The sequence below is a fragment of the Alloalcanivorax dieselolei B5 genome (assembly GCF_000300005.1).
GTDB lineage: Bacteria > Pseudomonadota > Gammaproteobacteria > Pseudomonadales > Alcanivoracaceae > Alloalcanivorax > Alloalcanivorax dieselolei.
Genome location: NC_018691.1, coordinates 1,947,332 through 2,062,674, shown reverse-complemented (window position 1 = coordinate 2,062,674; position 115,343 = coordinate 1,947,332). Strand labels below are relative to the sequence as shown.

The 115,343-nt window shown below is 63.1% G+C and carries 106 protein-coding genes and 2 tRNA genes (2 of these 108 running past the window's edge); 48 read left to right on the top strand and 60 right to left on the bottom strand.

Annotated features, from left to right (window positions below):
- Together B5T_RS09350 and B5T_RS09345 are read right to left on the bottom strand one after the other, a co-directional pair.
- On the bottom strand, nt 1-124 hold the start of the coding sequence (locus B5T_RS09350; RefSeq protein WP_014994249.1) for an ammonium transporter. 1,196 nt of this gene lie to the left of the window's left edge; only the first 124 of its 1,320 coding nucleotides appear in the window; its start codon is at nt 122-124; the stop codon falls past the left edge of the window.
- A 348-nt stretch (nt 125-472) separates the two neighbouring features.
- On the bottom strand, nt 473-1,342 hold the full coding sequence (locus B5T_RS09345) for a tetratricopeptide repeat protein (protein ID WP_014994248.1): 870 nt from the start codon (nt 1,340-1,342) through the stop codon (nt 473-475).
- Nucleotides 1,343-1,600: 258 nt separating this feature from the next.
- Between B5T_RS09345 and B5T_RS09340 the strand changes: the two genes are divergently transcribed.
- From B5T_RS09340 to B5T_RS09330, 3 genes are all read left to right on the top strand, one after another.
- Nucleotides 1,601-4,060: an acyl-CoA dehydrogenase gene (locus B5T_RS09340; RefSeq protein WP_014994247.1), complete on the top strand. Its 2,460-nt coding sequence runs from the start codon at nt 1,601-1,603 to the stop codon at nt 4,058-4,060.
- A 161-nt stretch (nt 4,061-4,221) separates the two neighbouring features.
- Nucleotides 4,222-4,527 (top strand): helix-turn-helix domain-containing protein, encoded by a 306-nt coding sequence (locus tag B5T_RS09335; protein WP_014994246.1) that lies wholly within the window; start codon nt 4,222-4,224, stop codon nt 4,525-4,527.
- A gap of 3 nt (nt 4,528-4,530) precedes the next feature.
- A complete protein-coding gene (locus tag B5T_RS09330) occupies nt 4,531-5,790 on the top strand; it encodes a type II toxin-antitoxin system HipA family toxin (RefSeq protein ID WP_014994245.1) in 1,260 nt (419 codons plus the stop codon).
- A 91-nt stretch (nt 5,791-5,881) separates the two neighbouring features.
- On the opposite strand, the gene B5T_RS09325 is transcribed toward B5T_RS09330, so the two are convergent.
- Nucleotides 5,882-6,226, bottom strand: a complete 345-nt coding sequence (locus tag B5T_RS09325) for a GFA family protein (RefSeq protein ID WP_041717466.1) — start codon at nt 6,224-6,226, stop codon at nt 5,882-5,884.
- 234 nt (nt 6,227-6,460) lie between these two features.
- Here B5T_RS09325 and B5T_RS09320 point away from each other — a divergent pair, with 234 nt between their 5' ends.
- From B5T_RS09320 to minE, 5 genes are all read left to right on the top strand, one after another.
- Nucleotides 6,461-6,709 (top strand): type II toxin-antitoxin system Phd/YefM family antitoxin, encoded by a 249-nt coding sequence (locus B5T_RS09320; RefSeq protein WP_041716967.1) that lies wholly within the window; start codon nt 6,461-6,463, stop codon nt 6,707-6,709.
- Nucleotides 6,699-6,998, top strand: a complete 300-nt coding sequence (locus B5T_RS09315; RefSeq protein WP_014994243.1) for a type II toxin-antitoxin system RelE family toxin — start codon at nt 6,699-6,701, stop codon at nt 6,996-6,998. Before B5T_RS09320 ends, B5T_RS09315 begins: the two co-directional genes overlap by 11 nt.
- 647 nt (nt 6,999-7,645) lie before the next feature.
- Nucleotides 7,646-8,374 (top strand): septum site-determining protein MinC, encoded by a 729-nt coding sequence (gene minC, locus B5T_RS09310; protein ID WP_014994242.1) that lies wholly within the window; start codon nt 7,646-7,648, stop codon nt 8,372-8,374.
- Nucleotides 8,375-8,444: 70 nt separating this feature from the next.
- Nucleotides 8,445-9,257 carry a septum site-determining protein MinD gene (gene minD / locus B5T_RS09305; protein ID WP_014994241.1) on the top strand — a complete coding sequence of 271 codons (813 nt, stop codon included), beginning with the start codon at nt 8,445-8,447 and terminating at the stop codon, nt 9,255-9,257.
- A gap of 3 nt (nt 9,258-9,260) precedes the next feature.
- A complete protein-coding gene (minE, locus tag B5T_RS09300; RefSeq protein WP_014994240.1) occupies nt 9,261-9,521 on the top strand; it encodes a cell division topological specificity factor MinE in 261 nt (86 codons plus the stop codon).
- Nucleotides 9,522-9,887: 366 nt separating this feature from the next.
- Here minE and B5T_RS09295 read toward each other — a convergent pair whose 3' ends face one another.
- From B5T_RS09295 to B5T_RS09270, 6 genes are all read right to left on the bottom strand, one after another.
- Nucleotides 9,888-10,682, bottom strand: coding sequence for a 3-hydroxybutyrate dehydrogenase (locus B5T_RS09295; protein WP_014994239.1), 795 nt, complete (start codon nt 10,680-10,682; stop codon nt 9,888-9,890).
- A 32-nt stretch (nt 10,683-10,714) separates the two neighbouring features.
- A complete protein-coding gene (locus tag B5T_RS09290; protein ID WP_014994238.1) occupies nt 10,715-11,953 on the bottom strand; it encodes a branched-chain amino acid ABC transporter permease in 1,239 nt (412 codons plus the stop codon).
- Between the two features lie 10 nt (nt 11,954-11,963).
- Nucleotides 11,964-13,025, bottom strand: coding sequence for a branched-chain amino acid ABC transporter permease (locus B5T_RS09285; protein ID WP_014994237.1), 1,062 nt, complete (start codon nt 13,023-13,025; stop codon nt 11,964-11,966).
- 12 nt (nt 13,026-13,037) lie between these two features.
- Nucleotides 13,038-13,763 carry an ABC transporter ATP-binding protein gene (locus B5T_RS09280; protein WP_014994236.1) on the bottom strand — a complete coding sequence of 242 codons (726 nt, stop codon included), beginning with the start codon at nt 13,761-13,763 and terminating at the stop codon, nt 13,038-13,040.
- Nucleotides 13,760-14,539 carry an ABC transporter ATP-binding protein gene (locus B5T_RS09275; protein WP_014994235.1) on the bottom strand — a complete coding sequence of 260 codons (780 nt, stop codon included), beginning with the start codon at nt 14,537-14,539 and terminating at the stop codon, nt 13,760-13,762. Before B5T_RS09275 ends, B5T_RS09280 begins: the two co-directional genes overlap by 4 nt.
- Before the next feature lie 90 nt (nt 14,540-14,629).
- Complete coding sequence (locus tag B5T_RS09270) at nt 14,630-15,856, bottom strand: substrate-binding domain-containing protein (RefSeq protein WP_014994234.1); 1,227 nt, start codon at nt 15,854-15,856, stop codon at nt 14,630-14,632.
- A 387-nt stretch (nt 15,857-16,243) separates the two neighbouring features.
- Here B5T_RS09270 and B5T_RS09265 point away from each other — a divergent pair, with 387 nt between their 5' ends.
- The 8 genes from B5T_RS09265 to B5T_RS09230 all read left to right on the top strand — a co-directional run bounded on the left by B5T_RS09265 (nt 16,244) and on the right by B5T_RS09230 (nt 24,957).
- A complete protein-coding gene (locus B5T_RS09265; RefSeq protein ID WP_041716966.1) occupies nt 16,244-16,870 on the top strand; it encodes a TetR/AcrR family transcriptional regulator in 627 nt (208 codons plus the stop codon).
- Nucleotides 16,867-17,625 (top strand): enoyl-CoA hydratase/isomerase family protein, encoded by a 759-nt coding sequence (locus B5T_RS09260; RefSeq protein ID WP_014994232.1) that lies wholly within the window; start codon nt 16,867-16,869, stop codon nt 17,623-17,625. Before B5T_RS09265 ends, B5T_RS09260 begins: the two co-directional genes overlap by 4 nt.
- 112 nt (nt 17,626-17,737) lie before the next feature.
- The gene (locus B5T_RS09255; RefSeq protein ID WP_014994231.1) at nt 17,738-20,209 is read left to right on the top strand and encodes an NHL repeat-containing protein; all 2,472 of its coding nucleotides are present in this window, start codon (nt 17,738-17,740) and stop codon (nt 20,207-20,209) included.
- A gap of 75 nt (nt 20,210-20,284) precedes the next feature.
- Nucleotides 20,285-21,802 carry an acyl-CoA synthetase gene (locus B5T_RS09250; RefSeq protein ID WP_014994230.1) on the top strand — a complete coding sequence of 506 codons (1,518 nt, stop codon included), beginning with the start codon at nt 20,285-20,287 and terminating at the stop codon, nt 21,800-21,802.
- Complete coding sequence (locus B5T_RS09245) at nt 21,789-22,175, top strand: MaoC/PaaZ C-terminal domain-containing protein (protein WP_014994229.1); 387 nt, start codon at nt 21,789-21,791, stop codon at nt 22,173-22,175. The genes B5T_RS09250 and B5T_RS09245 overlap by 14 nt, the downstream gene beginning before the upstream one ends.
- Nucleotides 22,172-22,555, top strand: a complete 384-nt coding sequence (locus B5T_RS09240) for a hotdog family protein (RefSeq protein WP_014994228.1) — start codon at nt 22,172-22,174, stop codon at nt 22,553-22,555. Before B5T_RS09245 ends, B5T_RS09240 begins: the two co-directional genes overlap by 4 nt.
- Nucleotides 22,549-23,514 carry an alpha/beta hydrolase gene (locus tag B5T_RS09235; protein ID WP_148279247.1) on the top strand — a complete coding sequence of 322 codons (966 nt, stop codon included), beginning with the start codon at nt 22,549-22,551 and terminating at the stop codon, nt 23,512-23,514. Before B5T_RS09240 ends, B5T_RS09235 begins: the two co-directional genes overlap by 7 nt.
- Nucleotides 23,515-23,688: 174 nt before the next feature.
- Complete coding sequence (locus B5T_RS09230) at nt 23,689-24,957, top strand: DUF1835 domain-containing protein (protein WP_014994226.1); 1,269 nt, start codon at nt 23,689-23,691, stop codon at nt 24,955-24,957.
- Nucleotides 24,958-25,158: 201 nt separating this feature from the next.
- Here the strand turns inward: B5T_RS09230 and B5T_RS09225 are convergent, their stop codons facing one another.
- From B5T_RS09225 to B5T_RS09215, 3 genes are read right to left on the bottom strand one after another with little or no spacing between them, the layout of a single operon-like run.
- Nucleotides 25,159-26,046 carry an alpha/beta fold hydrolase gene (locus tag B5T_RS09225; RefSeq protein ID WP_014994225.1) on the bottom strand — a complete coding sequence of 296 codons (888 nt, stop codon included), beginning with the start codon at nt 26,044-26,046 and terminating at the stop codon, nt 25,159-25,161.
- Complete coding sequence (locus B5T_RS09220; protein ID WP_014994224.1) at nt 26,043-26,312, bottom strand: acylphosphatase; 270 nt, start codon at nt 26,310-26,312, stop codon at nt 26,043-26,045. The genes B5T_RS09225 and B5T_RS09220 overlap by 4 nt, the downstream gene beginning before the upstream one ends.
- Nucleotides 26,309-27,628 carry a YihY family inner membrane protein gene (locus tag B5T_RS09215; RefSeq protein ID WP_148279246.1) on the bottom strand — a complete coding sequence of 440 codons (1,320 nt, stop codon included), beginning with the start codon at nt 27,626-27,628 and terminating at the stop codon, nt 26,309-26,311. The genes B5T_RS09220 and B5T_RS09215 overlap by 4 nt, the downstream gene beginning before the upstream one ends.
- A 192-nt stretch (nt 27,629-27,820) precedes the next feature.
- Here B5T_RS09215 and arsC point away from each other — a divergent pair, with 192 nt between their 5' ends.
- The 10 genes from arsC to betT all read left to right on the top strand — a co-directional run bounded on the left by arsC (nt 27,821) and on the right by betT (nt 38,194).
- Entirely contained in the window at nt 27,821-28,177 is a 357-nt protein-coding gene (gene arsC / locus B5T_RS09210) for an arsenate reductase (glutaredoxin) (protein WP_014994222.1), read from the top strand.
- Nucleotides 28,174-28,773: an NAD(P)H:quinone oxidoreductase gene (gene wrbA / locus B5T_RS09205; RefSeq protein ID WP_014994221.1), complete on the top strand. Its 600-nt coding sequence runs from the start codon at nt 28,174-28,176 to the stop codon at nt 28,771-28,773. The genes arsC and wrbA overlap by 4 nt, the downstream gene beginning before the upstream one ends.
- Nucleotides 28,770-29,108 carry a DUF2069 domain-containing protein gene (locus B5T_RS09200; RefSeq protein ID WP_014994220.1) on the top strand — a complete coding sequence of 113 codons (339 nt, stop codon included), beginning with the start codon at nt 28,770-28,772 and terminating at the stop codon, nt 29,106-29,108. The genes wrbA and B5T_RS09200 overlap by 4 nt, the downstream gene beginning before the upstream one ends.
- The gene (locus B5T_RS09195) at nt 29,095-29,772 is read left to right on the top strand and encodes an RDD family protein (RefSeq protein WP_014994219.1); all 678 of its coding nucleotides are present in this window, start codon (nt 29,095-29,097) and stop codon (nt 29,770-29,772) included. Before B5T_RS09200 ends, B5T_RS09195 begins: the two co-directional genes overlap by 14 nt.
- On the top strand, nt 29,769-30,734 hold the full coding sequence (locus B5T_RS09190) for a stage II sporulation protein M (RefSeq protein WP_014994218.1): 966 nt from the start codon (nt 29,769-29,771) through the stop codon (nt 30,732-30,734). The genes B5T_RS09195 and B5T_RS09190 overlap by 4 nt, the downstream gene beginning before the upstream one ends.
- A complete protein-coding gene (locus B5T_RS09185) occupies nt 30,721-32,214 on the top strand; it encodes a hypothetical protein (protein WP_014994217.1) in 1,494 nt (497 codons plus the stop codon). The genes B5T_RS09190 and B5T_RS09185 overlap by 14 nt, the downstream gene beginning before the upstream one ends.
- Complete coding sequence (locus tag B5T_RS09180) at nt 32,211-33,536, top strand: DUF4350 domain-containing protein (RefSeq protein ID WP_014994216.1); 1,326 nt, start codon at nt 32,211-32,213, stop codon at nt 33,534-33,536. Before B5T_RS09185 ends, B5T_RS09180 begins: the two co-directional genes overlap by 4 nt.
- Nucleotides 33,533-34,504 carry an AAA family ATPase gene (locus tag B5T_RS09175; protein ID WP_014994215.1) on the top strand — a complete coding sequence of 324 codons (972 nt, stop codon included), beginning with the start codon at nt 33,533-33,535 and terminating at the stop codon, nt 34,502-34,504. Before B5T_RS09180 ends, B5T_RS09175 begins: the two co-directional genes overlap by 4 nt.
- Nucleotides 34,501-35,823 carry a DUF58 domain-containing protein gene (locus B5T_RS09170; protein WP_014994214.1) on the top strand — a complete coding sequence of 441 codons (1,323 nt, stop codon included), beginning with the start codon at nt 34,501-34,503 and terminating at the stop codon, nt 35,821-35,823. The genes B5T_RS09175 and B5T_RS09170 overlap by 4 nt, the downstream gene beginning before the upstream one ends.
- Before the next feature lie 337 nt (nt 35,824-36,160).
- Complete coding sequence (gene betT / locus B5T_RS09165) at nt 36,161-38,194, top strand: choline BCCT transporter BetT (protein ID WP_041716963.1); 2,034 nt, start codon at nt 36,161-36,163, stop codon at nt 38,192-38,194.
- A 243-nt stretch (nt 38,195-38,437) separates the two neighbouring features.
- Here the strand turns inward: betT and B5T_RS09160 are convergent, their stop codons facing one another.
- Nucleotides 38,438-39,121, bottom strand: a complete 684-nt coding sequence (locus tag B5T_RS09160) for an ABC transporter ATP-binding protein (protein WP_014994212.1) — start codon at nt 39,119-39,121, stop codon at nt 38,438-38,440.
- Nucleotides 39,114-40,349, bottom strand: coding sequence for a lipoprotein-releasing ABC transporter permease subunit (locus B5T_RS09155; protein WP_014994211.1), 1,236 nt, complete (start codon nt 40,347-40,349; stop codon nt 39,114-39,116). The genes B5T_RS09160 and B5T_RS09155 overlap by 8 nt, the downstream gene beginning before the upstream one ends.
- Before the next feature lie 198 nt (nt 40,350-40,547).
- Here B5T_RS09155 and B5T_RS22880 point away from each other — a divergent pair, with 198 nt between their 5' ends.
- The 3 genes from B5T_RS22880 (at nt 40,548) to B5T_RS09140 (ending at nt 43,075) form a co-directional block, all read left to right on the top strand.
- Nucleotides 40,548-41,063 (top strand): outer membrane protein assembly factor BamE, encoded by a 516-nt coding sequence (locus B5T_RS22880; RefSeq protein ID WP_148279244.1) that lies wholly within the window; start codon nt 40,548-40,550, stop codon nt 41,061-41,063.
- Nucleotides 41,064-41,151: 88 nt separating this feature from the next.
- Nucleotides 41,152-42,165, top strand: a complete 1,014-nt coding sequence (locus B5T_RS09145) for an agmatine deiminase family protein (protein WP_014994209.1) — start codon at nt 41,152-41,154, stop codon at nt 42,163-42,165.
- A gap of 1 nt (nt 42,166) precedes the next feature.
- The gene (locus B5T_RS09140) at nt 42,167-43,075 is read left to right on the top strand and encodes a carbon-nitrogen hydrolase (RefSeq protein ID WP_014994208.1); all 909 of its coding nucleotides are present in this window, start codon (nt 42,167-42,169) and stop codon (nt 43,073-43,075) included.
- Between the two features lie 141 nt (nt 43,076-43,216).
- Here the strand turns inward: B5T_RS09140 and B5T_RS09135 are convergent, their stop codons facing one another.
- The 3 genes from B5T_RS09135 to gstA form a co-directional block, all read right to left on the bottom strand.
- Entirely contained in the window at nt 43,217-43,960 is a 744-nt protein-coding gene (locus tag B5T_RS09135) for an NUDIX hydrolase (protein WP_148279243.1), read from the bottom strand.
- Nucleotides 43,961-44,097: 137 nt separating this feature from the next.
- A complete protein-coding gene (locus B5T_RS09130; protein WP_014994206.1) occupies nt 44,098-45,174 on the bottom strand; it encodes an NAD(P)H-dependent flavin oxidoreductase in 1,077 nt (358 codons plus the stop codon).
- A gap of 11 nt (nt 45,175-45,185) precedes the next feature.
- Entirely contained in the window at nt 45,186-45,782 is a 597-nt protein-coding gene (gene gstA, locus B5T_RS09125) for a glutathione transferase GstA (protein ID WP_014994205.1), read from the bottom strand.
- A 103-nt stretch (nt 45,783-45,885) separates the two neighbouring features.
- Between gstA and B5T_RS09120 the strand changes: the two genes are divergently transcribed.
- Nucleotides 45,886-46,806 (top strand): LysR family transcriptional regulator, encoded by a 921-nt coding sequence (locus B5T_RS09120; RefSeq protein WP_014994204.1) that lies wholly within the window; start codon nt 45,886-45,888, stop codon nt 46,804-46,806.
- A 79-nt stretch (nt 46,807-46,885) separates the two neighbouring features.
- On the opposite strand, the gene B5T_RS09115 is transcribed toward B5T_RS09120, so the two are convergent.
- Nucleotides 46,886-47,401 (bottom strand): DUF192 domain-containing protein, encoded by a 516-nt coding sequence (locus B5T_RS09115; protein ID WP_202803039.1) that lies wholly within the window; start codon nt 47,399-47,401, stop codon nt 46,886-46,888.
- A gap of 217 nt (nt 47,402-47,618) precedes the next feature.
- On the opposite strand from B5T_RS09115, the gene B5T_RS09110 reads away from it, so the two are divergent.
- On the top strand, nt 47,619-48,536 hold the full coding sequence (locus B5T_RS09110; protein WP_041716962.1) for a LysR family transcriptional regulator: 918 nt from the start codon (nt 47,619-47,621) through the stop codon (nt 48,534-48,536).
- A 397-nt stretch (nt 48,537-48,933) separates the two neighbouring features.
- Nucleotides 48,934-49,077 carry a hypothetical protein gene (locus B5T_RS23370; protein ID WP_167321211.1) on the top strand — a complete coding sequence of 48 codons (144 nt, stop codon included), beginning with the start codon at nt 48,934-48,936 and terminating at the stop codon, nt 49,075-49,077.
- 263 nt (nt 49,078-49,340) lie between these two features.
- Here the strand turns inward: B5T_RS23370 and B5T_RS23445 are convergent, their stop codons facing one another.
- From B5T_RS23445 to B5T_RS23365, 5 genes are all read right to left on the bottom strand, one after another.
- Entirely contained in the window at nt 49,341-52,067 is a 2,727-nt protein-coding gene (locus tag B5T_RS23445) for a CehA/McbA family metallohydrolase (protein WP_014994201.1), read from the bottom strand.
- Between the two features lie 334 nt (nt 52,068-52,401).
- Nucleotides 52,402-53,106: a polysaccharide deacetylase family protein gene (locus tag B5T_RS09095; RefSeq protein WP_014994200.1), complete on the bottom strand. Its 705-nt coding sequence runs from the start codon at nt 53,104-53,106 to the stop codon at nt 52,402-52,404.
- The gene (locus tag B5T_RS09090) at nt 53,106-54,281 is read right to left on the bottom strand and encodes a glycosyltransferase (protein ID WP_014994199.1); all 1,176 of its coding nucleotides are present in this window, start codon (nt 54,279-54,281) and stop codon (nt 53,106-53,108) included. The genes B5T_RS09095 and B5T_RS09090 overlap by 1 nt, the downstream gene beginning before the upstream one ends.
- 118 nt (nt 54,282-54,399) lie before the next feature.
- Nucleotides 54,400-55,566, bottom strand: coding sequence for a sulfotransferase family protein (locus tag B5T_RS09085; RefSeq protein WP_014994198.1), 1,167 nt, complete (start codon nt 55,564-55,566; stop codon nt 54,400-54,402).
- A gap of 36 nt (nt 55,567-55,602) precedes the next feature.
- Nucleotides 55,603-55,743 carry a hypothetical protein gene (locus B5T_RS23365; protein WP_167321210.1) on the bottom strand — a complete coding sequence of 47 codons (141 nt, stop codon included), beginning with the start codon at nt 55,741-55,743 and terminating at the stop codon, nt 55,603-55,605.
- On the opposite strand from B5T_RS23365, the gene B5T_RS09080 reads away from it, so the two are divergent.
- Nucleotides 55,742-56,542, top strand: coding sequence for a glycerophosphodiester phosphodiesterase (locus B5T_RS09080; protein WP_014994197.1), 801 nt, complete (start codon nt 55,742-55,744; stop codon nt 56,540-56,542). The genes B5T_RS23365 and B5T_RS09080 overlap by 2 nt on opposite strands.
- On the opposite strand, the gene B5T_RS09075 is transcribed toward B5T_RS09080, so the two are convergent.
- Nucleotides 56,529-57,671: a patatin-like phospholipase family protein gene (locus tag B5T_RS09075; RefSeq protein WP_014994196.1), complete on the bottom strand. Its 1,143-nt coding sequence runs from the start codon at nt 57,669-57,671 to the stop codon at nt 56,529-56,531. The two genes, B5T_RS09080 and B5T_RS09075, sit on opposite strands and share 14 nt — an antisense overlap.
- Nucleotides 57,672-57,802: 131 nt before the next feature.
- Between B5T_RS09075 and B5T_RS09070 the strand changes: the two genes are divergently transcribed.
- Nucleotides 57,803-58,900 carry a GNAT family N-acetyltransferase/peptidase C39 family protein gene (locus B5T_RS09070; protein WP_014994195.1) on the top strand — a complete coding sequence of 366 codons (1,098 nt, stop codon included), beginning with the start codon at nt 57,803-57,805 and terminating at the stop codon, nt 58,898-58,900.
- Nucleotides 58,901-59,104: 204 nt separating this feature from the next.
- Here B5T_RS09070 and nqrM read toward each other — a convergent pair whose 3' ends face one another.
- The 10 genes from nqrM to tesB all read right to left on the bottom strand — a co-directional run bounded on the left by nqrM (nt 59,105) and on the right by tesB (nt 69,544).
- On the bottom strand, nt 59,105-59,341 hold the full coding sequence (nqrM, locus tag B5T_RS09065; RefSeq protein WP_014994194.1) for a (Na+)-NQR maturation NqrM: 237 nt from the start codon (nt 59,339-59,341) through the stop codon (nt 59,105-59,107).
- Between the two features lies 1 nt (nt 59,342).
- A complete protein-coding gene (locus B5T_RS09060; RefSeq protein WP_014994193.1) occupies nt 59,343-60,371 on the bottom strand; it encodes an FAD:protein FMN transferase in 1,029 nt (342 codons plus the stop codon).
- A gap of 111 nt (nt 60,372-60,482) precedes the next feature.
- Nucleotides 60,483-61,712: an NADH:ubiquinone reductase (Na(+)-transporting) subunit F gene (gene nqrF, locus B5T_RS09055; protein ID WP_014994192.1), complete on the bottom strand. Its 1,230-nt coding sequence runs from the start codon at nt 61,710-61,712 to the stop codon at nt 60,483-60,485.
- Nucleotides 61,713-61,733: 21 nt separating this feature from the next.
- The gene (nqrE, locus tag B5T_RS09050) at nt 61,734-62,354 is read right to left on the bottom strand and encodes an NADH:ubiquinone reductase (Na(+)-transporting) subunit E (RefSeq protein WP_014994191.1); all 621 of its coding nucleotides are present in this window, start codon (nt 62,352-62,354) and stop codon (nt 61,734-61,736) included.
- A 13-nt stretch (nt 62,355-62,367) separates the two neighbouring features.
- Entirely contained in the window at nt 62,368-63,033 is a 666-nt protein-coding gene (locus tag B5T_RS09045) for an NADH:ubiquinone reductase (Na(+)-transporting) subunit D (RefSeq protein WP_014994190.1), read from the bottom strand.
- On the bottom strand, nt 63,033-63,851 hold the full coding sequence (locus B5T_RS09040) for a Na(+)-translocating NADH-quinone reductase subunit C (RefSeq protein ID WP_014994189.1): 819 nt from the start codon (nt 63,849-63,851) through the stop codon (nt 63,033-63,035). Before B5T_RS09040 ends, B5T_RS09045 begins: the two co-directional genes overlap by 1 nt.
- Complete coding sequence (locus tag B5T_RS09035; RefSeq protein ID WP_014994188.1) at nt 63,851-65,104, bottom strand: NADH:ubiquinone reductase (Na(+)-transporting) subunit B; 1,254 nt, start codon at nt 65,102-65,104, stop codon at nt 63,851-63,853. The genes B5T_RS09040 and B5T_RS09035 overlap by 1 nt, the downstream gene beginning before the upstream one ends.
- Nucleotide 65,105: 1 nt before the next feature.
- Nucleotides 65,106-66,452 (bottom strand): Na(+)-translocating NADH-quinone reductase subunit A, encoded by a 1,347-nt coding sequence (locus tag B5T_RS09030; protein WP_014994187.1) that lies wholly within the window; start codon nt 66,450-66,452, stop codon nt 65,106-65,108.
- A gap of 316 nt (nt 66,453-66,768) precedes the next feature.
- A complete protein-coding gene (locus B5T_RS09025; RefSeq protein WP_014994186.1) occupies nt 66,769-68,220 on the bottom strand; it encodes a glyceraldehyde-3-phosphate dehydrogenase in 1,452 nt (483 codons plus the stop codon).
- 448 nt (nt 68,221-68,668) lie between these two features.
- Entirely contained in the window at nt 68,669-69,544 is an 876-nt protein-coding gene (tesB, locus tag B5T_RS09020; RefSeq protein WP_041716960.1) for an acyl-CoA thioesterase II, read from the bottom strand.
- Nucleotides 69,545-69,849: 305 nt separating this feature from the next.
- Here tesB and mfd point away from each other — a divergent pair, with 305 nt between their 5' ends.
- Complete coding sequence (mfd, locus tag B5T_RS09015) at nt 69,850-73,305, top strand: transcription-repair coupling factor (protein ID WP_014994184.1); 3,456 nt, start codon at nt 69,850-69,852, stop codon at nt 73,303-73,305.
- Between the two features lie 142 nt (nt 73,306-73,447).
- On the opposite strand, the gene B5T_RS09010 is transcribed toward mfd, so the two are convergent.
- On the bottom strand, nt 73,448-74,665 hold the full coding sequence (locus tag B5T_RS09010) for a BaiN/RdsA family NAD(P)/FAD-dependent oxidoreductase (RefSeq protein WP_041717459.1): 1,218 nt from the start codon (nt 74,663-74,665) through the stop codon (nt 73,448-73,450).
- 247 nt (nt 74,666-74,912) lie between these two features.
- Here B5T_RS09010 and B5T_RS09005 point away from each other — a divergent pair, with 247 nt between their 5' ends.
- The 5 genes from B5T_RS09005 to B5T_RS08985 all read left to right on the top strand — a co-directional run bounded on the left by B5T_RS09005 (nt 74,913) and on the right by B5T_RS08985 (nt 82,026).
- A complete protein-coding gene (locus tag B5T_RS09005) occupies nt 74,913-75,950 on the top strand; it encodes a Leu/Phe/Val dehydrogenase (RefSeq protein ID WP_014994182.1) in 1,038 nt (345 codons plus the stop codon).
- A 9-nt stretch (nt 75,951-75,959) separates the two neighbouring features.
- Nucleotides 75,960-76,973: a pyruvate dehydrogenase (acetyl-transferring) E1 component subunit alpha gene (gene pdhA / locus B5T_RS09000; protein ID WP_014994181.1), complete on the top strand. Its 1,014-nt coding sequence runs from the start codon at nt 75,960-75,962 to the stop codon at nt 76,971-76,973.
- Complete coding sequence (locus B5T_RS08995) at nt 76,966-77,973, top strand: alpha-ketoacid dehydrogenase subunit beta (protein WP_014994180.1); 1,008 nt, start codon at nt 76,966-76,968, stop codon at nt 77,971-77,973. The genes pdhA and B5T_RS08995 overlap by 8 nt, the downstream gene beginning before the upstream one ends.
- Nucleotides 77,974-78,148: 175 nt before the next feature.
- Nucleotides 78,149-79,246, top strand: a complete 1,098-nt coding sequence (locus tag B5T_RS08990) for a dihydrolipoamide acetyltransferase family protein (RefSeq protein ID WP_014994179.1) — start codon at nt 78,149-78,151, stop codon at nt 79,244-79,246.
- Between the two features lie 305 nt (nt 79,247-79,551).
- Nucleotides 79,552-82,026 carry a DUF1963 domain-containing protein gene (locus B5T_RS08985; RefSeq protein ID WP_014994178.1) on the top strand — a complete coding sequence of 825 codons (2,475 nt, stop codon included), beginning with the start codon at nt 79,552-79,554 and terminating at the stop codon, nt 82,024-82,026.
- Between the two features lie 78 nt (nt 82,027-82,104).
- Here B5T_RS08985 and B5T_RS08980 read toward each other — a convergent pair whose 3' ends face one another.
- The 11 genes from B5T_RS08980 to topA form a co-directional block, all read right to left on the bottom strand.
- Nucleotides 82,105-83,103: a hypothetical protein gene (locus tag B5T_RS08980; RefSeq protein ID WP_014994177.1), complete on the bottom strand. Its 999-nt coding sequence runs from the start codon at nt 83,101-83,103 to the stop codon at nt 82,105-82,107.
- Between the two features lie 287 nt (nt 83,104-83,390).
- Nucleotides 83,391-84,395: a DUF72 domain-containing protein gene (locus B5T_RS08975; RefSeq protein ID WP_014994176.1), complete on the bottom strand. Its 1,005-nt coding sequence runs from the start codon at nt 84,393-84,395 to the stop codon at nt 83,391-83,393.
- 84 nt (nt 84,396-84,479) lie between these two features.
- On the bottom strand, nt 84,480-85,214 hold the full coding sequence (locus B5T_RS08970; protein WP_014994175.1) for an S-methyl-5'-thioinosine phosphorylase: 735 nt from the start codon (nt 85,212-85,214) through the stop codon (nt 84,480-84,482).
- Nucleotides 85,215-85,223: 9 nt separating this feature from the next.
- On the bottom strand, nt 85,224-85,787 hold the full coding sequence (locus B5T_RS08965; RefSeq protein ID WP_014994174.1) for a hypoxanthine-guanine phosphoribosyltransferase: 564 nt from the start codon (nt 85,785-85,787) through the stop codon (nt 85,224-85,226).
- Nucleotides 85,771-86,931, bottom strand: coding sequence for a mechanosensitive ion channel family protein (locus B5T_RS08960; protein ID WP_014994173.1), 1,161 nt, complete (start codon nt 86,929-86,931; stop codon nt 85,771-85,773). The genes B5T_RS08965 and B5T_RS08960 overlap by 17 nt, the downstream gene beginning before the upstream one ends.
- Nucleotides 86,928-87,950 (bottom strand): beta-N-acetylhexosaminidase, encoded by a 1,023-nt coding sequence (nagZ, locus tag B5T_RS08955; RefSeq protein ID WP_014994172.1) that lies wholly within the window; start codon nt 87,948-87,950, stop codon nt 86,928-86,930. Before nagZ ends, B5T_RS08960 begins: the two co-directional genes overlap by 4 nt.
- Nucleotides 87,951-87,954: 4 nt before the next feature.
- Entirely contained in the window at nt 87,955-88,425 is a 471-nt protein-coding gene (locus B5T_RS08950) for a L,D-transpeptidase (RefSeq protein ID WP_014994171.1), read from the bottom strand.
- A 140-nt stretch (nt 88,426-88,565) separates the two neighbouring features.
- Nucleotides 88,566-89,192 (bottom strand): TetR/AcrR family transcriptional regulator, encoded by a 627-nt coding sequence (locus B5T_RS08945; RefSeq protein WP_014994170.1) that lies wholly within the window; start codon nt 89,190-89,192, stop codon nt 88,566-88,568.
- Between the two features lie 71 nt (nt 89,193-89,263).
- Nucleotides 89,264-90,289 carry a CNNM domain-containing protein gene (locus B5T_RS08940; RefSeq protein ID WP_014994169.1) on the bottom strand — a complete coding sequence of 342 codons (1,026 nt, stop codon included), beginning with the start codon at nt 90,287-90,289 and terminating at the stop codon, nt 89,264-89,266.
- Nucleotides 90,290-90,301: 12 nt separating this feature from the next.
- On the bottom strand, nt 90,302-90,829 hold the full coding sequence (locus B5T_RS08935) for a hypothetical protein (RefSeq protein WP_014994168.1): 528 nt from the start codon (nt 90,827-90,829) through the stop codon (nt 90,302-90,304).
- 23 nt (nt 90,830-90,852) lie between these two features.
- Nucleotides 90,853-93,579, bottom strand: coding sequence for a type I DNA topoisomerase (gene topA / locus B5T_RS08930; protein ID WP_014994167.1), 2,727 nt, complete (start codon nt 93,577-93,579; stop codon nt 90,853-90,855).
- A 295-nt stretch (nt 93,580-93,874) separates the two neighbouring features.
- On the opposite strand from topA, the gene B5T_RS08925 reads away from it, so the two are divergent.
- Nucleotides 93,875-94,333 carry a universal stress protein gene (locus B5T_RS08925; RefSeq protein ID WP_014994166.1) on the top strand — a complete coding sequence of 153 codons (459 nt, stop codon included), beginning with the start codon at nt 93,875-93,877 and terminating at the stop codon, nt 94,331-94,333.
- Nucleotides 94,334-94,404: 71 nt separating this feature from the next.
- On the opposite strand, the gene B5T_RS08920 is transcribed toward B5T_RS08925, so the two are convergent.
- Nucleotides 94,405-95,067, bottom strand: a complete 663-nt coding sequence (locus B5T_RS08920; RefSeq protein ID WP_014994165.1) for a cyclic nucleotide-binding domain-containing protein — start codon at nt 95,065-95,067, stop codon at nt 94,405-94,407.
- A gap of 418 nt (nt 95,068-95,485) precedes the next feature.
- Between B5T_RS08920 and lexA the strand changes: the two genes are divergently transcribed.
- The 3 genes from lexA to B5T_RS08905 all read left to right on the top strand — a co-directional run bounded on the left by lexA (nt 95,486) and on the right by B5T_RS08905 (nt 97,682).
- Nucleotides 95,486-96,100, top strand: a complete 615-nt coding sequence (gene lexA, locus B5T_RS08915) for a transcriptional repressor LexA (RefSeq protein WP_014994164.1) — start codon at nt 95,486-95,488, stop codon at nt 96,098-96,100.
- A gap of 356 nt (nt 96,101-96,456) precedes the next feature.
- On the top strand, nt 96,457-96,855 hold the full coding sequence (locus B5T_RS08910; RefSeq protein ID WP_014994163.1) for a DUF1499 domain-containing protein: 399 nt from the start codon (nt 96,457-96,459) through the stop codon (nt 96,853-96,855).
- A gap of 2 nt (nt 96,856-96,857) precedes the next feature.
- Entirely contained in the window at nt 96,858-97,682 is an 825-nt protein-coding gene (locus B5T_RS08905; protein WP_041716959.1) for a TatD family hydrolase, read from the top strand.
- A gap of 99 nt (nt 97,683-97,781) precedes the next feature.
- Here the strand turns inward: B5T_RS08905 and B5T_RS08900 are convergent, their stop codons facing one another.
- Together B5T_RS08900 and rlmKL are read right to left on the bottom strand one after the other, a co-directional pair.
- The gene (locus tag B5T_RS08900) at nt 97,782-98,018 is read right to left on the bottom strand and encodes a glutaredoxin family protein (RefSeq protein WP_014994161.1); all 237 of its coding nucleotides are present in this window, start codon (nt 98,016-98,018) and stop codon (nt 97,782-97,784) included.
- Entirely contained in the window at nt 98,015-100,126 is a 2,112-nt protein-coding gene (rlmKL, locus tag B5T_RS08895; protein WP_014994160.1) for a bifunctional 23S rRNA (guanine(2069)-N(7))-methyltransferase RlmK/23S rRNA (guanine(2445)-N(2))-methyltransferase RlmL, read from the bottom strand. Before rlmKL ends, B5T_RS08900 begins: the two co-directional genes overlap by 4 nt.
- 374 nt (nt 100,127-100,500) lie before the next feature.
- On the opposite strand from rlmKL, the gene rmf reads away from it, so the two are divergent.
- Complete coding sequence (gene rmf, locus B5T_RS08890) at nt 100,501-100,707, top strand: ribosome modulation factor (RefSeq protein ID WP_041716958.1); 207 nt, start codon at nt 100,501-100,503, stop codon at nt 100,705-100,707.
- 136 nt (nt 100,708-100,843) lie between these two features.
- Here the strand turns inward: rmf and B5T_RS08885 are convergent, their stop codons facing one another.
- From B5T_RS08885 to B5T_RS08835, 11 genes are all read right to left on the bottom strand, one after another.
- Nucleotides 100,844-101,851: a quinone-dependent dihydroorotate dehydrogenase gene (locus B5T_RS08885; RefSeq protein WP_014994158.1), complete on the bottom strand. Its 1,008-nt coding sequence runs from the start codon at nt 101,849-101,851 to the stop codon at nt 100,844-100,846.
- A gap of 90 nt (nt 101,852-101,941) precedes the next feature.
- A complete protein-coding gene (locus B5T_RS08880) occupies nt 101,942-103,291 on the bottom strand; it encodes a DUF1329 domain-containing protein (protein WP_014994157.1) in 1,350 nt (449 codons plus the stop codon).
- On the bottom strand, nt 103,291-105,918 hold the full coding sequence (gene pepN, locus B5T_RS08875) for an aminopeptidase N (RefSeq protein ID WP_014994156.1): 2,628 nt from the start codon (nt 105,916-105,918) through the stop codon (nt 103,291-103,293). The genes B5T_RS08880 and pepN overlap by 1 nt, the downstream gene beginning before the upstream one ends.
- Nucleotides 105,918-106,196: a YeaC family protein gene (locus B5T_RS08870; RefSeq protein WP_041716957.1), complete on the bottom strand. Its 279-nt coding sequence runs from the start codon at nt 106,194-106,196 to the stop codon at nt 105,918-105,920. The genes pepN and B5T_RS08870 overlap by 1 nt, the downstream gene beginning before the upstream one ends.
- A gap of 43 nt (nt 106,197-106,239) precedes the next feature.
- Nucleotides 106,240-107,127, bottom strand: coding sequence for an NAD(+) kinase (locus tag B5T_RS08865; RefSeq protein WP_014994154.1), 888 nt, complete (start codon nt 107,125-107,127; stop codon nt 106,240-106,242).
- A gap of 43 nt (nt 107,128-107,170) precedes the next feature.
- On the bottom strand, nt 107,171-108,241 hold the full coding sequence (locus tag B5T_RS08860) for a cyclic nucleotide-binding domain-containing protein (RefSeq protein WP_014994153.1): 1,071 nt from the start codon (nt 108,239-108,241) through the stop codon (nt 107,171-107,173).
- Nucleotides 108,242-108,361: 120 nt separating this feature from the next.
- Entirely contained in the window at nt 108,362-109,711 is a 1,350-nt protein-coding gene (locus B5T_RS08855; protein WP_041716956.1) for a coiled-coil domain-containing protein, read from the bottom strand.
- 596 nt (nt 109,712-110,307) lie between these two features.
- Nucleotides 110,308-110,384 (bottom strand) — tRNA-Asp (locus B5T_RS08850).
- Between the two features lie 20 nt (nt 110,385-110,404).
- Nucleotides 110,405-110,480: transfer RNA gene (locus B5T_RS08845), tRNA-Val, on the bottom strand.
- A gap of 129 nt (nt 110,481-110,609) precedes the next feature.
- Nucleotides 110,610-110,810, bottom strand: a complete 201-nt coding sequence (locus B5T_RS08840; RefSeq protein WP_014994151.1) for a hypothetical protein — start codon at nt 110,808-110,810, stop codon at nt 110,610-110,612.
- Complete coding sequence (locus B5T_RS08835; protein WP_014994150.1) at nt 110,807-111,418, bottom strand: TetR/AcrR family transcriptional regulator; 612 nt, start codon at nt 111,416-111,418, stop codon at nt 110,807-110,809. Before B5T_RS08835 ends, B5T_RS08840 begins: the two co-directional genes overlap by 4 nt.
- Before the next feature lie 212 nt (nt 111,419-111,630).
- Between B5T_RS08835 and B5T_RS08830 the strand changes: the two genes are divergently transcribed.
- The 3 genes from B5T_RS08830 to B5T_RS08820 form a co-directional block, all read left to right on the top strand.
- Nucleotides 111,631-113,406 carry an acyclic terpene utilization AtuA family protein gene (locus B5T_RS08830; RefSeq protein ID WP_014994149.1) on the top strand — a complete coding sequence of 592 codons (1,776 nt, stop codon included), beginning with the start codon at nt 111,631-111,633 and terminating at the stop codon, nt 113,404-113,406.
- Nucleotides 113,407-113,515: 109 nt separating this feature from the next.
- Nucleotides 113,516-114,388 carry an SDR family oxidoreductase gene (locus B5T_RS08825; protein ID WP_014994148.1) on the top strand — a complete coding sequence of 291 codons (873 nt, stop codon included), beginning with the start codon at nt 113,516-113,518 and terminating at the stop codon, nt 114,386-114,388.
- Between the two features lie 27 nt (nt 114,389-114,415).
- Nucleotides 114,416-115,343, top strand: partial view of an acyl-CoA carboxylase subunit beta gene (locus B5T_RS08820; protein ID WP_014994147.1) — the 5' portion only. It continues 683 nt past the right edge of the window; the window shows 928 of its 1,611 coding nt (coding positions 1-928); it begins with the start codon at nt 114,416-114,418; its stop codon lies off the right edge, out of view.

Sequence of the window (115,343 nt, the reverse complement as noted above, 5' to 3'; positions counted from 1 at the left end):
CGGTCAGGATCCAGGCGGTGTCCGCCTGATTAAGCGTGTCCGCCGCAGCGACACCGGGCAACAGCAGTGCCACCAGCCCCGGCAAATACCGTGACGAAACGAAGGGGAAGAAAGACATACGCATATTATTGGGTTCCTGGTTCCAAGAGCCTGTTTAAGGTCTCTACGCCGCGCCGGGCGGCCGGTTGCACCAGCGGGAAGCAGCCCGCTCCAATTGCACCGGGCAAGGGCATTCAAGAATCGGGCCAGGCACCCGTCGCCCAAAATTCGGGCATCACAGGGCAAAGGCACCGTTTTTGCGCACAATATCGGTGCCAGACCAGAGAGGAAGGCACTATCTTTGTGCACTAACGGCGTTATCAATCAGTGCGGGAAGGATGGAAAGGTGGGGATCTTCTCCCTTGTCTGCCCGGTACCGGTGCAACCGGCGGGGCAGACGCCTACAGGGAGACCATGAGGTCTCCAAGGCCCGTCAGTACAGGTAGGTGAACATCTTGCGACGGTATTCGCTGGCCAGCGGATCGCCCTTGGGCAGGCAGTCGAACACCTGCAGCAGAGCCGCCCTGGCGACGCCATCCTCATAGTCACGATGATCCCGCAACAAGGTCAGCAACGCTTCCAACCCTTCGCGGAACTGACCGGCGGCGGCGGCCCGCAGCCCATAGGCATGCAGATCCTCCGGCTTGCCACTGGCATTGATGCGTTCCGCCAGCGTCTTCAGGCTCTCGTTGCCGGCCGGCAGCTTGTCCAACAAGGCAAACCGGGCGCGGAACGGGCGCAGTTCCTCCACGTCCTCGGCGATTTCCGCCAACACCGACTGCGCCTCGTCCTGGCGGCCTTCGCCGAGCAGGAATTCCACCAGCAGCGCGCGGAAAGCGTGTTTGTCGGGCTGTTGCTGCAGCGTCTGCCGCAGCGCCTGTTCGGCCTGATCGCCGTGGCCGGCATCGATGGCCATGCGCACCTGCTCGAGAAACCCTTCTTCCTGTTCTTTCTCGGCGGCTTCCGGATCCAGCACCGGCGCCAGCCATTGGCGCAGAGCCCCTTCGCTCTGAGCCCCCTCCAATTCCGCCACCAACTGGCCCTGATAGACCAGTTTCAGGGACGGCAGGCTGCGTACACCGAACTGCGCGGCGATATTCTGCTGCTCATCGGCATTGACCTTGGCCAGGATCAGTTTGCCCTGATATTCGCCGGCCAGTTTTTCCAGGGTCGGTGCCATCTGCAGACAGGGCTGGCACCAGGGCGCCCAGAAATCCACCAGTACCGGCGTCTGCCGGCTGGCTTCCAGCACCTGCTGAATATTTTGTTCGTTAACGTCAATGATCGAGGCGTTGTCTTGCACCGCAATGCTCCTGTCGGGGTGTCGGAACCAGGGAGAGCGGCAATTGTACGTAATTCCACGCGCCAACGACATCCAGGCCTACCGCGCGGGGTGCATCCGATAGTCACGCGACGACGTCAAATACGGTTAAAAGACCCCGCGAACACAGGTATAAAGGTAGACTCAAGTCGTCCCCGAGTGTTGCCGCAGGGGAGCGCACACGGACGGGGACAACACCGGATGCCACCGGTGCCATTCACGCTGGCAAAGGAGATGACCATGTTGAGTCTGCTGGCCTTGCTGATTCTGGCCGCCACTCTGATCACCGTTTTCTATTTACAACTGTCGCTGACCGTCGGCTCCATCACTTTCGTGGTGGCGTATCTGTTGTGCGGCGTGCTGTTCGCCGGCTGGTTGTTGAATCCTCTGCTGCTGATTCTGGTGGCGGCGGCCCTGGTGGTGCTCAACCACCCGGGACTGCGCCGTAAGCTGATCGTGCAACCGGTGTTCAACAGCCTCGGCAAGGTGATGCCGCCGATCGGCGACACCGAGCGCGAAGCCATCGAAGCCGGCGCCACCTGGTTCGAAGCCGAGCTGTTCAGCGGCAAGCCGGATTGGGATGATTTCTCCAAGACCCGCTTCACCACCCTCAGCGAGGAGGAGCAGTCCTTCATCGACAACGAGGTGGAACAGCTCTGCGGCATGCTCAATGAATGGCAGATTTACCATGAGCTGCGCGACCTGCCCGAGGAGGTCTGGCAATTCCTCAAGGACAAGGGCTTCTTCAGCCTGATCATCCCCAAGGAGTACGGTGGCAAGGATTTCAGCCCCTACGCCCAGAGCCGGATGATGAGCAAGATCGCCACCCGCTCACTGACCGCCGCCGTTACCGCCATGGTGCCCAACTCCCTCGGCCCGGGCGAACTGCTGGCCAAATACGGCACCGACGAGCAAAAACAGCGCTGGTTGCCGGACCTGGCCGCCGGCAAGGAAATCCCCTGCTTCGGCCTGACCGGACCCGAGGTGGGCTCCGACGCCAGCAACCTGCCGGACCGCGGCGTGATCTGCACCCAGGAGGTGGATGGCGAGGAAGTGCTGGGCATGCGCCTGAGCTTCGCCAAGCGCTGGATCACCCTGGCCCCCATCGCCACCGTGGTGGGGCTCGCCTTCAAACTGTATGACCCGGATCATCTGCTCGGCGACGAGGAAGAGCTGGGCATCACCTGTGCCCTGCTCCCCGCGAACACCCCGGGCGTGGAAATTGGCCGGCGCCATAACCCTGGCGGCTCGCCGTTCATGAACGGGCCGATCAACGGCACCGACGTGTTCGTGCCCCTGGACGCCATCATCGGCGGCCCGGACATGGCCGGCAAAGGCTGGCGCATGCTGATCGAATGCCTGGGCGCCGGACGCGGCGTCTCCCTGCCGGCCCTGGCCACCGCCAGCGCCGAGATGGGCTACCAGACCGCCGGCGCCTTCGGCCGTATCCGCCGCCAGTTCAACACCGCCGTGGGCCAGTTCGAGGGGGTGCAGGAAGCCTCCGCCGAAGTGGCCGGCCTCGCCTATACCCTGGAGGCCTATCGCCATCTGGTCACCCGGGGGCTGGAAGAAGGCACTATTTCGGTGGTCACCGCCATGGCCAAGTACCATTCCACCGAAATGATGCGGCGCCTGATCAACCGCGGCATGGACATCGCCAGCGGCCGCGCGGTGCAAGCGGGGCCACGCAACTTCATGGCGCTGCCCTACCAGGCCATCCCCATCGCCATCACGGTGGAAGGCGCCAATATTCTGACCCGATCGCTGATGATCTTCGGCCAGGGCGCATTGCGCTGCCATCCGTTCCTCTACGACGAGCTCAACGCCCTGCAGGACGAGGACCAGGAGCGCGGCCTGGAAACCTTCGAGGCACTGTTCCTCAAGCACGCCGGCCACACCATCGGCAATATGTGCCGGGGTCTGGTCCATGCGCTGACCGGCGGCCGTTTGGCGGACATCCCCGCCAACGCGGACAGCTTCAGCACCCCCTGGTACCGTCTGATCAGCCGTTACAGCGCGGTGCTGGCCAGCACTTCCGACGCCGCTTTCGCACTGCTGGGGGGCGACCTCAAGCGTCGCGAACTGCTCAGCGCCCGGCTCGGCGATGTCCACAGCCAGTTGCTGATCGCCTGCGCCGTACTCAAGTTCCATGGCACCCTGCCCCGGGACGAAGCCAACGACGCCCACGCCACCTATGCCCTGCATCACGCCCTGAGCCAGGCCCACGAAGCACTGGAGGCGTTCTACCGCAACCTGGGCACGTTCGGCATCGGCTGCCTGTTGAAAGGCTGGTTCTTCCCGCTCGGCCGCCCGACCGGCGCCCAACGCCCCGGCGACGACCTGATCCGCACCGTCGGCGATCAGATCATGGAGCCCACCAGCGTGCGGGAAGCCCTGGCCAGCTACACCTACCGCTGCGATGACCCGGAGGACGCCATCGGCCGGGTGGAAAACACCTACCGCAAACTGCTGGAGGTGGAACCCGCTTACCTGGCCTTCCTCAAGGCCGACGGCAAAGGCGAACTGGATGGGGAAACCCTGGAAGAACGCCTGCACGTGGCGGTGGCCAAGGGCGTGATTGCCGGCGACAAGGTGAACGAGTTGCTCGAATACGACGCCCTGCGCTACGACTGCCTGCTCACCGACGCCTTCGACTTCGAACTCAAAGAGGTGAAAATGCACACCGAACGACCGGTGTGAATCGCGGGCCGGGCGCCGGGGGACCGGCGTCCGGCAATGTCTTGCCAATCAGCGACTCCAAAAACAGCAAATAAGATGTTATTAATCTGATTTACTATTTATTTAATGTTTTTCCATGATATAACAGCCAGTATGTTGTTTTCCGACAATCGGAGTACGTCATGCTGGAGATCACCCGGATACTGGAACAACGCCGCAAGTCCCTGGGGCTGACCCAAAAGGACATGTTGATGCGTATCGGCATGTCGCAACAGCAATATCAACGCATCGAATCCGGCGGGGATACTCGCGTCTCCACCCTGCTGCGTATCCTGGAAGGCATGGGACTGCAATTGCGTCTGGTGCCCGAGGAGCAAGTGGCCGAGGTCGACGCTCTGCTGAACGGCACCGGACGACTGGAGCGGAACATCTTGTCCGAGCCGGATGAAGGCCATTGGGACAGGATGCTCAAGGATCTGGAGGACTAGCCGGTGTCTTCGGCCCCCAAACAACGGGAATCCGTGGAAGCCCTGTCACTGACCCTGCATGGCCAGCGTGTCGGCATCGTGTCGCACTATGCCGGCGGCAAGAATATTCTGGTGTTCGACCCCGCCTTTGCGGCCATGCCCGCGGCACCTGTCTTCACGCTGTCCCAGACTATCTCGAAGCTGGCTTTCCAACCCCGCATGGCCTCACAACGGCTGCCTCCGGTGCTGTCCAATCTGCTGCCCGAAGGCGCTCTGCGGGCCTGGATGAGCCAGGCCCTCAAGGTTCACACCGATAACGAATTCCCATTGCTGGCGGCGGCAGGCGCCAACCTGCCAGGAGCGCTCGTGGCACAACCGATCCAGGCGGGCGAAATCCCGGGTTGGGCTCTTAGCCAGAGGGATCGTACCGAACCGGTTCAAATCAATGTCCAGGCGCTTCAACAGAAGTTTTCCCTCGCTGGCGTACAGATGAAGTTCTCCGCCAGCCGCCAGGATGGACGGATGAACATCGCCTCCACGCAAGGACAAGATGAGTGGATCATCAAAACACCCTCCACCGTGCACCAACAGGTACCCGCCAATGAATACAGCGCCATGAAACTGGCTGAACACCTGGGTGTGACCATTCCACAAATAGCCTTGTTGCCATTGGATCAAATAAGCGGACTACCTGATATTCCGCTGCCTGATGAATCCCTGGCCTACGCCATACAACGGTTTGACCGTTCCCTGCGGGGACGGATCCACAGTGAGGATTTCGCTCAGGTTTTCGAACTGTATGCCCACGAAAAATACGGTCGGAGAAACTATGAGCAGATCGCCGCCACAATCTACCACTATGGCGGAGAAGGCCTGCCGGACACCCAACAGATGGCGCGCCGCCTGCTGGCCAATATCCTCCTCGCCAACGGCGATGCGCATCTTAAAAACTGGACGCTCCACTACCCCGACCAGCGGACGGCACGACTGGCGCCAGCCTACGACATTCTGACAACGCTACCCTATATAAGAGGCGAGACGGATCTCGCCCTGAATATGGGCCGGGAGAGAAACTGGTATGCCTTGACCCTGGCGCATTTCCAGCTGTGGGCGGAACGAGTGGGCGTGCCCTGGCCGGCGGTTCGCGTGCATCTACTGGACGCCCGGGACCGCGCACGGGAACACTGGCCGGCCCTGCTGGACGAATTGCCGATGGCACCGGAACACAAGCAACTCCTGCGTACGCATTGGCGGAATCTCAACGATGATTTCCGTATTGTCTGAGGGATTCCATGGCTGTTTTTGTTTTTCGCCAGCAGCCCTCCCCAGATACACAAATGGTATAGCTAAAACAGACGAACACTGTCGGCAATGGCTATCTGGAACCGCCATTCACCTTCGTGATCTCCAGATTGAATGGATCAATACCCTGTAAACACCCGGCGTTTATACCGTACTTGCCGGGTAAAGAGCGGGGCTTGTGGTGTGTATAGATACCACACGTCCTGCAGAAATAATGCTCGGCCACTTTAGTGTTGAACTGATAGCAACCCAGACTGTGCTCTCCCTTTAACAGCTTAAAATCGGCTTGCTCTGCGTAGACCATTCTCGCCCCTTTCCTTGCGCAGATGGAGCAGTCACACATATAGGCCATATCGAGGCTACACCTGACCTCGAATACCACTGATTGGCAATGACAGCTTCCCTGATACGTATTCATGATCCGGAGATAACCTTGGCAGTGGCTGCGCTGTTGAATTCCAATCTTGAGCTTATCGTCCTCTCCAAACACGGACAATCGAAGCGGCTGTGGGAAGCGGCTGCGTAGCCTGGGGTTGATTCAAAGCGGGAGTCGTCAAGGGGGTTCAGGTGCCTGTAATTGTTACGGCCTTTACAAGACCTGTTTAAAGACCCATTATTAGGTCTTGAGCAACCACCAAATGCAGGTAACTTCATGACACATCAAATACTTACAGAGATTGCCGCCAGTATCTCGGAGCTAAAAGCAAATCCCATGAAAGTCGTCGCCAGCGGCGAGGGTATGCCGATTGCCGTTCTCAACAGGAACGAGCCCGCCTTCTATTGCATTCCTGCTAAAGCCTATGAGGCCATGATGGACCTCATCGAGGACAAGGAGCTTCTTGAGCTCGCCAAACGTCGCATCAAGGAAGATAGCGTTCGGGTAAGCCTGGATGACCTATAAGCTGGCTTTCAAGAAAAGTGCGTTGAAAGAATGGAGGAAACTCGGCCCCTCAGTCCGCGACCTGTTCAAGAAAAAGCTGGCGGAAAGATTGGAGACTCCCCATCTCCCTTCCGCTGCGGTCAGCGGTGGCTCCAACTTATATAAAATAAAGCTACGGCAGCTTGGTTACCGACTGGTTTATTCCGTATCCGACTCCACCGTCACGGTCATTGTCCTCGCCGTGGGTAAGCGAAATCGAAACGAAGTTTACGACGTCGCACTTTCGCGCCAAGAGGCTGACAAGCGGTAGCGCTGCCAACAGCGGCTCGTGAGCCGCTCCTACAATGGGAACACGAAGCCACTGTGGGAAGCGGCCTTGGCCGCGAACGGTATGCAAAACGGATTCTCCCCCAATTTGCACGCAGACCTAGGCGTCGATTCGCTGCCAAGGCCGCTTCCCACAGCGGCTTCGTAGCCGGGGTAGATTCGGAGCGAGAGTCCGCGGAGTTCGTGGAGAGCCGGCGATCAGCGTTCCAGGACCGTGCTTTTCCCGTGTCCTGGAACGCAGACCGCCGGCTCTCCTCCCCTGGCAAGAGGCACCTCGCCCTGCCACCAGCCTGAATTCGGCCCTGCCTGGGCCACCGCGCAGGTGCGCGACGTCAAAAATCGCTCCCGGCGATTTTTTGCGGCTTGCCGTCCATGGCCGCCGCCCTCCGGGCCGTCGCGAGTGCGACGTCAAAAATCTCTCCCGGCGATTTTTTGATCGACGGGTCCCAACATTGGCAAATTTAACAATGACCGTGGGTCGCGCGTCTTTCGCCGCTTGTCGGTTTCGTCTACGCTTTGCCGGATATGTCGAGTGCCCCCAATGGTCGGCTCACCCGCCGGCCGCCTGGGGCCTGTGCCGCTTCCCGGCGGCCGCCTTCGACCCAATAAGCAGGTAAAAAGACCCAGTCAATGACAGTTTCCATCGAGGAAAAGGCAAGTTTCGAGTTCAAGGGCCGCATGCTGATGGCGACGGTCCTCTATCTCAAGGACCTGGACTCCCGTAGTCTGCATCAGCAAATCTCCCAACGGCTGGAAGACGCCGCCCAGTGGCTGCTGGACGCGCCGGTGGTGGTGGATGTGGCCCATCCGGAAGAGGCCTCCCAGGTGGAGCTGCTGACCGCCGTGGACACCCTGCGCGGGCTGGGCGTCAATCTGGTCGCCCTGGCCCGCCACCCGGAACTGGACGACCAGGTAGCCGCCATGCTCGGCCTGGGCAGCATCAATCTGGCCAACGGCCGCGATGTGGCCCGCAGTGAGCCGCCGGCGCGCGCCGGCAATACCAAGGCCTCCCCGGCTCCCGCCGAGGACACCCTGGTAGTGGAGCAGCCCGTGCGTTCCGGACAGCAGGTCTATGCCCGCGGCGATCTGATCGTGCTGGCGCCAGTGAGCACCGGCGCCGAGTTGGTGGCCGAAGGCAATATCCATATTTACAACACGCTGCGCGGACGGGCTCTGGCCGGCGTACGAGGCAATGAGGCGGCGCGGATCTTCTGTCAGGATCTGGATGCGGAACTGGTGTCCATCGCCGGCCATTATCGGGTCGCCGAGGATCTGCCGGACGCCTATCGACGCAAACCCGTGCAAATGAGCCTGGACGGCGACGCCATGAGCTTCGCCGATCTGATGGGCAAAAGTTGAGAACCCGTCGTTGCCGGTGTCCGGCAGCGGCTCGCACCTACGTCTGCAAGGACTTCGAGGAGAAGAGATCGTGACAAAAATCGTGGTCGTGACATCCGGCAAGGGAGGAGTGGGCAAGACCACCACCAGCGCCGCCCTGGCAACCGGTCTCGCCATGCGTGGCCATAAAACCACGGTAATCGATTTTGATGTGGGGCTGCGGAATCTGGACCTGATCATGGGTTGCGAGCGCCGCGTGGTTTACGACCTGGTCAACGTGATCAACGGTGACGCCAACCTCAAGCAGGGTCTGATCAAGGACAAACGGGTGGAGAATCTGTTCATCCTGCCCGCCTCCCAGACCCGCGACAAGGACGCCCTGAGCCAGGAAGGCGTGGAGAAAGTGCTCAACGGCCTACGTGACATGGAAATGGAATACGTGATCTGCGACAGCCCGGCGGGGATCGAGAAGGGCGCGCTGATGGCCGCTTATTTCGCCGACGAAGCGATCGTGGTGACCAACCCCGAAGTGTCCAGTGTGCGCGACTCCGACCGCATCCTGGGGATTCTCTCCAGCAAGACCCGCAAGGCCGAACTGGGCGAAGGCGACATTCCCGCCCGGCTGCTGCTGACCCGCTACTCTCCGGAACGCGTGGAGCGCGGAGAAATGCTGTCCGTGGAGGACGTGCAGGAAATTCTCGCCGTGGACCTGCTCGGTGTGATTCCCGAATCCCAGGCCGTGCTCAACGCCAGTAACTCCGGCGCGCCGGTAATCCTGGATCTGGAATCCGATGCTGGTCTGGCTTACGCCGACGCCGTGGCGCGGTTCATTGGCGAGGAACGCCCCCACCGCTTCCTCACCGCCGCCAAAAAAGGATTGTTTGGACGACTGTTCGGAGGCTAAATCATGGGCATCTTCAGTTACTTGCTGCCTAAGAAGCAGAACACCGCCTCCACCGCCAAGGAGCGGCTGCAAATCATCGTTGCCCGCGAACGCAGCGGACGCGGCGGTCCCGATTACCTGCCCCAACTGCAGGAAGAGCTGCTGGCCGTGGTGCGCAAATACGTGCCGGTGAGCCCGGAGGCGGTGAATGTGCAAGTGGACCGGGAGTCCGGCTGTGAGGTTCTGGAACTGAACATCACCCTGCCGGAAGGCGAGGACGATTGATCGCCATCGCCGAACCTTGACACACTGTCCTTTCGTACAGTATCTTTGCGGTTCGGCGAGCCCCCTTCAGATTCCCTTCTGTGACCCCTTGAAGGCCTGATCGATCTCCAGGTTCCACGGATGGAACCGGGCTCCCGTCAAAGCAGTTGACAGTTGATAGTGGACAGTTGACAGCTCGCGGAACACGATAGATTAATCTGAAAAACAAGGAGGCCGCGTCCAAGGCTTGGGCGCGGCCTCCTTGTGTATAAACGATTAGGTCCAACTATGAGCAACGGGATGCGTATACGCAAATACATCTTGCGAAAACGCAATGTCTTTTTCTTTTCGCTGTCAACTGTCCACTATCAACTGTCAACTCCCTTCCTATCCCATATGCCACCCATGGCTGACCACCACGGACTGGCCGGTGAGCGCCGCCGAGGGGAAGGCCGCCAGGTGCAGGGCCAGTTCCGCCACATCCTCCACGGTGGTGAATTCGCCGTCCACGGTGTTCTTGAGCATGACGTTGCGGATCACTTCATCCTCGGAGATGCCGAGCTCTTTTGCCTGCTCCGGGATCTGTTTATCCACCAGTGGGGTGCGCACGAAGCCGGGACAGATGATGTTGCTGCGCACACCGTGGGCGGCACCCTCCTTCGCCACCGAACGGCACAGGCCAAGCAGGGCGTGCTTGGCGGCCACATAGGGCGCTTTCAGCGGTGAGGCTTCCAGTGAATGCACCGACCCCATGTACAGCATGGTGCCGCCACCGCTGGCATACATGGCCCGCAGCGCCTCCCGGGTAAGCAGAAAAGCGCCATCCAGATGCACCGCCATGACCTTGCGCCAATTGGCGAAGGACAACTGATCCAGCGGGTCGATGTGTTGAATGCCGGCATTGGCGAACGCCACGTCCAGACCGCCCCAGGCGGTCACCACGGCGCTGACGCCGTCGCTGACCGCCGCTTCGTCGGTAACATCCATGGTCACCGCCATGGCCTCGCCGCCGGTGGCCCGAATCGCCGCCGCCGTTTCCCCGGCACTGTCACTGTCCAGGTCGGCCACCGCCACCCGCGCCCCTTCCCGGGCATAGCACTCGGCGATGCCCCGGCCAATGCCGCGAGCGGCGCCGGTGATCAACGCCACCTTGCCGTGCAGACGTCCCGCTTGCTCTCCCATTCCACTACTCTCCCGTCCTACTGCTTCCCGGTTCATGACACCACCGGGCCGTCCTTGCCCTTGTTGCCGCTTTCCTGCTCGCCGGTCGCCGTGGCGTCATCACCGTTGCCCTGTTTCCGCGATGACGACCGCCGGGCCCACAACCGTAACTGACCGACGATGCCGGCGGGGAAAAAGTACACGCTGAGCACGAACAGCAAACCGAACCACAGCAACCAGCGTTCCGGCCCCACCAGCTCCGCCAGCAGCGTGCCCGGCTCCAGGCCGCCGCCCAGCCACTTGAGCACATCCTGCAGATAATTCTGCGCCAACAGGAACAATACCGCACCCACCACCGCGCCATACAGTGTGCCCATGCCACCGATCACACACATCAACAGAATGAACACCATCAGCTCGAAATTCAGCGTGTTCTCCGGATTCACATAGCGGTTGATCAGCGCGAACAGCACCCCGGCCAGCGTCGCCAGCAAAGCGGAGATGATCACCACCGCGGTGCGGTAGAACACGGTCCGGTAACCGAGCGCCTGGGCACGGAATTCGTTCTCCCGAATCGCCTGCAGCACACGCCCGAACGGTGAGTTGACCAGACGCAACAGGAACAGGAACACACCAACGGTGATGAAGAAAGTAATGTAGTACATCAGATCCCGGCCGGTGAGACGCGCCTTGAACAGCGACTCACGCCATACCTCACCGAGATTTCCCGGATCGGTGAACAGGCCGCCCAGGAAGGTGGTGATACTGAAGCCGCGCAGTTCGCCATCAAAAGGTTTGAAGGCTGGCCCCAGTTCACGCGGCACCCGCACTCGCAGACCATCCTCTCCGCCGGTGATGTGATAAAGCTGCGTCACCAGGCTGAGGAACGCGAACGCCACCGCCAGCGTCACCAGCGCGAAGAAGATCGCCTTCACCCGCAATGACAACAATCCCAGTAACAACGCCAACAGCAAGCTGACCAGCAGAGAGGCGCCCAGGCCGATGAAGATCGGCGCGAAGCCTTTGCCCATGGCGTCCATGGTCATCGCCACGCCGTAGGCGCCAATACCGAAAAACATGGTATGGGCAAAGGACACGATGTGGGTGTACCCCAGCATCAGATCGTAGGACGCCACCACGATCACGAACACGCAGATCATGCCCAGGGTGGAAAACGCCCGGGTGCCGGGGAACAGGAACGGCCCCAGCGCCAGACACAGGAACATCAACAGCAGCAGCACGGTGAGCGGACGGCTGCGCGGATAATCTCCGGAAAGCAAGGTCTTCAGCATGTCTCTCTCCTCACACCTTGATGACCGGAATCAGGCCCTGGGGCCGCCACATCAGCACCGCCACCATCAGCCCGACGGTGGCCACCGCCGCCAGACGCGGTTCCAGAAAGCCCACATAGAGATTGATCAGGCCCACCAGCATGGCGCCGTAAAAACAGCCGCGCACTGAACCGAGACCACCAAGGATGATCACCACGATCACCGAGATCATCAGTTCCTCGCCCATGTGCGCGGTGATGATCTCCCGGTACATGGCCCACATGGCGCCACCGATGCCGGCCAGTGCCGAGCCGGCCACGAACACCGCCAGGAACAGCAGGCGGATACGGTAGCCGTGCACTTCCACCATCTCCCGGTTTTCCACCCCGGCGCGGATCAGAATGCCCAGGCGAGTACGGTCGATTACCCACAGCATCAAGGCGTACACCGCCAGCCCCAGCACCACCGCCAGCAGGCGGTATTTTTCCAGGGCGATGCCGCCGATGATGGGAATCGCATCGCTGATCAACAACGCGCCGCGCAGCGCTTCCGGTCGCGGCACCGGAATCTCGTTGGAACCCCAGATCACCTGCAGCAACTCCATGACGATGATGGAGCCGCCCACGGTCACCAGAATCTGCTTGAGGTGATCGCCATAAACCGGACGGATCACCAGCCGCTCGAACAACACGCCGAGCAGCCCCGCCACCACCAGCGCGAACAGCAGCGCCGGGATCACCGCCAGCAGATTGACCCACAGCGAACCGCTGGTGTAGTCGTTCAACCACATGGTGAGCACGGTGGCGCCGGCGAAAGCGCCGAGGGAAATAAAGGAACCGTGGGCCAGGTTCAGCACGTTCATCAGCCCGAAGGTCAGGGTCATGCCGGAAGCCATCAGAAACAGCATGGCGCCCATGGCCAGGCCGCTCAGGGTGAGCACCGCCCAGGTGGACGGGTTCATCAGGAACAGCGGGATCACCACCATGATCAGCAGCAGAAACAGATGCGGCTTGTCCTGCTGGAACCCGCGCAGCCTCTCCCACCACGACCTGTTGCCGGTGTCGGCGTCAAAAATATCTTGAGGAGCGGACATGCTCTGTTCTCCTTATTGGTGCGCGCCCAGGCCAAGGCCCAGCAGTTCATGCTGCAGGTCTTCGTCCTCGGCGAGTTCCGCCATGGTGCCCCGGTGCACGATATGTCCGTCGCTCATCACCGCCACGGACTGGCCAAGGCGCCGGGAAAAATTGAAGTTCTGTTCCACCAGCAGGATCGATACCTGCTGCTGTTTGAGCTGTTCGAAAGCATCGGCCAGATCATTGATGATGGCCGGCGCCAGCCCTTTGGTGGGCTCGTCCACCAGCAACAACTCACGCGGTTCGATTACCGCCCGGGCAATCGCCAGCATCTGCTTCTGCCCGCCGGAAAGATTGCCGGCGGCGCGGTTCCAGAATTTTTTCAGTGGCGGAAACACTTCGAAAATCCAGTCCAGGCGCGGCTCGTCCATGGCACCGCTGACCGCCGCCAGGACCATGTTTTCCCGCACCGTGAGCTGGCCGAAGATACCCATGTTCTCCGGCACGAAGGCAATGCCGCCACGGGCGATGGCCGGCGTCGCCGTGCCGCCAATGTCACGCCCCTGGAAACGCACCTGCCCTCTGGTCAGGGTGGTCAGGCCCATGATGGTACGCAGCGTGGTGCTTTTGCCGGCACCGTTACGTCCCAGCAGTACCGTTAGTTCCCCGGCCGGCACGTCCAGATCGACGCCGTGTAGAATGTGGTATTGGTCGATGTCCGCGTAGACCTCCCGCAGAGACAGAATCGGCTCGCTCATGCGCCCTCCTCCGCTTCCGCCGCCACGCCCAGATAGGCTTCCTGCACGATCGGCGAGGCGATCACCTCGGTGGGCTCGCCGTCCGCCACCAGCTCGCCGTTGTGCAACACCACGATGCGATCCGCCAGGGAGCGCACCACATCCATTTTGTGTTCCACCAGCAGCACCACTTTGTCCTCGCGCTGTTTGATCTGGGCGATCAGATCCAGGATCACCGGCACTTCATCCACACTCATGCCGGCGGTGGGTTCGTCGAACATGAACACGGTGGGCTCCAGCGCCAGCATCAGGGCTACTTCCAGCTTGCGCTGATCACCGTGGGATAAGTTGGCCACCACGTCATCGGCGCGGTGATGCATGTTGACCTGCCGCAGATACTCGGCGGCGCGGTCGGTGATATCACGGCGCTTCGACGCCATCTGCCAGAACACATGGCCGATACGGTGACGCGAGGCCACCGCCAGGCGCACGTTTTCCAGGGCGCTGAGATCGGGAAACAGATTGGTGAGCTGAAACGCGCGCCCCAGCCCCTTGTCCGCCCGGGCGGCCACGCCCAGACCGGTGATGTCTTCGCCAAACAGATGGACACTGCCGGCGCTGGCCCGCAGTTGCCCTGAGATCAGATTGAACCAGGTGGTTTTACCCGCCCCGTTGGGACCAACGATGGCGGTCAGGGTGCCCGCCTGAAAGGCGCAGGACACCCGATTCACCGCCACGTGACCACCGAACTGGATGGTCAGGTCGCGGGTTTCGAGAACGGCGGTTGGTGACGCCATGACAACTTCCCCGTAGACAAACTCAAACCGTGGAGACGAGGCTCCGTGAACGACCCGGACGGCGTGCCATGGCACGCCGTCCCGCGGTGATCAGCGCTGATTGCGCAGCGGAATCTTCATTTCGTCCATGGGAATTTCCCGTACCAGCACCGGCACACCGGCGGTGACGGTGCGATCCGCGAACCAGTCATCACGCTCTTGCGATTCGATACGGAAGTGGTACATGGCCTGCATCGCCTGATGGTCTTCCGCGCGGAAGGTCATCTTGCCCTTGGGCGTGTCGAAGCTGAGCCCTTCCATCGCCTCGATCAGGTCCTCGCTGTCGCTGGACCCTTCGGTCTTGCGCAGCGCGGCGGTGATCGCCATGGCCTGGGCGAAGCCCTGGGCGGTGAAGAAATCCGGTGCCGCGTCGAAACGCTTGAAGTGTTCCTTCACGAACCAGTCGTTGATCTCGTTCTTCGGCGATTCAAAGTAATAGAAGCCGGCCCCTTCCATGCCGGGGAAGGCGGAGTAGCTGGCCAGCGCGGGCAGGATATTGCCGCCGGTGGCGAGCTTGATGCCATGACGTTCCGGGTGCAGATCCTGGATCCGGCTGAGCGGATTGGCGCTGCCGGCCCAGATGGCGAAGATGTATTTGCCCTTGTCACAACCGTCGCGGTCCTTCAGAGCGCCGAACAGACGCTGGGCGGCGGCGGTGAAGTCGGTGGCGTCGGTGGGCAGGTATTCCTCGTGAACCACCTTGCCGCCGCTGGAGGTCATCGCCTCTTTATAGGCGGCCACGCCATCGCGGCCAAAAGCGTAGTCCTGGGCGATGGTGGCCACGCAGACACCGGGCTGGCCCAGCGCCACCGCGTTGGAGACCGCATCCTGGGAAGAGTTACGGCCGACCCGGAATACGTAGCGGTTCCATTGTTCACCGGTGATGGCGTCGGCCACGCCCTCCGGCATGATGATGCGCTCGTATTCCTCGGCGATCGGCAAGGTGGCCAGAGCCACGCCGGAGGCCACCGGCCCCACCACGATGCTGGCATCGTCCTCGGCATAGGCTTCCTCCACCAGGGAGCGGGCCCGGGCGGGGTCGTTCTGGGTGTCTTTATCGATGATCTCGATCTTGCGGCCGGCCACTTCCATGGTGCCGTCGGTGGCGTATTCGAAGCCCATGCTCATGCCATCGCTCAACTGCTTGGCGTAGGCGGAAAGCGGACCGGAGAATCCGGTGACATGGGCGATGCGGACACTGTCACCGGCTTGCGCGACAGCGGAAAACGACAGGGTACCCAGGGTGAACGCCGTTACGGCGAGCAGACGCTGCTTCATGTTATCTCTCCCTTTCTATCTTCATCGTCTGCACGGCAGCGCGATGAGTGGGCTTGTTGTTCGGTTGTTGTCATTGGGTCGAGAACCGTCCCGGCACGGCCGGACGGCGCGGCACCTCGCCTTATCAAACAGGGCGAACTGCATTGGCTCATAATATGACAACTGAATCAGGTTTCTTCAAGCACCGTAATGGAGACAAATTTTATTATTTCGTCTACCGAGCTATTCCCAGCCTCCCAAAATGGCCTATAAAACCCTATAAAACAGCCACTAACAGCGATCACCAGGCAATCCTTTCAAGCACGGTTCAACTTGACACTGCACGGCTTCGGTCGTAATTTTTCTGACTACCGATTCAGTTTTCAAATAACAAAACAGGATTTGCCCATGAGTTCCGCCGCCAAGGACATCGCCCCCAGCGCCCCGAAAACCGCCCGTGGTGCCCGCACCCGCGCCCGGATTCTGAAAGCCGCCGAGGACACCTTTGGCTCTCTTGGCTATCACCGCGCCGGCATCAGCGACATCACCCGCGCCGCCGGCGTCGCCCAGGGCACGCTGTACTGCTATTTCTCCGGCAAGGAGGAAATCCTGCGTGAACTGGTACGCGACATGGGACATAAAGTGCGGGCCCATCTGGCCGCCAGTGTGATCAGCGCCCGCGACCGGCTGCAGGCAGAGGAGCTGGGTCTGCGCGCCTTCCTCGAATACGTCAGCGCCAACCCCTCGCTGTATCGGGTGCTGCAGGAAGCGCAATTCGTCGATGAAGCGATCTTCCGCGAATATTACGAAGCGTTCGGCCGGGGCTACATGCGCATGCTGGCCGACGCTACCCGCAAGGGCGAAGTGCGGCCCGGCAACGATGAGATCCGGGTCTGGGCCTTGATGGGCCTGTCCAACTTTCTCGGCCTGCGTTTCGCCCTTTGGGACCGGGACCGCTCCTTCGACGAGATCGTCGCCACCATATCGGATCTGTTCCGCAACGGGCTGGCCCTGGACGGCAAGGAGAAAGCATGAGCGAGCTGGTGCTTTATCAGAACCAGGACGGCCTGGCACGGCTCACCCTCAACCGCCCGGAGCGGCATAACGCCCTGGTGCCGGAATTGCTGGATGCCCTCGCCGATGCTCTGGCCCGCGCCCATGGCGAAGCCCCCAGAGCACTGCTGCTCGACGCCAATGGCCGTTCCTTTTCCACCGGCGGTGACGTGGCCGGCTTCTATCACACGCCGCGAGAGCTGCGCCGCGACTACGCCCACCACGTGGTGGGCCGTCTCAACGACGTCATCCTGGCCTTGCTGACGCTGCCCTGCCCCACGGTGGTGGCGGTGCACGGCACCGTGACCGGCGGCTCCCTCGGCCTGGTACTGGGCTGCGATATCGCCGTGGCCGGGCCACGCGCCAACTTCGCGCCCTGGTACACCGTGGTGGGCTACAGCCCCGACGGCGGCTGGACCGCGCTGATGCCGGAACGGATCGGCCGCGCCCGCGCCCTCGACATCCAGTTGCTCAACCGACAGGTAAGCGCCGAAGAGGCGCATCGTATCGGGCTGGTGCAGCACCTGGTGAACGAGGGCGAGGAACACAATCAGGCACTCGCGCTGGCACAGCAGTTGTGCCGGGCGCAGCCGTCCAGTGTCCGTCACACCCTGGCACTGACGCGGCCGGATCCACACCGGGTGCGCGCCGCCCTCGATGACGAGCGCCAGCATTTTCTGGAACAGATCGACAGCGACGAAGCGGACAGCGGCATGGCCGCCTTCCTCGCCCGCTGATACGGAAACAGCAAAAAGCAGAACCGCCCTAGCAGTAAGAGCGAGCGAGTGAGTGAGCGAGCCTGTTCACAGGCTCTATCAGGGCATAACAACAACAATCGGGAGAACCACAATGACCAGAAACACCCTGCTATACCGACTCGGCCAGGCCGCGCTGATCAGCGCCCTGCCGCTGTCGGCCAGCGCCTTCCAGACCTTCGCCGATGAAGACCGTTCGGCGGAACTGAGCAGCGAGCCGGCGCACCAACGCTATCAGTTCAATACCCCCACCACCGTTACTTACGACCGCGACACCGTTGCGCTAGGTGCCACCCAGACCCGCGTTTACGTGGCGGACATGGGCGACTACACAATCCGCGTGCTCAATCTCAACGGCGCCGCCATCGGCACCCTGGACGACGCCGACCAGACCCTGGCGGCGGACAGCCCGGCCAGCGCCGTTCCGGATATCCGCGCACCGCTGGGCATCGCTTTTCTGTCGAAAAGCGAAGCGGATGACGATCGCCTAGCCGGCCTTTACGTCAATGATGTAGGCCGTCAGCAGGTGCATTTTTTCCGCACCGTCGCCGGCAGCGCCGACAATTTCGAATACGTCACCTCTATCGGCCAGCCCGGTCACGGTGGCGGCGCCGATCTGTATTTGCCGCGTAACATGACGATCACCCCGCAGGGGTTCATCTACATCTCCGATGAATTCAACCATCGCATCAAGGCGTTCAGCATCGATCCGGACAACAACTATCAGGTCAACCTGATCCAGACAGTGGGCTGGCAGGACGGCAGCGGCCAGTACGTCGGTGCCGGGCCGATCCTGCGCGGTGTCGATAAAAACTACGGCACCGATTCCACCTACTACGACGACTACGCCGGTGAACCGGAAAAACGCGACGGCTTCCGCATTCCCCAGGGCATGACCTACTACCAGTCGCCGGATAATGGCGCCACCTATCTCTACGTGGCCGACAACGGCAACAACCGCATCAAGATTTTCCGCGTCGATACCGCCACCGGCCAGTTGACCCTGGACGACATGCTCGGGCGCATCCGCGATGACGACGGCAACGCCGATCATCTGAAGCGGCCTCGCGGTGTGCGCACCGATCTGCAGGGCAACCTGTACGTGGCGGACACCTACAACGGCCGCATCCTGCGCTTCCCCAACCTGGCCGCCACCACCGACACCAATCCAGTGAAATATCGTAGCAGCGGCAGCGCCGACGCTCAGGCCACCTGGGTCTACGGCCATCTGGGCATTCATCAGGTGGAAATGCGCGCCCCCACCACCGCCGCCAATGAAGATGCCGCTTTCCAATTGCCCAACGATCTGGTGCCAGTGATCGATGCCAACGGTAATTTCTACCGCGAGGATATCTGGTCCTGGGGTTACTTCTTCAGTAACGCCCGCGTACATCTGGTCAGCGACAGCGGCAACAACCGCATCAAGAAATGCTGGACCAACTCCGGCGGTACCACCCTGCTGCGCTGCTCCGTTTCCGCCGGCGTCGGCGGTGAGAGCAACCACGAATTCTGGGGGCACCCGCGTACGCTCGCCGGACAACTGCACTCCGCCAGCGGCATGGCCTGGCTTGGCAGCAAGAACCGCTTGCTGGTGAGCGATACCCCCAACACCCGCATCAACATGTACGACGGCAGCGGCAACTTCCTGGGCCGTTTCCCCGGCACCAACATCAGCTACGGGGTCACCGGCATCGCCACCTTCAACGACAGCAACCACGGCGAAATGGTGGCGGTTCTGGTGGGCGCCGACGCCACCCTGCCCTGGCCCTACACCGGTGACGCCAGCGTTCGCATTTACGACGCCGACGGCAACCTGGAAGAGCTGTTCAATCTGAGCTACCGCACCGGCGGCCTGTCGGCACCGCGCATCGCCCTGACCTCCAGCAACATCAATTACCCGGTATCGATCTCGGTCCGCGGCAGCGGCGATCAGCACGAGCTGTACATCACCAGCTTCGCCAACTACGCCTGGCGGTTCGATTACGACAGCGGCAGCAGCACGCTGAACCGGATCTGGTACGCCGGCGGCGTCGACAGCAGCAAAGGCAGTGACCTGGGCGACAACTGGAGTCTCGGCCCGGCGTTCTTCGACCAGGGCGCGCCCGGCACCTTCGATCAGATCGGCGGCGTGCTGGCCTTGTCCGACCGCATCTACGTCACCGACCGGCGCAACCAGCGCATCCAGGCTCTGTCCCCGGCCAACGGCGGCCTGCTCGGGCAAGTGGGCGTCGGCGGCGGCACCTATGACCATCCGGAAGACCTGGAAGCGGACCGGCTGTTCCTGCCCGCCGGCCTGGCCTACGACGCGCAACAGGACAGCCTGCTGGTGGCCGATGGCTTCAACATGGTGGCGCGGGCCTGGGCCAACCCGGACGACAGCACCCCGGACAGCAACGGCGTGATCCGCCCGAACTATCTGGGCCATTGGCTGGACCGGTCTCTGGGCAGCCGCCCGGGCGGCCTGTTCGACGCCGAACAGGTGGCCGTGGGTGACGGCTCGGTATTCGTGTTCTCACTGATCAGCAACCGCATCACCCGCTTCAGCTGGTCGGAACTGAACCCGTAACAAAGGCGTGGGAACGGGACCCTGATCGCGAACGTCCGGGTCCCGTGCCCATGGAACAAGAAACCGGAGGCATCGATGGAAATGTTCGACCTGCTGGCCCAACGCGCCCGGGTAACCCCGGACCGGCTGGCACTGGAAGATCTGCACGACGGCGAACGCTACAACTACGCGCAGCTCAACGAACGGGCGGCGCGGCTGGCGGCGGCGGCCCGTCAGCAATGGGGGTTGCGGGAAGGCGACCGGCTCGCCTGGCTCGGTCACAGCCGCTCGGAATTCTTCGCCATGCTGTACGGCTGCGCCAAGGCCGGCCTGATTCTGGTGCCGCTGAATTGGCGTCTGGCGGTGCCGGAGCTGGAAGTCCTGATGGCCGATTGCCAGCCCGGGGCCTTGATCTTCGGTGACGAACTGGCCGATGCGGCCCGCGCCCTGGGGAGCGCCTTCACCGACCTGACGCTGGTGGCGCTGGATCAGCCGGTCGGCTCGGAGCGTCACTATCACCAGGATCTTCAACAGGTGACCCCGGATCTCAGCGCGCACCCGGAAAAGAGTCCGGACACGCCCTGGTACCTGCTCTACACCTCCGGCACCACCGGCCGGCCCAAGGGCGTGGTGCAGACGTTTCGCATGATGCTGGCCAACTACCTGAACATCGGTCTGGCGGTGAACCTCACCGGCGAGGACGTGCTGCTCAACGTGCTGCCGCTGTTCCACACCGCCGGCATCAATCTCTATTCCAGCGCGGTGTTTTTTGTTGGCGGCGCCGTGCTGGTGGCGCGTAACTTCGAGCCGCAGCAGGCACTCGAAATATTGGAACAGCGGGCGACCATTTTCTTCGGCGTGCCGGCGGTGTACCAGGCGCTGCTGGAGCAACCGGGCTTCAGCGGCGAACGGCTGCGCCGAGTACGTTCCTGGGGTTGCGGCGGCGCCCCGCTGTCCCTGCCCGTGGCACAGAGCTATGTGGAGCACGGCATTCATGTGCGCACCGGCATGGGCATGACCGAAACCGGCCCCACGGTGTTTTTGCTCGATGAAGACAAAGTGATTGAAAAAATCGGCTCCGTGGGCCGTCCGCAATTGCTTACCGAAGTCCGCATCGTCGACCGGGATGGCCGTGACGTGCCCGACGGCGAAGCCGGCGAGCTGCTGATCCGTGGCCCCAACATTACGCCGGGTTACTGGAACCGTCCCGACGCCACCGCCGAGGCCATCGAAGCCGACGGCTGGCTGCACAGCGGCGACGTCGCCCGGCGCGACAACGACGGCTTTTATTACATCGTCGATCGCTGGAAGGACATGTACATCTCCGGCGGCGAAAACGTCTATCCCGCCGAAGTGGAAAAAGCACTTGAACAACATCCGGCCATCGCCGAAGTGGCGGTGGTGGGCATCGCTGACGAGCGCTGGGGCGAAGTGGGCAAGGCCTGCTACGTACTGCGCCCGGACAGCCACGTCGACGAGGACGCCTTGCGCGCCCACTGCCGTGAACGGCTGGCCGGCTACAAGGTTCCCAAGGTTTTCCAGTGCCTGCCGGCACTGCCCCGTAACGCCCTGGGCAAAGTCACCAAACAGGAGCTGCGCAATGGCGCTGAATAAAGCACGGCTGGAGCAGGCCGTGACCTTGTCCCAACAGGACTTTGATGATTTCGCCGAGATCAGCGGCGATCACAACCCCATCCATGTGGATCCCCAGTACGCCTCGGTGACTCGCTTCGGCGCCACCGTTTCCCACGGCATGCTGTTGTTTTCCCATCTGCGCGCGCTGATCGCCCGGTCCTGGCCCGGTGCCACCCTGTCCATGCAGGAACTGATGTTCCCCGCCCCCGCCTACGCCGGCGAGGCATTGACGGTGATCGTCGAAGCGCGGCAACAGGACGATCTATTCACTACCCGCGTGGTCAAGGCCGACGGCGGCGTCTGCCTGGAAGGCCGCGCCCGTATTCACATCGCCGAGGAGAACACCCCGTGAGCGAGACCCTGCCCCGTTTTCACGCCCTGAAGGTCGGCGACCAGGCCACCGTCTCCCGTCATTTCAGCGCTGGGGACCTGAGCCAGTGGTGCGCGCTGGTCAACTTCCCCGAGGCCCAATGCGCCACCGTGCCGGAACCGCTTATCGCCGGCCTGTTTTCCTATCTGCTTGGCGAGGAGTTACCCGGCCACGGCACCAACTATCTCAAACAGAGCCTGCACTTCGAACAGGACGCCGACGTGGGCGAAGCGCTCACCGCCAAAGTCACCGTGACCCGCCTGCGCGCCGACAAGGCGCTGGTGAATCTGGCCACCGAATGCACCGGCGCCAATGGCCGGATGATCTGTTCCGGCGAAGCCCTGGTGCTGTTTCAATGTTGACAGGAATGCTGAGCAAGACCCTTCACCCCGGTCTGTTGCCCTGGCTCACCCGGCTCAACCATCTGATCGAGGAACAACGCCGCAAAGGCATCGAAGCCACCCCCGCCATGGTGCGCGACAGCCTGGCGGGGATGACCGAAACCCTGGTCACCCGCATTCCCGACATCGCCGGAGTGCGCGATCTGGTGATGGATGCGGACGGACACGCCATCGCGGTGCGCGCCTACGATCCGGCACCGGGCCAGCGCAAGCCGGTGTGTTTGTTTTTTCACGGCGGCGGCCACATGGCCGGCAGTGTCCAGGTGTACGACCCGATCTGCCGCAAACTGGCCGAGGCCAGCGGTCACCTGCTGCTGTCGGTGGAATACCGGCTGACACCGGAGCACCCCTACCCGGCGGGTCTGGAGGACTGCCTGGCGGTGACACGCGGGCTCTATCCGCTGCTGTCCCGGGAAGGCTATCCGGTGCAACGGTCACTGACGCTGGTCGGGGACTCCGGCGGCGGCGCTTTGGCCGCCACGCTTTCCGCCCTGCTGCAGGACGATGAGGCACATCGCCCGCAACGCCAGATTCTGATCTACCCGAGCCTGGATTACACCCTGGAACAGCCGTCAGTGCAGGAAAACAGCCACGGCTATTTGTTGGAAACACCCCGCATCGAGTGGTACCTGGACCATTACTTCCAGCACGGCGAGGACCGGCGCGCCCATTCTCCGCTGTACATGCCCATGGGCACGGGCATGCCGGAGACCCTGGTGATCACCGCCGGCCTGTGCCCACTGCGCGACGAGGGCCTGCGCTACCTCGACCGAATCAGTGAAGCCGGCATCCCTCATCAGCATGTGCATTTCCCGGACATGATTCACGCTTATCTGAATCTGGAGGATCTGGTGCCGGAAGCGTGCGAGGAAACTTACCGGTGTATCGGTGAATTCCTGGGCCGGATGCCCCGAACTTGAATCGCGGCTCGTGAGCCAAGGGCGAATCAGCGTGCCAGCGCGTTGCGTGCCTGCGTTATGTCATTGGTAAAACTTGTGAAAACATGACCGTTCCGGCCGGTATGCATATTGACCGTTTGCCACGCCGATCTATGGTAGTGAGAACCGGTTTGAAGAATGTCCAGGGACCATGACATGTCTTCTGCAGTACCCGCTCCACCCAGCCCTTTTGTTCACGGCCATCTGACGCTGGAAAGACAGGAACGCCGCGCCCGCAATCTGCTGCGCGGCGCCCGCCGCCATCACACCCCGGCGGTGTTACGACTGGCCGCGCGCCGCCGTTCGCAACACCAGCCGTTCACGCTGGCCGATGCCCGGCGCGCCATTGCCCGGGAACAGGGTTTCCCGGATTGGGCCTCACAGAGCCACCACATTCGCGAACTGGAACACAGCCAACCCCTCTACGGCCTCAGCCCCGATGGCGACGAAGCCACTCTGCATCTGTGCGGGGCCACGGACCTGACCCCGCGTCTGCGCAAGGCCGGCTTCGTCGGTGAAATACTGAGCCTGGCGGACCCGTACAGTCTCGGCCCCCTGCGTAACGAACCGATACCGCTGTTCCGGCAGCGGCGCAGCCGTTTTCTGGCGAATCTGCGGCAACAGGACTGGCAACGGGTGGCGCGGGAACAGCAAGACATTCAAGACCGGCTGGCGGAAGCCGCGCGGGGCCGGCGGGTGGTGTTGTGGTTCCAGCACGACAGTCAGGACCAACTGATTCTGGCCCGGCTGCTGCACCAGTTCAGCCATAATCCCAACGGCGCTCCGCTGCAATTGATCGCGGTGGAATCGGTGCCGGGGGTCAAGCGTTTTCGCTGCCTCACCCAACTGGCGCCCTTTGTTCTCAACTGGTTGTGGCGGCAACGGCGCGCGGTCAGTACCGCGCAGCTGTCGCTCGGCGAAGCGGCCTGGCGCGCGGTGACCGCCAACCATCCCGACGCGCTATACCGCCTGTCCCGGCACACCACCTCGGCGCTGCCCATGCTCGGTCGGGCCCTGCGCCGTCATCTGCTGGAACTGCCGGATCCGGCCACCGGCCTGGGACTGAGCGAGCAATTGGCAGCGCAACTGGTGGCCGAACGCGGGCCGATTTCCATACGAGGGGTGTATAACGCCCTGCAAGAAGAACGCGAACCGCTCCCCTATTTGTCACCGCAAATGTTTCGCTGGGTCCTGAAACCGCTGCTGGAAGGCGAGCGGGCGCTGCTGGAATATCACCGCACCCCCGGGCGCCCCTGGGATGAAGGCCTGCTGGATGTCACCCATGCCGGCCACGGCGTCCTCAGCGGCTACCGCAACTGGCTGGACAGCCGCCCGCCAGTACGCTGGGTCGGCGGCATCCCCATCGACGGCACCCACGCCTGCTGGTGCATTGACAAGAGCAGTGGGCAACCAAGACTCTACTGAAAAGGTAGTTGACAGTTGATAGTGGACAGTTGACAGCGAAAAAAAGAAAAACAAAAACGGGTGAGCCTTAGCTACTGCGGGAAGCTTGCTTGCAAGCGAATATTGCTGAACACTTGAGCAAATCCCATTCGCTTGCAAGCAAGCTTCCCACAGCGGCTAAAGATCAGACTACTTGGTCTTTTCGCTGTCAACTGTCCACTATCAACTGTCAACTGTCTTGTTCTCTTCTTTTCGAATGTGCTCCACCAACAGCGCCGCCACGGCGTCCGGTTGTTGCAGGTGCAGGAAGTGGCCGGCGTCGGCCAGGGTTTTGACGTGGAGGCCTTCGGGGAAGTCGCTGGGATAGATGGTGTGATCCAGCAGGCGCGGGCTCATGCAGCCGTCGCTTTCGCCGAGCAACACCTGGGTCGGAACCCGGGTTTCTCCCAGCAGTGTCTTGCTGGCCTGACGCAGGTCCCGGCGCCATAGCCGGGGCAAGTGCCGGTACCAGCCCAGGGCGGCGGACAAGACGCCGGGTTGGGCCAGGGTGTGCTTGGCCTGCTCCAGGTAGCGGCCGGCTTCCCAACCCGGTGACCAGCGCCGCCACAGGGTGGCGACACCGTCCAGGTCGTTGCGGTTGAGCCAGGTTTCCGCCGCCAGCGGCAGTTGGAAAAACGGAATATAGGCGCTCAGACCCAATTGTTCCGGCACCCGCAGCAGCGCCTGGGGCAAGCGTTTCAAAGGCGGTATCGCCAGCGCGGAAAAAGAGCTGAAGGTTTCCGGGTAGCGCGCACAGGCCAGGTAGCCCAGCACCGCGCCCCAATCGTGGCCGATCAGATGCACACGCCCGCCCAGTTGATCGGTGAAGGCCATCAGATCCTCCAGCGCGGCGGTCAGTGCATAGTCACCGCTGCCGGGCTGACAGGACGGCGCGTAACCACGCAATGCCGGGGCCACCGCGGTATAACCGGCGCCCGCCAGCCGCTGCATGATATCGGCCCAATTCTCATGGGTATCCGGAAAGCCATGCAGCAACAATACCGGCTCGCCGTCACCGGTCAGCAGCGCCGGAAAGCGCAGATCGCCGTTCACCAGTTCAACCTGTTTCACCAGGATACCTCGAAGTCCTCGTAGCCCCTCGGGCTGCGTTCAGTTTGCGTCACATCGGTGACGCGCGCGCGGGCAGGGCCACGGCGCATCCAGGCCAGCAAGGCGCTGACCGCTTCCTCGCTACCCTCAAGCCAGGCCTCCACGCCTCCATCCTCGAGATTGCGGACCCAGCCCACCACGCCACACCGGCGGGCTTCATCACAGGTGCTGGCACGAAAAAGCACGCCCTGAACGCGGCCGCGCACCACCACTTGACGGGCAATCATGATCGTTCATCCTCTTTTCGATGACCGGCCCCCTCATCACTGAGGTCGGGATCGGGGCCGGTTTCCGACAACTGATTCTCGAACAGCGTTTCCAGGGGAAACGACAACGGCGCACGCATGCCCTCGCGCGCCTGATCGCAGCGTGCCTTGAGCACCGTCTCCCAGGGCTCCAGCCCCTGAGCGTTGACGTTCAGTTGCTGCTCGCTGGTCCAGGGTAACATGGCGAGCAGATCCGCCAGGGTCAACGAACGTAAATCTCCGCTGAGCATGTAACCGCCATCGTCGGTGCGGCGAATCAATCCACGATCCTCCAGCAGATTGCGGAATTCGTCCCAGTGGGTGACGCCGGCGTCCCGCAGCACACGCTGTACCTCATTATGACGTAGCACTTCCCCGTTACGTTGTCGTGTCCACAGCAGGCACAGCAATCGCAGCAGCGACTGGGTGCGCGGCACCCGGCGTCGAAATTCCTCGAACACCACCAGGCCCCGCACCAGCTCGGCGCCGGCGAGAACGATGATCCAGGAAATATAAATCCACAACAGAAACACCGGCACCATGGCAAAGGCACCATAGATGACCTGATAACTGGGCACCTGCCGGATGAAGAACGCGAACCCGCCCTTGGCCAGTTCAAACGCCAAGGCCGCCAGCAAAGCACCGAGCACCCCCTGCCGAATCGGTACCGAGGTATTCGGCACCACGATATACAGCAGCGAGAGTAAACCGGTGGTCATCACCACCGGCAAGGCGCGCAGCCAGAAACGGTCGCCGCCCAGATACGCCACGGTATCGGTGACCAGGGAAACGGAAGTGAGGTAGGAACTGATACCCAGACCGACGCCCAGCAGTATCGGCCCCAGAGACAGCACCGCCCAGTACATCATCAGACTAGTCAGCCCCTTGCGCGGCTTGCCGATACGCCAGATGCGGTTCAATGACTGCTCGATGGTGCGCAACATCAACACCGAGGTGACCACCAGGAACAGGGCGCCCACCACGGTGAGATTGGTGGCCTGCCGGGAGAAGCCTTCCAGATGGCGAAGAATCTGATCACCGGCGGACGGCACGAAATACTGAAACGCCCACTGACGAATCGCCAGCCCCCGTTCGTTGAGCGCCGGGAGCGCCGATATCACCGTGAACATCACCGTCATCACCGGAACGATGGCAAACAAGGTGGTATAGGTGAGCGCCGCCGCCGAGGACAGGCAACCGTCCTCGACGAACTGGCGCCGCAGCAAGCGCAGGAACGCCACCAGCGACTGCATACGGACGCGAAAGGGAATCAGCGGTGTCTCGTCCTTGTCCGTCATCGGTTTCTTTTTTCCCATCGTTCACTGGATCGCCAAATAAAAGCAGGAGGTCAAGTCGCGCCCCCTATCATCTTCCCGCGAGACATGGAATCTCCCACAAACGCCATCCACTGCCGTACAATCGTGGGCTTTCGCGAGCGCCGCCGACTACGGGGACGACACCGCCCACTATTTCTCAAGGGGAGCGAGGCCATGGCCGACTACAGCATCTATCATAATCCGCGCTGTTCCAAATCCCGCCAGGCGCTGGCCCTGCTGGAAGAGAACGGCGTCGAGCCGAACGTGATAAAGTATCTGGACAACCCGCCGGATGCCAACACTCTGCGCGCTCTGGTCCGACAACTCGGACTGGCCCGCGCCCATGATCTGCTGCGCGTCAAGGAAGCGGAATACAAAGAAGCGGGACTGCATCCGGAGGCCGATGACGACACCGTCATCGCCGCCCTGGTCCGCTACCCCAAGTTGCTGGAGCGGCCGGTGGTGGTCCACGGCAAACGCGCGGTCATCGGACGGCCGCCGGAAAAAGTGCTGGAGTTGATTGAATCGTGAGCGCCTACATTCTGGTCTTGTACTACAGCCGCACCGGCGCGGTGGCGGAGCTGGCGCGCCAGGTGGCGCGGGGCGTGGAGAGCAGTGGCATGGAGGCGTGTCTGCGCACCGTGCCGCCGGTGTCCGCCGATCACCAGGCCACGGCGCCGGCGGTACCGGACAGCGGCGCGCCCTATGTCACTCTCGACGACCTGCGCGGTTGCGCCGGGCTCGCCCTGGGCTCCCCCACCCGCTTCGGCAATATGGCGGCACCGCTGAAGTATTTCATCGATCAGACCAGCGACCTGTGGATGTCCGGGGATTTGATCGGCAAACCCGCCGGCGTATTCACCGCCTCCGCCAGCCAGCATGGCGGCCAGGAAAGCACCCTGTTGTCGATGATGCTGCCGCTGTTTCACCACGGCATGGTGCTGGCCGGAGTGCCCTACAGCGAGGCGGCCCTGACCCGCACCCGCGACGGTGGCACGCCTTACGGCCCAAGCCATGTGGCCGGCATCGACAACCGCACCCAGCCCAGTGACGACGAGATCACTCTGGCGCGGGCGCTGGGGCATCGCCTCGGCGGACTCGCCCGGGCACTGGAGCGGCGCCGATGATTCTGCTGCTGCGGCTCACCTATGCCCTGCTGTTGCTGATCGGTCTGGCCAATCAGTTCTGGCTGGGACCACCGGACGCCCCCTGGATGGCGGCGGTGATCATGGGGGTTGGCTTGTATTTGCCGTTGCTGCTGATGATGCCGGCGGTGATCAGCGCCGATAAGCGTGGGCTCACCTGGTTGTGTTTTCTGTTGCTGTTCTATTTTTGCGGCTACGTGATACAGGTGCTGGATCCGGCGCCGGTGCGCACCCTTGCCATCGTCAAGGTGAGCCTGACCACGGTGCTGTTCGTACTGGCCATGCAAGTGATCCGGGGTGGACGTGCTGATCGATGAACGTCTGCACATTGATACGCCGGAAGGCGCTCGGCTGACCTTGTCCCTGGCCGGGCCGCTACCGCGCGGCATGGCCTACGGCATCGATTTGATGATCCGAGGCCTGATTCTGATGGTGGTGGCCACGCCCCTGACGTTGCTGGGCCGTGGCGGCTCCGGTCTCTATTTATTGCTGTTGTTCCTGCTGGAATGGTTTTACCCGGTGCTGTTCGAGGTGTTCCGGCAGGGGCGCACGCCGGGCAAGGCGATGATGGGCCTGGCGGTGGTGCACGGCAACGGCGCTCCGGTGGGCTTGAGCGGCTCGCTGGTGCGCAATCTGCTACGCACCGCCGATCTGTTCCCGTTCGCCTACCTGACCGGCTTCGTGGTGATGCTGGTCTCCTCCCGCCAGCAACGGCTGGGCGATCTCGCCGCCGACACTCTGGTGATTCACGTGCCCGCATCGCAAACCCGTCCCGCTCCCGGTGACAGCGGTGGAGAGCCGCCGGATTGGCCGTTGGACCGTGGCGACCAATTGGTGCTGCTGGCCTTTCATGACCGTGGCCCACGGCTGTCCGAGGAGCGTCAACGGGAACTGGCCAGGCTGGCTTATCCGGAACTCAACGATGATGCCGCCCTGGCCCGGTTACGCCGGGTGGTCAATCACGTACTGGGGGCGGCATGAGACAAAGCCAGTTCGAACAGCGCTATCAGCCTCAATGGCGCCGCCTTGAACAGGGCCTGGCGGCGCTGGAGAAGAAGCAGCGGCCCAAGAACGTGGATTTGTCGCGCTTCACCGACGACTACCAGGACCTGTGCCATCAGTTGGCGCTGTCGCGGGAAAGGGGCTACAGCCTGGTACTGCAGGACTACCTGAACGACCTGATGCTCCGTGCCCATCGCCAACTCTACCGTCACCGGGCGCCGTTGATGCCGAGGCTGGCGGCGTTCCTGCGCGGTGACTTCCCGCGCGCGGTGCGCGCCATGTGGCGCTGGCATCTGATCAGCGCCCTCGCCTTCCTGCTCTCCGCCGGTCTGGTCGCGGCCATGATCCTGCACGACCCGGAACTGGTGCATACCGTGGTGGACGGCAACGGCGTCAGCGATCTGGAAAACATGTACCACCCGGATCTGCGCGACAGCAGCGACCGCAACCGGGCCGACGATCTGATGATGTTCGGCTACTACATCTACAACAACGTCGGCATCGCCTTCCGCACCTTCGCCGGAGGCGTGTTGTTCGGCATCGGCTCCCTGGTGGTGATGCTGTTCAACGGTAGTTTCCTTGGCGCCGCCGCCGCCCACCTGACCCTGGTAGGCGCCGGGCAGCCGTTCTACACCTTCGTCATTGCCCATGGGGCGCCGGAGCTGACCGCCATCGTGCTGGCCGGCGGCGCCGGGCTGCGCCTGGGCTGGTCGTTGGTGGCGCCGGGTTCCTGGCGACGAGTGGACGCCTTGCGCCGGGCGGCACGGGAAACCCTGCCGGTCATGTACGGCGTGTTCCTGCTGCTGGTGCTGGCGGCGATGATCGAGGCGTTCTGGTCCTCCCGGGAGCTGGACGCCCAGATCAAATACACCGTCGGCGGCATCAGCTGGGCCCTGCTTTACTTCTATTTGCTGTTCGCGGGGCGTCATGGATCTGAATAATCTGCGCGCCCGCCTGGCGCCCCGCTCTCCCTGGCAGGCCATGGATCTGGGTACCCGTTTCTACCGCCGCTGGTGGCGCCAGGTCACTCTGGTATGGCTGCTGTTCACGGCACTGCCCTACGCCCTGCTCAGCGCCCTGTCCATCGGCCTGGAAAGCCTCTGGCCGGTACTGGTGTTCTGGTGGTTGAAGCCGCTCTGGGAAAGACCGCTGCTGGCGTTTTTCAGCCATGCCTTGTTCGGTGACTACCCCAACGCCTGGACCCTGCTCAAGCGCTTCCCGGACTATGGCCTGAACGGACTGGTCGGGCAGTTGACCTGGCGCCGGCTGAGCCCGTTTCGGGGCCTGTTGACCGGCATCTGGCAGTTGGAAGGCTGCCGCGGCGCCCAGGCCTCGTCCCGCATCCAGGTGCTGCTGAGTCCGCCCGGGCAGCGGGCCGGCACGCTCATGGCGTTGATGGTGACCCTCGAGCAAGTGCTGCTCACCGGCCTGATGGTGCTGGTGCTGACGCTGGTGCCCTGGGACTTCAACATGGAGTTCAGTGTCTGGTTCAGCGAACAGAACTATTTGCATCAGGGGCTGGCGGCGCTGGCCTGGTATCTGACGCTGACCATCACCGAGCCGCTCTACGTGGCCGCCGCTTTTTCCCTCTATCTTAATCAGCGCACTTGGCTGGAAGGCTGGGATCTGCAACTGGGGCTGGACCGTATCGGCCGGCGCCGCCGGGCGCTCGGCGTCACCACCCTGGCGCTGCTGCTGATGCTTACCGTGATGCCCCATCCGGCACCGGCGGCGCAAACCGAACCGGAAGACCCCAAGCAAGCGGCTATCGAACTACTGGCGGGCGAGCAGTTCATGCCGGTGGAAATTCGCGAGGAGCGCCAACTGCGCCCGTCCTTGCGCGGCGATGACAACGACAGTTGGTGGAACCACCTGCTTGACCAGGTGTTCAACAGTGACCACGCGGATCGCGACCGCGCCGGCAGTGACTGGCAACTGCCGGATCGGCTGGTCACGGTGCTCGCCAGTCTGGTGCTGGTGGCTCTGATCGTGTTCCTGCTGCTGGCCCTGTTCCGCAACCGCGGTGCCCTGAAAAGCGGACGTTCCAAATCCCTGGAGATGCCGGTGAGCGTGGCGGGTCTGGATACCCGCGCCGAGTCCTTGCCGGACGATCTGGGCAACGGCGTGGAGCAGGCGCTGGCCAGCAACGATGTGCGCGCCGCGCTGGCGCTGTTACTACGCCATGCCCTGGTGACCCTGTTTCAGAGCCACCCCACCCGGCTCACTCCCGGCGCCACCGAACGGGATTGTCTGCATGCCTACCGCCACCTGCTCGGTGACGACGCCAGAGTGACGTATCTGGCCGACCTGATACAGCAATGGACGCGCATCGCCTGGGCCCATCAGCCAGTGACGCCGGAACAGGCGCGCCAGTTGCTGCTGCGCTGGCAACAGCTGAACAGCGCGGAGGCAGCATCATGAAGCGCTGGTGGCCCTATCTGGTGCTGGTGCTGCTGGTGGCGCTGGTGGCGGGCTACTTCCTGGCCACGGTACCGGTGCAATACGCCGCGCCGGCCTCACCGGACGCCAGCGTGCGCAATAATCCGTACCTCGCCGCACAACAGCTGCTGGACCACTGGGGGCGGCCCAGCCGCCGCATCTTCAGCACCCGCGCCCTGTTTCCGTTGCCGGACACCGATACCACCCTGATCCTCGATGGCGACCGTGGCTCGCTGGGCTACGAGCGGCAATTGGATCTGCTCAACTGGGTTCACGACGGCGGCAATCTGATCATTGCCGCGCGCTACCTGCCGCCCTCCAGCGGCTGGTTCGCCGAGGAGGAAACGGAACAGGACGAAAGCGAGCAACAGCGCCGCGATCCGGACTCGCTGCTGTCCCTGTTCGAGGTGGAGGTAGAGGCCCTGCCCCGCGAGGATAATGAAGAAGACCCGCTGGCCCTGCTGTTCGACCGTTTCCGGCCGATGGAAGACTGGTTTCTGGAGTATTGCCTTAGTGGTGATGCCTCCAAGGAGCGGCTGCATCAATGCGAGGTCCTCACCTGTCAGGCACCGCAACACTGGCAGCCGCCGGCGGCGACCCACAATCTGGGCGACCAGCCCCGGCTGCTGCAGAGCGAGACGCCGATACGGCTGCTTTACACCCCCCTGCCGATAGACGATTCCACCGGCGAGCCGACGCAGGTACTGGAAGCCTCCGCCAGCAACGAGGCCGGCGAAACCCTGCTGCGTTTCCGGGTGGGCGGCGGCACCGTCACCGTGCTTACCGAGCTGGGACTGTGGGACAACCAGCACCTGCACCATTTTGACCACGCCCGGCTGCTGGCCGACCTGACTGCCCGGGGACCGGTATGGTTCGTACGTGGAATCGATATCCCGCCGCTGCCAATATGGCTGTGGGAGCGATTCTGGCCCCTCATTCTGGCGCTGGTGCTGGCGCTGGCATTCTGGTTGTGGCGGCGGCTGCCACGCCGCGGGCCCTTGTGGCGCGATCCGGCCCGCCAGCACACCGATTATCTCGGTCATTTGCGGGCCATTGGCCATTTCCATTGGCGCACCGGCCAGAGCGACCGACTGCTGGCGTCCCTGCGCCAGCAGATCCAGCGCCGCATCGCCCTGCAACACGCGGACCCGGTCAAGGCCCTGGCGTTGACCGCCAAGCGTCTGGACATCCCCGAACACACGCTTTCCCAAGCCCTGGAGCAAACCCCCGCCGACCGCGCTCAATGCGTGGCCATGGTGGCGCTGTTGCAACAGGTCAGGCAGAGGATCAGGAGTCAACCATGAAAACCGCTGAAACCCTGGAACAGGCCACCGCCCTGGCCGCCGACATCGAGGCGCAACTGAACCGGGTGCTGATCGGGCAACCCGGAGTCACCCGCCAGGTGCTGATCGCCCTGATCACTGGCGGACACGTGCTGATCGAAGGCGTGCCGGGACTGGGCAAAACGCTGCTGGCGCGGAGCCTGGCACGGGTGCTGAAACTCGACTTTCAGCGCATCCAGTTCACCCCGGATCTGATGCCCACCGACGTCACCGGCCATGCCATCTACGACGCCGGCAACGCCACCTTCCATATCCGCAAGGGGCCGGCCTTCACCAATCTGCTGCTGGCGGACGAGATCAACCGGGCGCCGGCCAAGACCCAGGCGGCCTTGCTGGAAGTGATGCAGGAGCGGCAGATCACCATCGAGGGCGAAAGCTTCAGTCTGGCGCCGCCGTTCGTGGTCCTGGCCACCCAGAACCCGCTGGACCAGGAAGGAACCTACCCGTTGCCGGAGGCGGAGCTGGACCGTTTTCTGTTCAAGATCCTGATCGACTACCCGGAACAGGAAGACGAGGCGCGGATGCTGCGCATGGTGCTGGACGGCACCCTGGCGGACAGTCTCGACGACGCCGGGCTCAGTGCCGTCACCGACAGCGCCGGCGTGCTCTCCTTGAGCCGCTGGGCGGAACAGGTGCTGCTGGACGACGCCATCCTCGATTACCTGCTGCGTCTGGCCCGCGCCACCCGCGATCACCCGGCCCTGGTTCAGGGAGCCAGTCCGCGTGCCAGTATTGCCCTGGCCCGGGCGGCGAAAAGCTACGCCCTGCTCGATGGCCGTGACTTCGTCATTCCCGATGACATCAAGGCGGTGGCGCCGCCGGTGCTGCGCCATCGCCTGCGCCTGGGCGTGGACGCGGAACTGGAAGGCCAGACCGTGGAGACGGTGCTGACCCACCTGCTCGAGCAAGTGGAGGCCCCGCGTCAATGAGACCCGGGTCGCGCCTGCTGTTGCTGCTGCTGTGCTGGGCGGCGCTGAGCCTGCTGCCGGTGCTGGCGGCGGCCTTCGCCTCCGGATGGCGCGACAGCGCCCTGCTGGTCTGGGTGCTGGCCGGTCTGGCGCTGGCGTTATGGGCGGTGCTGGACGCCCGGCGCTTGAGCGCGCGCCCGGCGCCAGCCGCCGAGCGCTCACTGCCCGCCGCCCTGTCGGTGGGGGTGCCGCAGACCATCACTTTGCGTCTGAGCGGCGGGCGACCCGGTGAGATCTGGAATCTGGCCGATCATCACCCCGATGACGACAGTCACACCGGCCTGCCGCGGGAAGTGGCCCTGGCGGCGGACATCACCGAGGTCCGCTACCGTTACCGTCCCTCCCGGCGCGGCCCGGTGACGTTCGGCGACATCGAAGTGTGGCTGCCGTCCCCGGCGCGCCTGTGGCAGGGCCGCCGCCGGGTGGCCGCCACCCGTACCGTGCCGGTGTATCCGGACTTTTCCCCCATCGCCCGGGCGGCCCTGGCGGTGGATAAAAGCCAGCTGCGCTTCGGCAACCGCCAGCAGCCGCGCCGCGGCCAGGGCCTGGAATTCCACGAATTGCGGGAATACCAGCCCGGCGACAGCCCGCGCCGCATCGACTGGAAAGCCAGCGCCCGCCGCCGTCATCTGATCACCCGTCACTACCAGGATGAACAGAACCAGAGCCTGTGGGTACTGCTCGATGCCGGGCGACGAATGAAGCTGCCGGTGGGCGATCTGACCCTGTTCGACCACGGGCTCAACGCCACTTTGCTGCTGGCCTGGTCGGCACTGCGGCAGGGCGACCGGGTGGGCAGCCTGCTGTTCTCCCGGGACACGCCACGCTGGCTGGCGCCGGTGCACGGCCCCAGTGGCATCCAGACCCTGCTGAAAGGCTTCTACGACGTGCATCCCCAGGAGCACGCCAGCGACTTCAGCCAGGCCGCCCGCTATTTCCACGGCCGCTGGCAACGCCGCTCCCTGGTGGTGCTGGTCAGCCGGCTGCACCCGGAGGACAGCGACGATCTGCTCGCTGCCGTCACGCTGCTGAGCCGGCGCCACCTGGTGATGGTGGCGGACATCCGCCTGCCCGAGCAGGAAGCCCTGCACCAGGCGCCAGTCCAGGACCTGGACGATGCCCTGCGGCTGGCGGCGGACGCCCAGGAACAGGAACACCGGAGAGCCCTGCACGTGCGCCTGCGCCGCGCCGGCGCCAACGTGGTCGCCACCACCCCGGAACGCCTCGCCGAACGCCTGGGACAGACCTATCTGGCGTTGAAACGGGCGGGGAGACTGTGAAGAAGAGTTGACAGTTGATAGTGGACAGTTGACAACGGAAAAATGAAAAACAAAAACAGGTGATCTTTAGCCGCTGTGGGAAGCTTGCTTGCAAGTGAATGGGGTTCATTCGGTGTTTAGTAATATTCGCTTGCAGGCAAGCTCTCACAGAAAGCGAATCGACCGCATTTTTTGATTTTCGCTGTCAACTGTCCACTATCAACTGTCAACTACCTCTTTTCCTCCCATTCGACGCTCCCCCCTCAAATTGTTACCCTTGTTTTCTGGGTACGAATCATTTTTCTGACAAGCCGTTGAAAAGCCGTGGCTGTTATTTCTTCAGGATAAGGAATCTTGCATGGAACCTAATTCCCTCGAGGAACCTTCCGCAAAGGTCAAAATAAACCCCCCGGTTTTTTTTACATCCGTGATTATCATTGTTGGTCTGGTGCTGTTCTCGACCTTTTTTAAACCCGAGGCGGCCGGGTTCTTTTCAACAATGAAAACCGGTGTGCAGCAATACGCCAGCTGGTTTTACATTCTCACCGTGGCGATTCTTTTATCGCTGGTGGTGTTCGTGATCGTCAGCCGCTATGGCGATATCAAACTGGGGCCGGATCACTCGGAACCGGACTACAGTTATGGCTCCTGGTTCGCCATGTTGTTTTCCGCCGGCATGGGCATCGGCTTGATGTTCTACGGCGTGGCCGAACCGGTATTGCATTACATGTCGCCGCCCATGGCCGAGCCCGGCTCCATCGACGCCGCCAAGGAAGCCATGCGCGTCACCTTCTTCCACTGGGGGCTGCACGCCTGGGCTATTTATGCCGTGGTGGCGATGATCCTGGCGTACTTCAGCTTCCGCCATGGCCTGCCACTGACGCTGCGTTCCGCCCTCTACCCTCTTATCGGCAAAAAAATCTACGGCCCGATCGGCCACATGGTGGATGTTTTCGCGGTGGTGGGTACCGTGTTCGGCGTGGCCACGTCCCTTGGCCTTGGCGTCGAGCAGGTCAACGCCGGTCTCAATCACCTGTTCGGGTTACCCAAAACCGAATGGGTGCAAGTGGGACTGATCATCTCGATCACCGCGCTGGCCACGATCTCCGTGGTCACCGGTCTGGACGCCGGCATCCGGCGGCTGTCCGAACTGAACCTGGTGCTGGCCTTCCTGCTGTTGATGTTCGTGCTGTTCCTGGGGCCGACCCTGTTCCTGCTGAAGGCCTATGTGCAGAATCTGGGTGCCTATCTGTCCAATCTGGTGGATATGACGTTCAATCTGTACACCTATCAACCGGTGGAAAACGACGGCAGCGGGCCACAGGGCTGGCTCGGTGACTGGACCCTGTTCTACTGGGGTTGGTGGATCTCCTGGTCGCCGTTCGTGGGCATGTTCATCGCCCGTATTTCACGGGGCCGGTCGCTCCGTGAGTTCGCCCTCGGCGTGATGCTGGTGCCGGCCGCTTTCACCCTGCTGTGGATGACCGTGTTCGGTGACTCCGGCATCCAGATGATCGCGGACAACATCTTCCCCGCCCTGGGCACCGAAGTGCAGAAGGACGCGGCGGTGGCGTTGTTCCAGTTCTTGGAACAGTTCCCCTGGTCCGGTGTGGTTTCCTCCATCGCGGTGTTGATGGTGGTGGTGTTCTTCGTCACCTCCTCGGACTCCGGTTCCATGGTGGTGGACATGCTCGCCTCCGGCGGCCACGACGACACCCCGGTATGGCAGCGGGTGTTCTGGGCCAGCTCCGAAGGGATCGTGGCCATCGCCCTGATGTTGGCCGGTGGCCTGAAGGCACTGCAATCCGCCACCATCGCCCTGGCGCTGCCGTTCTCTCTGGTGCTGCTGGTGGCCTGTGTCGGCCTGTTGCGCTCGCTCAAGGTGGAGGGCATCCGCAAGCTCAGCTTCCAGGCGTCTCTGGCACCGCCCCCCGCCGTGCACATGGGCCACAGCACCCCCGCCGGCGGCTGGAAAGCCCGTCTGCGGGGCATGGTCCATTTCCCCGGCAAGGCGCGGGTACTGCAATACGTGGCCGAGGTGGCCGCTCCGGCACTGCAGTCGGTGGCCGAGGAGTTGCGCGGGCATGGCCTCAAGGTGGAGGTCAACGAGAGCGACGAAGGGGATCGTGTTTATCTGACCGTGGACCTGGGACAGGAGATGGACTTCGTCTACGGCGTGCGGGTACGCGGCTACACCCGGCCGTCCATCAGCATGCGTCAGTTGGAATACTCCAAGCGCAAAGCGGAAAGCGACCGCTACTATCGGGCCGATGTGTTCCTCAGCGAAGGCGGTCAGGACTACGATCTGATGGGCTTCACCCGCGAGCAGGTGATCGGCGATGTGCTCGACCAGTACGAGAAGCACATGCACTTCCTGCACATGATGCGGTGAGTCGGCGGGCGGGCCTTCCGGGCCCGCTTCTCCAAAACAAAAAGATCGCGGCCCGTGAGGCACCACTTTGGGAGATCCTGGCAGAGGTGCTGAAAACATGAATTCAGAGATTGCCACGAAGCCACTGTAGGAGCTTGCCCTGCAAGCGAATTCCTGGGGCCCGATAGCCCGTTCGCTTGCAGGGCAAGCTCCTACAACGGCCTCGTAGTCCCCTCAGAGGGAAAGCGATCAGAGTGTAGACGCCTAATCCAGCGGCCTGAGCAGACCGTCGTGCAGTTCATGGCGGGTGTGACAACGGCGGGCGAACTCCGGCGCGTGGGTCACCAGCAGGAAGGCCGTGCCCAGGGTCTGGTTGAGTTCCAGCATCAAATCCTGGACCTGGGCGGCGGTGCGCTCGTCCAGGTTGCCGGTGGGCTCATCCGCCATCACCAGCGCCGGATCGGTCACCAGCGCGCGGGCAATTGCCACCCGCTGCCGCTCACCGCCGCTGAGCATGGAAGGCTTGTGTTCAAGGCGCTTACCCAGCCCCACCCGGGACAATACCCGTTCGGCCCGCTCGGTGGCGTGCTTCGGCAACTCGCCACGAATCAGCAGCGGCATGGCCACATTCTCCAGAGCGGTAAACTCCGGCAGCAAGTGATGGAACTGGTAGACGAAGCCGAGATAACGGTTACGTATCTGCCCCAGCGCTCGTTCGTTCATCCCCGCCAACGGTTGGCCACCAATAGTGACGCTGCCGCGGGTTGGGACATCCAGGCCGCCGAGCAGGTTCAACAAAGTGGACTTGCCGGAACCGGAAGCACCGATGATGGCCGCCATATCCCCGCGCCGGACATGCAGCTCCACACCGCTGAGCACCTGCAATTCGCCATGGCCTTCCTGATAGCTCTTGATCAGCCCACGGGCGTGCAGCACGGTATCATTCATAGCGCAATGCCTCCGCCGGATGGACCCGGCTGGCGCGCCAGGACGGATACAAAGTGGCCGAGAAGCTGATCAGCAAGGCGATGGCAACGATGATGCCGACATCGCTCCACTGCAATTCGGACGGCAGGTAGTTGACGAAATAGGCGTCAAACAAATGGGTATTGAAAGTGCGCTCGATCCATTGCGCCAGGGTGCTGACGTTATCCGCCAGCAGAATCCCCAGTACCGTGCCCAGCAAGGTGCCGACCATGCCCACCACGGTACCCTGCACCATGAAGATTCGCATGATCGCGCCGGGGGACGCGCCCAGCGTACGCATCACCGCGATATTGCCGCGTTTTTCGGTGACCAGCATCACCTGGCTTGAAATGATGTTGAAGGCGGCCACCGCGACAATGAAGCTGAGCAACAGCGTCATCATGGTTTTTTCCATCTTGATGGCCTGGAACAGATTGCCGTGGGTGCGGGTCCAGTCACTGGTGTAGTAACCGTAGCCGAGGCTCTGCTGCAGTTCCCAGCCCACCTGAGGGGCGGCGAACAGATCGTTGAGCCGCAAATGCACCCCTTCCACGGTGCCCGGCTGCCGCGCCAGGCGGGCCGCGTCTTCCACATTGATGTAGGCGTAGAGGGAGTCCACCTCGGCGCGGGCGCGGAAAATGCCCACCACGGTGAACCGTTTGAAGCGCGGCATCACGCCCGCCGGCGACACCGTCGCCTCGGGCAGCACCAGGGTGACTTTATCGCCCAGTTCCGCATCCAGCTTGCGGGCCACGCCGTAGCCCAGCACCACGCCGAAACCACCGGACTGCAGGGCATCGAAATCCCCTTCCCACATCATGTCACCGACGATCGACACCTGCCGTTCCGCCTGCGGCTCGATCCCGGAAATCAGCGCCCCGGCCACGTTGCCGTCAAAGGTCAGCATACCTTCCAACTGCCGGAACGGGGCCACGGCCGCCACCCCGGGGTAGCCTTCGATTTGATCCGCCAGTTGCTGCCAGTCGTTGACCGGTTCGCGGCCGTATACCGACAGGTGCGTCACCATGCCGAGGATGCGGGTCTGCAATTCCCGGTCAAAACCGTTCATCACCGACAGCACGGTGATCAATACCGCCACCCCCAACATCAGCCCCAGGGCCGAAATCAGCGTGATAACGGAAATAAAGCTGTTGCGGGCCCGGGCACCGGTGTAACGCAGGCCGACATAGAGAGAGAATGGTCGAAACATGGCGCGCATTTAAGCACTATTGCTGATATGACGAAACTGCTTTCGGTTCCGTCCCCTGGTCGGATCACCTCAACCCGCTTTGTGACCAGTATCCTCGACCATGCAAATCACAATTGATTCAATGATCCGCGTTTTTATTGATCCGGCGGCCACTGTCGCCAGGCCGGATTCCTTTTTTATGTTGTTGGGGGACACACCATGATAAGAATCGTCGTGGCGCTATTGGCGCTGGCGGGGAGCGGCCTTGTGCTGGCCGGGGAGGCGCCACAGCGTGGCATGACCCAGGCCCAGGTGCGCGCGCAGTTCGGCGCCCCACAGGACACCAAGGGGCCGGTGGGCCAGCCACCGATCAGCCGCTGGGTCTATCCGGACTACACCGTTTACTTCGAGAATCAGGTGGTGCTGCACAACGTCACCCGGCCATTGCGCGAGGCAGCGGACATCGCCAGGCCGACCGATGGCGATGAAGCCGACGACGCCGAAGAGATGGATTCCGGCGACGCCGCCGGCAACGCGGAATCCTCTCCCCCGCCCGTGGCTGCCACGCCCGCGCAGGACAGCGACGCCCCGTCGACGGCACCGCGCGACGATACCGCCAGCGAGGCGGAGGACGGCGGTGACGACGGCCAGTTCCGCTTCGACCCGGTCACTGGACGCATCGTCATAGACGACCGCCCGGCCACGGATCAGGGCGGCGAGGCGGCGCGCCAGTAAAACCGTCGATGCCCGGCATCGGGGCCAGTTGACGGCGCCTTCGGGCAATACCACAATCGCGGGCCATCCCTTATTGGAACCCGACATCATGCGCCGCCTGCTTCCTGAATGGCATCCTCAATGGGGCGTACTCCTGGCCTGGCCGGACGCCGATACCGACTGGGCCGGGTTGTTGGAAGAGGCCGAACAGAGTTTCACTGCCCTGATCGGCGCTATCCTCGGCCATGAAAACGTGCTGCTGCTGTGCCGCGATGCGGCGGTGGAGGACCGCGCCCGGGAGTGTCTGCGCACCGCCGGCGCCAACCTGGCGCGGCTGCACGTGATGCACGCCGACTACGACGACACCTGGGCGCGGGATTTCGGCCCCATCGCGGTGGCCGACGACGGCGACTTGCGGCTGCTGGATTTCCGCTTCAACGGCTGGGGCGATAAGTTCCCGGCGGAGCGCGACAACGCCCTCAATCGCCGTCTGCCCTGGCGGGTTCCCGTGGAGGGCATCGAGCTGGTTCTGGAAGGCGGCTCCATCGACACCGATGGCCAGGGCACGCTGCTCACCACCCGTCATTGCCTGGGCCACCCCAATCGTAATCCGGATCTGGACGACCAGGCCCTGGAAGCGGCGCTGCGCGAGCATCTCGGCGTGGAACGCATCTGCTGGCTGGAGCACGGTCATCTGGAAGGCGACGACACCGACGCCCACGTGGATACGCTGGCCCGCTTCGTCAATCCCACCACCATCGCCTACGTGCAGTGCCAGGACGAGGGCGACAGCCACTATCCCGCCCTGGCGGCCATGGAACGGGAACTTCAAATACTGGCCGAGCAGAATGGTTTGACGCTGGCACCGTTGCCAATGGTGTCGTCGCAGTACAATGACGACCGCGAGCGGTTGCCGGCCACCTATGCCAACTTCCTGATCACCAATCAGGCGATTCTGATGCCCACCTACCAATGCCCCACCGATGAAGCGGCGCTGGCCGCGCTGCAACAGGCAGCGGGCAGCCGGCCGGTGATCGGCATTCCCTGCCGCGCCCTGATCGAACAGGGCGGCAGCCTGCATTGCGTTACCATGCAATTACCGGAAGGCGTGCTGGAGGACTGACATGCGGATCGCCCTGGTTCAACAAAACATTGTTCAACACAGCAACGGCAACGACCTGGAAGCCAACCTGAACCGGTCCCTGGATCTGGTGCGTCAGGCCGCCGCCGAAGGGGCCGAACTGGTGCTGCTGCAGGAGCTGCACCGCAGTCTCTATTTCTGCCAGACCGAGGACACGTCGGTGTTCGACCTGGCCGAGCCGATCCCCGGCCCCAGCAGCGAACGGCTCGGCGCTCTGGCCCGGGAATTGAACATCGTCATTGTCGGCAGTCTGTTTGAAAAACGCGCCGCCGGCCTCTACCACAACACGGCGGTGGTGCTGGAACGGGACGGCACCCTGGCGGGCATTTACCGCAAGATGCACATTCCCGACGACCCTGGCTTTTACGAGAAATTCTACTTCACCCCCGGCGATGCCACTTTCAATGACGGCCACTCCGGCTTCACGCCGATTCAGACCAGCGTCGGCAAGCTGGGCGTGCTGGTGTGCTGGGACCAGTGGTATCCGGAAGCGGCCCGGCTGATGGCGCTGGCCGGCGCCGAGCTGCTGCTCTACCCCACCGCCATCGGCTGGGATCGCAACGACGACGACGCGGAGCAACAGCGCCAACTGGACGCCTGGATCACCGTGCAGCGAGCCCACGGCGTCGCCAATGGCCTGCCGGTGCTGGTGGCCAACCGCACCGGCTTCGAGACCAGCCCGCACGGTGGCGATGGCATTCAGTTCTGGGGCAACAGCTTCGTCTGCGGCCCGCAAGGTGAGTTTCTGGCCCGGGCCGGCAGCGACGAGGAGACCGTGCTGGTGGTCGACGTGGATACCCGCCGCAGCGAGGCGGTGCGGCGCATCTGGCCCTACCTGCGCGACCGCCGCGTGGACGCCTACGGCGATCTCAGCAAACGCTACCGGGACTGAATAAAGCCGCGGTCCGGCAACCCGCCGGCACCAGGCCGCTGTAGGAGCTTGCCTGCAAGCGAATTCTTCCACCGTCGGAGAATATATTCGCTTGCAGGCAAGCTCCTACAGCGGCTAAAGAACAGTGTGCATATTTACCCTTCACGGCGAGGCGAAGCGCTCGGCGGCGTCTTCCTCGCTCAGCGGCGCCATCCGCCGCGGACTGTGAGTGCCGGCGTACTCCATCACCGCCGTCACTGAATCGAACTGACCGAGGCGACGCAACACGCTCAACGTCGGAGTAGCGAACTGGCGCTCGCCGCCGCCGTGGTATTCCAACGCCAGACGGGGATTGACCCAGCAGTGGTCGATGGTTTCCTGGCCATCATGGCGAGGTTGCTGGAACGGTGGCGCCTCGGCGACAAAGAAACGGGTATCGAAGCGGCGCGGCGGCCCTGGCGGAGTCACCCAATGGTCGAAATAGCCCAGACTTTCCAGCGCCACCCGCAGATCATGGCGCTGACATAAAGTGAGCCAGTCCAGTTCGCCGTTCATTATCGCGTCGCGGTCATCGGCCAATACCGGATGGTGTGGTTCTGGCCAGTCGGCGGCGGCGGGCCGAGCCAGCAACACACCGGCTTCCTCGAAACACTCACGAATCGCCGCCACCAGATAGCCCAGACCGCCCGCTTCCAGATTCAGCAGGGTGTTGGCGGCGACCTCATCGATGCCGCCCAGATGGGGCATCAGCGCCGGATCGGAATCGGCGCGATCCACCGCGCCGCCGGGAAAAACATAGAAACCGGGCATGAACACCGCTTTGTGGGTGCGCTGCAGCATAAGTACTTCGAGGCCCTCACGGGCGTCTCGAAGCAGGGCCAGGGTAGCCGCTGGACGTGGTTGCATAGATCAGCTCGCTTGATTCTTCTTTCCCTTCACCATAGCCGGTCCTTGAGCGGAATGCGACGCCCGGCAAGCTACTCGGTTCACGCCTCCTTCGCCGGCTCGCATTTTTCGAAACCGGAGCATGCCCGTGTCGGACGTTAATCCAGCAGCGTGGCGGGCAAGTTTTTCCGACAATCTCTCATGATCGTGTCGATCAGGGTTGCCGCTTGGCGATGACGCAGCAGAGGTGCCGCCTGCCCCGCCCACAGCGCCAGGTATTCCGGGTCGTCCTGTTGCTGGGCGGTCTGTTTCAGCGGGCGAGTGAGCCAGGTCTGCAAGGGGTAGCCGGGAATACCCGGTTGATCCTCCATGGCGTCCATGAAACGGTTGCGAATACCCCGCGCCAGGCGACCGGAGAACGCACGAGTCAGACCGGTGTGCACGGCCCTCTCACTGAACAGCATCCGCCGATGGATGGGGCTGGCGTTGGATTCCCGGCAGGCAAGGAAGGCGGTGCCCACCTGCACGGCGTCGGCCCCCAACACCATGGCCGCCGCCATGCCACGGCCATCAGCGATGCCACCCGCCGCCACCACTGGCACGGTCAGCGCATTCCGAACATTGGGGATCAGTGCCAGGCTGCCAGTTAGGCAACGCTCCGGTTGCTCCAGAAAGGACACCCGGTGGCCGCCGGCCTCGAAGCCGGTGGCCACCACCGCATCCACCCCGGCGTCCTGCAGGGCCAGTGCCTCGGCCACCGTGGTGGCCGTGCCCAGGGTGCGGATGCCTCGTTGCCGACAGGCGGCCAGTATTGCGGGCTCGGGGATGCCATAGACAAAGCTGAACACCGCTGGGCAGGCTTCCAGAATCGCTGCCACCTGCTCGCCATAGTCCGGCCAGTAATCACTCCGGGGTGATTCTGGCGGCGTCAGGCCCAGTTCGCGGTAGCAAGGCGTCAGTATCTCCGTGCCGCGCTGAACATCGGCGGGGCCCGCCGCATCGTGGGGAGGAATCCACAGGTTCAGGGCGAAGGGGCGGTCAGTATGCCGGCGGATGGCCACGGCCGTCGCCATAATCTCCGCCGGCGTCAGATGATGCGCCCCGAAAGAGCCCAGCCCACCCGCCTGACTGACCGTGGCGGCCAGTGTCACCGATGACAGGCCGCCACCAAAAGGCCCTTGAATCAGCGGAATTTGCAGATTCAGCAGTTGGGTAATGCGATTGGCTTTCCACATGAGGGGCTCCTTCACAGTAGGCCTTCGGCTTTCAGTGCCTGGGCAATACTGTCGCGCTGCATCAGGGTTTGCCGGTATGCCCGCAGCCGCGCAGGCAGGGTAATAGCGGCGGCATCCACCCAGCCGGTGATGGTGAACAGGTACGCATCGGCGACGGTAAAGGTATCGCCGGTGAGAAAGTCGCGCCGTTCCAGTCGCATGGCGACCCAGCTCAGTGCCGTGCTCAGGGTGTCACGCATCAGTGTCCGGCTGGCGTCCGGGTAACCGGGTTTGAAGAAGGGGGCAAAATTCTTGTGCAACTCCGTGGCGATGAAGTTTTGCCATTCATGCACCCGGAACCGTTCCAGGCTGCCGGCGGCGGGCAGCAGATCCTCACGTGCGAAGCGATCCGCCAGATACTGACAAACGGCGGGCCCTTCGGTGAGCCGGGTACCGTCCTCCAGTACCAGCAGGGGAACCCGGCCGTGGTCGGACAAAGAAAAGAAATCCTGCTCACCAGTGCGGTGGGTGGCCAGATCCACCGTGACCAGGGAAAAGTCCACATCCAGTTCCCGCAGGACAATGTGAACAGCCAGGGAGCAGGCGCCGGGGGCGTAATAGAGTTTCATGATAGTGATTCCTGACGGTGACAACGGGAATCACAGCGTATTTTATTGCTCTATAATTAACAAATAGACTCAAAGGCATATCAACTATTACATGGTGTAATCAATGGCGCGCTATTTCGGCAATGTGGAACTGGGTGGTATTGAATTGTTCTGCCTGGCCGCGGAACAGGGCAGTTTTACCGGGGCGGCGCAGGCCGCGGGCATCTCGCCGGCGGCGGTGAGCCGGGCCATGGCTCGGCTGGAGGCCCGGCTGGGGGTACGCTTGTTTGTGCGCACCACCCGCTCCCTGCGGCTTACCGATAGCGGCCAGACCTACCTGTTGCACTGCCGGGAGGCCCTGGGCCGCTTGCAAGACGTGGAGCTGGAGCTTACCGGCGCTCAGCAACACCCGGCCGGCACCATCCGGCTCAGCGTGCCAACCACCTATGGCCATGCCCGGATTCTTCCCTTGCTGCCAGCGTTTCAGCGGCGTTATCCCCGGGTACGCTTTGACATCCATGTGGGTAACCGCAACGTGGATCTGGTGGCGGAGCGTTATGATCTGGTGGTGCGCGCCCGGCCACCAGCGGACAGTGGTCTGGTTGCCCGCCCTCTGGAGCAGGCCGACCTGGTGGTGGTGGCGTCGCCGGACTATCTGACCGAGCGGGGGGAGCCCCGGTCTCTGAGTGACCTTGCCGCGCATCAATGCATACAGTTCCTGTTGCCCAGTACCGGCCGGCATGTGGCCTGGTTGTTTATGGAAAACGGCGAGGAAACCGCGATGTTCACCGACGGCGATTATCAGTGCCGGGAGGATGTCAATGCCGGTATCCAGTTGGCCCGTGCCGGGGCCGGACTGTACCAAACCTACCGGTTTCTGGTGGAGGAGCCGCTGGCACGGGGCGAGTTACACCAAGTGCTGGTGCCCCATGGCGGTTGTGCACGGCCATTTTCTCTGCTGTACGCCAGGGACCGGCTGCTTTCCCGGCCAGTCCGTCTGTTTATCGATTACCTGCTGGATACCGTGCCACAGAAAAGCCGCTAACCCTGGCCTTTGTTGACGAGCAGGCAACCTGGGCTGATAACACCGGGCTAAAACCGGATTTTGGCGATGAGGAGTCCGGCTACTTGATTGAATCGGAACTGCATTCCATGGCGTAATTCGCCGGTCTGACCCGGCTGCCCGGCGTCACGCCGTGGCGGGCGAAAAAACCGGCATTCACTTCCAGGGCACTTGAATAGCGGGCAGCGGAGCGATACACGGGACAGGAGTAAGGGTCACGGTGAAGACAGGGTTCCATGGTGTGAATCGTCAGAATTTCACCGTTCCGGCCCAGGAACGCGATATCCAGCGGAATGTGTGTATTGAACATCCAGAAACCATTAACCGCCGGCTGTGGCCGTTCATACCGGAACAACATGCCTTTGAACTCACCCAGGTTATCCCGCTCCATCAGACCACGGGCTCGCTCTTCACCGGTATCCGCCAGTTCCACCAGTATCCGCTGCGGCACGCCATCCACGCACAGCACCATATGCCCCGGCGGCACTTCCACGGCCATCCCCAGGGACACCATCACCGCCAACCCGACCGCCAGCAACCTGACCGGAATCCATCGATGGATAGTCCTTGCTATCAAGGCGTTGATTCTCCCATGGTTGTTAACATGGCAATGTCTTATTGCCGGGTTAATTACTTATGTGCACAATTGTATTCAAAAAGTTGTTTTGTGATATAGTCAACTGAATTCGCTTTCCTGAGGTGTGCATCAAGGACCCTCCAGGCGGAGAAAGGCTTCTCCGTCGGCACACCTCCGCGCATAACAACAAACAAGTGCGGAACGAAGGATAAGAATGATGAAACGGACGCCAGACTTCAGCCTCTTTCTCGCCGTGGTAAAAGCCGGCACCCTGTCGGAAGCCTCCAGGGTTCTCGGCATGTCCGCGGCGGCGATCAGCAAGTATCTCTCGCAACTGGAACAGCACATGAAGCTGCGCCTGCTGGCCCGCAGCGCCCGCGGCTTCCATCTTACCGAGCATGGTCGTGAACTGTTCGAAAGCCTCGACCACATGCTGCCGGAACTGACCCCGATTCTCGGTGAGCCAATGTCGCGGCTGGACCACCCCACCGGCACCCTGAAAGTGGTTTCCTCCATCGCGCTGGGGCGCCACCGGGTGGCGCCGCTGCTGTCGGAATTCAGCGCCCGTTATCCGGAGGTCTCCATCCAGCTGCAACTGGGCGACGCGCCGGAAGATCTGTTCCGCTCCGGTGTGGATGTGGTGATCTCGCCCGGTGAGCCCATCGACCAGTCGCTGGTGGCACGCAGACTGATCACTCATCCGTGTTGCCTGTGCGCCGCGCCGGACTATCTGGCACGGCGTCCGGCGCCTGCCCATCCGCGGGAACTGCATCAGCACGACTGCCTGATACTCGATTGCCACGGCGCCTTCCGCGATCGCTGGGTACTGCGCGATCCCCGTGGCGGCACCCACACCATCAAGGTGGCGCCGCACAAGATCACCGATAACAGCGAACAGCTCAAGCAGTGGCTGCTGGACGGCCACGGGCTGGCCCTGAAAAGCGAGTGGGACATCGCCGAGCACCTGCGTCGGGGTGAATTGGTCAAAGTCCTGCCCGATTACGAAATGCCCCGGCTCAGTTTCTATGTGATCTACGGTGGCCGCCAATTAATACCGGCGAAAACCCGGGTTTTCGTGCAGTTCATCGAGAATCAGCTGCGCCCCCGGGAAAATCCTGAACGCCTACGCGCCTGAGCCCCTGTTTAACATACCCACGCTGCCCCGGTGGCCCGACCCGGCTATGGGGCGGTGATCATTTTTCATTCTTTTTTCTTTTCTTTATCCCTCCATAAGCGTAGCTTGAAGAGCAGAACCTTCGGTTAGAGATCGGAGGTGAGGCCCGAGGGACCGGGCGATACAGGTTGCAGCAAGACACGACTGAACAAGGCGCACGGGCGATACGGGAGCGGATGAGCTCCCACGCAGGTCCCGGAGTTTTTACCGACTCCCGAGCCGGCACTACCCCCGCCGGAGCAGTCTCGAAGGAACCCGGCCGGATCCACTGGAAATGGCCAGACGGTTCCATTCGATGCCCCCATGCGCAGCCATTCTGGCCCTCCAAACAAGGAGGCCTCACAGGGAGGTTCATATCATGACTGACCGCTTGCTTCACAAACTGCTGCTGGCATCCGCGCTGATCTATCTGCTCGGCGCCACCACCTCGACGCGTGCCCACGAGCCCGCTCCATCCCTTTCTTTGCCCTTCTCCCAAAGCGCTGTCGTTTTTTCTGCCTGACGCCATATCGGGGGCTCTGGCCCACCGCATAGCGGTGGGCTTTTTTATGACCGGGCCGTTGCTGGCACGCATACACGCAACACGCTGACACGCTAAAGTCGGAGCCTGCTTGCGGGTTTTGGTGACATGACTTCAGAGGTGGCCTCGAAGTCCCGTCTGTGGGAGCGGCTTTAGCCGCGAATGGCTTAGCGTGCCAGCGTGTTGCGTGTAAGCGTGTTGCGTACCAGCAAACACCAATGGCTCCCGACGACTTATCTTCCCTCTCAGTGCGGATGAGGATGATCATGATCCAGCGTCTCCGGCGAAGGCATCGCCCGGGCCCGATCCAGCCAGCGCTGACGCCAGCCGGCCAGGGTATCGCTGGCGGCGCTCCGGGTTCCGGTCAGCAGCGAGGGCGTTTCGCCCACCGCGCTGTCGGCGACGCGATAAAACACCCTCCAAGTGGGATCCCGCTGCGCCAGGGCACCCCGGTCCGACGCAAACACCACCTGGTCACCGGCCGCCCGGGGCCAAACCGCGTTGCCCGTACCGGACAGCCGCCGCGCCGGGCTCCAGCCCGTCTCCGCGCGCCAGCTACTCCCCCATAAACGATGGCGCCAGTCGCTGTCCCGGGTGTCCATCCAAACAGCCTGAATCGCGCCGTCACCGCGGACCGCCAGCGTCGGCCTCTGGCTCATGGCTTGATCATTGCTGCCCACCGGCACCGGTTCCGACCAACTCAAGCCCTGATCCTCGGACACACTGGCCAGAATCGCGCTGTTGACCCCGGCGCTGCGCAGCACCTTGGCGTCCCAGGCGGCGATCAGGCGGCCGTTGCCGTCCGCGACCAGACTCGGGTGGCGATCCGCCAGCGCGGTTTCGATGAAGGCGTCATCCGGGCTGCCGTTGTTGGAGACCCGAACCAGCGGCGACCAGACACCACTGTCCGGGTCGCGCCGGCGGGCGACGATCTCCCAATTGTCCGGATCGGTACGATCAAGCCCTTCCAGTCCATCGTAAAAACCGGTTTGTCCGGTCCAGCCCGGATTGACGTCGAAGCGATTGTCCTGGAACACCACCACCACGGTGTCGTCCGCCAGCACCGTCAGCGCCGGGTGCAGAGAGGCGGGATCACGGGTACTGCGGGTATCCAGCGCATGACCACCCTCACAGACCTTGTCGCTACTGAGTGACTCCGCAGCGCCGTCAATGCCGATCTGTACCATCAGATCAAAGCAACGCCGGGTGTTGTCGCTCCACGCCACCACCGGCGTTCCGTCGGCAAGCACCGCCAATGCCGGCCGGATCGCCCGTCCCTCGGTGGCGCTCAGAAGCACCTCCGGTTCCCAGGTCAAACCACCGTCGCTGGAACCGCGCAGAATGATCTGCGGCCGGCGCGGTTGCTGCCCGCGACGCTCATCCTGCCAGATCACCCACACCCGGCCGCCGCCGGTGGCGATGCGGGGGAAGCGTGCGGCGCCCGCCAGCGCATTGAGCACCACCAGCTCGGCCTGATCACCGCGCCGGAACAGGATGTCGGTTCCCTCGGCGTCGTGGCGTTCGGCCACCACCAGAGGCACGCCGTCCTCTGTTTCGGCCACATCGGCAAAGCCGGTGAAGACGCCGCGTTCCCCCAACGCCAACGCGGCGCCGTCTTGCCATTCCAAGGACGCCGGCACCGCCCGTTCCCCTTGTGGCGCTCCGCCCGCCTCGGAGGCACGCAGAAATACCGGCGAGGTCAGCGCTTTGCGCACACCCAGCAAATCGGTGACTTCGGCATAAACCCAGTAAGGCGCATCGCCCTCGGGCCGGCTCACCGTGGTCACGAAGGTGTCATCGGAGGAGGAGGGCCGGAAGGTGGCCAGAGGACCGGCCTCCCTGCCCGGCGCCGCATACAGTCGCAGACGGTGCGCCAGCCCCCGCCGCACTCTCAATCGCAGCGTCACCGGCTGCCCCGCCGGCGCCACCACCGCGTCGCCGGGTAACGCCTCGAAAACGCCGTCGCCCCGGGCGTCCGCCTCGAGCGTCAGAAACGGGGCCAGCGCGCCGCCCTGGCTCAACACGGTATGGCCGCGCCGGAGTGCCCCGAGAATCGCCCGCTCGGTGACCGCCGGAGCGAACACATGGGTCTTCACCGTGCCCGGGCCGAACCCCAGCCACAGTTCGCGAAAATGGTTGTCGGAACTGGCGGTGACGCCGGTTTCCATACCCAGATTCCAGCGGCTCTCGGCATAGCCCAGTTGGGCGTCCTTGTCCTGGGCGATGTTCCAGACCTCGATCAGGTCACCGCCGATCAGGCTGGCGTGGTCATTGGGCGTGCCGTCGTCATCGCTCCAGTCCCGATCCGGGTGGTTCGACTGCCACACCGCGCCCTGGCCGTGGGCGTCCCACAAGCTCTGCTGGGTGGGCCGGTGTTCCGCCCCTTCGGCGCCGTCCATGCCGTCCAGGACGGTGTCCACGGCGCCGAAAACATTGGCGTGGGGCCGGCCATTGGCCTCCTCTCCGGGGATCAGCAGCAGATCGCCAGAGGTCCACAGCGGGTCCCAGTGCTGGTCATAGGTGCGATGGTCGGTCAAAGCCAGGAAGTCCAGGTCCTGACGCGCCGCCTGGCCGATCTGATCGGCCACCGCCACATTGCCGGGCAAGGCATCATCGCTGGCCTGGCGCCACATGGAACCGTCCGAGGAATGATCGGTATGGACATGGGTGTCGGTGGCCAGCCACTGACCCCGCGGCGCCTCCAGGGGGGCCGCGGGCAGCGGCTCGTTACGCCACTCCGGGTCGAAATAGACCGGCTCTGGCTCTGGCTCCGGTTCCGGTTCCGGTTCAGGCTCAGGATCGGGTTCCGGCTCAGGATCCGGGTCCCCCTGCCCCGGCGGCGTGCCCGGGTCACCACCACCATCATCCGGCTGGCCGGCGCCCCCCGAACCACCTCCACCTCCGCAACTGGCAAGCGCCAGCAGCAACAGCCCCAGGCCAAGCCATCGATTGATCCCGCTACCTTGTTCCACCGCCGATTACTCCTTGCCCTGCCCAGGCACCATGGTTCCAGGTTTAAAAACCAGCGGCACTTTAAGCGCACCCCATGTTGCCCCGATGACAGCAGGGTTATCGAAACCGGTAACTGTGTTGTGAAAATGTAAGGTTCATCGCCAAATAACGGAGATAATTACCTCCATCGAGGCGCGGCTCTGTACGGAGGCCCTCCGGGATCGCCGTGAATACGTCCCTGTAGGCTCCCGGTTTGACGTCCCTGTTCGACAGGGTCCCGCAAAAGCGTAACGCGCCTCCGCTGTCCCCGATGGAGGGAAACGAACCAACAGCAAATAGAAGGCGCCTGAGGCCTTAGCGTGACCAGACCGAGGCGTCATAGGCCAGCGGCCGTTCGACCCGGGCGATGTCGGCAAGCAGATCGCGGCGCAGGTGGTAATCCAGATCAAAGGGATGGATCGACAGACGCAGCGGCGTGCCGGTAACGGCGGCGAGACCGCGATTAATCGCGTTGCACAGGCGCAACACCCGGGCACGGCCAGGGGTGTCCGCTTCGTACCCCAGCAACGGCAACAGACGGAAGCGGCTCTCGCGCAGATCGTGGATACCGGTCAGGGTCTCCAGGTAACGGAATGGCAGCTGTGCACGCTGCCGCCGCGACAGCGCACCCAGCGCCCAGGCCGGCGGCACGTACAGATCACCGACCGGAACCCGGTGTCGCCCAAACCAGTCATGGCACTCCCCGATCAGAGCGGCCACGCCCTCCCCATCCAGGGACAGATGCTCGGCCACATCGCGCGACAGCAGCGCACTGTGCGCACGGTGATAGAGACTTCGGGGAGGATCGCAGCGATGGCGCCAGCCATGGCCAGCCAGCGGGTACCCGCGCGCCGCCAGACCACGCAGCCAGGAAAGGTCGTCATCTCTCCAATCCCGACCCGGCACCACCAGCAGGGTCACCGCTTGCGCCGGCAGCCGGTCCAGCACGGCGAGCAGCGACGACACCGCGGCGCGGGTCTCCGGCATCACGTCATGCACCGAAACCAGAACCGGTGCCATCAACTCACCCGTGCCTGAGTGGAAAGCCGCCGCAACAGCGCCAGGGTCGGCGACGGCCACGGCTTCGGCAACGACTGGGCCTGACCAGCGCACTGTTCCAGTACCCGCAGCCAGTGCCCCACCGCCTGTTCGTTCATCAGCACGGCGGCCGAGCGGCCGCTACGAGCACGCAGCGCCCGGCTGCCGGCGCTTTTCGCCTCCAGCTCCGCCAACGCCTGCGCCAGACTCTGATCGCGGCCCTGCACCACCAGCGCGGCCCCCAGCGCCGGCCATTGATTGATACCGCAGGCCGGCGCCGTGATCACCAGGCGCTCCCGGGCCAGCGCTTCCAGCGCCACGGTGCCGAACGCTTCCACCGTGGAAGGCAGGATCAGCACCTGGGCGTCATCCAATGCCCGCACCACGGTGGCGCGATCGCACCAGCCCAGATAGCGCAGGTTCGGATAGCGTTCGGCGGCGGCCTCCACTTTGTCCCGCTGCGGGCCGTCCCCGGCCACGGTAAAGGTCAGCTCCGGGCGCGCGGCCGCCAGTTCCAGGAAGCGGTCGATGTTCTTCTCCGCCGCCAACCGGCCCACATACAGCACCGAGGACACCCTGTCGGCCAGCGGCGTCACCGGCGTGTGCACGAATTCCGGCGCCAGCGGCGTGCCCACCAGTTGCGGATGGCGGGCGCCGGCCTGTCGCGCCTTGGCCAACATGTCCTCGCTGATGGTCACCACCGCGCTGCTGCCACGGAACAACGTCCGGTTCAGCCAGTTCAGAAAACCGCCGGCCAGACGCGCCAGACGCGGCCCCCAATAGAGCCGCACCAGCTTGTCGTAATCGGTCTGAAAGGTGACACAGACGGGAATACCCAGTTTGCCAGCCGCCCAGTAGGCCCCCAGGGAAAAAATCCCGGGACCGGGGATCACCACCACATGGGGTTTCATTTCCCACATCAGCGCGGTCAACTCACGCATTTTGGGAAAGAAAAGCCGCTGGGTGGCATCGCCGGGAATGGGAATGGACGCCCCCTGACAGGGGTGCGGATCCTCGAGGCTGGGCGAGACCAGTTCCACCCGCGCCACCCGATCCTGCAAATGCGCCACCAGATCCTGGAAGTAGGCACCGACCCCATTGCGTCCCTTCATGGCGTCGACGACGAACAGCACGCGTAAATCGCTTTGTTTCACCATAGGACTTTGCCTCGTGAATACGCATCGCGCTGGCACATCATCATGACGATACCAGGGCGATGCGTGTTCGCGGGCACAGTATGGTGAGAGCCGATGTCGGTTTTGTGACAATCCACTTTCATCCACTCTCTCCTTCCGGCAGCGGGAATGAAAAACGCTGATAGACCCAGCCGAAGGTGCGCCGCAACGGCTCCACCTCCAACCCCAGTTCGCGGGCATCGTAATGATGACCGCTGCGATAACGCCGGGCACGTTCCGACTCGGCGGTGAGATAGCTCTGGTACTCCTGCGAAGGCGTCCAACCGAAGCGCCGATAGAACGCTTCCACCGTGTCCCGCGGATCAGCGGCGAGTGACTCCATTACCGACAGCGCCTGACGGGATTGCGGCAGCGCGTCGAGGCTGTCGAGCAGGTGACGGTAGTAGTAATCGAGCATCGCCATGAAACCCTCACGCCAGTAGGCGGCGGTGTCACGGCCGTCGAAAAGGCGGGCGCCGACGACGATGGAGTTGATCTGTGAGGGTACCGATTGAGTGGGGTTACGCAGGCAGCCGATGAAACGGGCGTCCGGAAAGGTCTCCGCCAGGGCCTGGATCCAGGGCGTGAACGAGGGGTTCTTGGACAGGAACACCCGGCCCTCGCCATGGAAATAGAGGTGCCGCTGCACGAACCGGCGGTAGGCCGCCATGATTCGGCGCTTTTCCGCCGCCGGCAGATCACGGTCGGCGAACGTCAGGCGCCAGAGACGCTCGTCCGGCACCACCAGCACCAGCAGGAAACAGCCCAGCACCGGCAACAGCGCCAGGTAATCCTCCTCCGGATCACGCAGCCCGGTCTTGTGAATATCATCCAGACCGCCGAGCAGGCGCCGCTCCAGCCAGGTCAGCAGCCGGCCCAGCGGCTGGCCCAGCCGGCGGTCCAGCAGGCTGATACCGTGAAACAGGTAACGCTGGCTGATGGAGGGTGCGAAGATCAGTTCCCACAGGGAGGTGGTGGTGAAACGCTGGTCATCGCCGGCCAGCAGGCGATGCAGAAAAGTGGTGCCACTGCGCGGAATACCCACCACGAACAGCGGCTCGCGCACGGTGATCTGGCGATAACGGGGAAACAGCACCCGATCCAGCAGCAAAGCCAGGCCATTGATCGTCTGCAGCAGCAGGAAAGCGGGCCAGAACAGCGCCATGGCCAGCAGCCGTCGCGGCGACCAACCACCCACCCTGCCCTGATAATCCGGGTTCCAGGATTTCAGGAACAACCGCCCGTACAGTTTGGCCACATGCCACATATGGAGGCTTCCCGATTCACGCTATTCGCGGTGATCCTAGAGCTCAAGAATGACCGTTTTATGACGTTTTGCAACCCCCGCGCCGACGCTTGCGGCGTTCCCCGGCACGCTGCACAATGCCGCCAGCTTTTTTATTGCTCCCGGCAATTTTTTATGACCGTACAGGATACCCGCCATGTCCCAGCCCTTCCCCACCATCGTCGGCCATCGCGGCGCCCGTGGCGAAGCGCCGGAGAATACCCTGGCGGGCTTTCAGGTGGCGGTGGCGGCGGGCGCCGGAGAAATCGAGCTGGATGTGCGCCTGTCCGCCGACGGCCATCTGATCGTTCTGCACGACAGTGACCTGAAGCGCACCACCGGCCAGAAAGGCCACGCCCGGCATTTCACCCTGGCCCAGCTCAATCTGCTGGACGCCCGTGTCAACACACCCGGTTGGCACAGCACCGTGGGGGTGCCCTCGCTGCGCGAAGTGGTGGCTCTGTGTGGGCCGGCCATGCGCTTTCAGTTCGAGGTGAAGGGCGCCGACCGCGCCGTCCTGCACCAGTTGGCCCATCAGTTGACGCATATGATCGACCAGGACGGTCTGCGTGAGCGGGTGGTGATCACCTCCAGCCATACCGGCTTCCTGCGCATGGTCGCCACCATGGCCCCGCATCTTGAGCGCGGCTATGTCAGCGAATATCGCTATCAACAGCCCACCCGGCGTGCCGCCGCGCTCGGCTGCCGCTGGTTGATACCCCACCACAGTCTGGTCTCGCCACGGCTGATGCGCAGCGCCCGCCGGCGCGGGCTCAAGGTCTCCACCTGGACCGTCAACGATCTCAATGAGGCGGAACGGCTGGCGCGGCTGGGCGTGGACGGCATCATCACCGACTTCCCCACCAGCTTCCTGGCCCACTTTCGCGGCAAGGGTCAACGCCAGGAGGCGGCCCCCGCCGCCCAGGCCGAGCTGGACCCGAGCCTCAGGGATCCTTGAAGAAGTCGCGGATTTCCTGCTCCCTGGCCATCGCGTCCCGATAACCCAGCTCGATCAGTTCGCGGGTAAAGCCGGGCTCGAACAGCAAATAGCTGAGCGCGCCGGCGCCCGGCGAACGGGTCGCACCGGAACCGCGCAAGAAGAACCGCAAGGTGCGTGGCAGCTCGCGCGAATGCCGGCCCGCGATCTCGTCGATGGGCTCGGAGGGATAGATCTTCAGAACGTCCACGGGCCGCAGTTGGATGCCGCGCTGACGCCTCTGGCCAGCGTCGGTGACGGCCAGGGTGTTATTGATGCGTTCGAGCCGTTCCACGTCCCCCTCCAGGGTATCGACGAACACGCTGTTCAACACATGCCCGAGCACCTGGGCCAGGGAGGGATAACCGCTGAGCGCCTGTTGCTGTCCCGGACTGTTGCCGCCGGACACGCCGATCACCAACAGGCGGTTGGCACCCAGATGCAAGGCCGGGCTCACCGGGGCCAGCTGGCGCACCGCGCCGTCGCCGTAAAAACTGCCGTCCACCTGCTCCGCCGGGAACAGCAGCGGAATCGCCGCCGACGCCAGCATGTGCTGCACGCCGATCACGGAGCGGCGCCCGAGGCGGCGGGCCCGGGTCCATTCCTGCAGATCATCGGCGCCCTGGAAAAACGATACCGATTCGCCGGTGGCGTAACTGGACGCGGTGATCGACAACGCCCGCAAATACCCCTTGTCCACGCTGTCGCCAATGCGCTGGAAATTGATCAGCAAGCGCAGCAGCCGTTTCAGCGGTGTGTTGTCGAGCAAGGCGCTGCGGGTCTTGGCCTGACCGCCGGTGGCGGCGGAAAATACCCAGCGCAGCAGACTGCTGGTGAACGCAAAAATGTCGGTGCGGTAAACCTGCTCGGCGGTCATGTTGGACCACACCCGGTCCAGGCTGTGCACCGCGGTGGCGTAGTTGTGGGCGCCGGCGGCCAGACCGGCGGCGTTGATGGCACCGGCGGAGGTGCCGCAAATAATCGGAAACGGATTGCGCGACTGCGCCGGCAGCATTTCCGCCACCGCGCGCAATACCCCGACCTGATAGGCGGCGCGGGCACCGCCACCGGACAATATCAACCCCCGCACCGGGGGTATTGGTGATGCCATGAAAGGTTCTCCTCGAAGCGCCTCAGTATGCCTTTGGCATGCCTCAGCGTCATCCGCTGGCGTCACTGTTTCGGCTGTCTTATGCTGCCGTCGTGGTCGTCTTCCGCGGCCGCTGACGAGCACCCGCTAAAATGGCATTACGCACCGCCCGCGCCGACGATCTGGACGCCCTGTGCGCCCTGGAGCAACGCTGCTTCAGCAGCGACCGGCTATCCCGCCGCAGCTTCCGCCATTGGCTGCGCCAGAACCCTTGCGGCCTGATCGTGGCGGAGCAAGAAGAGAGCGGTCTGCTCGGTTACGCCCTGGTCATGCTGTACAACGGCACCCGCCTGGCACGCCTCTACTCCATCGCCGTGGATCCCAGTCAACGTGGCAAAGGGCTCGGCGAGCAGTTGCTCGACGCCGCCGAGCATTACGCGCACCGTCATCGACGGCTTTACCTGCGCCTGGAAGTCCGCAAGGACAACGCCTCCGCTATTCGTCTCTATGAGCGGCGCGGTTACCGTCTGTTCGGCCAGACCGCCGACTACTACGAGGACCACCAGGATGCGCTGCGTTTTCAGAAGCGGCTGCATTACCGGCCCGACGGTGGCGAGCGGCTGGCGGTGCCGTGGATCCGGCAGAGCACCGACTTCTCCTGCGGCCCCGCCTGCCTGATGATGGCCCGCGCCGCGCTGCAGGGCGAACCGCCCAGCGACAGTGAGGAACTGCTGCTCTGGCGCGAAGCCACCACCATCTTCATGACCGCCGGCCATGGCGGCTGCCACCCGCTCGGCCTGGCCCTGGCCGCCCGTCGACGCGGCCTCGCCGCCGAGGTCTGGTGCAATCAGCGAGGCCCTCTGTTTCTTGATTCGGTGCGTGATGCGCACAAGAAAAGGGTGATGGAAACGGTCCACCATCACTTCGTCGAACAGGCACAGGCGCAAGCGATTCCGGTGCACTACGCGGAACTGGGCAGCGAGCGGCTGGATCAGGCACTGGAAAACGGTGAAGTGGCCATGGTGCTGATCAGCACCTGGCGGCTGGACGGACGTAAAGCGCCCCACTGGGTGGTGGTGGCCGGCGGCGACCGGGAGTGCTTCTACATCCACGACCCGGACCCGGCGGAGGATCAGATCCCCCTGGACTGCCAATACATCCCCATCGCCCGCGACGGCTTCGACAAAATGGCCCGCTATGGGCAGTCACGGCTGCGCACCGCAGTCATTGTAAAGGCAGTTGACAGTTGATAGTGGACAGTTGACAGCGAAAAGAAAAAGACCTTGCGTTCGTGCAAAGCATATTTGCGTATACGCAGCCCTCTGCCCCTGGCTACGTTTAATCTTTTATACGTAATGAGGCCGCACCCAGGCTTTGGACGCGGCCTCATCGGTTACGGGCCAATTTCTCCTGTCCCGCGAGCTGTCAACTATCAACTGTCAACTGTATTTATTTCAGGTTTTCAACACGTCCTTACCCAAGCTTCCGGCGCGTTTGGCGTTTTCCTGGCGGGTGTTTTCCTCGCAGGCGTTGCTGTCGCCGCCGCAGATTTCGCAGCCGTCCTTCATGCCCAGCGTCGCCAGGCCGCCACAGGAGCCCTTGATCGGCTTGTTGGAGAAGATCACGCCAACGGCCATGGCGGCGAACAGGATGCCGATAACGACAAAGGCGGCGATCAGAGTGGCAAACATATCACTTCTCCTGTTTCTGGCTGTCCAGAACGGCCTGGAAAGCCGGGGTCAGAATTTCTTTCGGCCCCTCATGGGTTCTGACAATGAACAGCACAGGCAGTTCATGTTCACGAGCGAAGGCGACGCCCTCTTCCGGCCCCAGCACGGTCAGCGCGGTGGCCAGGGCATCCGCCATCATACAGGACTCGTGCAGCACGGTAACCGATGCCAGATGATGAGTGACCGGGTAACCGGTACGGGGATCGATGGTGTGGGAGAACAGCTTGCCGTCCTCCTCAAAAAAATTGCGGTAATCACCGCTGGTGGCAATGGCGATATCGTGCAGTTTCAGCACTTTCTCCACTTCCCGCTTGCCCACTTCCGGGCGCTCGATGGCCACGCGCCAGGGCTGGCCGTAGGGTTTGGTGCCGGACGCCACCAGTTCGCCACCAACTTCCACCAGATAGTTGCTGATACCGGCTTCTTTGAGCACTCCGGCCAGCTTGTCCACGCCAAAACCCTTGGCGATGGAGGACAGGTCCACATACAGGCCGCCGGGCTGGGTGGCTTCCCGGCCCTGGAGCGTCAGCCGCTGCCAGCCGATACGCTTCAGCGCCGCCTGGACGTCCTCGTCCGCCGGCGGTTCGAAGCGGTCCGGGTCCGGGCCAAAGCCCCAAAGGTTCACCAAAGGCCCCACGGTGACGTCATAGGCGCCGTTGGTGTCCCGGGACAAGGCCTGTGCCGCCGCCAGTACCTTGGCGAAATCCTCCGGCAGGGTCTGGACCGTCCCCGCCTCCGCCTGATTGAACCTGGACAGGTCCGAATCCGGCCGATAGGTGCTCATCTCCTGGTTCACCTGCTCCAGGGCCGCCTCCAGCTCGGATTTGAGTGCCGGGATACCGTCACGGGGGGAACCGGTGAACTTCACCGACCAGGTGGTGCCCATGGTCGGTCCGGACAGCGCCGAAAGCCGTTGTTGAGCGTCGTCGCAGGCGCTCAGCACAAACAGCAGCAACAGCGTGAAGGGAATCAGTAAGAGACGGGATTTCATGGCTGCTCCGGGGTCGGGCTTTGTTTCACCCTCTCCCTGTCCCTCTCCCCTCAAGGGAGAGGGTGAAACGTCAATCGTGCTGCGATATGCCACTGGCATATCGGTCACGATTTACCCACCAAAGTCATCGAGAAGGATGTTCTCGGGCTCCACGCCCAGATCTTCCAGCATCTTGATGACCGCGGCGTTCATCATCGGCGGACCGCACATGTAATATTCACAGTCCTCCGGCGCCGGGTGATCCTTCAGGTACTGTTCGTACAGCACGTTGTGGATGAAGCCGGTAAGGCCGGTCCAGTTGTCTTCCGGCTGCGGATCGGACAGCGCCAGGTGCCATTGGAAGTTGTCGTTCTCCTCGGCGAGCTTATCGTACTCATCGTTGTAGAACGTCTCACGCCAGCTGCGCGCGCCGTACCAGAAGCTCATTTTGCGTTTGGAGTTCAAACGCTTGAGCTGGTCGAAGATATGGCTGCGCATCGGCGCCATGCCCGCGCCACCGCCGATGAACACCATCTCCGCGTCGGTGTCCTTGGCGAAGAACTCACCGAAGGGTCCGAACACGGTGATCTTGTCACCCGGCTTCAGGCTGAACACATAGGAGCTCATCAGCCCCGGCTGGATGCCGGAGGAGCCCGGCGGCGGCGTGGCGATCCGGATGTTGAACTTGAGAATGCCCTTCTCTTCCGGATAGTTGGCCATGGAGTAGGCGCGGATCACCTCTTCGCTGTTCTTGGTCTTCAGATCGAAGAACTTGAAGTGCTCCCAGTCGCCGCGATACTCCTCACCGATATCGAAATCGGAGAAGTTCACCTCGAACGGCGGCGCTTCCAGCTGCACATAGCCACCGGCACGGAAGGCCACTTCCTCGCCTTCCGGCAGCTTCAGGGTCAGTTCCTTGATGAAGGTGGCGACGTTGTCGTTGGCGATGACCTCGCACTCCCACTTCTTCACGCCGAAGAACTCTTCCGGCACCTTGATCTTCATGTCCTGCTTGACGTTCACCTGACAGCTCAGGCGCCAACCATCGCGGATCTGGCCCTTGGTGAAGTGGCCTTCCTCGGTGGGCAGGATGTCGCCGCCGCCATCGAGAACCTGACACTTGCACTGGGCGCAGGTGCCGCCGCCACCACAGGCGGAGGACAGGAAGATGCCCTGGTTGGCCAGAGTACCCAACAGCTTACCGCCGGCGGGCGCATCAATGCCCTTTTCCGCATCACCGTTGATATCGATGTGAACGTCCCCGCTGGCCACCAGCCGGGAACGCGCCACCAGGATCACCGCCACCAGCGCCAATACGATGGCGGTGAACATGGCGACGCCAAGAATGATCTCAAAACTCATAATCTGGCTCTCCCCTTTCCCTTAGAGCTGCACGCCGGAGAACGACATGAAACCCAGGGACATCAGACCCACGGTGATGAAGGTAATACCCAGCCCCTTCAGACCGTCGGGTACATCGCTGTACTTCAGCTTTTCCCGGATTCCCGCCAGCAGTGTGATCGCCAACGCCCAGCCGGCACCGGCGCCAAGGCCGTACACCAGCGACTCACCGAAAGCGTAGTCCCGCTCCACCATGAACAGGGAGGCCCCCATGATGGCGCAGTTCACCGTGATCAGTGGCAGGAACACGCCCAGCGCGTTGTACAGCGCCGGCACGTATTTATCCAGGGTCATTTCCAGGATCTGCACGATCGCCGCGATCACGCCGATATAGCTGAGCAGCCCCAGGAACCGCAGGTCCAGAGTGGCCAGCGCGGGAATGCCGGTCCAGGACAGCGCCCCTTCATTGAGCAGGTAATGCAGGATCAGGTTGTTCACCGGCACGGTGATGGCCAACACCACGACCACGGCGATGCCCAGACCGATCGCGGTGGAAATCTTCTTGGAGATGGCGATGAAGGTACACATCCCCAGGAAGAAGGCCAGCGCCATGTTCTCGACGAAGACGGCGCGGACGAACAGACTCAGATAATGTTCAAACATGCGGCTTCTCCGTTCAGAACGCGTCGCTGGTGCGGGTGTGCGGCTTCATCTTGAAGACGTCCTCTTCCACCTGCTCCGGCTTCCAGGCGCGGATCGCCCAGATGAACAGGCCGATCAGGAAGAAGGCGCTCGGCGGCAGCAGCATCAGGCCGTTGGTGTTGTACCAGCCGCCGTCCACGGTGCGCTCCAGAATCTGGTAGCCGAACAGGCTGCCGGAACCCAGCAGCTCACGGGTGAAACCGAGACCCAGCAGGATCACGGAGTAACCCAGGCCATTGCCGACACCGTCCAGGAAGGACGGGATCGGCGGATTCTTCATGGCGAAGGCTTCCACCCGGCCCATGACGATACAGTTGGTGATGATCAGCCCCACGAACACCGACAGCTGCTTGGAGATGCTGTAGGCGTAGGCGCGCAGGAACTGATCCACCACGATCACCAGCGAGGCGATGATGGTCATCTGCACGATCATGCGGATGCTGCCCGGAATCTGATTACGGATGCAACTGACGAAAAAGTTGGAGAACGCCGTCACCGCCGTCAGTGCGATACACATGGTCAGCGTGGTGTTCAGGTTACTGGTTACCGCCAGGGCGGAGCAGATACCCAGGATCTGCAGCGCGATGGGGTTATTGTCGAAAATCGGACCAAACAGAATGTCCTTCGTTTTCTCCGCCATTACGCTTCTCCTCCGTTGTCGGCTTCGACGGCGGCGGAACCGGCGCCGTCATTGGCCGCTTTCATGCGATCCAGATACGGACCGAACCCGTCTTCCCCCACCCAGAAACGCACCAGATTGTTGACGCCTTTACTGGTCAGGGTGGCACCGGCCAGGCCGTCCACCTTGTGTTCGGCTCCGGCGGCGCCGGAATCGACAGTGCCTTTGACCACCTGAATGGCCACGTCACCGCTGTCGTCATGCAGTTTTTTGCCCGGCCACAGCCCCTTCCAGGCCGGGTTGTCCACTTCACCGCCCAGGCCCGGGGTTTCACCATGCTGATAGAAGCCCAGGCCGGAGACGGTCTCGGCGTCCGCTTCCAGAGCCAGGAAGCCGTACAGGGTGGACCACAGGCCGTAACCGCGCACCGGCAGGATGATACGGCTCAGGTTGCCATCATCATCCCGCGCCAGATACACCTCGGACACGTTCTCCTGACGTTTGATGCTGGCGATGTCCTGATCCGCGCTCAAGCGCTCGCTTTCCGTCGGATCCTTGGCCGCCTTCAGCGGATCATAGGACTCCGGCTTGTCCACGTACTCACCGGTCTCCAGGTCGACGAATTTGCGCTCGATGGTATCGAACGCCTGCTGCACGTCCATGCCCGGCTGATACAGCCCGGCGGCCTGGAGAATGTTCACCTGGCGGTCAAGCACCTGGTTCTTCTGCTGCACCGGCCGCAGTGACACGGCGGCGGTGGACACCACCACCGCGCACACCAGACAGACCAACAGGGCGACCAGCAGCGTTCTGCCGACACTTTCGCTATTTCCAGCCATTACGCTACTCCCCCGGTCCGACGCAGGCGACGACGCACATTCGCCTGGGTAACGAAATAATCAATCAACGGCGCGCACAGGTTGCCGAACAGGATCGCCAACATGATGCCTTCCGGGAAGGCCGGGTTGACCACCCGGATCAGCACGGTCATCACACCGATGACAATGCCAAAGATCAGTTTGCCGGTGTTGGTCATGGCCGCGGACACCGGGTCGGTGGCCATGAACACCAGACCGAAGGCAAGACCGCCCACCGTCAGGTGCCAGTACCAGGGCATGGCGAACATCGGGTTGGTGTCGCTGCCGATCAGATTGAACACGGTGCTCATCGCCACCATGCCCAGCAGCACGCCCAGCATGATCCGCCAGGAGGCGATCTTGGTGAACAGCAGGAAGAGCGCGCCCAGACCGATGGCGATCAGCGAGGTCTCGCCGATGCTGCCCTGGATGCCGCCCAGGAAGGTGTTCATCCAGCTCAGGCTCTGGCCGGCATCGACGCCGATCAGGGCGTTCTGAGCAAGACCGGCGGAAAAGTCCAGATTGCCGCTGGCGGCCAGCGACAGCGGCGTGGCGCCGGAGAAGTTGTCCACCGCGGTCCAGATGGCGTCACCGGACATTTGCGCCGGATAGGCGAAGTACAGGAACGCCCGGCCCACCAGCGCCGGGTTGAGGAAGTTCTTGCCGGTACCGCCAAACACTTCCTTGCCGATGACCACGCCGAAGGATACACCCAGTACCACCTGCCAGAGCGGAATCGCCGGCGGCAGAATCAGGGTGAACAGGATACCGGTGACGAAGAAGCCTTCGTTCACTTCATGGCCGCGTTTCCAGGCGAACAGGGCTTCCCAGAAGAAACCGGTCAGGTAGACGGCGATCAGGATCGGCACATAGTAGGCCAGGCCATGGACCATGTTGGCCCAGAAGTTCTCCTGGCTGAAGCCGGTGAGCGCCGCCACCAGGTCGGTGCGCCAGCCGGCGATCGGATCGAAACCGAACTCGGTGATTTGCAGGTTGGCCTGAAAGCCGGTGTTGTACAGACCGAACAGGATCGCCGGAAAAGTGGCGAACCAGACCGTCATCATGATGCGCTTGAGATCGATACCATCACGTACGTGGGCCGCGGACCGGGTCACCGAGTCCGGGCTGTACAGCATGGTGTCGAACATCTCATAGAAGACGTAGTACTTCTGCAGCTTGCCACCCTCGTGGAAGTGGGGGGCGATTTTGGTATCAAGGTAATTCCGCAGACCCATATCAGCTCTCCACTTCAATGGTGGTCAGGTTGTCGCGGAGGATCGGGCCGTACTCGTATTTGCCGGGGCATACGAAGGTACACAGGGCCAGATCCTCTTCCACCAGTTCCAGCGCGCCCAGGGCGGAGGCGCTGTCGGTATCGCCCACCGCCAGCGCGCGCAGCAGCTGGGTCGGCAGAATATCCAGCGGCATCACTTCCTCGTAGGCGCCGATCGGCACCATGGCGCGCTCACTGCCGTTGGTGGTGGTGGTGAAGTTGAAACGCTTGCCCGGCATCAGCCTGGAGAGGTAGATGTTCATCACCGAGAAGCGGTTGGTGCCCGGGGAGACGTAGCCCAGCAGGTCGCGCTCGTGCCCTTCGCGCAGCACGGTCACCTGGTTGCACAGACGGCCCAGGTGCGCCACCGGACCACGGGCGTGGTGGCCATTGAACACGGAACCGGAAATCACCCGGTTTTCGCCGTCTTTCAGCTCGCCACGGCAGAAATCGTCGCTCTGCGCGCCCACCCGGGTGCGCAACAGGCGCGGTGTTTTCACCTGCGGGCCCCCCAAAGCCACCACCCGCTCGCTGCTGATACGGCCTTCGATGAACAGCTTGCCGATGGCGATCACTTCCTGGTAGCCCACGGTCCAGACCTGTTTGTTCAGGCTGACCGGATCGAGGAAATGAACGTGGGTCCCGGGATTACCGGCCGGGTGCTTGCCGGCGAAGCTTTCTTCACGGATCTGACCCTGGGCGAAGGATGGCAGCTTGGACTTGGCCGCCTTGCACACCCACACCGGCCCTTCGGTGAGACGGGACAACACGGTCAGGCCGTGGCGGAAGCTCTGCTCGTTCTCCTGGATCACCAGGGACGGATCCTGACACAGCGGATTGGTGTCGATGGCGGTGACGAAAATGGAATTCGGCACGCTCTGCGGTGCCGGCACCTTGCCAAAGGGGCGAGTACGCAACAACGTCCACTCACCGGAGTCCACCAGTTGGCTCACCACGGCTTCGCGATCCAGGGAGGCCAGTTGATCCGGCTGATAAGCGGTGAAGGTCACCTCTTCTTCCTGGTCGGCCACTTCGATGACCACGGACTGCAGGACGCGCTTGTGGCCTCGATTGATGGCGACCACCGTGCCCCCGGCCGGCGCGGTGTATTTCACGCCGTCGGTTTTTTTGTCCGTGAAGATCAACTGACCTTTCTTGACTTGGTCCCCTTCGCGGACTTCCATAGTGGGTTTCATGCCCACGTAGTCGCCGCCGAGCACGGCGACAGAACGGACCTGGTGGCCTTCCTCGATCGCCTGGCGCGGCGCGCCGGCGATGGGCAGGTCCAGTCCCTTCTTAATTTTGATCATAGTGTCTCGCCCACGTTGCGTGTTGCTGATGTCGGGCTGCGCCTTCCTCGGAAGCACTGCACAGGCAGCGGATGGGGGAATTCGCGCAATAACCGGTATAGCGTCAGGATCACCCGTGAATGAGGATTCAAGGGCCCGGCCCGTCGGCCGGCGCGCGACATTATAATGACCACATGAAAAGTATGCCAGAGAGGCAAGCCCCTCCGATGGTCCGGTATCGCTTCCCGATCGCTTTCCCGCCCCGTTTTACGCCAATACCGGCGAATTCGGGAACGGACGAAAAAAAGCCCGCTAAAGCGGGCTTTCCGTGCCTGACTTACTCCGCCGGGTACACCGGGTACTCCACTCCGGAGATCTGCTGCAGAATCCGCAGCACCTGGCAGCTGTAGCCGAACTCGTTGTCATACCACACGTACAGCACGCAGTGGCGGCCGTTGACGATGGTGGCCCCGGCGTCGATGACGGAGGCATGACGGGAGCCGACGAAGTCGGTGGACACCGCGTCCGGGCTGCTGACGAAATCCACCTGGCGCTGCAACGGAGAGTGCAGGCTCACCCAGCGCAGGTATTCGTTCATCTCCTCCAGGCTGGTTTCCTTCTCCAGGGTCAGGTTCAGGATCGCCATGGACACGTTCGGGGTGGGAACGCGAATGGAGTTGCCGGTCAGCTTGCCGTTCAGGGACGGCAGCGCCTTGGCCGCGGCGGTGGCGGCACCGGTTTCGGTCAGCACCATGTTCAGCGGCGCGGCGCGGCCACGACGGGGGCCCTTGTGGAAATTATCCAGCAGGTTCTGGTCGTTGGTGTAGGAGTGCACCGTTTCCACGTGGCCGTATTCGATGCCGAACTTGTCCTCGATGGCCTTCAGCGGCGGCACGATGGCGTTGGTGGTGCAACTGGCGGCGGAGATGATCTTGTCGCTGTCGTCGATCATGTCGTTGTTGACGCCGTGCACGATGTTCTTGAGGCTGCCTTTGCCCGGCGCGGTCAACATCACGCGGGCGATGCCCGGACATTGCAGATGCTGGGACAGGCCTTCCTCGTCACGCCATTTACCGGTGTTGTCGATCAACACGGCGTTTTCGATACCGTATTGGGTGTAGTCGACGGACGCCGGATCGTTGGAGTAGATCACCTTGATATAGTTGCCGTTGGCGATCAGAGCGTTGTCTTCCTCATCCACGGCGATGGTGCCGGCGAACGGGCCGTGCACGGAGTCACGGCGCAGCAGGCTGGCGCGCTTCTGCAGGTCGCCCTTGCCGGACTCACGCACCACGATGGCCTTCAGACGCAGGCCATCGCCAGAACCGGCTTTCTCGATCAGCAAGCGGGCGAGAATACGGCCGATACGGCCGAAGCCGTACAGCACCACATCGGTGGTACCGGCCAGTTTGGCCTTGTTTTCCACCGCTTCGGTGAGCGCTTCGCGGACGAAGTCTTCCACCGACAGGCCGCGGTTGTCGTTTTTGTACTCAACCGCCAGCTTGCCGATGTCCAGACGGCAGGGCCCCAGGTCCAGTTTGACCGCTTCCTGGAGAATGGGGAACGAATCCACCACGGACAGACCGCTGTCGGACAGGCCGTCTTCAATCTGCTTAACAAAACGGTGGGTCTTGAGGATCTGGATAACGGATTTGTTGACCAGGGAACGGCTATAGACCGTGGTGGCCACGTTCTTTTCCCGGTACAGCCGACCGATCATCGGAATCATCGCCTCGGCGATTTCCTCACGGTTTTTCCATCGTCCGAAGTGGTCTTCCAGTTTGTTCACGGATGAGCCCCTCTCAATTGGGTTCCTGGGGGCGCGCATAATAGCGCCAATGGGGGCGCATATCCACCCAATGCGGAGGCATTGGCCCTCCCCTTGGATCAGAAAAATCACGGTCCGTGGACCATTGGTGTCCCACAATTCGCTGGCACGCTTACACGCAACACGCTGGCACGCCAAACCCAAGGCCCGCTTGCGGGCTTTGGGGGTATGAATTCAGAGCAACCCCGTCATGCCGGACTTGATCCGGCATCTCCCTCTACGCAGCCATGTGCCCTACAAAGGGCGATCCCGGCTCACACAACGGGGCTTAGAGTACCGTTTGAACGCCCTTCAGGGCACCCCGAAGGGGGAGTTCAATGGCCTTGAGTTATTGGACTCTCTACCCCGGGATGACCGGGTGTTTTCAAAGCGTGTTAGCGTGACGGCGTGTTAGCGTGCACGCGCGTATTCACACCGGCTTGGCGCTGGGCCGCAGCCGCATCAGTCCTTCCTGGGCCACCGACGCCACCAGAGTGCCGTCCTGACGGTGGATGGCGCCGAAAGTCAGCCCCCGGGCACCGGCGGCGGCGGGGCTCTGGCAGTCATAAAGCAGCCATTCGTCCACCTGGAAATCATCGTAAAACCACATGGCGTGGTCGATGCTGGCGCACTGGATATCGCTTTGCCAGAAAGTCATGCCGTGGGGCTGCATGGCCGTGCCCATGAAACCGAAATCAGAACAATAGGCGAGCAGCGCCCGCTGGGTCATACGATCGGCGGTGACCCTGTCACTGACCCGGAACCAGAAGCGTTTGAGCGGCTCCCGGCTTTCCGGCGCGAACAGGTCCTTGGGGGTCACCGGACGGAACTCCACCGGCCGTTCACGCAGGAAAGCACCACGGAACTGCTCCGGAATCTGCTCCACCACCCGCATGCGGGCACTTTCATCGCTTTCCAGGCTGTCCGGCTCTGGTACGTCCGGCATGGTATTCTGGTGCCGGCCGCCCTCTTCCTCCACCTGGAACGACGCGGACAGGCTGAAGATCGGCCGGCCGTGCTGGATCGCGTTGACCCGGCGGGTGGTGAAGCTCTTGCCGTCACGGATCCGGTCCACGTCATAGATCACCGGCACGCGGATATCCCCGGGCCGCAGGAAATAGGCATGCAGGGAGTGGGCGGGCCGGTCCTCCGACACCGTCATGGACGCCGCCAGCAACGCCTGGCCGGCCACCAGGCCACCGAAAATACTGCGCTGGCCATTGGCCTCGGTCTGGCCACGAAACAGGTTGTCCTCCAACCGTTCCAGGGTAAACCGGTTCATTAGTTCCGCGACGGACTCTCTCATAGTTCTCCCCAGCTGTGGTGCACGCATAGGCGCGCAATAGTACCGCAAACGCAGGCCAGGCTCTAAAGCAAAAGCATCGCGGTCGATTCGCCGCCAAACGGAGCGCCGCCCGGCAGCCGCTGTAGGAGCTTGCCCTGCAAGCGAATTCGGCTTCCGGCTAAAAGATTCGCTTGCAGGGCAAGCTCCTACAGCGGTGTCAAAGTCCAGGGTTGATTCGAAGCGAACGGTTTCAGAGCACGTCAGCTCTCCACCCCGTGTCCGATCCCCGCTCCCCTGCTACAATGCGCCCGCGCTGGAGGCCCTTGATGACCCTGACCCTGTTACCCGATTCTTCCCTGTTTTCCACTGGACGTGAACACTACCGCGACTGGCGCGACCCCGGCGCCGGCGGCTTGGCGGCGGTACTGGCGGAACTGGCCCGCCGCGACGAGGGCCTGCTGCTGGTAGCGGCGCCGTCCAGCAACCGTGCCCAGCAGTTGGCCGACTCGCTGGCCTTTTACCTCGCTGACAGCAAGGTGCCGGTGCGGCTGTTCCCCGACTGGGAAACCCTGCCCTACGATCTGTTCAGTCCCCACCAGGACATCGTCAGCGACCGCATCCAGGCGCTACACTGGCTCGGTCAGGCTCGCAGCGGCGTTCTGGTGGTGCCGGTGAACACGCTGATGCAGCGGCTGGCGCCGCCGATCCATATCAATGGCAATCATTTCCAGCTCAAGGTCAACGACACCTTTGATATGGAAGCCACCCGCCAGCAACTGGTGGCCTGTGGCTACCGGCAACGCGACAACGTCTATGAACACGGCGAGTTCGCCGTGCGTGGCGCCATCATGGACATCTTCCCCATGGGCGCGACGCAACCGTTCCGGGTGGAACTGTTCGATCAGGACATTGAATCCCTGCGTCTGTTCGACCCGGAAAGCCAGCGCTCCACCGGCCAGGTGCGGGAAATCAATCTGCTGCCGGCGGCGGAGTACCCGCTCAGCCAGGACGGCATCCGCCATTTCCGCGGTGCCTTCCGCGAAACCTTCGACGTGGAGCCAAGAAAAGTACCGCTCTACGAAGAAGTGTCCGAGGGTATCGCCAGTCCGGGGCTGGAGTACTATCTGCCGTTGTTCTTCGAGCAACTGGCCACTTTGTTCGACTACCTGCCGCCCAATGCCCGGCTGGTGGAATTGGCGGAGTGCGAGCAGGCCGCCCAGCACTTCTGGGACGAGGTCAGTCAGCGCTACGAGTCCCGTCGCCACGACATCCGCCGGCCGGTGCTGCCGCCGCAAAGTCTGTTCCTGCGCCCGGACGAGCTGGCTGGCGCCTGGAAAACCCTGCCCCGGGCCCGGGTGCGTGACTCCGAACAGGCGCTGACCTTCAACCTGGCACGCTCACCGCGGCTTGCCGCCGACCCGCGCAGCGGCAATGTACTGGCGCCCTTGCATACCTTCTCCGATGCTCACCCGGACACCCGCATCCTGGTGGTGGCGGAAACCGCCGGGCGCCGCGAGGCGCTGCTCGAACTGATGCAAAACATCTCGATCCAGCCGGCTTTGAAACAAGGCTGGCGGGACTTCCTCGACGCCCCCGAGCGCTGGAATCTGACCCGGGGTGAGCTCGACGCCGGCTTCTACGCGCCGGACCACGAACTGCTGGTGGTCAGCGAAAGCGAGCTGTACGGCGAGCGGATCATGCAGCGCCGGCGGCGGCGCACCAGCGAGGACAGCGGTCAGGATCTGGCGGTCCGCTCCCTGGGCGAGCTCACCATCGGCGCTCCGGTGGTGCACCTGGACCACGGCGTCGGCCGCTATCAGGGCCTGGTGCACATGACCGTGGATCACCAGCCCCATGAATTTTTGCTGCTGGAGTACGCCGGCGGCGACAAGCTCTACGTACCGGTGTCCTCGCTGCACCTGATCAGCCGCTACGGCGGCGGCGAACATCCGCCACTGAATCGCCTGGGCAGTGAGCAATGGAGCAAGGCGCGGCAAAAAGCCGCGGAAAAAATCAACGACGTGGCGGCGGAATTGCTCAACACCTACGCTCGTCGCGAAGCCCGCGAAGGGCGCGGTTTCCCGCTGGAGCAAGAGGATTATCAGCGTTTCGCCAGCGGTTTCCCGTTCGAGGAAACCCCGGACCAGGAAAACGCCATCAACGCGGTGATCGCCGACATGCAACGGCAAAAACCCATGGACCGCCTGGTCTGTGGCGATGTCGGTTTCGGTAAGACCGAGGTGGCCATGCGCGCCGCCTTCGTGGCGGTTCAGAACGGCACCCAGGTGGCCGTGCTGGTCCCCACCACCCTGCTCGCCCAACAGCATTACGATTCTTTCGTCGACCGTTTCGCCGACTGGCCGGTGCAGATCGAAGTGCTGTCCCGCTTCCGCAGCGCCAAGGACAAAAGCCAGGTGCTGGAACGGCTCGCCGAGGGCAAGGTGGATATCGTCGTCGGCACCCACCAGTTGCTGCAAGAGAACGTCCGCTTCAAGGACCTGGGCCTGATCATCGTCGACGAGGAACACCGCTTCGGCGTGCGCCACAAAGAGCGGCTCAAGGAAATGCGCGCCGAGTGCGACATCCTCACCCTCACCGCCACACCGATTCCGCGCACCCTGAACATGGCGCTCAGCGGCATGCGCGACATTTCCATCATCGCCACGCCGCCGCAGCGGCGCCTGTCGGTGAAAACCTTCGTGCGGCAACGGGACGACACCGCCCTCAAGGAAGCCATCCTGCGGGAGTTGCTGCGTGGCGGCCAGGTCTACTACCTGCACAACGACATCGACACCATGAGCCGCGCCGCCGAGCAGATCCAATCGCTGGTGCCGGACGCACGGGTCGGCATCGCCCACGGCCAGATGCGCGAACGGGAACTGGAAGCGGTGATGGGCGACTTCTACCATCGCCGTTTCAACGTGCTGGTGTGCACCACCATCATTGAAACCGGTATCGACGTGCCCAGCGCCAACACCATCATCATCGAGCGCGCCGACAAGCTCGGCCTGGCTCAGTTGCACCAATTGCGGGGACGGGTCGGCCGCAGCCACCACCAGGCCTACGCCTACCTGGTCACGCCTTCCCCCAAGGCGATGACCAAGGACGCGCTGAAACGGCTGGAAGCCATCGAACAAGCCACCGACCTGGGCGCTGGCTTCGTGCTCGCCAGCCAGGATCTGGAAATCCGTGGTGCCGGCGAACTGCTCGGTGAAGAGCAGCACGGCAACATGGAAACCATCGGTTTCACGCTCTATATGGAAATGCTGGAGCAGGCGGTGGAAGCGCTCAAACGCGGTGAGCAACCGGACACCGCCAAACCGCTGTCCGGCGGCCCGGAAGTCAACCTGCGGGTGCCGGCCCTGATTCCGGAAGACTACCTGCCGGACGTGTTCACCCGCCTGACCCTGTACAAGCGCATCGCCGGCTGCAAAACCGGCGACCAGTTACGGGAATTGCAGGTGGAGATGATCGACCGTTTCGGCCTGCTGCCGGAAGCGGTGAAAACCCTGTTCAAGGTCACCGCTCTGCGGCAACAGGCGGAAGCGCTGGCCATCACCCGGGTGGACGCCAACGCCGCCGGCGGCAAACTGGAGTTCGCCGAGCGCACCCCGGTGGACCCGCTCACCGTGGTCAAACTGATGCAGAACGCCCCCAACCGCTACCGCCTGGAAGGCGCCCACACCCTGCGCTTCCAACTGCCATCGGAAACCGCCGATGAACGCGTTCAATTAGTCGAGCAGCTGTTGGAACATCTGGCGGGGAACGGGAAAGCACCGTAAAAGGCAGCTGATAGTTGACAGTGGACAGTTGACAGCGAAAGACGAAAGACAAAAACAGGTGATCTTCAGTGGCTCTGGGAGCAAGTTCCCACAGAAAGCGCATGGACCATTTTTGTGGCTTTTCGCTGTCAACTGTCCACTATCAACTGTCAACTGTATTTGCCGCCACCGCGCTGGCCCAGGCCCATTGAAAATTGAAACCACCAAGCTGGCCGGTGACGTCGAGCACTTCGCCGATGAAATAAAGGCCGGGAACGGTTTTGACTTCGAAGGTTTTGGAGGAGACGGCGTCGGTATCGACACCGCCGAGGGTGACTTCGGCGGTGCGGTAGCCTTCGGTGCCGGAGGGTTTGAAACGCCAGCCCTTGAGCACGGCGGCGATGCTGGCCAGGTGTTCGTTGGCATGGTGCTGCAAGGGCCCTCGCCAATCGAACCGCGCCACCAGAGCCGCCGCCAAACGCTGGGAAAAAAACGAGCGTAACCAGCGCTCCACGGTACCGTTGGGATGTTGCTTGCGCTCTTCCAGCAGAGCCGCGTACGGGTCCGCCAGCATCGGCAACCAGTCCACGGTAACGTCGGCACCCGCTTGCCAGAACGCGGACACCTGCAGCATGGCCGGCCCGGACAAGCCCCGGTGCGTGATCAACATGGGCTCGGAGAAAGACCGGCCCCCGGCTTCCGCGCAAACCTCGGCGCTGACACCACTGAGTTCCGCCAGCCATGCCTTGTCCGCGGGTTGCAGCGTGAAGGGCACCAGCGCGGCGCGGGTCGGCAACACGTTCAGACCGAACTGTTCCGCCACTTTATAGCCAAACGGGCTCGCCCCCATGGAGGGAATGGAGAGCCCGCCACTGGCAATGACCAGTTTGCCGGCGCGCACCACGCCTTCGCTGGTACGCAGCGTAAAGGCCCCTTCCGCCCGCCCGGCACCCGGTTTGCCCACCGGCTGATCGTTGATGTGCGTTACCGCCGTGTTCAACCGGATCCTGACGCCGGCCCATTCACACTCGGTGAGCAGCATCTCCACAATCGCTTTGCTGGAGTCGGCACAGAACAGCTGCCCCGGCGCCTTTTCCACATGCTCGATGCCGTGCCGCTCCACCAGCTCGACGAAATGCCAGGGGGTATAGCGGCTCAACGCGGATTTGCAGAAGTGCGGATTGGCGGAAACGAAATGGGCCTGCGTGGTGTTGAGATTGGTGAAATTGCAGCGCCCGCCGCCGGACATGAGAATTTTCTTGCCGGGCTTGTTGGCGTGATCCAGCACCAGCACCGAGGCGCCCCGGTAGCCGGCGGTGGCGGCGCACATCAGCCCGGCGGCACCGGCGCCGATGATCACCACGTCGTACTGTTCCGCCATGCCGTTACGCCCTCGTTCACTGAAGCCGCGCAGCATAACGGGATGGCGGCGGGGGTGCCAGATGCGGGGGCGGGAGGGAAGCCTCTCCTCATACCCAACCCCGCTAACCCCTCCCCGCCATATAACCAATCGATCCAAGCACCCTCCCCGAAGCCGCGCTATGGTTTAAGCAAAGGGGCCGTGATCCGGCCCCGGAACCGCCCACAGTGGGCTTACCAGCCCCCGGGACGACAAGGAGAGCGTTGCCATGTTCGCTAACCTCGAACGGACCAACGTTGCCGAGCTGCACCTGCATCGTGATCCGCACTCCGGGCTGCGTGCCCTTATCGCCATTCACTCCACCCAACTGGGTCCCGCCGTCGGCGGCTGCCGCTGCCTGCGCTACGACGACGAGGACGCCGCTCTGCAAGACGTCACCCGCCTGGCCCGGGGCATGAGCTACAAGGCCGCCCTCGCCGGACTGCCCCTGGGTGGCGGCAAGGCGGTGATTCTGGAACCGCCGGACGGCTATGACCGGGGTGCCCTGTACCGGGCCTTCGGCCGCGCCGTGGAAAGCCTCAACGGCCGCTACACCACCGCCGTGGATGCCGGCACCCGCCTCGAGGACCTGGACCAGGTTGCCCGTACCACCCGTCATGTCTGGGGCTACAGCGGCGACGGCCTGGACCCTTCACCGCTCACCGCCCTGGGCGTGTTCGCCGCCCTCGACGCCAGCGTGCGCCAGCGGCTGGGCCGGGACAGCCTGCGCGGCCTGCACTTCGCCGTGCAGGGCGTGGGGCACGTGGGCAGCCGCCTGGCCCTGCTGCTGACCCGGGCCGGCGCCCGTCTCACCCTGGCCGACGCCGATGCCAAACGGGCCAGCGAACTGGCCGCCCGGCTGGGGGCCAGAATCGTCGCTCCCGACGCCATCTACGACGTGCCCTGCGACGGCTTCGTGCCCTGCGCCCTGGGCGCCGTACTCAACCGCGCCACCATCGCCCGACTGCGCGCGCCGCTGGTGGCGGGCAGCGCCAATAATCAACTGGCCGGGGACGAGGACGGTGAACGGCTGCGCCGGCGAGACATCCTCTATGCCCCGGATTACGTCACCAACGCCGGCGGCCTGATCGCCCTGGCTCTGGGGCACTCCGGTGCTGGCCGGACCCGCATCCGCCAGCAGGTGCTCGCCATCGGCACCACCCTGACGCGGATCTTTCGCGAAGCGGAACGGGCCGGCTGGTCCACCAGTGCCACCGCCGACGATCTGGCGGAACAACGGCTCAATGGCCACCGCAACGTGGCCTGAGGAGGTGCTATGAGAACCGACCATGACAACCGCCGGGTGGCGGGCTACAAGACCATGGCGTTGATCCGTCACTTCGATAAAAAAGCGGTGAACCTGCAACGCACCGGGCGGCTGGGCACCTACGCCTCCTGCCTGGGCGCCGAAGCGATCGGCACCGCCGCCGGGCTGGCGCTGACCCGGGACGATTACTTCGTGCCCTACTACCGCGACCATGCCACGCTTTATCTGCGCGGCGTGCCGCTGCACCAAATCCTGCAGTATTGGGGCGGCGACGAACGCGGCAACGCCTTTCCCGCCGACAGCGACGCCCGCCGCGACCTGCCCTACTGCGTACCCATCGCCACCCAGTTGACCCAGGCCGCCGGCATCGCCAGCGCCGCCAAGCTGCGCCACGAGCACGCCGCGGTGCTCGCCACCTGCGGCGACGGCGCCACCTCACGGGGTGATTTTTACGAAACACTCAACGTGGCCGGCGTTTGGCAACTGCCGCTGGTGGTGCTGATCAACAACAATCAGTGGGCCATCTCCGTGCCCCGAGGGCTGCAGACCGCCTGCGCCAGTCTGGCCGACAAGGCGGTGGCCGCCGGCATCCCCGGCGTGCAGGTGGACGGCAACGACCTGGATGCCCTGCTCGAAGTACTGGACGACGCCCTTGAGCGGGCCCGTGCCGGCAAGGGCGCCACTCTGATCGAAGCGATCAGCTACCGGCTCAGCGATCACACCACCGCCGACGATGCCAGCCGCTACCGCAAGGCCAGTGACCTGCACCGGGCCTGGCAGAACGAGCCGGTGCGGCGCCTGCGCGACACCCTGGCCGAGGCCGGTCTGTGGGACGCGCAGCGGGAAACCGACTGGCAACAACAGTGCGAGCGCACCGTGGAAGAGGCCATCGACACCTATCTGAATCTGCCCCCGGCCCCGGCCACCGACATGCTCGATTACCTTTACGCGGAATTACCCGCCGCCCTGCGCGATCAACGCAGCGCCCTGGCGGCGGTGGACCAGGAGGTGCGTCATGGCTGAACTGCAAACCCACAGCGCCCACGCCGTACCGATGAATCTGCTGGAAGCGGTCAACCGCGCCCTGGCGCGGGCCATGGCCGAGGATGACAGCGTGGTGCTGCTCGGCGAGGACATCGGCACCAACGGCGGCGTGTTCCGCGCCACCGAGGGACTCAAGCAACAATTCGGCTGCCGCCGGGTGATGGACACGCCGCTGGCGGAGAACCTGATCGCCGGCCTGGCCGTGGGCATGGCCAGTCAGGGGCTCAAACCGGTGGCGGAGATCCAGTTCATGGGCTTCATCTACGCTGCCCTGGAGCAGATCCTCAGCCACGCCGCCCGTTTGCGCAACCGCACCCGCGGCCGGCTCAGCTGCCCGCTGGTGATACGGGCACCCTACGGCGGCGGCATTCACGCGCCGGAGCACCACAGCGAAAGCACCGAGGCGTTATTTGCTCATATCCCCGGCCTGCGTGTGGTGATGCCGTCCTCCCCGGCCCGCGCCCACGGCCTGCTGCTGGCCGCCATCCAGTGTCCGGACCCGGTGATCTTCCTGGAGCCGAAGCGGCTGTACCGGCTGAAACGGCTGCCGGTGGTGGCGGACGGCGATCCCCTGCCGCTGGATACCTGTTTCACCCTGCGCACTGGCGACGATCTCACCCTGATCAGCTGGGGCGCGGCCATCCACGAAACCCTGGGCGCCGCCGATCAACTGGCGGCGGACGGCATCAACGCCGAAGTGATCGACGTGGCCTGTCTCAACCCATTGGACCGGGATACCCTGGTGGCATCGGTGAGCCGCACCGGCCGTGCCGTGATTGTTCATGAAGCCCCCGGGCACGGCGGCATGGGTGCTGAAATCGCCGCCACCCTCGCCAACCAGGCGCTGCTGCACCTGCGCGCTCCGGTGGAGCGGGTCACCGGCTACGATTGTCCGATGCCCTATTTTCAACTGGAGCAGCATTATCTGCCGGATGAGGAACGGATCGTGGCGGCGGCGAAACGGACGCTGGCGTATTGATGAGGTGCTTGCACGCAGCACGCCAACACGCTGACACGCTAAAAGACCGGGTAGTCTGATCGTCTCCCCGCTCTCCAAGCGAACCCGCCAGGAATGGACCCGCGACCTGGCAAGTATGGCGTGATAGCGTGCAAGCGTGCTGCGTGCAAGCGCAACTGACCAAGGAGCACACCCCATGAGCTACTTCACCCTGCCGGATCTGGGCGAAGGCCTTCAGGAAGCGGAAGTGATCGAATGGCATGTCCAGGAAGGCGATGAAGTGAACGTGGACCAGGTGCTGCTGAGCGTGGAGACGGCCAAGGCCATCGTCGATATTCCGGCGCCCAAGGCCGGTGTCGTTGCCCGCCGCTTTGTCGCCGAAGGCGATCTGGTGCACACCGGAGAGCCGCTGCTGGCCTTCGAGGGCGAGGAGGACACCAGCCAGAGCGTGGTGGGGGAACTGGCCAGTGAACAGGACGGCGACCGTGATGACTTTATCATCGGCGCCGCCGCCGGCAGCCAGGGCGGCCCTGGCGCGGCGCCGGCGATCCGCGCCCTGGCCCAACATCTCGGCGTGGATCTGCAACGCCTCAAGGGCAGCGGCCCCGGCGGCACCATCACGCTCAATGATGTGCAGCAACACGCCAGACTGAAACAAAGCCACGGTGACAGCACCCCGCTCAAAGGGGTCGCCCGCAGCATGGCCAAAACCATGGCCAGCGCCGGCCAACAGGTGGTGCCGGTGAGTCTGTTCGACCAGGTCAGCATTCATCATTGGGCCGCCGGCACCGACATCATGCTGCGCCTGATCCGCGCCATCGTCGCCGGCTGCCGGGCGGAACCAGCGGCCAACGCCTGGTTTGACGGCGATCAACTGAGCATGCGCAAAGTGGAAAAGATCGATCTGGGGATTGCCGTGGATACCCCGGACGGCCTGTTCGTGCCGGTGCTGCGCGACGTCGCTAACCGGGATGACGACGATCTCCGCGAAGGCCTCGACCACCTGCGCCGGGATGTGGAACAGCGCAAGATCCCGCCGAAGGAACTGCAAGGGGCCACGCTGTCACTGAGCAACTTCGGTACGCTCGGCGGCCGTTTCGCCACGCCCGTGGTGGTCCCCCCACAAGTGGCCATTGTCGGTGCCGGCAAGGCCTTCACCCAGCCCGGATTCAACAACGGCGAGGTATTCGAGGACAAACAACTGCCGCTATCGCTGACCTTCGATCACCGGGCCCTGAACGGCGGCCAGGCGGCGCGCTTTCTCGCGGCCCTGCTGCAATCGCTGGCAAACTAGAGCGATATCGCGGTCCGTGGACCACTGGTGTCCCACAATTCGCTAGCACGCTTACACGCAACACGCTGGCACGCCAAACCCAAAAAACCCTCTTGCCGACCTTGGGGACATGGATTCAGATGAAAGACGTCATCCCGGGTCACACAACGGTGCTTAGAGCACCGCTTGGGCGCCAGGGCGCCCAAGCCCGGGATGACCGGGTGTTTTCAAAGCGTGTTAGCGTGACGGCGTGTTGCGTGTAAGCGACCTGCCCATACCCCAAAAATGCCGCAGCCTCATCAACCAGGGAGAGAGGTTTAAAGAGCATGGCGCACATCGAAACCCGCACTTTCTCAATCGAGATCCCCGGCCAGTTCGGATTCGTCCGCCCATTATGGGAAAGTGTGCGGGCGGAATATGAAACCGATGACGACATCGTGATGATCAACGCCGGCGTCGACGATGACCATCTACTGAGCCAACATCACGGCGATCATTTCGCCACGCGATTCCGGGAATATTGTCTATCCCGGCGGGGTCAGGTGGAGATCACCGCCGAATACTCCCTTACCGTGCACGGCCGCGCCGCCCGAGTGATCACCGCGCGGAACGGTCAGGGGGATGCGTTTTACTTCACCGGTATCGAGATGGACGCTGGCCATCACTTCGAACTGACCGGTGATTGCCTGGTTACAGAGGAAAGGATCTGGTTCCCATTGTTCGAGCAGACGCTGATGAGTGTCCAACTTTTCGGTGATCCCGCCGCCGCGCTCGCCGACCAGAGACAAGGCGTGGAGGCCCTGCTCGCCCGACCTCAGTCCAAAACGCGCGAAGAGGCCACCCCCGATCCACCGCCATTCAACGTGCCCGCGGATCACCGCGAGTACTTCGATATCGATGATCACGGCTTCGACTTTCTGCCGGAAAGCGAATATTACATCAGCGCCCACGGCCACACCGGCGGCGATCTGATGATCGACCTAAAGGCCCGGGCGCGAGACCATGATGACGCCGTTCATGGCGCCTTTCTCAACGACTATGACGACGGTGAGATCGCCCTGCGCTTTTCCCTGAATGGCATCTATCACCCTGATGCGCCACAAGGCCGGATTAGCTTCGATGCGGATCGGGATACCGCTGGCGCCGCTTACCTGTGGAAAGACGGCTTCCATTACAGCATCGAGCTGTACGGCGAGCTGACTCTGATCGACGGCTGGGTGGGCTTCGAGGGCTACCTGCGTGACGACCTTGAAAAACGAAGTCATAAGTTAAGGATCGCCAAGCGCCTGCCACTGGAACAGTTGGACTGGCATCACTACCGTTTCACCGCCATGGCGGAATTACGGCAAGCGCCGAAAACCCTGCCCCGTCATGTGTCGCTGAGCAACCTCACCGGCGCGGACTTGCCCCCGGGCCTGTTCGGCTATACTTCGCTGGAATCGCTCACCGTGCAATACAACCCGGCGGATCGGAGCGCCGATGGTCTGCGTGCATTACCCGACGACATCGCCCGGCTGCGCCATCTGCACACCCTGTATTTGAGCAATGCGCGGGCTCTCCACGGCCTGCCCCCGGCGCTGGCGACCTTGCCCGAGCTGGAGCGTCTTATGGTCAGCGGCAGCGGTATCACCGCCATAGCCGATGGGATCCTGGATTTACCGAAGCTGAACACCTGTCTGCTCGACGGCAACCCGTTGGAGCGGCTTCCCGACACCTTCTCGCCCAGCCTGCGCAGCCTGTCTCTGGCGGGCAACAAGCTCACCACGATACCCGCCGCCCTGGCCGCGCTACCCGAATTGCGTCATCTGGATCTTCAGGGCAACCCTTTGAGCGACTTGCCGCAAGACCTGCGGGATCTGCCGGGCCTGAAGCTGGAACTGGAGAAAAAGCAGGCGCTGTTCGACTATCGTTACCCGGGCGCCGACGGGCTCGGTACCGTGCCTTTCGACAAGCGTCTTTTCCTCGCCCGCCACGACGAAGCCCTCAACACGCTATTGGCGCAGGCTTTGTGCGACGAGCAATGGGCGCCGTATCGACACGACCTGATCAACCTGGCCCGCCGGACCGTGGCACTGGCCACCAGCGAAGCGGATGATTACAGCGAGGTCGGCAATACCCGCTTCGGCGGGCTGCCGGACCTGCCAGCGGGCGAGCCCTACCCGAGGTTGCACGGCGACGACAGCCCTGGCTATCAGTTCATCGCTCAACTCAATTGCGGAGAACTGGCCCCGTATCAGGACTATTTGCCCCGTAGCGGCCTGCTGTCTTTCTTCATCAGTGATCAGGAAAATCCCCGGGCGCTGGTGCGCTATCACTGCGGCCCCGTTTCAACGCTGCGTTCCGCCGCCGACCTGAACCTGACCGACGACGACATCGGTGACGACCACGGTCTCTACTCCCCGTTTCGGGCCCGGGCTGGCCTGAGCGTCAGCCTGCCGCACTTCTATTCCGATCAGGACTACTATCGCGACGCGCCCTCCCTGGCGCCACTGGAAGACCAGTTCGAATTGACCGAAACATTGACCGAAACATTGAAAAACGCGCTCATCGAGGCCGCCACCGTTCCGCCGGTGCATGCCGTCAACAGTTTCGTGTTCAAGCAGCACGACACCCCGGAAATCGAAGCCGCCCTGGCTCTGGGGGGCGAACAGGACGACTTCATGGTGCTATTGCGGGTCTCCTCCGACAACAACCCCGGATTCTGCTTCTGGGATGCCGGGGAAATTTATTTCGTGATTCATAAGAGCGATCTGGCCAAAGCGGATTTTGCCAACGTCTATTGCGGACTGGAGAGCAGTTGATGTTCGATTCCATCGATGGCGGTCTACCAACAAACCTGATCCCCGCCGATGCGCCGGGCAGTGACGATCCGATTGCCTTCATCCCCTCCCGTTCAACCAATCCTGGATCAAACGGCCGGCGGAGCGCTTGCGGCCCGCGCGGACGTCCGCCTGAGTGATATCGTAAGCGATGCCGTGCCGCTCCCGTAACGCCCGCAACCAATCCGGAAAGCGCGCCAGGTTTCCCGCGCCGAGCCCGTCCATGTCCATGTCATTGCGCAGTATCCCTTTGCACCGCTCACTGAAATGACGGCCTGTGGCGTCGATAATACGAATATCCCAATCCAGGTCCGGCTCCGGCATCAGGGTCAATGCCAGATTCGGTGGCCGCCAGCTCAAACCGTCGGTGCCTTCCTGCGCAAGCCGTATGCTCACCTGCCAGTCCTCGTCGGGATCAAACGGCAAATTCAGAGAGCGTGCCAGCGTCGCGCTCTCGGTGGCTTCCCGGCGGGTCTGGTACAGGTCGGCAAGCCGCCCGGCCAATCGGCGAAAGTCCTCTTCCTCCGGCGTGCAATACTCCAGCACTGCCTGAACCGTTTTATGCAGTATGTCCATATGAGTCTCCCGGTTGGGAAACGCCATATCACCATCGAGCATGTCGCCGACCAGATCAGCACGCACTTCCGGACTCAGCAATGCCGTCAATACCATGGCCCAGAATCGCAGATTCACGGTATTGTAAAGATCATCGCCATAGCGGCGATCGTGGCGATAGCGTAGGTGACGCAACACTTGCAGAATTCGCTCGCCGTCATCGGCAAAAGGAAGAAACTTCGCTTTCTTTTCCCGCTGATTCGGCAACGTGGTGTACTTGCCAAGCTGGGTCACCAGCTTGAGGCGGGCTTTGAGCTCCTTCGCCGTGGACGTTGCGCCAATCGGCAAGGGCCCGTTGTCATCGAAGCCGAACACCAACAGGTTGATATGCCGAGTGCTGCTGTTGGTCGGGTGGCCCTGATCCTGCAACGGCAACACTTGCCGGTAAGCCTCATGCAATAACGGCAGTTCCTTGTTGGCAACCGCCGGGATGCCGCTGGCCACGCGCAGATAATGAAAGTAGAAACGGGTTCTTTGTCCGGCGTCAGAGCCACCGGCAGCCTGGCGGCATGAGGCCTCAATAAATGATGATTGCGCGGCCAGAAACGGCCTTGCCGCTGCTGTTCCAACGCCTCATCTTCATCCGCTATAAACGCCCGGCACAGAGCCTCGATATCCGATTCACTCATTTTGACCACATCCCTTTGTAAACGTCCCTTTGCGCGGAACCTTAACAGAACCGTAGGCGCATTCCCCGATACGGTTCTGCCAAGGAGCCTCTTGCCATTGCATCAAGCCGGCCCGATCCGGGTTTGTACCGCCTCCGCCAGCGCCGCCACTGACAATGGCGAACAGCCTTCCGCTTTATTACTGAGCGTTACGTAAGCCGGTTGCCCCGCGCTCACGGTGCCGGCGATCACCTTTGCCAGGGCAGCGCGGGTCTCCGGGTCCGGGTCCACCAGTCTGTCGAATGGCGAATACTGATCCCGCGCTTTCTCATAACCGTAGGCGCCGTGCTTCAAATTGAGGTTCCAGCGGCATACCAGCGGGCCTGGCCACAGCGCACGAAGAACGGGCAGTTGTTCGGCAATGGGCGGCATCTTGCCGTGGAGTCCGAGGCAATAAGTGGTCCCGGTGTCTTTCAGAGCGTCAACAAACGCCGGAGTGAGCCATTGACGATCGCGCACCTCCACCGCCACTACCGCCTCCGGGCAACGGGCCTTGAGCTCGGAGGTGTTCCGCAACAGCGTATGCAGCCCTTCGATCAGCCGTTCCATTTCATTGAGCCAATGAGAGGGCAAGGGACTGATTTGAAACACCAGCGCCCCCAGCTTGGGCCCGAGCCCGATGCCGGCCGGTTCGATGAATTCGGCCCGGGCGGCCGCCGAATCCAGAAAATCGGGGTTGATCTTCTGCCCCTTGCCGCCGGCGCCACGCAACAGGGCATCGGTCACCCGGCTCGGTGCCTTGACCACGAAGCGGAAATCATCGGGCACCTGCTCCGCGTGATCGATGTACTGGTCCACAGTCAGCGGCCGGTAAAAACCGCGGTCCAGACCCACGGTACGAAACAGCGGGTGTCTGGCGTAGGCGTCCAGTCCTCGACGGGACAGCTGCTCTTCGCTGTAGAGTTTGTCCCAGACCAGCCCGGCCCAGCCTGGATAGTGCCAGGACGAGGTGCCCATTCGGAGCGCCTCCGGCAAATCCGCCGCCAGCGGGAACAGCGACGGCTCCGGCGTGGCCGGCCGTACTTCGGGGGGAATGACATCCTCATCGGGGAAAAGCGAACTCTGCATACGGCACCGACTCAACCAGAGGGAGCGTCCAGTTTTTTCGCTGTCAACTGTCCACTATCAACTGTCAACTCTCCACAACATGGCCTACCAATGCCCGGCCAGATCCGCCAGCACCCGACATACGCCAGCCATGCCATCGTGGATCACGGCTTCGATCTCGGCCATGGTGATCTCGCGGTCGGATTTGCCGGCACCGGGGTTCACCACCAGGGACAGCATGGCATAGGGAATATCCAGTTCCCGGGCCAGAACGGCTTCCGGCATGCCGGTCATGCCGACCACGTCACAGCCGTCGCGCTCCATACGCAGAATCTCCGCCGCGGTTTCCAACCTCGGTCCCTGGGTGGCGCCATAGCAACCGCCGTCCGTCCAGGCCAGGCCACTGACGGCAAGCCGCTCCTTGAGCGCGGCGCGCAGGGCGGCATCAAAGGGCCAGCTGAAATCCACGTGCACCAGCGGCTGGTCCGGATCATCGAACAGCGTCATGTCACGGCCGTGGGTGTAATCGATGATCTGATCCGCCAGTACCAGCGCACCGGTGGGCGCTTGGTCGGTGATTCCGCCCACCGCGTTGACGGCGACAATGGCGCTGGCGCCGGCGTCCTTCAGCGCCACCATATTGGCCCTATAGTTGACCTGGTGTGGCAGCAACGCATGAGGATCCCCATGACGGGCCAGGAACAGCACCTGACGACCGTTGAGCTGCCCTTCCACCACCGGCGCCGAAGGGTCGCCGAAACGGGTGGTCTGGGTCCGGCTGCCGGTGATACGCAGGTTGTCCATGCGCGTCAGGCCGGTACCGCCAATGAATGCCAGCATCACTGTTCCTTATTCTTCCACGGCGAAGATGCCGGGGGCGTTACGCCAATAGCCTTTGTAGTCCATGCCCATGCCGAACAAGTAAAAATCCTCGGCCTCCAGCGCGGTGTAATCGGCTTTCAGACCCGGCCGCGCCTTGCGGTCGTGCACCTTGTCCACCAGCACGCAGGTTTTCACATTATTGGCCCCCTGGGCGTAGCAGGCATCGACGATCGCCAGCAAGGTGGAGCCGACATCAAGAATATCGTCGAGGATGATCACGTCGCGGCCGGACAAACTGGCGCCCGGAGTGACGATCCATTCCACCTCCCCGCCCTGGGTGTCTCCCAGGTAACGGGAAGCGTGCAGATAGTCCATTTCCAGCGGGAAATCCAGCCGCGTAAGCAAATGCCCGGCGAAGATCATGCCGCCGTTCATGATGGTGACGAACAACGGAAAACGCTCGCTGCAGTCCTCGGTAAGCTGAATCGCCAGTTTGGCGATGGCCGCTTCCACCTGATCCTGGGAGTAGAGCTGGCGCGCATCGCGGCGCACCTGCATCAACTCCTGCTTTACCTCATCCGCGATGGGCATGCTGTGCCTCCTCGGCAGCCGGCGCCGACGGGGTATCCTGTTGATCGTCATCGCTGACCATGTGCAGAGTACGGGTCGGGAAGGCGAACTCGGCGTCATGCTGCTCGACGATCTCCATGATCTTCATCAGCACATCCTGCTTGATCTCATGGAAACGCACCCAGTTGGTGGTTTTGGTGAAGGTATAGATGAAGAATTCGATGTGCGAAGCGCCATAGGTATCGAAATTGACGATCAGAGTACGGGCGTCGGTTTCGATGTCATCGTGATCGATCAGCATTTGCCGGACCTCGGCGACAATCGCCGGCATTTTCCGCCAGTCCTGATAGCGGATACCGATCTTCTCGTTGATCCGCCGGTTGAACATGCGCGCCGGGTTCTCCAGCACGATGGTGGTGAACAACGAGTTGGGAATGTACAGCGGCCGCTGATCGAAGGTGCGGATGCGAGTCAGCCGCCAACCGATGTGTTCCACCGTCCCTTCGATGGTCCGGTCCGGCGAGCGTACCCACTCCCCCACTTTGAAGGGCTTGTCCATGTAAATCATCATGCCGCCGAAAAAGTTGGCGAGCAGATCCTTGGCGGCGAAGGCCACCGCCATACCGCCGATACCGCCGAAGGCAAGCACCCCGGATACGCTGTAGCCCAGCGCCTGCAAGATGATCAGCACCGAGGTGATGATCACCGACACTCGCAGCAACTTGGACACCGCCGCCGCGGTGGTGCTGTCCATGGGTTTCTTCATCCGGCCGGGATCGGTCAGGTTACGCTCGACGCCGGTGATCAGGCGATTGAAAAACATGGCGATGATGGCGATGAACGCCACCCGGCGGACCATGCCCACATGCTCGAACAAGGCGCTTTCGGAAACGTCATAAAGCATCTCCGCCGCCACCGACAAGCCAACGACCCAGGTCACCAGCCGTAACGGCAGCCGCAACGCCTCGATCAGCACGTCGTCCCATGTGCTGGCGGTCTTCTTGCCCAGCACGGTGAGGATGTCCAGCACCCGCATCATCATGAAGTTCAGCGATACGGTGCAAAATACCACCACGAACACCTGCGTCAGCCAGATGATCGTCTGTGTTTCCGGGCCGGGCCACTGGAGCAACAGGTTCCAGTTCAGCAGGGCCTCCCAATTCATGCGCTTTCTCCTGACAATTGTTCGGCAAGGTCACAGGCCCGCTGGCGGCGGACCGGGCTCATGGGCCGGCGTGGGCGCGCCCGCAGGGCGCTGGCCGGTACTACTTTCGGCAGCGATTGCTGCTCCAGCCAGGACAGCACCGTGAGGGCACCGGCGCGATCGTTGCACACCAGCACCATGTCGCAACCGGCGTTCAGTGCCACCTCCGCCCGCTGTGCGTAATCCCCGGCGGCGGCGGCGCCGGCCATGGTCAGGTCATCAGAGAAGATCACGCCACGGAAACCCAGCTCCTCGCGCAGCACCTTCTGCAACCAATAGTGGGAAAATCCGGCGGGCTGGGCATCCATGGCCGGATAGCGCACATGGCCCGGCATGATGCCGTCCAGGCGTGAGGCCAAGGCCCGGAACGGAGCCAGATCGGCGTCCATCTCTGACAGACCACGCGGATCTTCCGGCAGTTCCAGGTGGGAGTCCGCCTGCACATGACCGTGACCGGGAAAATGCTTGCCGGTGGCGCACATGCCCGACCTCTGCATACCGTCCAGGAAGGCATCCGCCAGGGTGATCAGGGTGTCCACATCATCGCTGAAACAACGATCGCCGATCATTGAATTGCGCTGATAGTCCAGGTCCAGTACCGGGGCGAAGCTGATGTCGATATCCACGGCGCGCACTTCGTCGGCCATCAATTCGCCCAACAGTTCCGCCGCCTGGCGCCCCTCCTCGGCATTCTTCAGGTACAAACGGCCGAGACTGGCCATCGGCGGCAGCCGGGTAAAACCCTCGCGCAGGCGCTGCACTCGCCCGCCTTCCTGGTCCACGGCGATCAGCAATTCCGGCCGCAGCGCCCGCATGGACGCCACCAGATCGCGCACTTGCAGCGGGTCCTGATAATTACGGCTGAACAAAATCACCCCGCCGACGGCGGGATGAACGAGTAAATCGCGCTCCTCACTGGTGAGCGCGACGCCTTCCAGATCCAGCATCAGCAGAGGCTGGGTGTTATTGGCCTGATTCATGTGATTACTCGGTGATGGAGACCGCGCACCCCAATGGCACGCGGTCGAACAAATCGATGACGTCGGCGTTACGCATGCGGATACAACCGTGGGAGGCGGGTTGCCCCATGGGCTCGTGGTCCGGCGTGCCGTGAATATAAATAAAGCGCCGGAAACTATCCACGTCACCGCCCTGGTTTTTACCCGCTTCCAGCCCACCGAGCCAGAGGATCCGGCTGAGTATCCAGTCCCGTTCAGGCTCCGCCGCGGCCTGTTCCGGCGTCAGGATCTCGCCGCTGAAGCGGCGCCCGCGAAACACCGCGCCCACGGGAAGCCCCTCGCCGATACGGGCACGGACCAGATGTTCCCCACGGGGCGTGCCGTTACTGCCGCTGCGCTCATCGGCGCCGACCGCCGCGGTGGAAACCGGATAACGACGCTGGCCGGCGCCATCGAGGGTCAGGGTCTGATCGGCAAGGGAAATAGTGATGTGCATAGGACCAACAAGGGGAAGTTGACAGTTGATAGTGGACAGTTGACAGCGAAAATCAAAAAAACGATCCAGGACACAGGTCCACGGGGTTGTCTTTTCGGTTTTAACTGTCAACTATCAACTGTCAACTATCAACTGTCTTTTCAGTTGCCTTTTATCCCGCCCACCACGAAGGGCAGCAGGTGCTGGGCGATGTCGCTGGCGGACACCGAGCGGTTGAAATCCTTCTTGCTGATCGTCTGCAAGGACTCCATGCCGGAGAGCGTGAAGATCACCGCTCCCAGACTGAAGTGCACGCGCCAGAACAGCTCCACCGGCGGCACATCCGGCGCGGTGCGGCGCAGCAAGGTGGTGAACTGGTTGAAGACATCGCCGTAATGCTTGCGCAGATAGGCGCGCAGATGATCCTGGGGCTGGCTATAGGCCTGGCCGGCGAGGCGGAAGAAGATCATGGCGCGGCGCGGCTCCTCGGTGCCGGAACCCAGCGCCAGCCGCGACGCCACGGTCAACAGCCGCTCCAGACTGAGCGGATCGTCGTCCAGTTCCAGCTCCCGCAATTTGACCGACAGCGCCTGGCAGAACGGCGTCAAATAGCGCTCGAACACCGCCTGAATCAGTGCTTCCTTGGAGCCGAAATGGTAGTTCACCGCCGCCAGATTGACACCGGCCTTGCCGGTAATGGCGCGCAGGCTGGTTTCCGCGAACCCCTTCTGGGCAAACAACACTTCCGCCGTGTCGAGGATGCGGCGAACGGTATCGGATTGGGACATGGGAACCTGCCAGGATCGAAGCAAACGTTTGAAACATACGTTTGGCGGCGATCAGCGTCAAGCAGGGACCGCTATTCCGGGGCGCCCTTGCGTTTGAGTTTGCGGCTCCAGCGCTGGCGGGCATAGTGGCGCAAATTGGCCACATTGTCGGTTTCGTCCATGATCTCCTGGCCGAGGATGGTTTCAATGATGTCTTCCATGGTGACCAGACCCACCCAGGTTCCCAGATCGTCGTAGACCAGGCCCAGGTGTTGCCGGTCACGCAGCATCTCACCAAACACCGCCTCGATATTGGTGTCGGTGCGGAACAAGGCCATGGCACGGGCCAGCTCGCCCACGGTGCGCTCGTCCGCCACTTCCAGCAGGTCGCTTTTGTGCACATAGCCAACCGCTTCGTCCTTGTCATTGAGCACCGGATAACGGGAAAAAGGCGTGGACACCAGGTGATGGCGCACCTCGGCCACGGTCTGTTCCGGGCGCAGCGATTCCACCACCGTGCGCGGGGTCATCACCTTGTCGACCCTGATTTCATGGAGACTGAGAATATTGGCGATGACCCGGCGCTCACCCTCATCCAGCGCCTGCTGTTCGTGGCCGATGGACGCCATCGCCTTCAACTCCGCCCTGATGTCGGTATCCGGCTCGCCGTCGCCGATCCGCCGGGTGATCATTTTCGATAACCACACGAACGGCTTGAGCACCCAGATCATGACATTGAGCACCGGCGGCAGCAGCGGCGCCAGGGCACGCCAGAATTTGGCGCCGATGGTCTTCGGAATAATCTCGGAGACGATCAGGATGGCCAGGGTCATGACCGCCGAGGCCACCCCCAGCCAGGTTTCCCCGAACAGCACCGCCACCTGGGCGCCGACCCCGGTGGCGCCGGCGGTATGGGCGATGGTATTGAGCGTGAGAATGGCCGCCAGTGGGTCGTCGATATCGTCCTTGAGGTGCCGCAGGCGTTCAAACAGCTTGGGGTTGTCGTCCTTGAGACCGGCGATATAGCTGGGCGTAATGGACAACAGAGCGGCTTCCAGAATCGAGCAGAGGAACGAGAACCCCAAAGCGACGGCGGCGAAGATGATCAGTAACAGCATGGCGCTCCCCGCTTACCATTCGTCCATATAAGTACCGAACAAACCGAGCAATTCCTCCACCCGGTCGGCCGCCTTTTGCAAACGCTCCAGGTCACCATCGGCCAAGGGCGCATAAGGATCCTCGGCGCGCAGAGCCAGGGCGTTGGTATCACCGGGAGGCGTGGCCCGGCGCGCCAGACCGGCGGCGCCCACCGCCGCGCGCAGCTCCAGATCCAGCCAGCATACCGGATCGGAGCGATCCTGCCGCGCCTGGATCAGCAGTTGCATTTCCGGGGCGCGGACACCGGTATCGGCGAAGGCCCGCTCCAGGGCGGCGAGACTGATCAGGTCATCGTAACCGGGCACCTGGTAGGACTTGGCGGACTGCCGCGCCATGCCCACCAGCACCGAGTAGAGATGAAACACCACCGCGCCGCGCAGCGCCAGACGGTGCCCCATCGGACTGCCGGCCTCGGCCCGCAGTGTCTTGAGCAAGTCGCGGGCGAAGAACAGCCGCTCACGCAGGCCGCTGATTTCGTTTTCCCGCACCATTCGGGACATGGTTATCTCCGGCTATTCGCGGTTCAGGACCGGCGAGCGGCGGCCTTCTTCCTGGCGGCGGTTTTCTTCTTCGCCGCCGCCTTTTTCTTCGGTGCGGCTTTCTTCTCTTCCACTTCCCACTTGCCGTCCCGATAGAAGGCATACCAGCCGGTGGGCTTGCCCTCTTCCTCGGTCATCACATACTGCTCCTTGGCCTTGCGGCTGTAGCGCAGTATCGCCTTGCGGCCCTCGGCGTCCTCGCCGGGCGCTTGCGCGAGATAACGGTGTTTGGGGTCCAGTTGCTCCGCCACGGACTGGATCTCCTCCACCAGCGGCGCCCGCGTTTCCCGGTTCTTGGGGAACTTGCTGGCGGCCAGGAACAGGCCGGAAGCACCGTCGCGCAGCAGGTAGTGATCGTCCACTTTCTCGCACTTGAGATGCGGCATGGGGATCGGATCGGCGCGGGGCGGCGCCGGTTCGCCGTTCTTCAGCAGCTTGCGGGTGTTGCCACAGTCATCATTGGTGCATTTGAAGAACTTGCCGAACCGGCCGGTGCGCAGCTGCATCTCACTGCCGCACTTTTCACACTCCAGGGTCGGACCGTCGTAGCCCTTGATACGGAACTCGCCCTGCTCCACCACGTAGCCGTCGCAATCCGGGTTGTTACCGCAGACGTGCAACTTGCGCTTCTCGTCGATGAGGAAGGATTCCATCGCCGTGCCGCATTTGGGGCAACGCTTCTTGCGGCGCAGTTCCTGGGTTTCCGCCTCGTCATCGTCGGCCCGCACCGCCTCCTCGCCGGGAAGCAGATTGAGCGTGGCGGTGCAGCGCTCCTTGGGCGGCAGGCTGTAACCGGAGCAACCCAGGAAGACCCCGGTGGAACCGGTCCGGATCTGCATCGGACGGCCACAGGTGGGACAGGCGATGTCGGTGTCCGTGGGCAGATTGGCGCGCATGCCGCCCTTGGCCTGCTTGCCACTGCCCTCGCCTTGGGCGGCGTCCAGCTTGGCCTGGAAATCCTGGTAAAAATCGTTGAGCACATCGCGCCAGTGACGTTTGCCCTCGGCGATCTCGTCGAGGGTTTCCTCCATCCGCGCGGTGAAGTTGTAATCCATCAGGTTGGGGAAATTTTCCACCAGGCGATCGGTGACGATGTCGCCCATTTTCTCCGCGTAAAAGCGGCGGCTTTCCTGCCGCACATAACCGCGATCCTGGATCGTGGAAATGATCGAGGCGTAGGTGGACGGCCGGCCGATGCCGCGTTTTTCCAGTTCCTTGACCAGGCTGGCCTCGGTGTAACGGGCCGGCGGCTTGGTGAAATGCTGGGTCGCATCCACCTGATCGATGACCAGCACGTCGCCCTGCTTGAGGTCCGGCAGTACCGTGTCTTCCTGCCCCTTGCGCGCCGCCGGCGGCAGGATCCGGGTCCAGCCGTCGAACTTCATGATGCGGCCCTTGGCCTTGAGTTCGTAGCCGTCCGCCTCGGCGGTCAGCGTGGTGCTCAGGTATTCCGCCGGCGGCATCTGGCAGGCGATGAACTGACGGCGGATCAATTCGTAGAGGCGCTGGGCATCGCGCTCCATGTCCTTGAGCGACTCGGAGGTGCGATTAACGTCGGAAGGCCGGATCGCTTCGTGGGCTTCCTGCGCGCCTTCCTTGCTGGAATAGGACAGCGGTTTCGCCGGCAGATATTTCTCGCCCAGCTTGTCGTCGATCCAGGCCCGGCACGCCGTCACCGCGTCCGCGCTCAGGTTGGTGGAATCGGTACGCATGTAGGTGATATGGCCGGCCTCGTAGAGACGCTGGGCCATCATCATGGTTTTCTTCACCCCGAAGCCCAGACGGGTACTCGCCGCCTGCTGCAGCGTGGAGGTAATAAACGGCGCCGAGGGTTTCGATCGGGTCGGCCGCTCCTCGCGCTGGGAAATGGTCAACTGGCCGGCGCGGCGCAGGGCCTCGCGGTGGCGCTCCGCATCCTCGCCGTTGTTCGGGCGGAAGTTTTCGCCCTGGTGGCGGGCCACCTGCAGACGCAGTTCGTCCGCTTTCTGCTTGCTGTCGTGGGTGTCGGCGTGCAGTTCCCAGAATTCCTCCGGGGTGAACGCACGGATTTCCCGCTCGCGCTCCACCACCAGTTCCACCGCCACCGACTGCACCCGGCCGGCGGACAGGCCGCGGGCGATCTTTTCCCACAGCAGCGGCGAGATCATGAACCCCACCACCCGATCGAGGAAACGGCGCGCCTGCTGGGCTTCCACCCGGCTCATGTCCAGCTTGCCCGGCTCCTGGAAGGCGGCCTGGATCGCTTTCTTGGTGATCTCGTTGAACACCACCCGGTCGAAGCGCTCATCGTCGCCGCCGATCACCTCACGCAGGTGCCAGGCAATGGCCTCCCCTTCGCGGTCCAAGTCAGTGGCCAGATAGATGCGCTCGGCGTTGACGGCCAGGCGCTTGAGTTCATCGATGACCTTTTCCTTGCCGGGCAGGATCTCGTAGTGCGCCTTCCAACCGTGCTCCGGGTCCACCCCCATGCGGTTGATCAGCTGAGACTGCGCTTTCTTCTTTTTATAGGCCTCGCGCTCTTCCTTTGGCAGCGAACGGGTATAGGCCGCCTCCTTGGCCCGTTCCTGGGGCGTGGACTTTTTGCCACCGCCGCTGACCGGCAGATCGCGCACGTGGCCCACACTGGACTTGACGATGAAGTCATCGCCCAAATAGCGGTTAATGGTTTTCGCCTTGGCCGGCGACTCCACAATTACCAGGGACTTACCCATTACGTTCGTCACCCACTACTGAATTACCGAGAAGTCGGTCGATCCGGCCTTCCCCGGCCGGATACGATGTCCAGGCCCCGTTTCGGGGGCCCTCAGGGGCGCCTATTTAGACAGCGGCGCTAACGTCCGGTCAAGCTTCGGGGTGGCACAATCCCTTTTCGGTGCCTCCCGGGGGCCCTGCCCATGGCCTTCCCGCCCGGGCCGGATCGCCCGCCGGGCGGGCCTTGATCAGCATCAATCGACCGCTTCCCGGGAGCGGGCTATACTCGGTGAAAAGCGTTCGAGGGAGATCGCCGTGACTGCTCCGTATCAAAGAATTCTTGTCGCCATCGATTGCAGTGACGAGTCCGCCGACATCCTGTGCCGTGCCGCCGGGGTGCTGGAAGGTAACGCCACCGGCGAGCTGCATCTGATTCATGTGATCGAGCCGCTGGCCCTGGCCTATGGGGCGGATGTGCCCATGGACGTCACCGACCTGCAAAGCGGTCTGGTCAAGCAGGCCCGCGAAACCGCACTGGAATACGCCCGCCAGTACCAGATCGGCGAGGATCGCATCCACGTGGAGCTGGGTTCCATCGAAAAGACCATCGTCGACAAGGCCGATGCCCTGGGCGTGGATCTGATCGTGGTGGGCAGCCACACCCGCAGCGGCCTGGCTCTGCTGCTGGGCTCCACTGCCCGAGGCCTGGTACCCGGCGCCCATTGCGACGTGCTGGCGGTGAAAGTCCAGCGCAAGGACAAGAAATCGGACTGACGGCACCGGCCCGCCTCACCCGTCCGCGAATCATGCGGCAGCCCGGCCACCAGCCCGGCCGGGTCGATCCGTTACGTCATCGCCGGCCCGGCACGAGGGTGGTCGTTCCAGCGGCATAACAGCGCCGCCAGCGCCCGCGCCTGTTCACGCAGCGCCGCCAGTTCCTGTGCGGTTTCCTTCTCGCCGTGATAAACCGGGATCTTGCGCAGGGCCGCTTCCAATTCCGCGTCCGGCGCCGCCAGACGCTGCACCTCCACCGCCCAGCGAATCTGATGCACCAGCATGTGAAACAGCGCCAGGCGCGTTCCAAGACTGAACAGAGCCACCCGCGGCTCATCGAAATCGGCGAACGACAAGCGCGCCAGCACCGCCGGTTTCGCCCGGTCTCCCTCCGCCACTTTTTCCGCCACCTTCAAGGTGGCGCTGCGCGGCGTCGCCAGCAGCAGGGACAAAGCGCCAAACACCTCCCCCGGAGACACCCGGTACACCACTGGCGGCGGTGTGCCCTCACCAAGCACCCACAGCTCTCCACGCAGCAAAAAATAGAGCCCGCGGGCCTCGGCTCCAGCCTGAATCACCACCTCGCCCGGCGCGGCTTCAAGAATCCGGGTCCCGGCCAGCAGCAAGGCTCGCTGGTCGGCATCGTCACGGGACACTTCATTGAAAAACGGCACGCCGGAAAGTAACGACTCCACCCGCGCCTGCTGAGAACGTTGCCACTCGGCCTGCTTCATTTCTCCCCCAATCGCCGCAGCCCCACCATTCGCTGAAATGGCTGCTGTAGGAGCTTGCCCTGCAAGCGAATTCTTGGAATGCAGCGCTATTCGCTTGCAGGGCAAGCTCCCACAGTGGCTCCGTAGCCCCTCCGCGGGAAGCGGCTTTAGCAGCGAATACAGCGGCACGATGACGCCTCCCCCCCGGGAAGCGCCGAGCGCATAGCCTAGCTTGGATGGCCGTGCAAGGCGAGCGGAGAGCGCCTTGCAACAACATCGGGGATGACAAAAACACTGGACATATTATACTGTTCGTATTATCAGTATTCCATTCCCGTCGCCGCAGGGTTTCGCGACGGAACGGAACAGGCGTCCGCGGCGCCGCACCGTCTCAATCCGAGCCGGATACCGCCGCGCCCGGCCACCACAGGAGACCGACATGAGCAGCAAACTGACCCTCCGCCAGCAGCAGGTGCTGGATTGCATCCGTGACTCACAGGCGGACACCGGCATGGCCCCCACCCGGGCGGAAATCGCCGAACGCATGGGGTTCCAGTCCAAGAACGCCGCCTCCGATCACCTGCGGGCGCTGGAGCGCAAGGGCTATATCCGCCTGCACAGCGACCGCTCCCGCGGCATTCAGCTTTTGGAGTCCGCTCTCGGCGACGAGGACGAATTGCCAGTGGTGGGCAAGGTGGCCGCCGGCACCCCGATCGAGGCGGTGGAAAACGTGCAGCGCACGGTACCGGTGCCACGCGGACTGTTTCGTCAACGGCCCACCTACCTGCTCAAGGTGCAGGGGGACAGCATGATCGACGCCGGCATCTTCGACGGCGACCTGATCGCCGTGCGCAAGAGCGAAACGGCCCGTTCCGGTGAAATCGTGGTCGCCCGTATCGGCGAGGAGGTGACGGTGAAGACACTGCGGCTGAACAAATCCGACGCCACTTTGTTACCGGCCAACGAAGACTACGAACCGATCCAGGTGCCCGCGGATCAACTGATCATCGAAGGTGTGTTCGTCGGCCTGATCCGTGATCCGAACTCGCATTAAGTCGCCCCCGAAGAGACAAAATGCATTAGTGCCGGTTAGACTACGCACGCATTTGCGTTTTCTCCATGGCACCTGTGGTCCTGTTGTCGCCACATTGATGGCCAGGGAATGAAAGGCCATGACCTTCCGTAGACGCCATGGAGGCACCATGGGAAGCACCATGAGACGGAGCCTCCATGAACAGGACGGTCAGGACCAAGGATAAGCACAGTGATAACGGCGACATCAGTCGACGTGCCAGGGAGGGTCGGGCGTCCCAGCGGATGCCAAGCGCCGGGGGCGCATCACGGGTTCTCTCACGGCATGTCCGCCGTGTTCTCTGTGCCTGTGGTTTGTTATTGCTGAGTAGCTTTGCCATGAACGATACCCGTTTGCTAGCGCCCTGCCCGTCCTCGCCCAATTGCGTGTCCAGCCTGGCCACGGATGAACGGCATCGGGTGGAACCTCTTCCCGGCTACGCCGATCGTGCCGGCAGTCTCAAACTGCTGAGCGACGTGCTGGCCACCCTGCCCCGTGTCAGTTTTGAGCAGGTTGGGCCAGCCCGCTTGCAAGCCCGTTTCACCAGCCGCGTGCTTCGCTTCGTTGATGACGTCACTTTCTATGTGCACGAGAATGGCGGTATTGAAGTGCGCTCCGCGTCCCGGGTCGGATACTACGATTTCGGCGCCAACCGGCGCCGGGTGGAGGACCTGCGTGAGCGGCTTGAGGAACGGCTGGGCGACCTGACACCGGTTCAGGGGCAAGGCGCCGGATGAGCATGCCGGGATCCACTGAGTGTGAATGGGCGGACATCGGCGTCAACCTCACCGATCGCCAGTTCGCTGACGACCGTGAAGCGGTACTACAACGGGCCCGGCAGGCCGGCGTCAACCGCCTGCTGCTGACCGGCACCAACGTCGAGGAATCCCGGCAAGCGCTGGCGCTGTGCCAACGCTACCCCGATCAGGGCCTGCTCTGTACCGCCGGCCTGCACCCGCATAGTGCCCGCTTCTGTAACGACGAGGTCCTGTCGGAATTACGGGAACTGCTGGAGCAACCGGCGGTGGCGGCGGCTGGCGAGATGGGCCTGGACTTTAATCGGGATTTCTCCCCGCGCCCGGATCAGGAAAAAGCGTTCGAAGCGCAGCTGGCACTGGCCGCCGGGCTGAACAAGCCGGTGTTTTTGCATCAGCGGGACGCCCATGATCGCTTCCTGCCGATGCTCAAGGCCTGGCGGGACCGTTTGCCCGCTGTCGTGGTGCACTGTTTCACCGACCAGCGCCGGCCCCTGTTCGACTACCTGGACCTGGATTGCTTCATCGGCATCACCGGCTGGGTCTGCGACGAACGGCGCGGCCGGGAACTGGCCGAACTGGTGCCGCACATTCCCGGCAACCGGCTGCTGCTGGAAACCGACGCGCCTTACCTGTTGCCACGGGACCTGCCGGAGCCTCCGGCGAAAAAACGACGCAATGAACCCTGCCTGCTGCCCTGGATCGGCGAACGGGTGGCGACCCTGCGGGGCGAAACGACGCAAGCCCTGGCCCAGCAAACCCTGGCCAATACTCTGGCGTTTTTGCAGCGGGATTGGCCGGCGGCCTAGTAGCCGCCGTGGGGGCTTAAATCAAAATCCAATTCGCTTGCAAGGCAAGCTCCTACAGCGGCCTTGTAGCACTCTCCGAATTCATTTCTCCAAGCCCCCTCAGGCCAGCCGTTCCCCCATCAGAAACGCACGCACGTCCAGCAGTCCGAATGGCCAGGCCAGTTCCTGATCCCCCCGGCGCAAGACCGGGATCCGCTCACCGTACCGGGCGATCAAATCGTCGTCCTCGGCGATGTCGACGGCCTCGATGGCCAGCACCGGATCCACGGTCAACAGCATGTCCCGGGCCCGCTCGCACAAATGGCATCCCAAGGTGGTGTAAAGCTTGACGGTCATGGCGTTTCCCCGTGACGGATGGCGAAGCAACGATGCAGCCCGTGGCGGCGGAAGTCCTCCGGGGTGCTCCATTGGGTAAGGTCTTCCACCTGGTACCAGCGACGAATGCTTTCATCCAGCTCGAAACGGCGGAAGTTGCAGGAGAAGTACAAGACACCACCGGGCTCGAGCCGTTTGAGAATACGGCGGATCAATTCGCCGTGATGCTCCTGGACCACGAAGTCCTGGCGGCTTTTGTTATTGGAAAACGTGGGCGGATCACAGAACACCACATCGAACTGTTCGCGGCAGGTTTCCAGCCAGCTCATTACATCCGCCCGCTCCAGCGGGTGAGCGTCACTGGAAAAGCCGTTCAAGGCCAGGTTACAGGCGGCCCAGTCCAGATAACGGCGCGAGGCGTCCACCGTCACCACCCGGCGGGCGCCGCCCACCAGAGCGTGAACACTGGCGGCACCGGTGTAGGCGAACAGATTCAGGACACGCTTGCCGGCGGACTCCTGCGCCAGCCGCAGCCGCATCGGCCGATGATCCAGGAACAGGCCGGTATCCAGATAGTCATTGAGATTCACCAGCAGATGGGCACGCCCTTCGCGTACCACCTTGTACTGGCCTCGGCTGTCCAGCTTCTGATACTGACTGTGCCCCTTCTGCCGCTCGCGGGTGCGCAGATGAACCTGCTCCCGATGCACCGCCAGCGCCGAGCGCACCGCGCTCACCGCCCACTGGCGGCGCTCCTTGGCCTTGTCCGGATCAATCGAGGACGGCGCCTTGAATTCCTGCACCAGCGCCTGATCGCCATAAATATCCACCGCCACGTTGAATTCCGGCAGATCACGGTCATACAGGCGGTACGACTGGATATCCTCGCGCTCCAGCCAGCGGCGCAGGTGTTTGCCGTTCTTGCGCAGCCGGTTCAGCAGCGGCAGCGCCCCTTCCGGCGGCGCGAAGCCGGGCTCCGGCGCCACCCGCAGCGGCGATTCCGGCACCGGCGGCCGTGGCCGGTAGACGCGGATATAGTTCTTCAGCGGCCCGTTGAGCAAGCGGTGCTGGCTTTGCAGTTCCATGCCGCAACGATCCAGAGTGGTGACATCGGTACCCAGCAACACCGCGGTCCAGTTGGGGGCCCTTTGCCCCATCAGGCGGCCAAGACCGGCGTGCAGCCAGGCGGAACGCTCCCGCTCCTCCAGACGCTCGCCCCAGGGCGGGTTGGTCACCAGCAGTCCGGTGTCGCCCAGATCCCGCTGGCGCAGGGCACCCAGCTCGCGCCGCTCCAGGTGCAGCGAGCGGCGCACCCCGGCTCGCTCGGCGTTATCCATGGCGTACTGGATGGCCCGGTTGTCCACGTCGAAGCCCTTCAGCGGCGGCAATGGCAGCGGGTCGTGCAAGGTGGCGGCGGCCTCTTCGCGCAGCCCTTCCCACAGCGCCCGCCGGCACCCGCGCCAGGCCATGAATCCGAAGTCCTGACGCAAGGCGCCGGGCGCCACGCCGCCGGCCATCCAGGCCGCTTCGATCAACAGGGTGCCGCTACCGCAGAACGGATCCAGCAACATGGAAGGACGATCCTGGCGATGCCAGCCACCGGCTCTCAGTACGCCCGCCGCCAGATTCTCGCGCAGCGGCGCGCGGCCACCGGCCAGGCGATAGCCGCGCCGGTGCAGCGGTGTGCCGGCCAGATCCAGCCACAAATGAGCCTGATTCTCGTCCAGACGCCCGCGGACGCAGCACGCCCCCAGTTCACTGTCCGAAACACGCAGTGACGGGGGCAGCGCCCGCGCCAGCCGCCGGGTACTGATGCGGTTGTCGCCGCGTACGCCCTTGCCGTGCTCCAGATTGAGGAACAAGGGCGCCCCAGCCGCCACCAGGGCCGGCCAGTCCAGCGCCGCCGCCAGCGCTTCCGGGGCTTCTTCGGCGCTGATTTCCAGGGTCACCAGCGGCAGCAGCACACGCTCCGCCAGGCGTGACCACAGGCACACCCGCAAGCCGTCTTCCTGACGCCCGTCGATGATGACATGGGCGTTACCGGTCTCTGTTACGGATATGCCCAGCTCCACCAGTTCCTCGGCCAGCAGCGGGGCCAGGCCCGGCAGGCAAGTGGTCACGAACTCCATGGGGAATGCCTCGTCGGTGTCTGCACGAATTGGTGTCTCGAAACAATTATCAACTAAATCAAGGAGATGGGCGAACTTTCACGAAACCGTCAAATATGCGGCATCCGTTTAACCACGCCGTCACATATTGCCGTTCGTTATTCGACACGGGCTGCCCCCTTTCCCATACTCGAAGAACGGCTTGCGCGATAACAGGCGCGGGTCAAGGCACTACCAATACCTGATCACTCGTGTTCGCCACCGGCATCACGGGCCTTTGAGCCAGGGACAATAAATGGCTCGCCCAACCCGCCGGAGAAGGCGGCGCATTGTGACACAGAGAGGATCAGCAGGATATTCCCAGTCACTACGATGAAGGAAAGAGGAAAGTGTCCATGAAAAGACAGAAACGGAGTCGTGAGGAGCGGGCCTACAGCCGCGGATACCAGGCCGGTTATAAAGGAAAATCCAAAGACTTTTGTCCCTTCGACGCTTTGCAGGCCCGCAGCAGCTGGCTGAACGGATGGCGGGAAGGACACGTTGATCAATTGCATGGCCTGGTGGGTGTCGCCGGCATCCACAACCTCAAGGATCTCCGCTGAAGAAAAGGGGGAAATGAACCGGATATGATGAACCGATAAAACAACCCGTTCTCCACAGCGCCGGCACCCTTGGTGCCGACCCCATAGGGCCCCACCCGGGCCCTTTTCTTTAGAACCTGTTCACGATCTTTACGCCTCAGCCCTTCGGCCAGGCCCGGGCGATCTCGCCGATCAGTTCCGGGCCCCGATATATCAACCCACTGTAGATCTGCACCAGATCGGCACCGAGACGTCGTTTTTCCAGGGCGTCCTCGCCGTTCATGATGCCGCCGACAGCGATCAGAGGCACACGGCCGTTCAAAGTACGGCTGACCACGTCCAACGCGCGGTGAGCGATCGGTTTCAACGGGGCGCCGCTGAGACCGCCCTGCTCGTCACCGTGCGGCTCGCCGGCGATACCGGGCCGTTCCAAAGTGGTGTTGCTGACACAGACGCCATCGATGCCGTGACGGACGAAGGCTTCCGCCATGGACGCCAGTTCCTCGTCGCTGCTGTCCGGGGCAATCTTGACCACCAGCGGCACCTTCCAGCCATTGCGCTGGTCGAGCTTGCTCTGCTCCTCGCGCAGCGTTCCCAGCAGCGCGTTCAACGCTTCGCCATGCTGCAGCTCGCGCAGGCCCGGTGTGTTCGGCGAGGACACGTTGACCACCAGATAGCTGGCCAGGGCATGAACTTTGCGCTGGCAGTGCAGGTAGTCGTCCGCCGCCTGTTCCATCGGCGTGTCCTTGTTCTTGCCGATATTGATGCCGAGGATGCCTTTGTAGCCACTGCCACGGACCGCCTCCACCAGGTAATCCACGCCTTTGTTATTGAACCCCATGCGATTGATCACCGCCCGGGAGCGGCGCAACCGGAACAAACGCGGCCGCGGATTGCCCGGCTGCGGGCGTGGCGTCACCGTTCCCATCTCGAGAAAACCAAAACCCAGATCCGCCAGGCCGCGGATGCAATCGCCGTTTTTATCCAGCCCCGCCGCCAGCCCCACCGGGTTGGGAAAATCCAGCCCCATCACCCGCACCGGCCGGTCCGGCACCCGGCCCGGATAGAGCTTGCCGGCGCCGTGGCGCAGCGCCGCCAGCGTCAGATCATGGCTGCGTTCGGCGGACAGGGAAAACAACAGGGGACGGGCGAGGGAATACAGCATGGGGGTTCCGGTTCCTTCGTGGGCGACAACGGCGGGGGATTATATCGGGAACCGCGCCGCCCTGCCCGGTTTGCGCCCGACGCTTTTCCCCTAGCGCAGGTCGGGCAAGGCGGAAGGCAGGAAATCCCGTTCGTCCGGCAGTGTTTTCGGAAACGCCAGGCCGCCGGGTTCTCTGGTCTCGGTAAAGCGCAAATGGTAGCGGCCCTCACGCAGGTCATGATAGGCATCCAGGGCGGTCCAGACCGCCGGGAGCCGGGGATAGCATTTGCTGTAAGCCAGACTGACCCGCCACAACGCGCCGCTGAGGTCGTACTGGTCCGCCACCGCGATCTGCCAGCTGTCCTCGTCGATATAGAAACGGCGGCGCGGATAAAGGTGCCGCTCGCCTTCCCGCAGGCGCCCTTCCACCACCCACACCCGGTGTCTTTCCCAGCGCGTCCCCGCCGGATCCAAATGCCCCGGGCGCAGGGATTCACCCTCCCGTTCCAGATCGATAGGGAAACCATTGTTGTACGGAATGAAGCGCTCCACCGGCTGCGGATAGAGCAAACGCCAGTGGTATTTGTCCAATGCCCCGTTGAACAGATCCGCGTCGTCGACGGTGCTCAGGCCATCACTGCCCGCCAGCACGGCGTCGTAGGCGATTTCCGGCGCCCGCCGCACACGCTGCCGCCCCACGTCATAGCCCCAGGACTGGCGCGGCATCCGCGCCGGATCCAGAGTGTCGTACATCAGTACCGCGCCGCCGGCCAGCCGTGCCGGTGCCAGTATCCGCGAGTAGTAGTACAGATAACGGGGCCCGATGCGCTCCGCGTCGAAGCGCTCATCGTAATAGGGAAAATACAGACTTTGCCGGGAACTGACGCGGCGGTAGCCGCCACTGGCGCGCACCGACAACTGACTGGACTGGCGTTCCATGAACACGCCACGCCAGCGCAACAGATGATTCCACATCGCCTGGCGGCCACGGTCACTGGCGTCGCCGTGCGGAATGGGGAAAGGGATACCGCCGAACGCGCCCGCAACGCCGCGCTCGGAAAGCGTCGCCCGCACCGCGTTGGCGGCGGTATTGCGATACACCCAATCCGGCGCCGTCGCGGTGCGGCGGCTGCGATAGACCGGCAGGTAAAAACTGTCGGGATAGCGGCGGATCATCGCCGCCACGCCCTGCGGCAGGTCCGCCTCGTACTCGGCGAGGTTGTCGGCGTCGATGCGCAACAGCGGCTGATCCGCCGCCGGCACCCGACAGCCCTCACCGCGCCAGGGAGGGATCGCCCGCGGCGATGAGAGCGGCTCGGTATTGCCGGCCCGTTCGCCGCCCAGCGGGGTCAGATCCGACGACAGCCGCCGCGCCTCCTGCTCGCTCACCGCCGCCCGCACCGGCTCCACCGCCAGCCCGAGGGCCAGCCCGGCGAGCAAGAGCAGCGGATAGCGTCTCATCAGGCTCCGAGAATACGATCCAGCACTTCCGCCAGGTTGGCGGAGGCTCCTTCACGCACTTCGCTCAGCGCGGTGCGCAGCGACGTCGACAGGTCCTCCCGCAGACGATCCAGCCGCGCGGCGCCGTTACCGAGCCGGGCGGCGATCTGCGGATTAATGGCGTCCAATGTCTTCAGAGCCTCGGCGAACAGGCGATGGCCACTGCCATCCTCGGCGTGGAATGCCGAGGGGTTGCCGTTGACCAGAGTGCCGATCAGCGCCCGCACCCGGTTGGGCAGGGTCCACTCGAAGGCGGGATGGGACATCAACGCCTTCGCCCGCGCCACCGTGGCCGGCCCGGGTACCGCCGCCTGTACCGCGAACCACTGGTCCATCACCAGCGCTTCGTCCCGCCAGCGCTCGGCGAACTGCTCCAGCGCCGTCTCGGCGCCGTCCAGGCCGTTGCTCACCAGAATGCCCAGGGCACCGATTTCCTCGGTCATGCAGGCGGCGTCGCGGAAGGTCCGTTGCAGGTAGTCAGCAATACCGTCGGCTTCGGCCAGGCCCAGGTAGGCCAGCGCCAGCATGCGCAGGCGGCGTTTGCCCATGGCATCACCGTCGGCGCGATATTCCGGTTCCCGCAGGGACTCGGCCAGACGCCGCCAGTCCTCGCCGAGAGCCCGTCCCAGCGCCACCTTGAAAGCATGAGCGGCGCGGTGCACCCGGGCCGGATCCAGCGGTGAATGACGGTCACCGATGGCGGTCTCGGTGGGCAGGGTCAAAAGCAGCGCGGCCTGGGCCGGATCCTCGGCGGCGCGCCGGATCACCCCTTCCAGGGCCGGGCGCAGCCGTTCCAGTTGTTGCTCGGCGCTCTCGCCCTGTTCGATGATGCGCGCCAGCGCCGAGAAGTACAGGCGTTGGGCGGCATCCCAGCGGCAGAAACCGTCGCTGTCGTGGGCCAGCAGTGTCTGCAGCTGGGTTTCGTCGAAGTCGTAGCGCAGGATCACCGGTGCCGAGAAGCCACGCAGCAGAGAGGGCGTCGGCTTGACCGGCAGCGGGAATGAAAAGGTCTGCGTGGCCCGCTCCAAAATCACCACGGTTTCGGTATCGCCTTGATCGTTCAGCGCCAGCGGTTTGCCTTGCGGGTCCAGCAGCGCCAGTTTCACCGGGATCATCAGCGGCTGCTTGTCCGCCTGTCCCGGGGTGGGCGGGGTGTGCTGGCTCAGCGTCAGGCTGTAGAGCCCATCCACGTAGCGGTCCTCGGCGCTGACGATGGGGGTGCCGGCCTGGCTGTACCAGCGCTTGAAGCCGCTCAGGTCACGTCCGGATACTTCTTCCATGCAGGCGACGAAATCATCACAGGTCACCGCCTGCCCGTCGAACCGCTCGAAGTACAGATCGGTGGCGCGGCGGAAGTCCCTGGCGCCAAGCAACTCATGCTGCATGCGCACCACTTCCGCGCCTTTTTCGTACACGGTCAGGGTGTAGAAATTGTCGATCTTCTGATACTGCGCCGGGCGCACCGGGTGGGCCAGCGGGCCCTGATCTTCCGGGAACTGGTGGTTGACCAGGAAGTTCACGTTTTCCACCCGCACCACCGCCCGCGAATTCATGTCCGAGGAGAATTCCTGATCGCGGAACACGGTGAAGCCTTCCTTGAGGCTGAGCTGGAACCAGTCCCGGCAGGTGACGCGGTTGCCGCTCCAGTTGTGGAAATACTCGTGGGCCACCACCGATTCCACCCGCTCGAAAGCGGCATCGGTGGTGGTGGCCGGGTGGGCCAGCACACAGGCGGTGTTGAAGATGTTGAGCCCCTTGTTTTCCATGGCGCCCATATTGAAGTGGCTGACGGCGACGATCTGGAAGATATCCAGGTCGTACTCACGGCCGTAGACCCGCTCATCCCAAGCCATGGCTTTTTTCAGTGACACCATGGCGTGATCGAGTTTGTCCAGATCCCTGTGTTCGGCATACAGATGCAACGCCACCTCACGCCCGGACGTGGTGGTGAAGGTGTCCTTGAGGCAGGCCAGATCGCCGGCCACCAGGGCGAACAGATAGCAGGGTTTGGGGAACGGGTCTTCCCAGGTGACCCAGTGTCGGCCGCCCTCCTCTTTGCCTTCGGGCTCTTCTCCACTGGCTACCGGGTTACCGTTGGACAGCAGCAGCGGGTAGTGCTCGCGGTCGGCCCGCACCGTGGTGGTGAAGCGGCTGAGAACGTCCGGACGATCCGGGAACCAGGTGATGCGGCGGAACCCTTCCGCCTCGCATTGCGTGCAGTACATGCCATTGGAGCGATACAGCCCCTCCAGAGCGGTGTTCTTTTCCGGCTCGATGCGCACCACCGAGGTCAGTTCGAAGCACTCCGGTACCGCGAATACGGTCAGACGGCCGTCCGCTTCGCGATAGCGGGAGGCCGGCAGCGAAGCGCCGTCCAGACTCAGCGACAACAGTTCCAGATGCTCACCGTCGAGCACCAGGTCCTCTGGCCGGTCGTCCCGGGCCGGATTGCGCTCCAGCGTCAGGGTCGCCGTGACCAGGGTGTGGCCGTCGCGGATGTCCACGTCCAGATGGGTTCGTGGCACCAGATAGGCCGGCGGCAGATAATCCGCCAGGCGGGTGACATTGGCCGGGCTGCCATCACGCATCAGTGCTCTCCTTTCCGCTCGGGTGCCGGTTGCAGGTCCACCGGCTGCTCGCTGTCCGCCTCACTGCTGTTGCAGTGAGAAGGCACATAACCGGTACGCTCCTGTTCCGGCAGGTTCTTGGTTTCCCAGGCGATGATCGCCTGCAGGCACAGCTCACGCTGCTCGGCGGAAACCCGGCGGCCATCGGGCCAGCGCCCCAGTTCCACGGCGCGGCGCAGACCGTGCCACACTTCCAGGGTCATGGAATCAATCAACTGCTCGAAATTGGAAAAGTTCATCATCCCTCTCGGGTCGTGACATGGGTGGGACGGCGGTCGGCCATCAATTATCCCCCGGACGGGTGCTCCAGCCCAGTTTGGAACGGCAGGCCTGATAGAAATCGTGCCCCGGCGGGTGGATCAACTGCAAACGGTGGGGCTTCTTGCGAATGGCGATGACGTCGCCCAGCTGCAATCGCACCCCGGAAGTGCCGTCGCAGCTCACCAGGGGCTTCACTTTCTCGGTGGTGATCTGGATCTTGATTTCGCTGTTGCCGTCCACCACCAGCGGCCGGCTGGTCAGGGTGTGGGGGTTCATCGGCACCAGCACCATGGCGTCCAGGCGGGGATGCATGATCGGGCCGCCACCGGACAGGGCATAGGCGGTGGAGCCGGTGGGCGTGGAGATGATCAGGCCGTCGGAGCGCTGCCCATAGACGAAATGGCCGTCGATGATCAACTCGAAGTCGATCATATGGACACTGTCACCGGAGAGCAGCACCACGTCATTGAGAGCACTGCCCTCGCCCATCACCAGATTGCCGCGCCGCACTTCCATATCCAGCAGAAAGCGGCGTTCGGTGGTGTATTCGCCATCCAGCACCTGACCGACCCGGGATTCGATTTCCGAGGGCAGAATGTCGGTGAGAAATCCCAGGTGGCCACGGTTCACCCCCAGCACCGGCACGTCGTAACGGGCCAGGGTGCGGGCCGCGCCCAGCAGGCTGCCATCGCCGCCGACCACGATCACCAGATCACAGGATTCGCCCATCTGAGCGGCGCTGGCCGCCTGCAGTCCCATCTCCGGAAGACTGCCGGCGATGTCCTTTTCCAGAATGACGGTGCAGTCGCGACCGTGCAGAAAGTGAATCAGCTGGCGCATGGAGTACAGCGCCTGCTCGCTTTCGGAACGGGCAATCAGGCCGATATTACGAAATTTGTCTTGCGCCACATTAGTCCCGGGTTGGGCCCCAGCCCCGGATCCCCGGGACGGGCTATTCGAGATACTCGTGCAGATGATCGGCGTTGCCGTTGAGGCCGCCTTCCAGCACGAACACGTCCAAGCCTGCGTTTTTTAACAAAAATGCCGCCGTGGCGCTACGCCGACCGGTATCACAGTAGGCCACGTAGGCCTGTTTCGGGTCCAGCAACCGCGACTTCAGGCGCAGCACATTCAACGACATATTAGCGGCTCCGGACAGCCGATGGCGGTCAAACTCGTCGCCGGTGCGCACATCCAGCCAGCGGGCGCCGGCGGCGATCTTATCCCGGGCCTTGTCCACCGGCAGGGTATGGATAATCGGTTCACGCAGCAGTGCGTCGAAATCGTCCCGCCCCAGCCGCATCAGCACCCCGTCCGTGGCCATGGTGATGGTGGCGTTACGCGGCGTGCCGGACAGCAATGCCTCCTCACCGAACCACTGCCCTTCCTCCAGCATCGCCACCGGCGTCGCCACCCCGGGGGTACCCAGTTCGATGGACACCTCGCAGACCCCTTCCTTGATGATGTAGCAGCAATCCGCCTCCTCGCCCTGGCGGATGATCACCTCGCCTTCCTTGCAGCGGCGGGCGTGCAGGCGGCGGAAGATTTCCAGAATGTTGGCCGGCGGCACCCGGTGGAACAGATTGGACTTCAGCAACCGGATCATCCAGTCGCGGTCATGCTGATAAGCGGCGTTGGCATTGATGTCGAGAATCACGTAACCGGCGGATTGATCCCAGGACAGAATGGTGTCCAGCCGGAAACTGTCGAAACGCACCACGCTGACCTCGGTCAGCGCCCGGGCGTCATCCCGGCGTGGCTGAAAGTGACCGAGCGGATGCCAGGACGCGGCATCCCCGGCCCGCACCACACCGCGCTGCCCACTCTCGTTGAACAATTCCACGTCACCGCTGAGCAGATAGATGGTGGCGTTATCGCGATCGCCCTGACGGAACAGAATATCGCCGGGTTCGTAACGGCAGACTTCCTGCTGATCCAGCAGCCAGTCGAGCTGATCGTTGGACAGCGCATTGACTGGCACGAACGCCTGCAATAAACGCTTATCGATGGACTCTTGAGCCATGAATGGCTTCCCCCCCTTTTTTATTTGATCGTGCGAGTCCCCCCGACCCGCGCGATCCGGCATGGCGCTTAGCGTTTGTTTAAAGTCTTGAAGCAAGATACTTACCAGTTCGCGGCACGATTACCGGAACTTGAGCACATTATCGATGGCGGCATCCGAACGGCAGTGCGGACAGCGGTTGGAATTACAGTCGGACACGCCCGGCTTGAACTGATTCGGCACGTCCACCCGGATCACTCTTTTACCGCAGGCGCGCGCCTCCGGCCCCACCGCCACCTGGCATACCGGATTCTCATAGTGAGCCAACCAGACACGGTAGTGATCCTCGGTCACCAGGCATTTACGGGCAGCGAACGCCAGCGGGTTTTCCATGTAATCGGAAATCTGATCGGCGCCGATGGAGACATGGCCGGCACCGGGATGGAAGGCAATGAAACTGAGCCCCAGGCTCTCCAGTTTACGCAGCATCTGCTCGCCGCCGGCGTTGCTCACTTTCATCTGTTGATGCTTGAGGCCGGCCACGTCCTTGCGCAGTTGAGCGATCAGATCGTCCCGGTTGAGCACTTCCATTTCCTTACTGTGCAATTCGTCGGACAGGCGCGCCCGCTCTTCTTCCAGGCGCTGCTCCAGTTCCAACTGGTACTGCTGGCGCAGGCGCTCCGTTTCACTGCCCTGCTGGCGGTCCTGGCGGGATTGCTCCTGCTGATCCCGGCGCAGCGCCTCCAGCTGTTCCTTGAGTGAACTGTTCTGTTCGCGCAACGCCGCGTTCTGGGACTTCAGTGTCTTGAACTGCATCAGCACCTTTTCCAGCTGCGTATTGAGGATTTCCTCCTTCTGCTGCTGGGCATAGCGCAGTTGCGCCATCTCTTCCTTCTGTCCGCTCTCCAGGGTATGGATGCGCAGACGCAACTCCTTGATGGTGCGGGCCAGTCTTACCCGTTCCGGATCCGGCTCGGCGGCGCCCAGGGTGGGAATATCCTCCTCGGACAGCACCGGCGGCGCCGTCGGCGGCGGCAGATCCTCGTCCATTTCCAGGCCCATCTTCGGCCCGCGCTGGCGCAGCAGATCCCGCACCGCGACAAAATCGTTGGCGCCGGGCTTCATCGACGGATCCCACAACTGGTCCTGGTGCCACGCCACCGGGCACTGGCTGCGGCAGGCCAGCCGGATCGGACCGCTGCCCATGTCGGGGCCGGGGCCACCGTGCTCGGCCAGGTGGCGCAACGGGATATTCCAGGTGGTATCGGCCATGCCGTCTTCGTCGAAGCCGATCAGAAACAACACCAGCGCCTTGACCTTCAACTGTCCGTTGATCAGACAGTAGGCACCGCGCATCTCTTTGCGAGCGAACTCCGGCACCCCCACCATGCCATCCAGAATCGCCTCGAAGTCGGCGTAGAGCATGCTTTTGGTGATGTGGTGCTCGGCAAAGAACACTATTGCTTCAGAGGTAACGGAGGACCCCGCCATCTCGCCTTCCCCGGGTCATGTCTTTATCGTTTTATCCGCCTTGCGGACCGTCAGGTGACCAGGCTCGTCACAATCTGCCGATCGCAGACAGCTACGACAAAAGTGTGAACCGGCTTTTAGGTAAAAGAAAGGGGTTGCTCGGGAAAGGTAATCAGAACGCTGAGTGCTTCACAGAATCGGGAGGGGTTGGCCCATCGGGCCGGAGGGGTGACGACGGGGGATCAGAGCTCCACACCGTCGTCGTCGTTTTCCCAGTCGCCTTCAACCAGCTCTTCCAGGGTTTCCAGCCACAGTTTTTCCTGCAGTCGTTCTTCGAAATAATGATCCATGGTTATTCTCCTTTACGTTTCATCCACTATCGCCGAATCAAAAGTTGTCCAATCAAAGGTTGTCGGATCAACTTTAGCGCCCTCTTGGTGACCCTTTCATGACAGAGGTCAAGCGGTGCTTATAGGGGCAAGCGGCACTTACAGGATAAGAACATCAGGAGGGAAGGAAGTTCCGCGGTGGCCTGGCGCCACAAAAGAAAAAGCCGCATCGAAACACTCGATGCGGCTCCTTAATACATGGAAAAAGGCTAAGATCATGAAAAACATTGGCGGAGCGGACGGGACTCGAACCCGCGACCCCCGGCGTGACAGGCCGGTATTCTAACCAACTGAACTACCGCTCCGAACTTTCCACTAGGGAAACTGGTGGGTGGTGACGGGATCGAACCGCCGACCCTCTGCTTGTAAGGCAGATGCTCTCCCAGCTGAGCTAACCACCCGCATCGCGTTGCGAAGTGGGCGCCATTTTAGGGATTGGCCCCGGAGTGTCAACGGCTTTCTGCGAAAAAACCGGCCGTTCGTTCATATTTTCGTCGCACTGTCGAATAAACGCCCGTTTCAGGGCCTGTTCAGCCGGAATCCGCCCCCGATTCCCGCTCTTCAATCCATTTTTTCGCCTGCTCCAGGGTGAAGTGCCCGGGCACGGTCCGGCCACTGGGCTCGGCCACCAGATAATGGCTGACCTTCAACTGCCAGGTGGCACGGTCCAGTTCTCCTTCTTCCATGATGGTGTAGCCGGTACGTCCCCAGGCGAAGCCATTGCCGATCACGCCGCGCCCTCCTCACTCTCACCCTCGCCCACCACCCGGTCGACGATCAGGTCCGCCAGCCCTTCCACCGACAGACGGCGGGACTGATCAAACCAGTTATGGGTCCAGCCGGTCATGCCGGTGATCAGCCGCCGCATGATGAACGGATCGGCGCGGAAGCGGCCTTCCTTATGGAGATCCGCCAGCACGTCCAGCCAGAGCTGCTCATAAATGTCCCGCAAGGCCAGCGCCTCGCGCTGCTTGTCCGTATTGAGGCAGCGCCACTCGGTCACCAGCACCGTCATCGCCTCGCTGGTATCACCGACAATGGCGGTCAGTTCCGCGCGCACCAGTGCCCGCAACCGCTCCACCGGGCGGTTCTCGGCGGCGATGGCGGCGCGCAGGCGCTCGGTATTGAAGTGGATCACCTCCTCCATCACCGCGAACAGGATCTCTTCCTTGGTTTTGAAATGATGGAAAATGGACCCGCTCTGGATCCCCACCACGGCGGCGATATCGCGCACGGTGGTGCGTTCATACCCTTTGTCTCGGAACAGCTGGGCGGCGGCACTGAGCAGACGCCCCCGCGGGCTGTCGTCGATGCCGTGTACAGCGCGTGCTTGTGTCATGGTTCCTCCTGATCGGACGGCATTATACGCATTACACAATTAGGCATCAGACAATGCCGCTGGCCCATTCGGCCGCGGACCTGAGCGTTTCGGTCAATGGTCGTGGCCGATCCCATATTTACATACCAAGCGCTTGCTTGGTAGTGTTGAACCACTCCGTTACCGGCCCATTTGCCCACTTGCCCGTTTGTAATGAAGGAAGGAACAACACCATGAGCGACCTGACCCGCATCGGCTGCGCCGCCGGTTTCTGGGGCGATACCAACAGCGCCGCCTTCCAACTGGTCCGCCAGGGCAATATCGACTACCTGGTGTTCGACTATCTGGCCGAGGTCACCCTGTCGATCATGGCCGGGGCGCGCATGAAGGACGCCAACGCCGGTTACGCCCACGATTTCGTCACCCAGGTGATGGCACCGCTGGCCCGGGAGATCAAGGACAAAGGCATCAAGGTGATCAGCAATGCCGGCGGCGTGAATCCCCGCGCTTGCCGCGATGCTCTGCGGAAAGCGTTCGCCGAGGCCGGCGTCGAAATGAACATCGCTTTGGTGGAAGGCGACGATCTGAATCCACGCCGGGCCGAATTCGCCGACTGCCGGGAAATGGACACCGGCGCGGCACTACCGCCGATCACCGTGACCATGAATGCCTACCTCGGCGCCCTGCCGATCAAGGCCGCTCTGGACGCCGGCGCCGACCTGGTGCTGACCGGCCGCATCGCCGACTCCGCGCTGGTGCTGGGCCCGTTGCTGCATGAGTTCCAGTGGGCCAACGACGATTATGACCGGCTGGCCCAGGGCTCCCTGGCCGGCCATCTGATCGAGTGCGGCGCCCAATGCACCGGCGGCAACTTCACCGATTGGCGCGATGTGCCCGGCTTCGACAACATGGGCTTCCCGATCGCCGAATGCCATCGGGACGGCACCGTGGTGATCACCAAACCGGCGGACACCGGAGGCCTGGTCACCCCCGCCACCGTCGGCGAGCAACTGCTCTATGAGATCGGCGACCCGCGCCAGTACATCCTTCCCGACGTAGTCTGTGACTTCACCAACGTCACCCTCACCCAGGATGGGCCGGATCGGGTCAAAGTCAGCGGTGCGCGCGGGCTCGCCCCCACCGACACCTACAAGGTGTCCGCCACCTACCCCGACGGCCAGCGCATCACCGCCTCTTTCCTGATGGGCGGCATCGACGCCCCCGCCAAGGGCCAGGTGGTGGCGGACGCCATCCTCGGCAAGGTGGCGGCGCAGTTCAAACAGGCGGGGCTGGCGCCGTTCCGGGATGTCAGTGTGGAAATCCTCGGCAGCGAAGCCACCTACGGCAATCAGGCGCGCCGCCAGGACAGCCGCGAAGTCGTGGTGAAAATCGCCGCCCTGCACGACGACCGCAAGGCCCTGGGTCTGTTCGCCCGGGAAATCGCCCAGGCCGCCACCGGCATGGCCCCGGGCCTGTCCGGTCTGGTCGGCGGCCGGCCCAAGCCGCTGCCCCGCATTCGCCTTTATTCCACCCTGATCGACAAACAGAAGGTGCCGGTCACCGTGGACGTCAACGGCGAAACCCTGCCGGTGACCATTCCCGCCGGCGAGCCGCCGACGGAGCCGGCCCCGCAAGCGGGCGGCGAGACCGCTTCCGGTGACACCGAGGTACCGTTGGTGAAACTGGCCTGGGCCCGCTCCGGCGACAAGGGCAACCACGCCAACATCGGCGTTATCGCCCGGGACCCGGCTTACCTGCCCTATTTACGCGCGGCACTAAGTGAAACCGCGGTGGCGGACTATATGCGGCATGTGCTCGATCCGGAAACCGGCTCGGTCCGCCGCTGGGAACTGTCCGGCATGCACGCCTTCAATTTCCTGCTGCGCAACGCCCTGGGCGGCGGCGGTATCGCCAGTCTGCGCATTGATCCGCAGGGCAAGGCGTTCGCGCAACAGCTGCTGGACATGCCGGTGGCGGTCAGTGAAGACGTCGCGGAGCGAGTGTTGTGAGCGCATGGTTTTCTTATGAGCGGGTCGGACGTCTGACGTCAGACGTCCGACCCCTTGCCAGGCACCGCATCGTTTCAGCTTACCTCACACTTTTGAAGGACCTTTACCCATGCCCTACCGTTCCGTCTTTCGGGAAAACCTGTTCGCCGACCGCAACATCATCGTCACCGGCGGTGGTTCCGGTATCGGCCGTTGCACCGCGCATGAATTGGCGGCGCTCGGCGCCCGGGTGGTCCTGATCGGCCGCGGCGAAGACAAGCTGCGAGAAGTGGCCGGGGAAATACAGCAGGACACCGGCCGCGAGGCCCTGTATTTCAGTTGCGACATCCGTGAGGAGGAACGGGTGCGCGAGACCGTGGCGCAGATTTACCAGGCAGTGGGCCAGGTTCACGGCCTGGTCAACAACGCCGGTGGCCAGTTTCCCGCTCCGTTGGCACTGATCAGCCAGAAAGGCTGGGAAACGGTGATCCGAACCAACCTCACCGGCGGCTTTCTGATGGCCCGGGAAGTGTTCACACAAGGCATGAACCAGCACGGCGGCGCCATCGTCAACATCGTCGCCGACATGTGGGGAGGCATGCCGGGCATGGGGCACTCCGGCGCCGCCCGCGCCGGCATGGACAACTTCACCAAGACCGCCTCGGTGGAATGGGGATGCTGCGGCGTACGGGTGAACGCGGTGGCTCCGGGCTGGATCGCCTCTTCCGGCATGGACACCTATCCGGAAGCGTTTCAGAACATTCTCAAAACACTGCGCTCCGCGGTGCCGCTGAAACGCATGGGCGTGGAGGCGGAAGTGTCCTCGGCGATCTGCTTCCTGCTCAGCGACGCCGCCGCCTTCATCAGCGGCGACACGCTGCGTATCGACGGCGGCGCCAGCCAGGGCAACGTGGCTATCTTCCCGTTGCCGGAGCACCAGCGCAGCGAACCCTATGACGGTTTCCACCGCGCCATCACTCCCGCCATTTTCAAACAAGACTGATTCCGCGCCAACCGACAGGACCCGATCATGCCCGTACTCGAAACCAGCCTGGACGTGAACAGCGACAGCTTCCGCGAAAGCCGGGATGCCATGCTCAAGGCAGTGGAAGAATTCCGCGCCATCGAGCAAGGCGTGGTGGACGCCTCCGAAGCCAAACGCGCCAAGTTCGAAAAACGGGGTCAACTATTGCCCCATGAGCGAGTCGCCCGTCTGCTCGATCCGGGCTCGCCGTTCCTCAGCCTGATGAACCTGTCCGGCTATGGCATGCACGACGACAAGGACGGCACCGAAGCCGGCGGCGGCAGCATCGCCGGTATCGGCTATGTGGCCGGCGTGCGCTGCCTGGTCACGGCGTCCAACTCGGCCATCAAGGGTGGCACCATCACCCCGTCCGGACTACACAAAACGCTGCGTCTGCAACGCATCGCCCTGGAGAACAAGCTGCCGGTGGTGAGTCTGGTGGAATCCGGTGGCGCCAATCTGAACTACGCCGCCGAGGTGTTCGTCGAGGGCGCGCGGACCTTCGCCAATCAGGCACGTCTGTCCGCCGCCGGCATCCCGCAGATCACCGTGGTGCACGGCAACGCTACCGCCGGCGGCGCCTATCAGCCGGGGCTTTCTGATTACGTCATCGTGGTCCGTAATCGCGCCAAGATGTTCCTCGCCGGCCCACCACTATTGAAAGCCGCTACCGGCGAAATCGCCACCGACGAAGACCTGGGCGGCGCGGAAATGCACGCAGGTGTGGCCGGTACCGCCGAGTATCTGGCCGACGACGACGCGGATGGCATTCGCCAGGCGCGGGACCTGATGGGTGTGCTCGGCTGGCGCGACGATGCACCGGCCGCCGATGACTGGGCACCGCCACGCTACGATGAAGAGGAACTGCTTGGCGTGGTGCCCAGCGACGCCAAGAAACCCTACGACGTGCGTGAGGTGATCGCGCGGATCGCCG

Coding starts and splice junctions, on each gene's coding strand:
- B5T_RS09245 (WP_014994229.1), top strand. CDS start 21,789: ATGGCGCTGAATAAAGCACGGCTGGAGCAGGCCGTGACCTTGTCCCAA.
- gstA (WP_014994205.1), bottom strand. CDS start 45,782: ATGAAACTCTATTACGCCCCCGGCGCCTGCTCCCTGGCTGTTCACATT.
- B5T_RS09170 (WP_014994214.1), top strand. CDS start 34,501: ATGAGACCCGGGTCGCGCCTGCTGTTGCTGCTGCTGTGCTGGGCGGCG.
- B5T_RS09060 (WP_014994193.1), bottom strand. CDS start 60,371: ATGAAATCCCGTCTCTTACTGATTCCCTTCACGCTGTTGCTGCTGTTT.
- B5T_RS09290 (WP_014994238.1), bottom strand. CDS start 11,953: ATGCTGAAGACCTTGCTTTCCGGAGATTATCCGCGCAGCCGTCCGCTC.
- B5T_RS08940 (WP_014994169.1), bottom strand. CDS start 90,289: ATGCTGTTACTGATCATCTTCGCCGCCGTCGCTTTGGGGTTCTCGTTC.
- B5T_RS08905 (WP_041716959.1), top strand. CDS start 96,858: ATGCCGGGATCCACTGAGTGTGAATGGGCGGACATCGGCGTCAACCTC.
- B5T_RS09235 (WP_148279247.1), top strand. CDS start 22,549: ATGTTGACAGGAATGCTGAGCAAGACCCTTCACCCCGGTCTGTTGCCC.
- B5T_RS09145 (WP_014994209.1), top strand. CDS start 41,152: ATGCGCCGCCTGCTTCCTGAATGGCATCCTCAATGGGGCGTACTCCTG.
- B5T_RS08950 (WP_014994171.1), bottom strand. CDS start 88,425: ATGCACATCACTATTTCCCTTGCCGATCAGACCCTGACCCTCGATGGC.
- arsC (WP_014994222.1), top strand. CDS start 27,821: ATGGCCGACTACAGCATCTATCATAATCCGCGCTGTTCCAAATCCCGC.
- B5T_RS08920 (WP_014994165.1), bottom strand. CDS start 95,067: ATGAAGCAGGCCGAGTGGCAACGTTCTCAGCAGGCGCGGGTGGAGTCG.
- B5T_RS08900 (WP_014994161.1), bottom strand. CDS start 98,018: ATGACCGTCAAGCTTTACACCACCTTGGGATGCCATTTGTGCGAGCGG.
- B5T_RS09110 (WP_041716962.1), top strand. CDS start 47,619: ATGAAACGGACGCCAGACTTCAGCCTCTTTCTCGCCGTGGTAAAAGCC.
- B5T_RS09075 (WP_014994196.1), bottom strand. CDS start 57,671: ATGGCATCACCAATACCCCCGGTGCGGGGGTTGATATTGTCCGGTGGC.
- B5T_RS08855 (WP_041716956.1), bottom strand. CDS start 109,711: ATGGCGGGGTCCTCCGTTACCTCTGAAGCAATAGTGTTCTTTGCCGAG.
- B5T_RS09190 (WP_014994218.1), top strand. CDS start 29,769: ATGAGACAAAGCCAGTTCGAACAGCGCTATCAGCCTCAATGGCGCCGC.
- B5T_RS08870 (WP_041716957.1), bottom strand. CDS start 106,196: ATGAACTTTTCCAATTTCGAGCAGTTGATTGATTCCATGACCCTGGAA.
- B5T_RS09035 (WP_014994188.1), bottom strand. CDS start 65,104: ATGGGTCTGCGGAATTACCTTGATACCAAAATCGCCCCCCACTTCCAC.
- lexA (WP_014994164.1), top strand. CDS start 95,486: ATGAGCAGCAAACTGACCCTCCGCCAGCAGCAGGTGCTGGATTGCATC.
- B5T_RS08985 (WP_014994178.1), top strand. CDS start 79,552: ATGGCGCACATCGAAACCCGCACTTTCTCAATCGAGATCCCCGGCCAG.
- B5T_RS09280 (WP_014994236.1), bottom strand. CDS start 13,763: ATGAGCGAGCCGATTCTGTCTCTGCGGGAGGTCTACGCGGACATCGAC.
- B5T_RS09335 (WP_014994246.1), top strand. CDS start 4,222: ATGCTGGAGATCACCCGGATACTGGAACAACGCCGCAAGTCCCTGGGG.
- B5T_RS09080 (WP_014994197.1), top strand. CDS start 55,742: ATGTCCCAGCCCTTCCCCACCATCGTCGGCCATCGCGGCGCCCGTGGC.
- B5T_RS09090 (WP_014994199.1), bottom strand. CDS start 54,281: ATGGTGAAACAAAGCGATTTACGCGTGCTGTTCGTCGTCGACGCCATG.
- B5T_RS08965 (WP_014994174.1), bottom strand. CDS start 85,787: ATGCCCATCGCGGATGAGGTAAAGCAGGAGTTGATGCAGGTGCGCCGC.
- B5T_RS09315 (WP_014994243.1), top strand. CDS start 6,699: ATGACCTATAAGCTGGCTTTCAAGAAAAGTGCGTTGAAAGAATGGAGG.
- B5T_RS09320 (WP_041716967.1), top strand. CDS start 6,461: ATGACACATCAAATACTTACAGAGATTGCCGCCAGTATCTCGGAGCTA.
- B5T_RS09275 (WP_014994235.1), bottom strand. CDS start 14,539: ATGGCGTCACCAACCGCCGTTCTCGAAACCCGCGACCTGACCATCCAG.
- B5T_RS09130 (WP_014994206.1), bottom strand. CDS start 45,174: ATGTGGAAAGCCAATCGCATTACCCAACTGCTGAATCTGCAAATTCCG.
- B5T_RS09135 (WP_148279243.1), bottom strand. CDS start 43,960: ATGCAACCACGTCCAGCGGCTACCCTGGCCCTGCTTCGAGACGCCCGT.
- B5T_RS09160 (WP_014994212.1), bottom strand. CDS start 39,121: ATGAATGATACCGTGCTGCACGCCCGTGGGCTGATCAAGAGCTATCAG.
- B5T_RS22880 (WP_148279244.1), top strand. CDS start 40,548: ATGATAAGAATCGTCGTGGCGCTATTGGCGCTGGCGGGGAGCGGCCTT.
- B5T_RS08885 (WP_014994158.1), bottom strand. CDS start 101,851: ATGCTGTATTCCCTCGCCCGTCCCCTGTTGTTTTCCCTGTCCGCCGAA.
- B5T_RS08990 (WP_014994179.1), top strand. CDS start 78,149: ATGAGCTACTTCACCCTGCCGGATCTGGGCGAAGGCCTTCAGGAAGCG.
- B5T_RS09250 (WP_014994230.1), top strand. CDS start 20,285: ATGGAAATGTTCGACCTGCTGGCCCAACGCGCCCGGGTAACCCCGGAC.
- topA (WP_014994167.1), bottom strand. CDS start 93,579: ATGGGTAAGTCCCTGGTAATTGTGGAGTCGCCGGCCAAGGCGAAAACC.
- B5T_RS09030 (WP_014994187.1), bottom strand. CDS start 66,452: ATGATCAAAATTAAGAAGGGACTGGACCTGCCCATCGCCGGCGCGCCG.
- betT (WP_041716963.1), top strand. CDS start 36,161: ATGGAACCTAATTCCCTCGAGGAACCTTCCGCAAAGGTCAAAATAAAC.
- B5T_RS09010 (WP_041717459.1), bottom strand. CDS start 74,665: ATGGCGGAACAGTACGACGTGGTGATCATCGGCGCCGGTGCCGCCGGG.
- B5T_RS08995 (WP_014994180.1), top strand. CDS start 76,966: ATGGCTGAACTGCAAACCCACAGCGCCCACGCCGTACCGATGAATCTG.
- B5T_RS09085 (WP_014994198.1), bottom strand. CDS start 55,566: ATGTGGCATGTGGCCAAACTGTACGGGCGGTTGTTCCTGAAATCCTGG.
- B5T_RS09185 (WP_014994217.1), top strand. CDS start 30,721: ATGGATCTGAATAATCTGCGCGCCCGCCTGGCGCCCCGCTCTCCCTGG.
- B5T_RS09260 (WP_014994232.1), top strand. CDS start 16,867: ATGAGCGAGCTGGTGCTTTATCAGAACCAGGACGGCCTGGCACGGCTC.
- B5T_RS09215 (WP_148279246.1), bottom strand. CDS start 27,628: ATGACGGACAAGGACGAGACACCGCTGATTCCCTTTCGCGTCCGTATG.
- B5T_RS09340 (WP_014994247.1), top strand. CDS start 1,601: ATGTTGAGTCTGCTGGCCTTGCTGATTCTGGCCGCCACTCTGATCACC.
- mfd (WP_014994184.1), top strand. CDS start 69,850: ATGACCCTGACCCTGTTACCCGATTCTTCCCTGTTTTCCACTGGACGT.
- nagZ (WP_014994172.1), bottom strand. CDS start 87,950: ATGAATCAGGCCAATAACACCCAGCCTCTGCTGATGCTGGATCTGGAA.
- nqrE (WP_014994191.1), bottom strand. CDS start 62,354: ATGTTTGAACATTATCTGAGTCTGTTCGTCCGCGCCGTCTTCGTCGAG.
- B5T_RS08970 (WP_014994175.1), bottom strand. CDS start 85,214: ATGCTGGCATTCATTGGCGGTACCGGCCTGACGCGCATGGACAACCTG.
- B5T_RS08910 (WP_014994163.1), top strand. CDS start 96,457: ATGAACGATACCCGTTTGCTAGCGCCCTGCCCGTCCTCGCCCAATTGC.
- B5T_RS08975 (WP_014994176.1), bottom strand. CDS start 84,395: ATGCAGAGTTCGCTTTTCCCCGATGAGGATGTCATTCCCCCCGAAGTA.
- B5T_RS23370 (WP_167321211.1), top strand. CDS start 48,934: ATGACTGACCGCTTGCTTCACAAACTGCTGCTGGCATCCGCGCTGATC.
- B5T_RS08860 (WP_014994153.1), bottom strand. CDS start 108,241: ATGGCTCAAGAGTCCATCGATAAGCGTTTATTGCAGGCGTTCGTGCCA.
- B5T_RS09120 (WP_014994204.1), top strand. CDS start 45,886: ATGGCGCGCTATTTCGGCAATGTGGAACTGGGTGGTATTGAATTGTTC.
- B5T_RS09045 (WP_014994190.1), bottom strand. CDS start 63,033: ATGGCGGAGAAAACGAAGGACATTCTGTTTGGTCCGATTTTCGACAAT.
- tesB (WP_041716960.1), bottom strand. CDS start 69,544: ATGAGAGAGTCCGTCGCGGAACTAATGAACCGGTTTACCCTGGAACGG.
- pdhA (WP_014994181.1), top strand. CDS start 75,960: ATGAGAACCGACCATGACAACCGCCGGGTGGCGGGCTACAAGACCATG.
- B5T_RS09200 (WP_014994220.1), top strand. CDS start 28,770: ATGATTCTGCTGCTGCGGCTCACCTATGCCCTGCTGTTGCTGATCGGT.
- B5T_RS09285 (WP_014994237.1), bottom strand. CDS start 13,025: ATGTCCGCTCCTCAAGATATTTTTGACGCCGACACCGGCAACAGGTCG.
- B5T_RS08960 (WP_014994173.1), bottom strand. CDS start 86,931: ATGAATTGGGAGGCCCTGCTGAACTGGAACCTGTTGCTCCAGTGGCCC.
- B5T_RS08880 (WP_014994157.1), bottom strand. CDS start 103,291: ATGAGACGCTATCCGCTGCTCTTGCTCGCCGGGCTGGCCCTCGGGCTG.
- B5T_RS09175 (WP_014994215.1), top strand. CDS start 33,533: ATGAAAACCGCTGAAACCCTGGAACAGGCCACCGCCCTGGCCGCCGAC.
- B5T_RS09255 (WP_014994231.1), top strand. CDS start 17,738: ATGACCAGAAACACCCTGCTATACCGACTCGGCCAGGCCGCGCTGATC.
- minC (WP_014994242.1), top strand. CDS start 7,646: ATGACAGTTTCCATCGAGGAAAAGGCAAGTTTCGAGTTCAAGGGCCGC.
- rmf (WP_041716958.1), top strand. CDS start 100,501: ATGAAAAGACAGAAACGGAGTCGTGAGGAGCGGGCCTACAGCCGCGGA.
- B5T_RS09325 (WP_041717466.1), bottom strand. CDS start 6,226: ATGAATACGTATCAGGGAAGCTGTCATTGCCAATCAGTGGTATTCGAG.
- B5T_RS08830 (WP_014994149.1), top strand. CDS start 111,631: ATGAGCGACCTGACCCGCATCGGCTGCGCCGCCGGTTTCTGGGGCGAT.
- nqrM (WP_014994194.1), bottom strand. CDS start 59,341: ATGTTTGCCACTCTGATCGCCGCCTTTGTCGTTATCGGCATCCTGTTC.
- B5T_RS09140 (WP_014994208.1), top strand. CDS start 42,167: ATGCGGATCGCCCTGGTTCAACAAAACATTGTTCAACACAGCAACGGC.
- B5T_RS09270 (WP_014994234.1), bottom strand. CDS start 15,856: ATGAAGCAGCGTCTGCTCGCCGTAACGGCGTTCACCCTGGGTACCCTG.
- B5T_RS23365 (WP_167321210.1), bottom strand. CDS start 55,743: ATGGCGGGTATCCTGTACGGTCATAAAAAATTGCCGGGAGCAATAAAA.
- B5T_RS09295 (WP_014994239.1), bottom strand. CDS start 10,682: ATGGGAGAGCAAGCGGGACGTCTGCACGGCAAGGTGGCGTTGATCACC.
- B5T_RS09005 (WP_014994182.1), top strand. CDS start 74,913: ATGTTCGCTAACCTCGAACGGACCAACGTTGCCGAGCTGCACCTGCAT.
- B5T_RS08825 (WP_014994148.1), top strand. CDS start 113,516: ATGCCCTACCGTTCCGTCTTTCGGGAAAACCTGTTCGCCGACCGCAAC.
- rlmKL (WP_014994160.1), bottom strand. CDS start 100,126: ATGGAGTTCGTGACCACTTGCCTGCCGGGCCTGGCCCCGCTGCTGGCC.
- B5T_RS09265 (WP_041716966.1), top strand. CDS start 16,244: ATGAGTTCCGCCGCCAAGGACATCGCCCCCAGCGCCCCGAAAACCGCC.
- B5T_RS09040 (WP_014994189.1), bottom strand. CDS start 63,851: ATGGCTGGAAATAGCGAAAGTGTCGGCAGAACGCTGCTGGTCGCCCTG.
- B5T_RS09220 (WP_014994224.1), bottom strand. CDS start 26,312: ATGATTGCCCGTCAAGTGGTGGTGCGCGGCCGCGTTCAGGGCGTGCTT.
- B5T_RS09230 (WP_014994226.1), top strand. CDS start 23,689: ATGTCTTCTGCAGTACCCGCTCCACCCAGCCCTTTTGTTCACGGCCAT.
- B5T_RS08945 (WP_014994170.1), bottom strand. CDS start 89,192: ATGTCCCAATCCGATACCGTTCGCCGCATCCTCGACACGGCGGAAGTG.
- B5T_RS09155 (WP_014994211.1), bottom strand. CDS start 40,349: ATGTTTCGACCATTCTCTCTCTATGTCGGCCTGCGTTACACCGGTGCC.
- B5T_RS08935 (WP_014994168.1), bottom strand. CDS start 90,829: ATGTCCCGAATGGTGCGGGAAAACGAAATCAGCGGCCTGCGTGAGCGG.
- B5T_RS09095 (WP_014994200.1), bottom strand. CDS start 53,106: ATGGCACCGGTTCTGGTTTCGGTGCATGACGTGATGCCGGAGACCCGC.
- nqrF (WP_014994192.1), bottom strand. CDS start 61,712: ATGAGTTTTGAGATCATTCTTGGCGTCGCCATGTTCACCGCCATCGTA.
- B5T_RS09070 (WP_014994195.1), top strand. CDS start 57,803: ATGGCATTACGCACCGCCCGCGCCGACGATCTGGACGCCCTGTGCGCC.
- minE (WP_014994240.1), top strand. CDS start 9,261: ATGGGCATCTTCAGTTACTTGCTGCCTAAGAAGCAGAACACCGCCTCC.
- pepN (WP_014994156.1), bottom strand. CDS start 105,918: ATGCGTGATGGCAGCCCGGCCAATGTCACCCGCCTGGCGGATTATCTG.
- B5T_RS09180 (WP_014994216.1), top strand. CDS start 32,211: ATGAAGCGCTGGTGGCCCTATCTGGTGCTGGTGCTGCTGGTGGCGCTG.
- B5T_RS08835 (WP_014994150.1), bottom strand. CDS start 111,418: ATGACACAAGCACGCGCTGTACACGGCATCGACGACAGCCCGCGGGGG.